The 115,343-nt window shown below is 48.4% G+C and carries 84 protein-coding genes (1 of these 84 running past the window's edge); 74 read left to right on the forward strand and 10 right to left on the reverse strand.

Going from position 1 to position 115,343, the window contains the following annotated elements; translation table 11 throughout:
• From spoIID to GNP95_RS19435, 21 genes are all read left to right on the forward strand, one after another.
• Window positions 1–1,013 (forward strand): stage II sporulation protein D (gene spoIID / locus GNP95_RS19335; protein WP_230873917.1); only part of this gene is annotated, 1,013 nt, incomplete at its 5' end.
• A 76-nt stretch (window positions 1,014–1,089) separates the two neighbouring features.
• Window positions 1,090–1,833 carry a M23 family metallopeptidase gene (locus tag GNP95_RS19340; protein WP_155612493.1) on the forward strand — a complete coding sequence of 248 codons (744 nt, stop codon included), beginning with the start codon at window positions 1,090–1,092 and terminating at the stop codon, window positions 1,831–1,833.
• A gap of 185 nt (window positions 1,834–2,018) precedes the next feature.
• Window positions 2,019–2,303 (forward strand): sporulation transcriptional regulator SpoIIID, encoded by a 285-nt coding sequence (gene spoIIID / locus GNP95_RS19345; protein WP_213593589.1) that lies wholly within the window; start codon window positions 2,019–2,021, stop codon window positions 2,301–2,303.
• A gap of 242 nt (window positions 2,304–2,545) precedes the next feature.
• Complete coding sequence (gene mreB, locus GNP95_RS19350; RefSeq protein ID WP_330163529.1) at window positions 2,546–3,544, forward strand: rod shape-determining protein; 999 nt, start codon at window positions 2,546–2,548, stop codon at window positions 3,542–3,544.
• Between the two features lie 86 nt (window positions 3,545–3,630).
• Window positions 3,631–4,512, forward strand: a complete 882-nt coding sequence (locus tag GNP95_RS19355; protein ID WP_155612495.1) for a flagellar hook-basal body protein — start codon at window positions 3,631–3,633, stop codon at window positions 4,510–4,512.
• A gap of 12 nt (window positions 4,513–4,524) precedes the next feature.
• Window positions 4,525–5,343 (forward strand): flagellar hook-basal body protein, encoded by an 819-nt coding sequence (locus GNP95_RS19360; RefSeq protein WP_155612496.1) that lies wholly within the window; start codon window positions 4,525–4,527, stop codon window positions 5,341–5,343.
• 12 nt (window positions 5,344–5,355) lie between these two features.
• Complete coding sequence (locus GNP95_RS19365) at window positions 5,356–5,556, forward strand: DNA-directed RNA polymerase subunit beta (protein ID WP_155612497.1); 201 nt, start codon at window positions 5,356–5,358, stop codon at window positions 5,554–5,556.
• A 279-nt stretch (window positions 5,557–5,835) separates the two neighbouring features.
• Window positions 5,836–6,258 (forward strand): 3-hydroxyacyl-ACP dehydratase FabZ, encoded by a 423-nt coding sequence (fabZ, locus tag GNP95_RS19370; RefSeq protein ID WP_155612498.1) that lies wholly within the window; start codon window positions 5,836–5,838, stop codon window positions 6,256–6,258.
• Window positions 6,259–6,337: 79 nt separating this feature from the next.
• Entirely contained in the window at window positions 6,338–8,056 is a 1,719-nt protein-coding gene (locus GNP95_RS19375) for a phospho-sugar mutase (protein ID WP_155612499.1), read from the forward strand.
• 209 nt (window positions 8,057–8,265) lie between these two features.
• Complete coding sequence (locus GNP95_RS19380) at window positions 8,266–10,287, forward strand: DUF5693 family protein (RefSeq protein WP_330163523.1); 2,022 nt, start codon at window positions 8,266–8,268, stop codon at window positions 10,285–10,287.
• Window positions 10,260–11,435, forward strand: coding sequence for a polysaccharide pyruvyl transferase CsaB (gene csaB, locus GNP95_RS19385; protein WP_155612500.1), 1,176 nt, complete (start codon window positions 10,260–10,262; stop codon window positions 11,433–11,435). Before GNP95_RS19380 ends, csaB begins: the two co-directional genes overlap by 28 nt.
• Before the next feature lie 71 nt (window positions 11,436–11,506).
• Complete coding sequence (locus tag GNP95_RS19390; RefSeq protein ID WP_155612594.1) at window positions 11,507–12,202, forward strand: WecB/TagA/CpsF family glycosyltransferase; 696 nt, start codon at window positions 11,507–11,509, stop codon at window positions 12,200–12,202.
• 114 nt (window positions 12,203–12,316) lie between these two features.
• Window positions 12,317–13,438: a glycosyltransferase family 4 protein gene (locus GNP95_RS19395; protein ID WP_155612501.1), complete on the forward strand. Its 1,122-nt coding sequence runs from the start codon at window positions 12,317–12,319 to the stop codon at window positions 13,436–13,438.
• 319 nt (window positions 13,439–13,757) lie between these two features.
• Window positions 13,758–17,705, forward strand: a complete 3,948-nt coding sequence (locus GNP95_RS19400; RefSeq protein ID WP_155612502.1) for an S-layer homology domain-containing protein — start codon at window positions 13,758–13,760, stop codon at window positions 17,703–17,705.
• Window positions 17,706–17,840: 135 nt separating this feature from the next.
• Window positions 17,841–18,182, forward strand: a complete 342-nt coding sequence (locus GNP95_RS19405) for a hypothetical protein (protein ID WP_155612503.1) — start codon at window positions 17,841–17,843, stop codon at window positions 18,180–18,182.
• A 525-nt stretch (window positions 18,183–18,707) separates the two neighbouring features.
• Window positions 18,708–21,689, forward strand: a complete 2,982-nt coding sequence (locus tag GNP95_RS19410; protein ID WP_155612504.1) for an S-layer homology domain-containing protein — start codon at window positions 18,708–18,710, stop codon at window positions 21,687–21,689.
• A gap of 157 nt (window positions 21,690–21,846) precedes the next feature.
• Complete coding sequence (locus GNP95_RS19415; protein WP_155612505.1) at window positions 21,847–24,366, forward strand: hypothetical protein; 2,520 nt, start codon at window positions 21,847–21,849, stop codon at window positions 24,364–24,366.
• A gap of 130 nt (window positions 24,367–24,496) precedes the next feature.
• Complete coding sequence (locus GNP95_RS19420) at window positions 24,497–25,030, forward strand: hypothetical protein (protein WP_155612506.1); 534 nt, start codon at window positions 24,497–24,499, stop codon at window positions 25,028–25,030.
• Between the two features lie 138 nt (window positions 25,031–25,168).
• Window positions 25,169–25,444, forward strand: coding sequence for an alpha/beta-type small acid-soluble spore protein (locus tag GNP95_RS19425; RefSeq protein ID WP_155612507.1), 276 nt, complete (start codon window positions 25,169–25,171; stop codon window positions 25,442–25,444).
• 248 nt (window positions 25,445–25,692) lie between these two features.
• Window positions 25,693–26,895, forward strand: a complete 1,203-nt coding sequence (gene metK / locus GNP95_RS19430; RefSeq protein WP_155612508.1) for a methionine adenosyltransferase — start codon at window positions 25,693–25,695, stop codon at window positions 26,893–26,895.
• Window positions 26,896–27,107: 212 nt separating this feature from the next.
• Entirely contained in the window at window positions 27,108–30,521 is a 3,414-nt protein-coding gene (locus tag GNP95_RS19435) for a SwmB domain-containing protein (RefSeq protein WP_155612509.1), read from the forward strand.
• 84 nt (window positions 30,522–30,605) lie between these two features.
• Here the strand turns inward: GNP95_RS19435 and GNP95_RS19440 are convergent, their stop codons facing one another.
• From GNP95_RS19440 to GNP95_RS19450, 3 genes are all read right to left on the reverse strand, one after another.
• Complete coding sequence (locus GNP95_RS19440; RefSeq protein ID WP_155612510.1) at window positions 30,606–31,511, reverse strand: TetR/AcrR family transcriptional regulator; 906 nt, start codon at window positions 31,509–31,511, stop codon at window positions 30,606–30,608.
• A 76-nt stretch (window positions 31,512–31,587) separates the two neighbouring features.
• Entirely contained in the window at window positions 31,588–34,758 is a 3,171-nt protein-coding gene (locus GNP95_RS19445) for an efflux RND transporter permease subunit (RefSeq protein ID WP_155612511.1), read from the reverse strand.
• Window positions 34,755–36,161, reverse strand: coding sequence for an efflux RND transporter periplasmic adaptor subunit (locus GNP95_RS19450; protein ID WP_155612512.1), 1,407 nt, complete (start codon window positions 36,159–36,161; stop codon window positions 34,755–34,757). Before GNP95_RS19450 ends, GNP95_RS19445 begins: the two co-directional genes overlap by 4 nt.
• 169 nt (window positions 36,162–36,330) lie before the next feature.
• On the opposite strand from GNP95_RS19450, the gene GNP95_RS19455 reads away from it, so the two are divergent.
• Window positions 36,331–37,677, forward strand: coding sequence for a TolC family protein (locus GNP95_RS19455; protein WP_155612513.1), 1,347 nt, complete (start codon window positions 36,331–36,333; stop codon window positions 37,675–37,677).
• A 714-nt stretch (window positions 37,678–38,391) separates the two neighbouring features.
• On the opposite strand, the gene GNP95_RS19460 is transcribed toward GNP95_RS19455, so the two are convergent.
• Entirely contained in the window at window positions 38,392–39,063 is a 672-nt protein-coding gene (locus GNP95_RS19460) for a hypothetical protein (protein WP_196427252.1), read from the reverse strand.
• A 1,015-nt stretch (window positions 39,064–40,078) separates the two neighbouring features.
• On the opposite strand from GNP95_RS19460, the gene GNP95_RS19465 reads away from it, so the two are divergent.
• The 44 genes from GNP95_RS19465 (at window position 40,079) to GNP95_RS19680 (ending at window position 95,710) form a co-directional block, all read left to right on the forward strand.
• A complete protein-coding gene (locus GNP95_RS19465; protein WP_155612514.1) occupies window positions 40,079–42,790 on the forward strand; it encodes a stalk domain-containing protein in 2,712 nt (903 codons plus the stop codon).
• 49 nt (window positions 42,791–42,839) lie between these two features.
• Window positions 42,840–44,012 (forward strand): sensor histidine kinase, encoded by a 1,173-nt coding sequence (locus GNP95_RS19470; RefSeq protein ID WP_155612515.1) that lies wholly within the window; start codon window positions 42,840–42,842, stop codon window positions 44,010–44,012.
• Window positions 44,005–44,733, forward strand: coding sequence for a response regulator (locus tag GNP95_RS19475; RefSeq protein WP_155612516.1), 729 nt, complete (start codon window positions 44,005–44,007; stop codon window positions 44,731–44,733). The genes GNP95_RS19470 and GNP95_RS19475 overlap by 8 nt, the downstream gene beginning before the upstream one ends.
• 278 nt (window positions 44,734–45,011) lie before the next feature.
• Entirely contained in the window at window positions 45,012–45,437 is a 426-nt protein-coding gene (locus tag GNP95_RS19480; RefSeq protein WP_155612517.1) for a hypothetical protein, read from the forward strand.
• A gap of 796 nt (window positions 45,438–46,233) precedes the next feature.
• A complete protein-coding gene (locus GNP95_RS19485; protein ID WP_330163525.1) occupies window positions 46,234–48,444 on the forward strand; it encodes a DEAD/DEAH box helicase in 2,211 nt (736 codons plus the stop codon).
• Between the two features lie 87 nt (window positions 48,445–48,531).
• Window positions 48,532–49,413: a ComF family protein gene (locus GNP95_RS19490; protein WP_230873918.1), complete on the forward strand. Its 882-nt coding sequence runs from the start codon at window positions 48,532–48,534 to the stop codon at window positions 49,411–49,413.
• Window positions 49,414–49,519: 106 nt separating this feature from the next.
• On the forward strand, window positions 49,520–49,936 hold the full coding sequence (locus tag GNP95_RS19495; RefSeq protein WP_155612518.1) for a TIGR03826 family flagellar region protein: 417 nt from the start codon (window positions 49,520–49,522) through the stop codon (window positions 49,934–49,936).
• A gap of 116 nt (window positions 49,937–50,052) precedes the next feature.
• Entirely contained in the window at window positions 50,053–50,352 is a 300-nt protein-coding gene (flgM, locus tag GNP95_RS19500) for a flagellar biosynthesis anti-sigma factor FlgM (RefSeq protein ID WP_413773766.1), read from the forward strand.
• Window positions 50,349–50,849, forward strand: coding sequence for a flagellar protein FlgN (locus GNP95_RS19505; RefSeq protein WP_213593640.1), 501 nt, complete (start codon window positions 50,349–50,351; stop codon window positions 50,847–50,849). The genes flgM and GNP95_RS19505 overlap by 4 nt, the downstream gene beginning before the upstream one ends.
• Before the next feature lie 23 nt (window positions 50,850–50,872).
• Window positions 50,873–52,438 carry a flagellar hook-associated protein FlgK gene (flgK, locus tag GNP95_RS19510; protein WP_155612520.1) on the forward strand — a complete coding sequence of 522 codons (1,566 nt, stop codon included), beginning with the start codon at window positions 50,873–50,875 and terminating at the stop codon, window positions 52,436–52,438.
• Between the two features lie 11 nt (window positions 52,439–52,449).
• Window positions 52,450–53,352, forward strand: coding sequence for a flagellar hook-associated protein FlgL (gene flgL, locus GNP95_RS19515; protein ID WP_155612521.1), 903 nt, complete (start codon window positions 52,450–52,452; stop codon window positions 53,350–53,352).
• An 11-nt stretch (window positions 53,353–53,363) separates the two neighbouring features.
• Window positions 53,364–53,936 carry a DUF6470 family protein gene (locus GNP95_RS19520; protein ID WP_155612522.1) on the forward strand — a complete coding sequence of 191 codons (573 nt, stop codon included), beginning with the start codon at window positions 53,364–53,366 and terminating at the stop codon, window positions 53,934–53,936.
• A 71-nt stretch (window positions 53,937–54,007) separates the two neighbouring features.
• Window positions 54,008–54,466 carry a flagellar assembly protein FliW gene (gene fliW, locus GNP95_RS19525; protein ID WP_155612523.1) on the forward strand — a complete coding sequence of 153 codons (459 nt, stop codon included), beginning with the start codon at window positions 54,008–54,010 and terminating at the stop codon, window positions 54,464–54,466.
• Window positions 54,444–54,680 (forward strand): carbon storage regulator CsrA, encoded by a 237-nt coding sequence (gene csrA, locus GNP95_RS19530; protein WP_155612524.1) that lies wholly within the window; start codon window positions 54,444–54,446, stop codon window positions 54,678–54,680. The genes fliW and csrA overlap by 23 nt, the downstream gene beginning before the upstream one ends.
• Before the next feature lie 166 nt (window positions 54,681–54,846).
• Complete coding sequence (locus GNP95_RS19535; protein WP_155612525.1) at window positions 54,847–55,677, forward strand: flagellin N-terminal helical domain-containing protein; 831 nt, start codon at window positions 54,847–54,849, stop codon at window positions 55,675–55,677.
• 73 nt (window positions 55,678–55,750) lie between these two features.
• Window positions 55,751–56,083 (forward strand): flagellar protein FlaG, encoded by a 333-nt coding sequence (locus GNP95_RS19540; RefSeq protein WP_155612526.1) that lies wholly within the window; start codon window positions 55,751–55,753, stop codon window positions 56,081–56,083.
• Between the two features lie 14 nt (window positions 56,084–56,097).
• Window positions 56,098–57,594, forward strand: coding sequence for a flagellar filament capping protein FliD (fliD, locus tag GNP95_RS19545; RefSeq protein ID WP_155612527.1), 1,497 nt, complete (start codon window positions 56,098–56,100; stop codon window positions 57,592–57,594).
• Window positions 57,595–57,643: 49 nt separating this feature from the next.
• On the forward strand, window positions 57,644–58,036 hold the full coding sequence (gene fliS, locus GNP95_RS19550; protein WP_155612528.1) for a flagellar export chaperone FliS: 393 nt from the start codon (window positions 57,644–57,646) through the stop codon (window positions 58,034–58,036).
• Entirely contained in the window at window positions 58,029–58,352 is a 324-nt protein-coding gene (locus GNP95_RS19555; RefSeq protein WP_155612529.1) for a hypothetical protein, read from the forward strand. Before fliS ends, GNP95_RS19555 begins: the two co-directional genes overlap by 8 nt.
• Window positions 58,353–58,368: 16 nt before the next feature.
• Entirely contained in the window at window positions 58,369–62,610 is a 4,242-nt protein-coding gene (locus GNP95_RS19560; protein WP_155612530.1) for an IPT/TIG domain-containing protein, read from the forward strand.
• A 53-nt stretch (window positions 62,611–62,663) separates the two neighbouring features.
• On the forward strand, window positions 62,664–63,767 hold the full coding sequence (locus GNP95_RS19565) for a glycosyltransferase (protein ID WP_155612531.1): 1,104 nt from the start codon (window positions 62,664–62,666) through the stop codon (window positions 63,765–63,767).
• A 45-nt stretch (window positions 63,768–63,812) separates the two neighbouring features.
• Window positions 63,813–65,678: a glycosyltransferase gene (locus GNP95_RS19570; protein WP_196427253.1), complete on the forward strand. Its 1,866-nt coding sequence runs from the start codon at window positions 63,813–63,815 to the stop codon at window positions 65,676–65,678.
• A gap of 39 nt (window positions 65,679–65,717) precedes the next feature.
• On the forward strand, window positions 65,718–67,457 hold the full coding sequence (locus tag GNP95_RS19575) for a glycosyltransferase family 4 protein (RefSeq protein WP_155612533.1): 1,740 nt from the start codon (window positions 65,718–65,720) through the stop codon (window positions 67,455–67,457).
• Between the two features lie 13 nt (window positions 67,458–67,470).
• A complete protein-coding gene (locus GNP95_RS19580; protein ID WP_155612534.1) occupies window positions 67,471–68,253 on the forward strand; it encodes an FkbM family methyltransferase in 783 nt (260 codons plus the stop codon).
• A 217-nt stretch (window positions 68,254–68,470) separates the two neighbouring features.
• On the forward strand, window positions 68,471–68,668 hold the full coding sequence (locus GNP95_RS19585; protein WP_155612535.1) for a cold shock domain-containing protein: 198 nt from the start codon (window positions 68,471–68,473) through the stop codon (window positions 68,666–68,668).
• 322 nt (window positions 68,669–68,990) lie between these two features.
• Complete coding sequence (hpf, locus tag GNP95_RS19590) at window positions 68,991–69,539, forward strand: ribosome hibernation-promoting factor, HPF/YfiA family (RefSeq protein ID WP_155612536.1); 549 nt, start codon at window positions 68,991–68,993, stop codon at window positions 69,537–69,539.
• 206 nt (window positions 69,540–69,745) lie between these two features.
• Window positions 69,746–72,253, forward strand: coding sequence for a preprotein translocase subunit SecA (gene secA, locus GNP95_RS19595; RefSeq protein WP_155612537.1), 2,508 nt, complete (start codon window positions 69,746–69,748; stop codon window positions 72,251–72,253).
• Window positions 72,254–72,330: 77 nt separating this feature from the next.
• Window positions 72,331–73,447 (forward strand): peptide chain release factor 2 gene (gene prfB, locus GNP95_RS19600; protein WP_155612538.1). Its coding sequence is split into 2 segments (ribosomal slippage): window positions 72,331–72,402 and window positions 72,404–73,447, totalling 1,116 coding nucleotides; the frame shifts between segments, so codons are not numbered across the junction.
• A 78-nt stretch (window positions 73,448–73,525) separates the two neighbouring features.
• Window positions 73,526–74,446, forward strand: a complete 921-nt coding sequence (locus GNP95_RS19605; RefSeq protein ID WP_330163526.1) for a YitT family protein — start codon at window positions 73,526–73,528, stop codon at window positions 74,444–74,446.
• A 179-nt stretch (window positions 74,447–74,625) separates the two neighbouring features.
• On the forward strand, window positions 74,626–75,690 hold the full coding sequence (gene argC / locus GNP95_RS19610; RefSeq protein ID WP_155612539.1) for an N-acetyl-gamma-glutamyl-phosphate reductase: 1,065 nt from the start codon (window positions 74,626–74,628) through the stop codon (window positions 75,688–75,690).
• An 18-nt stretch (window positions 75,691–75,708) separates the two neighbouring features.
• Window positions 75,709–76,944, forward strand: coding sequence for a bifunctional glutamate N-acetyltransferase/amino-acid acetyltransferase ArgJ (gene argJ, locus GNP95_RS19615; RefSeq protein WP_155612540.1), 1,236 nt, complete (start codon window positions 75,709–75,711; stop codon window positions 76,942–76,944).
• A 59-nt stretch (window positions 76,945–77,003) separates the two neighbouring features.
• Window positions 77,004–77,843: an acetylglutamate kinase gene (gene argB / locus GNP95_RS19620; RefSeq protein WP_155612541.1), complete on the forward strand. Its 840-nt coding sequence runs from the start codon at window positions 77,004–77,006 to the stop codon at window positions 77,841–77,843.
• A 77-nt stretch (window positions 77,844–77,920) separates the two neighbouring features.
• Entirely contained in the window at window positions 77,921–79,156 is a 1,236-nt protein-coding gene (locus tag GNP95_RS19625; RefSeq protein ID WP_155612542.1) for an acetylornithine transaminase, read from the forward strand.
• Window position 79,157: 1 nt separating this feature from the next.
• Window positions 79,158–80,123: an ornithine carbamoyltransferase gene (argF, locus tag GNP95_RS19630; protein ID WP_155612543.1), complete on the forward strand. Its 966-nt coding sequence runs from the start codon at window positions 79,158–79,160 to the stop codon at window positions 80,121–80,123.
• 44 nt (window positions 80,124–80,167) lie between these two features.
• Window positions 80,168–81,403 carry an argininosuccinate synthase gene (locus tag GNP95_RS19635; protein ID WP_155612544.1) on the forward strand — a complete coding sequence of 412 codons (1,236 nt, stop codon included), beginning with the start codon at window positions 80,168–80,170 and terminating at the stop codon, window positions 81,401–81,403.
• Window positions 81,404–81,440: 37 nt separating this feature from the next.
• Window positions 81,441–82,856: an argininosuccinate lyase gene (gene argH, locus GNP95_RS19640; RefSeq protein ID WP_330163527.1), complete on the forward strand. Its 1,416-nt coding sequence runs from the start codon at window positions 81,441–81,443 to the stop codon at window positions 82,854–82,856.
• Window positions 82,857–83,186: 330 nt separating this feature from the next.
• Window positions 83,187–85,184 (forward strand): methyl-accepting chemotaxis protein, encoded by a 1,998-nt coding sequence (locus tag GNP95_RS19645; RefSeq protein WP_155612545.1) that lies wholly within the window; start codon window positions 83,187–83,189, stop codon window positions 85,182–85,184.
• A 655-nt stretch (window positions 85,185–85,839) separates the two neighbouring features.
• Window positions 85,840–86,796, forward strand: a complete 957-nt coding sequence (locus tag GNP95_RS19650; RefSeq protein WP_155612546.1) for a carbohydrate ABC transporter permease — start codon at window positions 85,840–85,842, stop codon at window positions 86,794–86,796.
• A complete protein-coding gene (locus GNP95_RS19655) occupies window positions 86,793–87,638 on the forward strand; it encodes a carbohydrate ABC transporter permease (protein ID WP_155612547.1) in 846 nt (281 codons plus the stop codon). Before GNP95_RS19650 ends, GNP95_RS19655 begins: the two co-directional genes overlap by 4 nt.
• Window positions 87,639–87,739: 101 nt before the next feature.
• The gene (locus GNP95_RS19660) at window positions 87,740–89,479 is read left to right on the forward strand and encodes a cache domain-containing sensor histidine kinase (RefSeq protein WP_155612548.1); all 1,740 of its coding nucleotides are present in this window, start codon (window positions 87,740–87,742) and stop codon (window positions 89,477–89,479) included.
• Window positions 89,480–89,589: 110 nt separating this feature from the next.
• Window positions 89,590–90,897, forward strand: a complete 1,308-nt coding sequence (locus GNP95_RS19665) for an ABC transporter substrate-binding protein (RefSeq protein ID WP_155612549.1) — start codon at window positions 89,590–89,592, stop codon at window positions 90,895–90,897.
• 220 nt (window positions 90,898–91,117) lie between these two features.
• On the forward strand, window positions 91,118–92,734 hold the full coding sequence (locus GNP95_RS19670) for a response regulator transcription factor (RefSeq protein WP_155612550.1): 1,617 nt from the start codon (window positions 91,118–91,120) through the stop codon (window positions 92,732–92,734).
• Window positions 92,735–92,749: 15 nt separating this feature from the next.
• On the forward strand, window positions 92,750–94,831 hold the full coding sequence (locus tag GNP95_RS19675) for an alpha-glucuronidase family glycosyl hydrolase (protein WP_155612551.1): 2,082 nt from the start codon (window positions 92,750–92,752) through the stop codon (window positions 94,829–94,831).
• Between the two features lie 150 nt (window positions 94,832–94,981).
• Window positions 94,982–95,710, forward strand: a complete 729-nt coding sequence (locus GNP95_RS19680; protein ID WP_155612552.1) for a hypothetical protein — start codon at window positions 94,982–94,984, stop codon at window positions 95,708–95,710.
• A 69-nt stretch (window positions 95,711–95,779) separates the two neighbouring features.
• Here GNP95_RS19680 and GNP95_RS19685 read toward each other — a convergent pair whose 3' ends face one another.
• Window positions 95,780–97,081 carry a CynX/NimT family MFS transporter gene (locus tag GNP95_RS19685; protein ID WP_155612553.1) on the reverse strand — a complete coding sequence of 434 codons (1,302 nt, stop codon included), beginning with the start codon at window positions 97,079–97,081 and terminating at the stop codon, window positions 95,780–95,782.
• A 142-nt stretch (window positions 97,082–97,223) separates the two neighbouring features.
• Window positions 97,224–98,693, reverse strand: a complete 1,470-nt coding sequence (locus tag GNP95_RS19690; protein WP_155612554.1) for a VanW family protein — start codon at window positions 98,691–98,693, stop codon at window positions 97,224–97,226.
• 222 nt (window positions 98,694–98,915) lie between these two features.
• On the opposite strand from GNP95_RS19690, the gene ftsE reads away from it, so the two are divergent.
• The 5 genes from ftsE to GNP95_RS19715 all read left to right on the forward strand — a co-directional run bounded on the left by ftsE (window position 98,916) and on the right by GNP95_RS19715 (window position 105,696).
• Entirely contained in the window at window positions 98,916–99,602 is a 687-nt protein-coding gene (ftsE, locus tag GNP95_RS19695) for a cell division ATP-binding protein FtsE (protein WP_155612555.1), read from the forward strand.
• Window positions 99,592–100,506, forward strand: coding sequence for a permease-like cell division protein FtsX (gene ftsX, locus GNP95_RS19700; RefSeq protein ID WP_155612556.1), 915 nt, complete (start codon window positions 99,592–99,594; stop codon window positions 100,504–100,506). Before ftsE ends, ftsX begins: the two co-directional genes overlap by 11 nt.
• Before the next feature lie 130 nt (window positions 100,507–100,636).
• A complete protein-coding gene (locus GNP95_RS19705) occupies window positions 100,637–101,857 on the forward strand; it encodes a murein hydrolase activator EnvC family protein (protein WP_155612600.1) in 1,221 nt (406 codons plus the stop codon).
• 200 nt (window positions 101,858–102,057) lie between these two features.
• A complete protein-coding gene (locus tag GNP95_RS19710) occupies window positions 102,058–103,521 on the forward strand; it encodes a S41 family peptidase (protein WP_155612557.1) in 1,464 nt (487 codons plus the stop codon).
• A gap of 813 nt (window positions 103,522–104,334) precedes the next feature.
• Entirely contained in the window at window positions 104,335–105,696 is a 1,362-nt protein-coding gene (locus GNP95_RS19715) for a PDZ domain-containing protein (protein WP_155612558.1), read from the forward strand.
• Between the two features lie 973 nt (window positions 105,697–106,669).
• On the opposite strand, the gene GNP95_RS19720 is transcribed toward GNP95_RS19715, so the two are convergent.
• Together GNP95_RS19720 and GNP95_RS19725 are read right to left on the reverse strand one after the other, a co-directional pair.
• Window positions 106,670–107,536: an OmpA/MotB family protein gene (locus GNP95_RS19720; protein ID WP_155612559.1), complete on the reverse strand. Its 867-nt coding sequence runs from the start codon at window positions 107,534–107,536 to the stop codon at window positions 106,670–106,672.
• Complete coding sequence (locus tag GNP95_RS19725) at window positions 107,533–108,369, reverse strand: flagellar motor protein (protein ID WP_155612560.1); 837 nt, start codon at window positions 108,367–108,369, stop codon at window positions 107,533–107,535. The genes GNP95_RS19720 and GNP95_RS19725 overlap by 4 nt, the downstream gene beginning before the upstream one ends.
• 274 nt (window positions 108,370–108,643) lie before the next feature.
• Between GNP95_RS19725 and uvrB the strand changes: the two genes are divergently transcribed.
• The 3 genes from uvrB (at window position 108,644) to GNP95_RS19740 (ending at window position 114,018) form a co-directional block, all read left to right on the forward strand.
• Complete coding sequence (uvrB, locus tag GNP95_RS19730; protein WP_155612561.1) at window positions 108,644–110,638, forward strand: excinuclease ABC subunit UvrB; 1,995 nt, start codon at window positions 108,644–108,646, stop codon at window positions 110,636–110,638.
• 35 nt (window positions 110,639–110,673) lie between these two features.
• Window positions 110,674–113,532, forward strand: coding sequence for an excinuclease ABC subunit UvrA (gene uvrA / locus GNP95_RS19735; protein WP_155612562.1), 2,859 nt, complete (start codon window positions 110,674–110,676; stop codon window positions 113,530–113,532).
• Between the two features lie 273 nt (window positions 113,533–113,805).
• Entirely contained in the window at window positions 113,806–114,018 is a 213-nt protein-coding gene (locus GNP95_RS19740; protein ID WP_155612563.1) for a hypothetical protein, read from the forward strand.
• Between the two features lie 745 nt (window positions 114,019–114,763).
• On the opposite strand, the gene GNP95_RS19745 is transcribed toward GNP95_RS19740, so the two are convergent.
• Together GNP95_RS19745 and GNP95_RS26280 are read right to left on the reverse strand one after the other, a co-directional pair.
• Window positions 114,764–114,901, reverse strand: coding sequence for a hypothetical protein (locus GNP95_RS19745; protein ID WP_155612564.1), 138 nt, complete (start codon window positions 114,899–114,901; stop codon window positions 114,764–114,766).
• A protein-coding gene (locus GNP95_RS26280) for a hypothetical protein (protein ID WP_230873919.1) crosses the window boundary here: on the reverse strand, window positions 114,898–115,343 show its final stretch. The gene runs 532 nt beyond the window's last position; only the last 446 of its 978 coding nucleotides appear in the window; the start codon falls outside the window, past its right edge — the gene reads right to left on this strand; its stop codon occupies window positions 114,898–114,900. The genes GNP95_RS19745 and GNP95_RS26280 overlap by 4 nt, the downstream gene beginning before the upstream one ends.

Here is a 115,343-nt window from a genome sequence, read left to right on the forward strand (position 1 = left end):
CGGCAGCACCGCCGCCGAGCGCTGCCGGGCAGCCCGCCGCAGCCGCGCCGGCCAGCGCAGCCGGGTCGGGCAGCGCTGTGGCGGCGGTACCGCCCGCGGTCCGGCTCCCGGCTGCAGCCGCCAGCGAGCTGCCCTCGGTCAGCGTCTACCTGACGAAGACCGGGGATATCGAGACGCTGCCGTTCGAGCAGTACGTGACCGGCGTGCTTGCAGCGGAAATGCCGGCAGACTTCGAGCTCGAAGCCCTGAAGGCACAGGCGATTGCCGCGCGGACGTTTATCGTCCGCCGCCTGGCGGAAGGGGATCGCAGCGGAGTTCCCGTGCCAGGAGCGGACGTCGTTGATTCGGTCGATCATCAGGCCTATCTGTCCAGCAAAGAGCTGGACAAGTGGATCGAGCTCGGCAAGAGCGACCAGCTGGCCAAGCTGCGCCGGGCGGTAGAGCAAACGAAGGGGATCATCATGACCTACCAGGGCAAGCCGATCACCGCTACCTTCTTCTCTGCCAGCGGCGGGTATACCGAGAATTCAGAGGAATATTGGTCCCTAAAGCTGCCTTATCTGCGCAGCGTGCCCAGCCCGTGGGATAAAAGCGTCAATCCGTCTTTTAAAGAGACGGTAACCATCCCGCTGAGCGAGTTGTTCAATAAGCTTGGACTTAAGGAATCTGGCCTGCCTGCCGCGGCTTCCCTAGCTGACCAAGCAGCGGCGCCGGCGCTTTTTCAAATTAAATCCTATACGGCAGGGCATAATGTCAAAACGATTCATATTAGCGGACAGTCCTTCACTGGACGTGAGCTGCGGGAGAGGCTAGGCCTGCGCTCCGCCCAGTTTGCTATGACTCTGGACGGAGACGACGTCAAGATTACGACGTACGGCAACGGACACGGCGTCGGCATGAGTCAATGGGGAGCCCAGGGGATGGCGAAGCAGGGATACACGACGACGCAAATTCTCAAACACTATTACACCGGTATATCATTTGCGCAGGCATCTGATTGGTTAGAACACTAATTATTTTTTGAAATATTACTATAATGGAAGTATAAAAGAGTCACCCTCGGTAACACTGGTTATTGAGGTGATACCAATGAATGAACAAAAACCAAAAAATCAGCCCCATGAGGAATCTCCCAAAAATATTATGGGCGAGCCGGAAGCTCCGGTATCCGCATGGAAAAAAGTATTGTCCAAGAGATGGGTGTACCCGGCAGCATATGTGGCGGCAGCGGCAATTATACTAACCTTAGTGTGGGTCTATCAGGATGCAGGCCGCAAGCCTATGGAATCGACCCCCGCCAGCGTAACCGACACCGTCCAGCTCCCCGATGACGAATTGATGCGTGACAACGTTTCTGACAAAACGGATACCGCAAAAACAGCAAACACGGAGGATTTGATCTGGCCCGTGGCCAACGTTTCCGAAGTGTCGATCGTAAAGCCTTTCTATGAGAAGGAAGGTTCAGCGGAGGATCATCAAGCGGCGATGGTCGAGTATAAGGATACCTTTACACCGAATACCGGCATCGATTTGGCTCGCGAGGATGACCAGCCATTTGAGGTCAAGGCCGCGCTCGCCGGCAAAGTAACCCGGGTTGAAGAGCATCCTCTGCTCGGCTATGTTGTGGAAATTACCCATGCAAACAACCTGAAGACTGTATACGAGAGCCTGACTGACATTAAGGTAAAGCAGGGGGCAGAGGTGAAGCAGGGCGATGTCCTTGCTAATGCCGGCCGCAATGAAATGGAGAAGGATCTTGGCAACCACTTGCATTTCGCAGTATATGAAAACGGCGAATTGCTCAACCCGGTTAGCGTGCTTCCCAAAAATTAAATTCCTGTTTATCAGGTCTAGAGAAAAAGGCGGAGAGCTTCATAGCTCCCCGCTTTTTTTGCTGCTGGATCCTTTGTTGTAAAATAAATGGCCTTGTCCGGGCTTGTCAGGCCTCCGAAACCGTGAATATATGGGCACGCCCCTCATATAATGTACCAAACTATCTCGAGTAGGGAGGCGGGAGCGTGCACGATTACATCAAAGAACGAACGATTAAAATAGGACGCTGCATCGTGGAGACTCGGCACACGGTTCGGACGATTGCCAAGGAATTCGGCGTATCCAAGAGTACGGTGCATAAAGATTTGACCGAGCGTCTTCCGGAAATCAATCCGGATTTGGCAGATCAGGTGAAGCACATTCTCGAATATCATAAGTCGATCCGCCATCTCCGTGGAGGAGAGGCGACCAAAATCAAGTATAAAAAGAAAGGGCAGACGAAACGCGAAGCCATCGGATCGGTAAAATAACCCGCTGAGGGCAATCGAAAGGCAATGTAGAGCGGCAGGATTATCATTGAACACATCCCCCAAAGTATGGTATTTTTAAATATGGCATGGAAAAGCGGATTTTTATCTATAAATCCCGAAATATAAAGGAATAGTCGAAGTTTTTGTCGAATAATAACGGAGTAATGACAGGGAAACATTTACCATATACTTAACGCATCGTTTTCCATGATTTACAAAATACGCTTTGGGGGAGCATCGGAATAATGGGCAAGGATATCGGTATTGATCTAGGTACAGCAAATGTATTGATTCATGTGAAAGGAAAAGGGGTTGTTCTCGACGAACCGTCCGTCGTAGCGATAGAAAGCGACACGAAGCGGGTGCTTGCCGTCGGCGAGGATGCAAGACGCATGGTAGGGCGCACGCCGGGAAATATCGTTGCGATTCGTCCGCTAAGAGACGGCGTCATTGCTGATTTTGAAATTACGGAAACGATGCTGAAGCATTTTATTAACCGGGTCGGCGGAAAAAGTTGGTACAGCCACCCCCGTGTTCTTATTTGTGCGCCAACGAATATTACGTCTGTAGAGCAAAAGTCGATTCGCGAAGCTGCTGAGCATAGCGGTGCCAGAGATGTATTTCTGGAGGAAGAGCCGAAGGCGGCAGCCATCGGCGCAGGCATGGACATATATGAGCCGAGCGGTAACATGGTGGTCGATATCGGCGGAGGGACGACGGATGTGGCGGTGCTCTCGATGGGGGACATCGTCACGGCTTCGTCGATCAAAATCGCAGGGGACACATTTGATACCGCCATCATTAAATATATTAAATCGAAGTACAAGCTGCTGATTGGAGAACGGACGGCGGAGGACATCAAAATTGCTATCGGTACGGTTCATCCGTCGGGAGCGCTGGCCGAGCTGGACATCCGCGGAAGGGACATGGTATCCGGTCTGCCGCTGACGGTCACGATCACCTCAAGGGAGGTGCAGGAGGCTTTGTCGGATCCTGTCGCATCAATCGTTGCCGCAGCAAAATCGGTATTGGAACGGACACCGCCAGAGCTGTCTGCGGACATTATCGACCGGGGTGTCATTCTGACTGGCGGAGGCGCCCTATTGAACGGATTGGACGAGCTGTTGTCCGAGGAACTCCGCGTGCCGGTGCTCATCGCGGAAGATCCGATGCATTGCGTCGTCAAAGGCACAGGGATGATGCTTGATAATTTGGATAAAGTTATTAAGAAAAAATTCTGATTCGCCGATATATATTTATGAGATAAGTCGTTTGGGTTTCATAGGAGATCCAAGCAGACAAGCTAAACAAGTTTGGAGGTTGTCCCATGTTAAGAGGGCTCTACACCGCTGCTTCCGGTATGATTACGGAGCAAAGACGCCATGATACGGTGACGCAGAATATAGCAAATATCAATACACCGGGTTATAAGCAGATGAACAGCGTATCGCGTGCTTTTCCCGAAATGCTTATTTCGCTCGTAGGCGACAGTACGCTGGGCACACGGCGGATCGGGAAGCTGAATACCGGGGTTTTTGTGGAGGAGAGTCTGCCATCTTATATGCAGGGCGACTTGACGGAGACGGGGAAGAACTCAGATTTCGCCCTCATTTCTAATATAAATTTAGATGACCCTGCAACAGGGGAGCCTATTCCTTTTGACGCCTCGGGGAAATACGTGACTGAAGACGGCGAGATCATTTATCGCCCGGCGGCATTTTTTTCAGTGATGGACACAGGCGGCAATGTTCGTTATACTCGTGACGGAAGTTTTTATGTTGATCCTGACGGCGCGCTGCGCACCATGCAAGGTTACCAGGTGCTTGATTCGGAAGGAAATGCGATTGTTCTCGGCTACGATCAGCCGATCGAGTCGCTGCAGATCGACCCACAGGGCAACCTGCAAATCAATGGCGAGGCGATTGAAGTTCAGATGGGCATTTCGGTCGTTACCCGGCCGCAGGCGCTATTTCGTGATGGAAACGGCGTGTACCTCGTTCAGGATGAGGAGGCGGCGGGAATCCGTGCGCTTCAGGAAGACGACGCGGTACAGGTGCAGCAAGGCTACATAGAGGGCTCTAACGTCAATCTTGCCCAGTCGATGGTCGATATGATGGCAGCACAGCGGGCATATGAATCCAATCAGAAAATGATTCAATTTTACGATAGAAGTCTGGAAAAAGCGGTTAACGAAATCGGCCGTGTATAATAGGAGGGCCACATGAATAACTCAATGATCAGTGCCATGGTATCCATGAACGGAATTCAGCAGCGTCTTGACATGATTGCCGACAATATGGCTAACGTCAATACTGCCGGATATAAGAGAAAGGAAGCCGCTTTCCAAGATACGCTGAACAGTGTGATGCAGCAGTCTTCCGACTTCCAGCTCGGCGGACGTGCTACTCCGCTTGGATTGAGCATGGGCTTTGGCTCCCGCATGTCGGAACTCTCGGTCAACTTTAAACAGGGCACCCTGAAGGAGACCGGCAACATGACGGATCTGGCTATTGAGGGTAATGCAATGTTCCAGGTGCTAACCCTGGATGGAGAAGTCGGATTCACCAGGGCGGGAAATTTCTCTGTCCAGCCTAACCCTGAGGACCAGGCTATGGGATATCTTGTCACAAGCCTTGGACACCCGGTGCTGGATGAAGAAGGCGAGCTGATCGAGGTTCCTACCGGCTCGAAGCTGCACATTGACGGGGCGGGGAACATTATCGCCGTGGACGGAGAAGTTGAAACAGAGGTCGGCCGCATCGGACTAGTGACTCCGTTGCGTCCCGATGCGCTGATCCAGAAGGACAGCAGTCTATTTGTACTACCCCCGGGAGTGCGGGAAGGCATAATTGCCGCTACTTCCGATCTTCCTGAGGAAGAGCAGGCGACGATTCGGCAGGGTGTCCTTGAGAACTCCAATGTCGATTTGGCAAATGAAATGGCTGAAATGCTCAAGGTGCAACGAGCTTATCAGCTTGCTGCACGCGCGCTAACTTCCAGTGATACGATGATGAATTTGGCCAATAACTTGCGCGGATAGGTGGAGAATTTCATGAGGCAAGACAAGAAACCGGTTAAGAAACGTTCCGGCTGGATCATACTCCTGCGGATCTTTCTCATCCTGCTGTTCCTTGGCCTGGCACTGTTTGGAGGAGCAGTTGTAGGTTATGTCGTACTCGGTAAGCAGGATTTCAGCGACGTCCTGGAATGGAGTACATGGAGACATGTGTTTGACTTAGTATTTGCTCCTTAACAAGGTGCTAAATCATGAGACAATTGCAAAAAATGACGAAAGGCTCCCGGAAATCGGGAGTTTTCTTTTTTAAAGCGGAAAATGTATAATGATGGGGGTGCTATATGCCAGAAGAACAATCAAAAGGGCTTGATCACATTTCGGCATTTTGCCTTGATGGATCAGCCCCTTATCTTAACCCTCGCTTCTGCAGAGGCGAAGGATAATTACAGTTTGGCCGTCCCCCGCCGTTTTTATACGGCAGGGCGAATGAAAAGAATAATGAAGGGAGCAGTACATATGTTAGATTCGAAGCAAATCCAAGAAATCATTCCGCACCGTCCCCCATTTCTGCTGGTGGATCGGATTATCGAAATGGAGGATGGCAAGCGGGCTGTCGGCATCAAGAACGTCACGGTGAACGAGCCGTTCTTCGCAGGACATTTTCCAGAGTATCCGGTCATGCCGGGTGTGCTTATTACGGAGGCGCTTGCTCAGGTTGGGGCGGCAGCGATTCTGAATGTCGAGAGCAACCGCGGCAAAATCGGATTTCTTGCCGGGCTTGACGGTTTCCGTTTTCGCGGACAGGTCGTTCCAGGCGACACCTTGCGTCTTGAGGTAGAAATTATCCGGCTTAAAGGCTCCATCGGCAAAGGGCGGGCCGTAGCTTCAGTTGAAGGCAAGGTCGTAGCCGAAGGCGAGATCATGTTTGCGCTCTCTTAAGCAAGGGATTTAGTAATTAGCGGCCAGTAAGCGGCGCCTGTATATTTTATAGAGATAGTCTAAGGAGGAGTTTGTAACCATGGCTGAATTGAGTCATAGCGTTGAAGAGAAAGTGAAGAGCTGGCTGGATGATCCATCCATCGACGAAGCGACGAAGGAGGAGCTGAGAGCATTAGCTTCTAATCCTGCGGAACTAGAGGATCGCTTCTATCGGGATCTGGAATTCGGAACCGGCGGCCTGCGCGGCGTCATCGGAGCAGGAAGCAACCGGATGAACCGTTATACAGTCGGACGCGCGACGCAAGGGTTGGCCCAGTATTTGCTCAAGGTTCATGGGAATCAAGAAGGACGTCCGTCGGTTGTCATTGCACATGACAGCCGCCATTTCTCCCCGGAGTTTGCGCTGGAAGCCGCGTTGGTGCTGGCTGGCAACGGAATCGAAGCAAAGCTGTTCCCATCCCTTCGCCCAACGCCGCAGTTATCCTTCACGGTTCGCCATGTCGGAGCAACCGGGGGGATTGTGATCACGGCGAGCCACAATCCGCCGGAATATAACGGTTATAAAGTATACAACGCTAATGGCGGCCAGCTTGTTCCGCATGAGGCAGAGCAGGTCATCGATAATATTAAAGGGCTTACTTCCTTTGAGCAAGTACAGCGTATCACAAAAGAAGAGGCCGAAGCTAAAGGGCTGCTCGTTTGGTTAGGCGAAGCAGAGGATGAAGCGTTTTTCAATACGGTGGCTGGCGTGAGCCTGAATCCAGAGCTGCTGGCAACGGGCGCTGCCAAAGACGTAGTAGTAGTATTTACGCCGCTTCACGGAACGGGGAACATCCCAGTACGGCGTGTATTGGATAAATTGGGCTTTACACAGGTTCATATCGTCAAGGAGCAGGAGCAGCCTGACGCAGAGTTCTCAACTGTGAAGTCGCCAAACCCGGAAGAAAGGGAAGCCTTCAAGCTGGCGATTGAACTGGGAGAGCAAGTGGGGGCCGATATCTTAATCGGCACGGATCCGGACGCGGACCGGATGGGCGCTGTGGTCAAAAACGCAGCTGGCGAATATGAGGTTCTGACTGGTAATCAGTCCGGTGCAATTCTTGTTCATTATATTTTGAGCCAAATGAAGGAAGCCGGCGAGCTGCCAGGCAATGGCGCGATTGTCAAAACAATCGTTACCAGTGAATTCGGAGCGGAAATCGCTCGCTATTATGGAGCCGAGGTGTTTAATACACTGACCGGATTTAAATATATCGGTGAGAAAATGGATCAATTCGAACAGTCCGGGGACTACACATATTTGTTTGGCTATGAGGAAAGCTACGGTTATCTGGCTGGAAATTATGCCCGCGACAAGGATGCAATCGTCGCCTCCACGCTTATTTGCGAAGCTGCAGCTTATTATAAGCAGCAAGGCAAATCATTGGTCGATGTGCTGGAGGAATTGTACGCGAAATTCGGCTATTACCGCGAATCGCTAGTGTCGCGGACGTTGAAGGGCAAAGATGGTTTGGCGCAGATCGTTGCGTTGATGGAGAAGTTTCGGAGCGAGCCGCCGCAAGTTATCGGGGATATCCCGGTAACCAAGGTAGAGGACTTTTCCCTTGGTCTTTACGGGCTGCCGAAGGAAAATGTATTGAAATTTTCACTTGAGGACGGTTCGTGGTTCTGTCTTCGTCCGTCCGGCACGGAACCGAAGATTAAATTTTATTTCGCGGTGCGGGGCACTTCTGGTGCGGATGCTGCGGCTCGGCTGGAGCGCATCCAGGAAGAAGTGCTGAATCGCGCTGATGCCTAAATTTGAGGGTTGATGGCCATTGTTGTACTGATGCATGATATGTAGAGCAGAATGCCTATGGCAATTTAAACTGGTGCATGTACGATTGTTTTGAAATTAATCGCGATCGTATCGCGAGAACGGATTTGATTTTGTCCTATCCCGGAAGGATCCCGCCTATGCGGGATTCGAACCGGCAGGGGCGGGATTCATATTGAGGAGGTACCTTTGTGATCCAAGGTTGGCCGCGGTGGAACAATGCTTCCCGCAAATGGTTGTGGATATTAGTCGTAATTGGCATCGTTGCTTCTTTGCCGGTCATTTATCAGCGCATTCAGACGGAAGCATCGGCGAAGAAGGTAGAGTTTGTATTTAATTATCGCGGATTGTTGGAGGTAGCGTCATATCAGGCCGACCCAGCCGCATTCATGAACGAGCAGCTTGACCGCTTGAAGAATGCCGGGGTTGGCTCGATGGCCATGTTCGAGACGACTTTGGATGAACTGTCCAAAGCGCGCCGAATCATGCTGTTTACGTCTGCAGATGTAGCTAAGATGAATCAGGGCGTGATCGCCGAGAATGGAAATTATACGTATATCGCGTTTACGAACGAAGAGAATGACCGGCAGCTTAGACCTTTGATTGAGAAAGGGCTGCGCGATTTGGATATTGCAACATCCCCTTGGCAATATGGGGAGCAAGGCGGGTTGATCATTACAGCGGGACCCGAAGATGCAGTCCTTAAACCGCTTCTGGGAACGGACCCGATCGCTTTTGCTATGCTGCGGGACAAAGGCTTCAATATCGTACCGCGGCTTAGCGACAATGTTCCATTTAATGAAGAAGATGTAGATAAGCTGCTGTCTTTTTATAAAGATAACGGGGTAAAACGGATTATGCTCGACGGTGAAGGCGTTAAAGGCTACCGCGAGGATGAGGATAAGAACAGCGTCGAGACGATGGCAGCGCTGCTGAACAAGCATGAACTCGGCATCGTCGTTATCGAGAATATGAAGGTACAGCCTAAAGGTTTCCATAAAATCGCATATTTGACCGGCTATAATGCCGTACGTCTGTTCTCGCTGTCCGATACCGATGTGAATTTGGATAGGATGGTCGTTGCCGACAAGATCGCGCTTGCAACTAAGGACCGGAATATTCGCATGATTTACTTCAATGCCGCTCCAAGCAAAGACTTGCAGAAAGGTGCGGTAACGAACCCTCTCGACAATATTATTCATACGCTTCTTGAGCCGGGGGATGCGGCACAGCGTGTGAAGGATAACGGCTTTGAGTTAGGACAGGCGGAGGCTTTTCAAGTGGTGGATAGCTCCTGGCAGACTTACTTGAAGGGCGTCGTCATCGTAGGCGGCGTAGCTTTCGTGGCGCTTCTGGTGTCCATTTTCGCCCCATCGCTGACGCTGGGCTCATTCCTGCTCGGATTGGTCGGTTCGGCGGGATTATACGTTTTGAAGCCTACTTTGCTGGAACAGGCTCTCGCTTTATTTGTGGCCATCAGTGCACCGACGGTTGCAATGATTCTGGCGATCCGCAAGGTCAGGGATCTGAGTCAGGCAATCCCAAGTATGTCTGCGGGCCGCAGGCTGTCGCATTCGCTGGTGCTGTATTTCAAAACGGCGGTACTATCGTTGTCCGCGGTACCATTTATCATAGCCCTGCTTAATAACATTACCTACAGCTTGGTACTCAACCAGTTCCGCGGGGTTAGTCTGCTTCATTTGGCTCCGATCTTCTTGGTTGCTGTTTATATCATGTTGTATAAGGGTACTAACTTGGTGCAGGAATTGCGGGCCTGGATGCGCATGCCAATCACTCTCGTGATGGTTGTAGGAGCTGTCGTGCTTGGTGCAGCCGCGTTCTATTATTTGTCTCGCACAGGGAATGCAGGTACTCCGCTTCCGGGAGAAGCGGCATTCCGGTCAATGCTGGAGAATACATTTGGCGTTAGGCCGCGAAATAAAGAGTTTTTATTCGCGCATCCATTATTTATTGTAGGTATCTTTGCGGCGCTGCGTTACCGCTGGGCTCTGTACGCGATGATTGTTGCGGTCATCGGTCAGCTGTCGATGGTCGATACCTTTGCTCATATTCATACGCCAGCCGTGCTCTCGCTTATTCGCGGGTTGCTGGGATTAGGTTTAGGCTTGATCTTTGGACTGTTGGCCTTGCTGGTATGGTATATCCTTGAAAGGTGCTGGGAGAAATGGTCGCCACGTCTTCTCAAACCATAGTTATTTCTGGTTACTACGGTTTTCGGAATATCGGGGACGAAGCCGTGCTGCAGTCGATTCTGAACGCTCTTCGGGAAGAGAGCGAGGCGGAAGGGCTTAGAATCGAACCTGTCGTCTTGTCGATCGATCCGGAATGGACGGAGCGGACCTACGGAGTCAAGGCCGTACACCGGATGAAATTTAGTGAAGTAAGGGACGCTATCAAGAATAGCAGCGGCCTTATTAGCGGCGGGGGTAGCCTGCTGCAGGATGCGACAGGGGTAAAGACGATTCCCTATTATTTGGGTATCGTCAAGCTGGCGCAGTGGCTGCGGAAGCCGACCTTCGTCTATGCTCAAGGGATCGGGCCGGTGAATCGGAGAATGTTCCGCCCTTTAATCGCCTCGGTATATCGCCGCTGTGAGTACGTCTCTGTCCGCGATGTCGAATCATCGGCATTGCTGCGCGATATTGGCATTCCCAAGAACATGATCGAAGTCGTTCCCGATCCGGTCATGGGGTTATCTCTGCCTGGGGCAGATTCAAGGGAAGACAATGCAGTATCGGGCTTCGGTAGGGTAGCGGGAAGTGAAGAAGGAGCAGCCGCCTCCGGTAAGCGAGAACTTCCGGTTCTTGGCGTCTCCGTCCGTTTCTGGAATCCGCAGCGGACAGAGCTGATGAAGCTGGCTGAAGGCCTGGATGCGCTGCTAAGCAGAATGGCTCTGCACATTCGGTTCCTGCCGTTTCATTACCCAGGTGATGATGAAGCTTCCCGCTTCGTGATGAACATGTTAAGTCATGCCGGGGATCATGGCAGCGAAATCAGCATCGCGCCCCAGAGCGAGACTCCGCTGGAGATGCTGGAGGAAGTGAGCCGATGTGAATTGTTGATCGGGATGAGGCTTCATAGCCTCATCTATGCGGCTTCGCAAAATGTGCCGATGCTGGGCATCTCGTATGATCCCAAAATTGATCATTTCCTCGGCCGGCTTGGCAGTGTTCCTGTGGGGAGCAGCGCTGATCTCGATCATCGCATCGTAGCCGCCCAGAGCGAGCGGCTGCTGTCCGACCGGGAGGGCTGGCTCGCATCGCATGCGGCACAGCTTGAGGCATTACGGCGAGAGGCGCAGCTTCCGGCAAAACGAATCGTGGAATATTTACGAAAGTAAGGGAGAGCATTGGCGTGGAAGGCGATAACAACATCGTAACGATTTTTGGGATTCCTTTTTCCAAATGGGGGATGCAGGAGACCGTTCAATATTTGACCGGCGCGATATCCGCCCGCAAACCGCATCAAGTGATTACCGCAAACCCGATTATGGTGATGGCCGCTCTGGAGAATCCCTCCTATAAGCAAATGATGCAGCAAGCGGATCTGATTGTGCCCGACGGCTCGGGTGTGGTGTGGGCGTCGCGTGTCGGCGGCGATCCGGTCGCGGAACGGGTGGCGGGTTTTGACCTTCTGCATGAGCTGATGAAGGAAGGAGAGCGTCATCGCTGGAGAGTTTATTTGCTAGGGGCGAGCCCGGAAGTCGTGAAAGAGGCGGCGAACCGGCTCAAGATGCAATATCCGGGAACGGAAATTGTAGGCTATCGGGACGGATATTTCGGCCCGGAGCAGGATGATGAGGTTATAGAGGGAATTCGCAGAACCAGCCCGGATCTCCTGTTTGTTGCTCGCGGGGCGGATACACAGGAGCCATGGATCGCTAAACACAAGCAGCGTCTTGCCGTGCCTGTCATGATGGGCGTGGGCGGCAGCTTCGACGTCATATCCGGCCGGACCAAACGCGCCCCAAAGGTGTTCCAGAAGCTTCGGCTTGAATGGTTATACCGCCTGATAAAGGAGCCAACCCGGTTCCGTAGAATGCTTGCGCTGCCGAAATTCGCAGTACGCGTGCTGCGTGAGAGAGGAAATCTTACGAAATCGCGGTAAATAAGTGACTTTTGGAGGAATTAGGCGCAATATTGCTTTTTTACGGACTTGGTGATTTACTTTTAAACAGAGTATAATTCATTCCGGGTATAACAATTGGGGGTTGAATTTTACATGTGGCTAATATACATCATCGGGTTTGTTGTGTCGCTCGGCCTGGCGCTGGGTTTGACGCCGCTCGTCAAGAAGTTTGCTGTTAAGACGGGCACCGTGGACGTTCCTAATGCGCGGAAGGTGCATACGAAAGTCATGCCGAGATTGGGCGGACTGGGAATATATTTGGCATTTATCGTTGCTTTTTTTATCGTGTTCCCGTTTATTCCGGAAGCATTCTCCGTGCGTGAAGCGAACTTCGTTAAAGCGTTTTTGGTTGGCGGGACGATGATTCTGCTGCTTGGCGCGCTGGACGATCGCTTCGATCTGTCTGCCAAATTGAAGTTTCTTGTGCAAATTGCTACGGCGTGTGTTGTCGTATTCGGTTTTGATATCAAGCTGGAATTCGCCAATATTCCTTTTCATTCATATTCATCGGTAGAGAGCTGGATCGCTATCCCGTTCACCATTCTCTGGATCGTCGGCGTCACGAACGCCATTAATCTGATTGACGGCCTGGACGGCTTGGCGGCAGGGGTATCGGCGATTGCTATTGGCACGATTGCAGTCATGGCCTTTCTTATGGGGAATGATGTTGTGGCGCTGCTGTGCCTGCTTCTGCTTGGCAGCATTATCGGATTTCTGTATTTCAATTTTCACCCGGCCAAAATATTCATGGGTGATTCAGGTGCGCTCTTCTTGGGCTTTAGCCTGGCGCTGCTCTCGCTCCTCGGTTTTAAGCAGATTGCGATCGTATCGTTCTTGACGCCGCTCATCTTGATCGGCGTACCCTTATCAGATACGCTGTTTGCCATCGTGCGCCGCTGGGTGCAGAAGAAGCCAATTTTTTCACCGGATAAAGGCCATTTGCATCATTGTCTTCGCGAGCTTGGATTTTCCCATCGTCAGACGGTGCTGATCATCTACGGTATCGCGGCGTTCTTCGGGGTGCTGGCCATTATTCAATCGTCGGCAGCGATGTACAATGCGAACTGGGTTACGTTCGTCGTCATCTGCATCATGGTCTTCTTCCTGCAAATCGGCGCCGAGGTCATCGGGCTGATCGGCAAGACCAAGCGCCCGCTGCTTGATTTTTTTGCCCGTCTGCGTATGAAGGCCAATGCGGAACGCGGCTCGAAGTAATGAGGGAACTGCTATTTTTCGAGGCTTTTGGAATTGTATAACTGATAAACATTTTATGACTGGACAACCTGTGCACATGCAGAAGCATGGCAAGGTTGTCTTTTTTTTGTTCAATTGCTTATGTTCTCGGCAGACCTTCTATTGGTTCTTTCCAGGCTGAAAGAGTGGATAATTTGTAGAAATGAAAGAAAGTGTAAAATACTTTTTGCGTATCTTCTAAATATTTAAGGGTTTGGCACCGATAATTAAAATATGTGATGAATAGGGGCGATCCAGCACTATTTACAAATGCAAACCAAAGCAAAGGAGAGATTACTGCATGCAGCGCTTTAAAAAGTCATTCGTGTGGCTGGCCTTAATGTCTTTAATTATTGGACTTGTTCCAGTAGGCCTGACACAAACTGTGGAGGCGGCGACACCGCCATCCTACTTTATTCCAGATGACCTTAAGCTTCAAAGCACAAACTCGCTAGATTTGAACAGTACTGACCCGGTACTGGGATTAAGCAGACAAAGCGTCCGCGTTTCGTCTACTGAAAACTTTCTGGTAGATGGGACTTATAATCAGGTAAGCGCCGATCTGGAGGTAACAGTTCAGCAGCTGAACTCGACGTCTTCCGGCGGTTGGGCTCCTGACAGCACTCGGATCATCACGGACAGAATCACGGATAACGGGAATAATCGTTTCTCGGTTAATCTCCGCCTGTTCTCTGGCTACAACAAGGTTACATTCTCCGGGAGCCAGGGCAATAATAAACGTTCCGATACGTTCTATATTTTATATGACCGGGTTCCAACTTTGGTGAGTGCCAATGTCTTGTATCCGGGAGGCGGCTCCAGCCCGGTCAGCTTAAATGAAGATGCAAGAGCAGTCGTCTCTAACAGCCGGATTATCGTTAGAGGTAATTATGAAAATGCCACGAAAATCACACTTGATATTGGCGATGGCAACGGCGGTCAACAAGCGACGCTGATCGATAGCCAAAAGGAGTTTTTCTCCAGCTATATAGATCTTAAACCAGGCTTGAATACGCTAACGATTGCTGTTGAGAACGAGACGAGTAAAGTTACGGTGACCAGAGAGCTGTATTTCTTTGACGAGAATCAGCCTTTCGTAGAGCTCGGTCTGAAGCACTCGGCTTATGCCGACCCAATTGATCTATTGGGTCAAACTATCCCTTCGGTTGCCCAGGCACCGGATAGCGCGGCTCTGACCGGTCAAGTGCTGATTCCATATAAGTCTGTTCCGTTTGACGGAAACAATGAACTATTTGTGGAAGTAAACGGGACCGCCCCTGTTTCGCTGACGGCAACGGCTTCAGAGGATTTGATCATTCCGGGAGCTGATGGGCAGACGCCAACTTATCGCTTGGTCACATTTACGACGAACGGCGATTTTACGTTTGACGGCACCGGTCTGCAAAATATTGAAGTAGCGATTACTTACGGTCCTTCCCCGACGGACAGATATGAAGCGAGCAAACGGGCTTCCTTTAAATATCTGCCAGGGCAAATGACGATTAAAAACATGTATTTACTGGAAGGCTATGACGGCAATACTGCAAACTACGGCTTGGCTACCAAGAAGCCGCTTAACAATTCCCAGGTAAGTTCTTCTGAGTTCTACATCCTGGTCGAAAGCGATGCGCCGATTGGAAGCACGCCGGCATTGAAGGGAACCTATCTACCACTAAGCACGAGAGATGTCACTTTAACTTATGCAGCTCAACCAGGCGGATTGACGAACCAGGCTGTTTATAAGGTGTCAGGCTTCTCGAGCGGTACGCAGCAAGTACGCTTTTACTTTGATGGTTCTGTAGATGCTTACTACAACGCTTATATTTCCTATGTTTCAAGAAGCAGAATTTACGTGACAGATTTGCTTGACGGCCAGACAATTCAGCTGGATTCAAGCTCGTCTACAGGGAGAGTCATTTCGTTAAACGGCCAATATATCGGCTTTGGAAATGACGGGACATCTACGCATAACTTCTACAACCAGGTCTTTGTGAACGGCGTAGAACAGCTGCCGGGCAACCAAGGGAACTGGCTGAATGAAACTTCAGGTGCGTTTAAGCTTGATTTTAACGTAGATAATAATGGGCCGCTGTATTACGGTCAGAACACTATTGTGTTAAAAGGTAAAACGACGGGGGCGAATCCTACGGGAACTACGCCAACGGAAATTACAGAGACAATCCGCTTCTTTATTATCGATACGAACGTTTCTACGATAGAGAAGTTTATCCCTGTTGCCGCACCGGTGGTTAGCACGGATCGTCCTGTATTCTATGAGAATTTTGGCAGCAACAATTTAAGCAAAATTTTTGAGCAGGCTACAGACTTTACACCAACGGATGAAGGATTTGCCACGGGCAGAACGAGCTATGATCTAGTTCTTCATGGAGGCGGCGCTGAAAGAGTCGAGCTTTATAGCGGGTCGACGCTCATGTTCAGCTTTGATATTGATACGAATCAGGCTAACAATCACCATGTTGGTTCTACTTATGGCAGCAATGGCCTGATTTACGACTTCTCCGGGGACCAGAACAACTTTATTTTCCGGATCCGGGACATCAAGTTTGACAAGGATATTTCAGCAGCGCATATTTACAACCTGGATTTGATCAACAGAACAGGCTCACGCACATCACAAAAGCTGGAAGTGAAGCGTGAAGTATCTGCGTTCCGTATTCTGGCACCTCAACCTACCGTCGGCAATGATATTATCGTGAACCGCAACTTCGTTCGCTTTGATATCGAAGCAGAGGGCGCGACGAGCGTGAAAATCGGCAAGGAACAGGCGATGAAGCGCACGGATCTGCCAGCTGATGCAACTAGCCGCTTTGTCCTGGATTATGTCGGCCTGAAGAAGGATGGCTGGACCACGATTAAAATTGAGATTGATCGTAACGGTGTTAAGTCCAGTACGGACGTTAGAGTTTACTATGCAAGCGCCGTTGCCATAGACTCGCAATTCATGGCAGAGAAAGTAAGCAATAAATACAGTGTCTTTAATAAGAAATTGGAATTGTCTTTCCCTAAAGGAACCGTGCTGCAGAATGCTGTAGTACCTAAAAATACGGTTGTGAAGTTCTATCCAGACAACAAGCTGTTGTTCGGGATTGCAGATCCGACGGACGGCGTTGTCGAAAGAAGAAACGACTATGGTAACATTATCTTTGATCCGCTTAGCGGAGAAGATAGCGGATATCGCAAAATCGGCAAGCCTGATTATGAAGTCAGCTTGTTCAACATGAATGCAAACACATTCAACTTTATCAGAGTGTCCGACATTTATTGGATCAGCGGCGGAGTCGGCGAGCTTGGCAATTCACCTTCCATGAACGGATTGCCTCCATATTCCTCGTGGTATTCGTATCCATCCACGGATAGCCATGAACCGATCAGCTTTATGGGAGTAGATGCAACCCGCAGATTGAAGCCGTCTCAACGCGGTGAATTAACGCTGGCGTTTGATCCTAACGTAGTTGATGCTGCTGGTACGGCTATTACAGTGTTCCGTTTGACGGACGGCGGTGTATGGGAGAATATCGGCGGTGAAGTGGATACGAAGAAAGGAACCATCACCGTTCCATTTGATCAATTTGGTTACTATAAAGTCATGAAGCTGAGAAGCAGCTATAAAGACATCACCAACCATGGCTGGGCGCGTGAAGTGTTGAATGCCCTATACTCCAAAGGTATCATGATGAACAATGGACTACGTTCCGATTCGTTTGGTACAGACGATACGATCAAACGCGGCGAATTCGCCACACTGTTGGTCAAGGGATTGAATCTACCATTGAACTATGACGACAATCAAACGTTCTTTGACGTCGTTCCAGCGGCGAAGACCAATACGTGGTCCTATGCCTATATTGAAACAGCTGCAAGGGCTGGTATCATTTCTGGCCTTGGCGAAGGTTATTTCGGAGTAGACGAAGACCTGACTAGAGAGCAGGCGGCGATTATGATTGCCAGAGCGTTGAGACTGAAGCTTGATGCTAACGACACTAAGCTGCAATCCTCATTAGCGAAGACATTTATGGATTCGTCGCGGATCGATGTTTATGCCCGTCCAGCAGTGCAGGCTGTCTATAAAGCCAAGATTATGACGGGTACGCCGGTTACCGTTCCAGGACAGAAGAAGAGTTCGCTTAACTTCAATCCTAAGAGCCCGATGACCCGCGCAGAAGCAGGGAAGATTACGGTAGAGCTTCTTAAGAAGAGTACGAAGATTTTCCCTAAAAACTTAAGCTAGTTATTTGAAGAGCCTTGCCCGTGATGCGGGAAGGCTCTCTTTTTTCCAATTACAACATTTTGTAATTTGTTGGGGATTACGTTACAATAACAAATGAAGTAGTAGACATTTTAGCAAAAGGGTGAATATGGACAGATGAAACCGATCCTATCGAAGGCTCAGCTAGGCTATATGAAAGCAAAGACAAAATTCGAGGATAAATCGAAAGTTTTGGAGAAAAGAATCGAAGAAGCGGCTAAAGTCCAAGAGGTAACTCAGGAAGTGATGGAAACTCTAGTAGTAGAAACTGGATTCCATGAAGCATTCAACGCGCTGCGCGATGCTGAGAATGAGCTGATCGATTGGTCGCATATGACAATGAAGCATGAGAAGACCTACAAGGACAACAAGAAAGCAATTGAAGATATGTATGCGAAACTCAATACAGATCCTCAAATGCGTGCCCGGATTATCCAGCTGGCCATGAAGGTTAGATGATAACTTTATAATGGAATAATCTCTCTATTCTTAGAAGAATAAGGCGTCCAATTGGACGTCTTATTTGCGCTGTCACCGCATAGGCTAATGATAATGGGTATTGGAAAATGTTGCTTAATGACTGGGATAAACAGGTATGTTATACTAATTTCCGTCAGACGGTAAGATAAGAAATAAGTTGTAAATGAGGATAAGCTTAGAAAAGTAACAAAGTTGCAAATTATTTTTTAAAAGGGCGCAACTTTTTGAATTCTGCTGCGTTTAAGATGTAGAGCATTTACAATGATGACCAATTCATGCGACGAAATTAGACAACCAAGTTGTACCTTATGGGGAAACTTGTCTATCTATTAGAAAAATTAGCTTTACGGTTGCTGGTATACATTGTATAATGTCTAGGTAGGATTAGGTAACTCGTCTATTTCTATGTTTATTTGTTTGCTTCGTTTACAAGTTTCTGCGGTTAACCGCAGACCTAATTTATAGGAACTCGCTCAAGACTCTGGAAAGGAGGTGCAATGGCTAATGAGTAACACGAGCTATTCATTTAAAGAAAACTCTCATATGAAGGATATTCAAGGAGGAGAAAAAAAGGTTATGAAGAAAATTTTATCCGTAGCTTTGTCTACAGCAATGGCATTCTCCATGTTTGCTTCCGTAGCATTCGGTGCTGATGCAAAGCTGACTCCACAACAACAATTTGATGCTTTGAAAGCAGCTGGTATCGTAACTGGATATCCAGATGGAACAGCTGGCCTTGACAAAACAATTACTCGCGCTGAGTTGGCAACGATCATCGTTAAAGCGATCGATCTTGAGCCTGTTCCTGGCGTAGCTACTTACAAAGACCAAAACTACAGTGTTAACCACTGGGCAGCTAAGTACATCGAAGCAGCTACTGAAGCTGGCATTCTGACAGGTAAAGACGCTGTTAAACAACTGTTTGGACCGAACGACAACCTGACAGTTCAAGAATTGGCAGTAGTTCTGGTTAAAGCGTTGAAACTGGAAGTTCCAGCTGAAACTAACAACACTGCAACTGAGTGGGCTAAAGGCTATGTTCAAGCAGCTCTTGATAAAGGCCTGATCGAGTCCGGCATCAACTACCAAGCAAACGCAACTCGCGCTCAAGTAGTTGTAGCAGCTCATGCAATCTACGAAGCTAACCAAGTTCCTACAGTAGCTTCCTATGAAGTGTCTGAAGCTGGTAAAGTTGTTGAGTTCAAACTCTCCAACGACGAAGTTGTGAAAGTAACTTTGGACGAAGCTCTTGCGCCTAACAAAGAAACTGAAGTGAAATTCTCTCACAACGGTCATGACTACACTCACAAAGTAACTTATGTTACTACTGTGGCTCAAAAAGTTGATACTGTTAAAGCTGACAACTTGAAAGAAATCGTTGTTACTTTTGACGGTACTGTAGATAAAGCTTCTGCAGAACAAAAGAGCAATTATAAAATCAAAAATGTAGATGTAGATTCCGCTAAATTGTCCAGCGACAAAACTCAAGTAACATTGTTGTTGACACAATCTGGCAGAAGCCTTGAGAACAAAGACGAGACTACTCTTACAATCTCCAACGTGAAAAACGAAGATGGTACTGTAACGTTTGATACAGATGTTAAGTTCACTCCTGTAGACGTTACTGCACCGACTGTGAAAGAAGTTGTTGGACTAGGTACTAAAGCGTTCAAAATCGTATTTAGTGAGCCAGTTCAAGCAGCTGATGCAACACTTTCCAGCAACTACGAAATCGATGGCGGTACTATTGGTGGATCCGTAACTTATGTATACCCTAACACTGTCATTGTGAATGCAAGCCTGCCAGTTGGCGAGCACACAGTAGCTGTGAGCAACGTAAAAGATTACTCTGATCTGAGAATTGCTCCTGTTGACAACAAATTTGATGTTGCAGAAGATACTGCAGCACCTGAAATCGTATCTGTTGAAACAAATGATTTGGAAGAACTGACAATCAAATTCAACGAAACGATCAAAGACATTGAAGATATTTATGTAAATACTACTTCAAACGGTGCTACTAGCTATGACATCAAGGATGATGAGGTTAAAGTTTACCTTAAAGATCCTATGAACTACAATGAGAACACTGTTTATGTTAAAGGCGTTAGAGATTACAGCGATAACAAAGCTGATCGCGACGCTAAAGTAACTCCAACACTGGATACGATTCGTCCAACGATCATCAAAAACAAAGTCGAGAAGAAAGATGGCGACTATATCGTAACGTTGACATTCAGTGAAAAAGTAAGAGAAAATGATGCTAAAGATCTTGAGAACTATGTTCTCAAAAACAGCGATGGCAAAATTGCTGACATCGACTGGATCGATAGCAAAGGTCATCCAGAATTAGCTGTTGATACTGATAAGATTGAAACTGACAATCAAGTTAAAGTTAACCTGGGTAACGATCTTGGCGATAACAAAGAGTACACACTCGAAGTTTCTGGTATTGGTGACAGAGCATACGTGAAAAACACAATGCTTCCTCAATCCATCAAAATCAACACTGCCAACTTGGGTGATAACACACTTGAGCGTGCATGGTTGAGCGATAACGATAATTATCTGTATCTTCAATTCTCTACTGATCTTGCAACAAGCGGTACTGGAAGTGCTCTTATCGCTGACAAGTACGCTGTAGTTAAGAACAATAAGAGATACGTTTACGAAGGTAAAGTAAACATCTACAACTCTGATAGTGTTCGTCTTGATGCACGTGACTTTGCTGATGATATGAAAGCTGTTGTTAACGATACAGTTGAAGTTCATTATGTTGCTGACAAAGAAGGCAATATCATTAAAGATGGCAACGATTCTTCTGTACTGACTAAAAATATTGATGCTGCTGCAAGCCAATTCAATATTAAAGTTGGGGAATCCGAAGCTGTATCCACTGAAAAAGTTGAAGTTAAATTCGGCGCTAAAATCAATAGCTACAGCAGAACTGGCTTTAAAGTTAATGACCAAACTCCAAGCAGTGCAGAGTTGAGCAGTGACAAGAAGACGTTGATCCTGAAATTCACAGGTTCCAACAAACTTTCCGAAGCTGGTCCTTACTATCTAGATATTGCTGAAGGTGCTGCTTCTGATGTGTTTGGAAACAAAGTTCCTAAACACGAAAATGAACTGCTGAAAGACAAAATTGCTCCTAAGAAAAAGGACAGCTCAGTTGCTGTAGGTCCTGGTTCTGTAACAGATGCTGTGTACTTTGACTTCAACATGACTGAGGATATCAGAGTGAACCAAGGTGCTAAGTACTCCGCTGCATTTATCAATGATCTGTTCGAAGTTAAAGTTGGCGATACTAAGTACACTGTTCTAAGTGTATCTGCTAACGGATCTAAATTGCGCGTAGAGGTACAAGGACCATTCACTGCTGGTGAAAGAATCCGCATTGAATTCAAAGGTGGTAAAGGTGCTATCACAGACGATATCAACGATGGAAACAGCGTTGAAATCTTCACAGCTAACACTACTTATTAATAAGTAAAAAAAGCGAGCCTAATGGCTCGCTTTTTTTTATATCTTCAAGAAAGATTAAGATTTAATCAAATTATGCTGCATTTTGAATTTTTTCTTGAACTTTTTTTAATTTAATGCGTATATACTATATACGACTTTTTAATTAGGAGGTTTAATCTTGAATAGGACGAAGATGGTTGTAGCTTCACTGGCTGTAGCTGCCTTAATGACCCAGAGTGCCGCTGGAGCTGCAGATGCAGCAATGAATACGCAAAATAATAAGGCAGCCGCCGCGCAAGCTGTAAAGACACTAGGCAATTTAAGCGGAGTTAAAATTTCAGGTAAAAGTACTGTGAAATTAAGTAATGTGAATATTTTATCTCAAGGCGATGGGAACATACTGACGTATACCCTTACGTATCAGAATAATGACAGCAAGACTTTATCATTAATCGATTACTGGACGAAGGTAAAAACAAAATCTGGTACGGTATACAGTGTTAGTGTGGTAGGGGCGGATAAGGAGAAGAAGAAGGTTGTACCAGGATCTTCAGTTAACGTTACCTATACGACAAAAATAGCCAAGCATTTGAAGTATAGTGATCTAAATTTCCAAATCGTGAAATGGGATTTTAGTGTGGCAGGCTATGAGCAAGTATTAGGAAGCATAAACATTCCCTCTACATATGCTGTAGCTACTCCTGTGAATACAACAAGGAAGCTAACCTTAAATGAGTTTTCAGCAAATGCGAAAGTTATGTCTGTTAACGTTCTGGGATCCGGTGATTCTAACTATGTAAATATCGCATTGTATTTACAGAATACAGGTTCAAGTACTATAGACAACCCAAGCCTTAAATACGTTGTTCAGACACCTAGTGGAACTGCCTTTGCTGTAACACCGGATGCAGCCAGCACGAATATTAAGATTTATCCTCAAGAGAATAAGACGTTAAATTTGATCGCCAAGATTCCAAAAAACGTAAATTTGAATAATTTGCAGTTGCTGCTGGTTCAAAATGATGAGACAGCGAAAAGTGATATACCTGTAGCTTCTATGGGTCTTGGAACTAAACAGGGACAATCTTCTAAAACAGCAGCTAATAAAGAGAGATTGTTGAAAATTGATAGTACAAACATTGTAACAAAAGTAGTTAGTATTGCTAGAAATCAAAGCTTTGGGAAAAGTGACCTTTCAATTCAATTTTCTATTGCCAACAAGGGAGATAAGACGGTTACTATCCCTAATTATTCATTCGATGTTCAAGTTGGAGGGAAAACATACCCGCTTATTGCTAGTGGCTTAGAAGGTATGATCATAGAACCAAATGAGGAACAAATCATTTCCGTAGATGGGACCATACCGGTCATTGCGAATGAAGATCAGATCGATCTGGTTATGAAAACGCCAACGGGCAGCTCACAGGGATCGGGTGAAGAACCATCACCTTCGCAGGTGAATAGTTACCCAGTAGCAATTTATAATTTGCCAGACTACACGGAAATGCAGTATGCACAGGGTCAAGAACGCACTATTAAAAATAATGATGGTGTATTTGGCGTTACGCTTGATGCGATTCAAAAGCTTCCATGGAATGATGGCAACCTGCTCGCCACAAAAATTACAATTGTTAACAAGGGTACAAAAGCAGCTAAGCTGCCGGAATTTGCAGGAGCCTACAAAATGGATTTAACTGCTTTAAGCAGCACCGTCCATTTGGTAAATACGAATACCAGCCAAATTCTTGGGGCGGGTGAGAAGACAAGCGTATATGTAGTTGCTAATGTCCCAGCCAGCTTGAAGTTCTCTCAATTACAGGTACAATTGCTGCAAAAGACGGGTACCGATAAAACAAGCAACTGGATTATGTTCTCTAACTACGGCAATACGAGTGGCCTAAAACAAATTGCTGAAGGATCGTATTTCAATCTGGACACTGCAGGCAGAAAATCCGACCTGAAAACGCGGAAGACTTATTTGTATAAGGGCAGTACTAGCGATATTATCTATACCGAAGTAATTATGAGAAATCTGGAAAATAAACAAACCAACCTATCTCAGTTGGCAGGTTATTTCTTGACTGATGATGGACAATATTACAAAGCGGATGTAAATCAAGTCAAGCATGCGGTAGGACCAGAGTCGTCGAGCTTGGTCACATTCTCCGCAAAGGTGCCTAAAGGAACAACGGTTTCCAACTGGAACCTGGTTGTAGGTGAGAGTATCTCAGAGGATAAGTTCACGGAAGCTGAAGGCAAACCAACAGGATATGTTAATGCTTCCTCCATGGAATTGAATTTGGATAGTAGAAGTATTCAAGATACGCTCAAAGATGTCGAATTGTTCCCATACACTTTAACTATCAAGGAGATCGAAGGACGTACGAATTCTGCAGGCTTGGAAGTGAAGATGAAGTACGACCTGAAGCGCGATTTGACATACGATATGGGCGAATTCCAGCATAAATTTATTCTTGAAGTGACTGATTCCAGCGGGGCAAGATTTGAAAAAGAAATTGAGCTCGAGAAGGATTTCCTCGTAGGCAACAATCAGAACTTCTCATTTGTAATCAATGATCAAATTTTTGCTACGACAAGATCTGGAGCCTTCCAGTTCTCCATCTTTGATTCTTATCAAGGGGAGAAAACGAAGATTGCAACAAAGGCTGCATATTTTGTAAATGAAGATTTGTTTTAATACGGATAACAAGCAAAAGTCCCTCGTAGAGGGATTTTTGCTTGTTTCCATCCTTTAAACCTATTATGATGAAAGAGATTCATAGACAGGAAGATTCTGAAAAATGCAATTCCTAATTAGGAGGTTCATCATGAAGACTACATGGAAAGTGGCAGCCGCAGCCATGTTGATTGGTGGAGGAATATGGGCCGGTTCATTGTTGAATGAGAAGGTGGAAGGAGCCGGAGTGACGAATCAGCCAGGAACCGCTGATGATCCTGTTGTGACAAAAAGTTATGTAGATCAGCAAATTCAACAGGCCTTAAAGGGGGGAAGCAGCAATTCTTCCTCGCAGGGAAGCACTGATTCAAGCTCAAGTGCCCAAGCAGGGAACACAGCAGCATCTTCCTCGGATGAAGTTAAAATTGTCGAGGTCAAGCCTGGTCAGAAGCTAGTCGCTGCTGCAGGTGCAGAATTTGTGGTACGGGCGGGTAAAGCCGTTATTTACAGTGAAGATCAAAATGGCGTAGCAGACCTGACGGATGGGAAGGATATTACGAACGGTGGGATTGTCACGAACAATCATTTGTTATCTTTCCCAAGAGCGGGGCGTGGCATTCAGCATCAGGAGGGCCAGACTCATCCACTGACGGTTATGGTTCGCGGCGGTTATTCCATTCAGTAATGCTTGCATAGAATGGGTTATGGAGCATCCTTCCATGGAAGGATAGCACCGTAAGTAACAAACATTGAGATGGCTACCCCCTTGAAATTGAAGCATACTACTCCTGAAAGCAAGATAAATCAGGAGGTGTTTCGAATAATGGCGAGAAGCAATCGAAAGCTTATCCCGGAAAGCCATCAGGTATTACACCAATGGAAATATGAAATCGCGGCGGAATTCGGGCTGCCGGTCAGCAGCTCCGGAGGAGTGCTTGGTTCAGCCGATACAGAATTTGCAGGGGAGCTTGGCACAGGTGGAACAACTACCGGATATTCAAGCTATTGGGGCCATCTGACCTCCCGAGAGAATGGCTCTGTCGGCGGGGAAATCACAAAAAGACTAATTGCCCATGCCCAAAGGAACTTAGTGGAATAATTTTTCTTTAAAATTGTCTTTTTTTATTTTGACATGACCTGGCAAATGCGTTAATATGACTTTTAAGGATTGTCAAATCAACCTTTTCCGCTACGGAAAAGGTTCATTTTTTGCTGTTAGCTTAATTTTGGGAATCCTCACAATGTGGCAGGGTAGCCCATTCAAACTATGAAGCGCATTGTACAATATTTTTTAGTATTGGATACTTAGGCAAACGCCATACTATCCACATGGGGAGGCTGATTGATATGTCCATCAAAGGACGCCATTTGTTTACTTCTGAATCCGTTACTGAGGGTCATCCGGATAAGATTTGCGACCAGATCTCCGATGCAGTGCTTGACGCTTTTCTTAAAGAAGATCCTTATGCACGCGTTGCGTGTGAAGTGTCTGTAGCTACTGGTCTTGTACTTGTCATTGGCGAAATTAGTACCAAATCCGAATACGTGGATATTCCTGCGCTTGTGCGGAAGACAATTCGCGAAATTGGCTATACCCGTGCAAAATACGGCTTCGATTCCAATACATGTGCTGTATTGACATCGCTAAACGAGCAGTCTGCGGATATCGCTCAAGGTGTAAACGCAGCTCTGGAACACCGTGATCCGGCTCAAGTAGACAAAGAAACAGAAAATATTGGTGCTGGCGACCAAGGGCTGATGTTCGGTTTTGCAACGAATGAAACTCCTGAGTTCATGCCGCTGCCGATTGCATTGTCCCACCGTATTGCGCGCCGTTTGGCGGAAGTACGTAAAGATGGTACGCTGAGCTATCTTCGTCCTGACGGCAAAACCCAAGTGACAATCGAGTATGTAGATGGCAAAGCCCTTCGTGTAGATACCATTGTTGTATCCACTCAGCATGCCGAGGAAATTACGCTGGAGCAAATCCAGAAGGATATTAAAGAACATGTCATTCTGCCTGTCGTTCCTGCAGAGCTGCTCGATGAGCAAACGAAATATTTCATCAACCCTACAGGCCGTTTCGTGATTGGCGGACCGCAAGGTGACGCCGGGCTTACCGGACGTAAAATTATCGTAGATACGTATGGCGGCTATGCTCGCCATGGCGGCGGTGCTTTCTCGGGTAAGGATCCTACAAAAGTAGACCGTTCCGCAGCTTACGCAGCACGTTATGTTGCTAAGAATCTGGTAGCTGCCGGTCTGGCCGATAAGCTGGAAATTCAGCTCGCTTACGCGATTGGTGTTGCGACTCCTGTCTCCATCAACGTCGATACGTACGGAACAGGCAAAATTCCAGAAGAGAAGCTCGTTGAGCTCATCCGTGAGAACTTTGACCTTCGTCCTGCAGGTATTATTAATATGCTGGATCTACGCCGTCCAATTTACCGTCAGACAGCAGCTTACGGACATTTTGGCCGTACGGACCTTGATCTGCCATGGGAGCGTCTAGACAAAGCAGAGACGTTGAAAGCCCAAGCAGGTATTTAAGAACGAGAGTTATTCATAAACCACAGAACGGATATTCTGATTGCAATTATGCAATTCGAGTATCCGTTTTTTGTTTGTGTCGATAAATTTACGCTTTGTTCTAAACTTGGGGAGTTCATTTGCCGTTAATATACATAGGTGTGTATTTGGCAGCCGCGAGGAAGCGGTGTTATATACAGAATGATGGATCGGACGGAAAGGGGAACGTGAAAATGCAAAGAAGGATCTCGATTCTGATTATTGCAGTGTTGATGATGAACATGTTACTGGGAGCGACTGCAGGAGCTGTCGGCAATCATCGTCAAAGCTTAAGTGAACCGGTGGCAACGGCTTCTATGCCACTGAACACAGGAAATATGCTGCTCAGCAAAGGACTGCTGGCAGCGATTAGCAGCGCTCCGACAACCTATAGTCCTACAGGTACGGCAGTACCTGTAACTACAAAATTGGAAGTAAAGTTCGGCAATAACAAGGTGCGGACGAATGGCCAAAAAACGTTTACGATTTCTAGGCAAGTCTCTGGATATACTGAAAAAATGGACGTTACCGTAACTCAGGCAACTTATACGAATTCCATGATTTTAACACCGCCTACGAATTTGCAATATGGTAGCAAATACACCATTACAATTCCAGCAGGAACATTTATTGTCGGAGAAACTAGAGGTGTAAATTCATCAGCGATCAGCTGGTCTTTTACAACAGCGAATGCAGCGACAACAGCATTGACCGCAACTACGTTCAGTCCTGTAAACGGCAGTAATAGCGCCAACGTAAACACAAAGCCTGTTATCACATTTAATCGCAATGTGAACATCAATCGCAGCGTGACTAATGGGGGAATTACGCTTAAGAAGTCATCCAATAATGCTTCTGTACCCATTACGGTAACTGCTAGCGGAAACCAAGTAACGATCACTCCAAGCAGTTTATTGGAATCGGGCACGGGATACTACGTTGAAATTCCAAGCAATAGTATCTATGATGCCCAGAACTCTTCTATATATTATGCTGGCCTAACAGGCACGAATAGATGGTCATTTCAGACTGCAGGGGTAGACAAGACGGCGCCAGTCCTCCAGAAAGCTACAATGCAATCGAATACAACGATCAGGCTGTTGTACAATGAAAGACTGGATACTTCTTATAGTTTGTATACCTCCAGCTTTAAGGTGACCGTCAATGGTGAAGAGCGTCGTATAAGCAGCGCATACACCTCTGGGGACAGTGTATATGTATACTTAGAAACAGGAGTAGCTGTAGGGCAAAATATCCGTATTAGTTATACAAGTGGCAGTGTCCGGCCTATCCAAGACTTAGCTGGAAATGCAGCGGCAGCTTTTTCGGACAGAGAAGTTACGAATGGCATCGATTCCGTGCTGCCGAAGCCGGAAGAGGGCTATATATCGGGCAGCACATTGACGCTGCGTTTCAGTGAAAGTCTGAAGGATGTATCTACCCATGCTTATCAGCAATTTAAGGTAACTGCTGGTAATCAAACTAAAGGAATTAATAGAATCAGCAGAAGCGGAGCTTATGTATATTTATATTTAAGCAGCGGTGTATCGAATGGCGACGTTGTTCAAGTATCCTACACGCCGGGATCTTATCCGCTGCAGGACTACCGCGGTCAGAATATTGCTGCATTCAGTGATTATTTTGTCCGGAATTATAACGATAATAAAGCGCCGGAATTTACAAAAGTCGAGGGCTCCGGGTCCAAAATCATCATTACCTATAATGAAGCGTTGAGAAGCACAAGCATCCCGATGAAGAGCCAGTACTCTGTTTTGGTCAATAATTCCCCGGTATATGTGACAGGGATTGAGGTTGTGACTAACCAGGTTATTCTGACACTTGCTTCTTCTTTCTCCAAAGATCAGAATGTAACTTTATCCTATGTCTCGGCTTCAGGGGGAATTGCTGATTTGAACGGTAATCTTGCAGGCTATATTAACCTGCAACCTGTGAGTTATAACATGGTGGCGGAAGGTATCCGCTCCGCAGTCATTCGCGGCGATACAATTACTATCACCTACAATGTTCCATTGAGATCGGGCAGCTCTGCATCGGCCAATCAATTTAGCGTGAATGTGGATCAGTCGAATCGGACGGTTCAATCGGTGAGCATTAGCGGCGACACGATTACCCTTAAGTTAGGCACATCCGTGAACGCAGGCCAGGTAGTCGATCTCTCGTATATGCCGGGTTCTGCGCCGTTATATGACAGCAGCGGAAAAGCGCTGCAAGCCTATAGCCGCATTTCCGTACAGAATCTTACCGCTGGAAGCCCGGGCGCTTCCACAGGAAATGCTAGCTTGCCATCGTTTATGACGGTATTTCCATCGTCGGATTTTGATCTGAATGGATATTTGCTTAATTTGAATACCGCGCAGGTGCGGGAGGGCCTATCTTTAAACAAACAGCAGAACATCAGAAAATATAACATTGATGAAGCTAAATTGCAGGAAGCCTTTCAATTCCTCATTAATGGTAATGCCCTAAACAAGAAGCTAGTATTCGAGGTTCCTAATACGGACAAAGTGGCAGAGGTCTCTTGGCCATTAAGCGCAATCGTAAATATGTACGGTCTTGGCAAAACAGGATCCATAGCTGTTCGTCATCAAAATGTAATGTATGAGCTTCCGATCGAGAAAATACCGTATCCGGAAATCTCACGTTCCTTGCTCGTTAATAATTTAAATTCTGCGTATATTACGATTCAAATCGAGCCGATGGACAGAGTTCAGCTGCCGACGCAGAATTACAGCAATGGTGTGACGGTCACGCCAAATGGGGATCCGGTCCAAATAAGTGTATATGCCTATAATGGAACGTCTACTCAAGATGCAGTAGACGTCAGCCACTCAGGCCGTGTGCATTTCCGGGTAGTGAATCCAGGTGTGTCAAACCCAATTGCGGAGACGCAGATATCCCTTATTAAATATAATTTATCGTCGCGGAGTTCTTCTTTCGTTCCTGCAAAGGTGACGAATAGCGGCAACTATGTTATTTTCAATGGTAAAATAGGTGGAAATATCATCGTTGGCCCTGCTCTAGGGTACAGTTATTTCAGCGATACTAGGAACCATTGGGCTAGCGCGAACATCAATAACCTGGCCGGCAAGCTCATCATTGATGGCCGGCAAGGCAGCCAGTTCGAGCCGAATAGCAATATTACCCGGGCGGAATTTGCCGTCTTCATAGCTAAAGGCTTAGGGCTTGAAGGAGATGAAGCGAGCGCCCGTCGCTTCCCGGATGTTCCGACAGGCACGACAGGAGCTTATATCGGGGCAGCTACCAAAGCAGGCATCATTGCCGGAAACATGGACGGTACGTTTAAGCCGAACAGCCACATTACCCGAGAGCAGATGTCACTCATGCTAGTTCGTGCGATGGCTTATGCGGGACAAGATATTTCCTTAGACGGACTCACCTCCGCGCAACTGCTGGGCCGCTTTAAGGATAACGGCAAAATTCAATCCAAGGAAACCGTGGCCAAAGCGGTAAAGGAAGGAATTATCCAGGGGGTCTCCATTGACACCTTCCAGCCTCAGGGCAACGCTACTCGGGCTCAAGCTGCTGCAATGTTGAAACGAGTATTGGAGAAGTTGAATTATATATAGAGAAATGAGCCTAAGGCGAACGCCTTAGGCTCATTTATTAACCCTACAGAATGATTTGACGGTATCATGCAATGGTCTAATTAACTACTTCTTCATCAAAGCTCGCAGCTCCGTACATGCTTCCCTTAATGATTCTACCTGCTCTAAATATAGAACCAGAGCATCTAAGACCACATTGTTCTGTGATGACTCAAAAGATTCCTCCCGTATTTTCTTCAGAGCCTCGCCATAGCTCGCTTTCTCTGTGTCAGTTAGTATTGGGTTGTTACTAATACGGCTGTCTAACTCCTCGAACACCTCATGTAACCGGCGGGTTTCCCAAATAGCGTTCTTGACTTTGCAATTCTCTTTTTTGTCTAATGGAGAAAATTCGAACAGAGAAACATTGCGCATTTCAGGAGTGTTAAACCCTTCGACTAGAATGTGGATAACCTGACCGACATATATAGCAAGGCTTCGGCATTGTCGATCAGGGACATCCGAACCTATAAGCCGGAAATATTCCAATAAAATGCTGCCGGCGATAAAGATGATGTCCATAGCATGCTTCTCAATATCTTTTCCGTACGTATCCGTGATGCAATCTTCAAACCAAAGATAGAATTTCTCCTCTAAATCCGTCCATGCTTTTCGAATTTTCTCGTCGCCTGAATTTTTTAGCGCAGGCATGTTGAACATGTTGAACATCAATGTTTGAAAGTTATGATTCAGGACCACCTTCAAGTAAGTTGCCATAAGCTCAACAAGACGTTCGCTGGGAGTAAGCTCTAAGTTACGATACAGCTTGGTAACCTCTCTATCCAATGATTTGCTTAAATTGGAGATGCTCTCTAACAGCAATGTCTCTTTGCTGTCGAAATACTTATATAAAGAAGGCTTGGTCATCCCGCTTTCTTTGGCGATTTCATCAACTGTGGTCAATGCAAATCCTTTTTCGCCAAAAAGCCGCAAAGCATTTTGTAAAATAACTTCCTTTTTATCCTTATTCATTTAAGGGTTCCTTTCATTAAAGTAAGTAGCGGTGACCTCACCTGCAAATCTGTAAATTTGCAAGTGAGGCCGCCGATTACATGGAGACGCTATCTGTAGCTGTAGAGATAGATGGGTCTGGAGTCTGTCTGCGGTTACGCCGGTTGTCCTTCCAATTCGCGACTACCATGTATATGGAAGGCACGACGACCAGCGTTAGAACGGTCGAGAACATCAATCCAAATATAATGGTGAAAGCCATAGGTCTAAACAAGATGCTTCCTGTGATCGCCAATGGCAGCATTCCGAACATGGCCGTAAACGAAGTGAGTACGATAGGACGGAAACGAGCGCTTGCTGCGGAGATGACAGCTTCGTACAAACCGACTCCTTCCCGCCGCGCATCCTCAATAAACTCAAGGAAGACAATCCCGTTACGTACGACAATACCCGCTAGTGAAATGATCCCCATTATACTCATGAAGCCAATGGATGATCCAGAGACAAAGATTCCAATGATTCCGCCGGCGGCAGCCAGATATACCGTGGTCATAATAATAATCGGTGCCGATAGGGAGTAGAACTGGATCGTGATCATAATGAAGATTAAGAAAATGACGACGACGAACAGTATAGCCAAATCCCCGAATATATCCGCCTGATCTGAAGTTTCACCGCCAAATTCAATCGAATACCCATTTGGAATAACCATGTCATTCAAAATAGCGCGTACCTCGGCGTTTAGCTCAGATGCTGTTTTTCCAACCGCATTTGCTTCCACTGTGATCATACGTTCAAGGTTATAACGCTGAATTTTTTGCGTTGTAAATGCCGACTTCATTTCAGCTAGCTGTGCTAAAGGAACTTGGACCCCTTGTTTGTTGGTAATATAAATTTGCTGGAACAATTCGTTGGGACTTGCCCCTTGAGCCGAAGCTTGAAAATTGATATCGACGATTTGCTTGCCTGTATCAAAGTCACCGATGTCAAGCCCATCGCCCATGAGCCGCAGCGTTTGCGTCAGCGTGCTGTAATCGATCATATATTCGTCCATGGCCTGGTTGTTAACTTCAAATTCTAGCGTATAGCTCTGGTTTCCGAAATTGTCTTTGATTCCAGTGGCGCCGTCTAACTTGGAAATTCTCTCTTTTAATTGCTGTGACAGCTTTTGCAGCGTACCCAGATCTTCACCGGCAATCCGGACGGAAACCGCAGAACCTACGGGAATTCCGAGTCTAGGGACGTGGGTCGAAATTGTTGCGCCTGGGAATTGCTGCTTCAGCTCCGCTTCCCAAGCGGAGACGGTTGTATCTAATTTAAATAAACCCGGTTTGCCAATAACAGAAATCTGTCCGACAGAAGCTGAAGAGGCAAGGGCATTGGTAATGTCAGAATATAACTGGGGAGCCTTGCCGCCTACACCCACGCTGACAAACTCAGTTTCGGGCTGCTTCTCCACCCACTGGGATATATTGTTCACCATGCGCTGAGTCTCCTGGAAGGATGTACCTACAGGCATTTCTACATTAATGCTAACATGAGGATCCTCAGACTCAGGGAATAAATCTATCGGTGTGATCAAAGCTAAACTGAAGGAGGCTGTTCCGATTAAGAGGCCTATGCCTGCGTACAATTTAGGCTTTTTAAGTACTTTCGGGACCAGAGTGCCGGAATACCATGTGGTTAACGATTGAATTTGTTTGCCGAGCAAGCCTGCTGGCTTTGCCTCCTCTGAAGCAGGGTTATTCGGCTGATCTGTGACCTCTCCATCTGCAGCCCTGCTATTGGCTGCCCGTTGTCTGCGCCGGTTCTCATGCCACTGGCGGAAGATCGGTATGATGGTTAGCGACATAATCATGGAAGCAAACATGGAGCAGGAAATGACAATAGGGAGCGGCTTAATAAAGGAACCGATATCCCCGGTTAGAAATAGCAATGGTGCAAATGCAAAAATGGTCGATAGGGTGGCAGTCAGGATAGATACGGATACTTCCTTTGCGCCTTTGATTGAGGCGACTTCGGGACTTTCCCCCAGTACGCTTAATCTGCGTTCGATATTGTCGTTGACCACGACGGCATCGTCGACCAGAATCCCTAGTACAATAATCAAAGCTACGATAGAAATTTCATTGATCGTAATTCCTGTGAAAGGCATCGCGATCATGCCTATCGCTATGGAAATCGGTATGGCCGCAGCCACGATTAGCGACGTCATTAGATTAAGCCCTAATGTACAGACCAAAATAACAGCAGTAATGGCGACCAGCATCTCCTGAAGCAGCTCGCTGAACATTTTACTGACGACTTCCTTTTGACCAAAGGCCGGAGAAAAATGTGCGTTGCTGGGCAAGCTTCCCTTAAGCTCATCCAGCTTCTGAGAAATCAATTTATCCATGGTCAGCACGTCCGAACCGGTCTGTGCGGACACATTAATGGAGATGGCAGGCTGCCCGTTGTAATAAGCAAGATAGGCCGGCTTCATGTCCGCCAGCTGAACCTGACCGACATCTTTTAAATATACCGGAGATCCGGTCTGCGTTCTGCTAATGAGTACCTCATTCAGTTCTTCGGCATCAGCAATATCAGAGACGACCAAATCATAGCTGCGAGAGTCATAATCCAGCGAGCCGAGCGGTGTACGGTTATTCATATTGGTTACAGCTTGCACAACCTGCTCCCACGGAATGCCGTATTGCTCTAGTTTTTGGAGGTCGACCTTAATGCTCACTTCCTTTTCAGGAATACCTTCGATTTTTACATCTGCAACGCCGCTCACCTGGCGTAACTTATCCCGCCATTCAATCATGAGATCACTGAGAGCATACAATGTATCTGGATTATCGGCAGAGATTACATAGGAACCAATGAAGGAGGAGATCAGGTCGTCGTTAACAATAGGTTTATGAACGCCATTGGGCAAATCGGCGGTGGCATCCTCCACCTTTTTTCGCAATTGATCCCATGTGGCAGCTGCGTCTGCATCCGGATAAGCATATACCATAATGGAGGAAACGCCGCTTGAGCTGGTCGATTCAATCGTTTCGATCGTTTCAACCTGCTTGATCGTCTGTTCCAAAATTTTAGTAACCGACTGCTCTACCCGCTCTGGCGTAGCTCCCGGGAAAACAGTTATGACTGCAGCTTGCTTCAACACGACGTCAGGCATATCCTGACGGGGGAGTGTAGTCGCGCTAAAAATACCGAATATAATTAAAATGATAAATAATAAGAGGGTAATCTTTCTTTTTCGTATGGTATATTCGATCATTTTGCATTATCCTCCACGACCGTAATCGTGTCTCCGTCAAATAAGCGATCTGCCCCGATGCTGACAACGACATCACCCTCATGAAGCCCCGAGGCAATGCTCAAGCGGTTATCCTCGCTGATACGGGCACCTAATTCGACCACCGTTTTGACGGCTTTGCCATTGACATGTTTGAACACATAAGGTTCCTGACCGTTACTAACTACCGCTCCGGCTGGTACAAAAATACCTTCCTGCCCGGCGGAGGACAGGCCTACACGAACCACTTGTCCTGGAATCCAATCCTGCTTAGGATTAGGAACGCTCACTTCCACAGTTAATGTTCCTGTTCCTTGATTGGTTGCAGGGGAGACTCTTATGACAGTGCCTTGCCGTTTGCTTCCGTTCTGCTCAAGTGCAACCACTTGTCCTGGTTTCCACTGGTCAGCTTGCTCGCTTGGAACGGCAATCGGAACCATCAGTGTGTCGATCGTGCCGATGACAAAGGCTTCAGCTCCAGCGGGAGCCATTTGGCCAACGACCGCCCTTTTACTCAAAATAACGCCGTCTATCGGAGCGGTCAGTTTTGTTTTGCTTAATGCCAGTTGGGCTTGCTCCAGTTGGATCATGGCCTGGTCGTATGCCGCTTGTACTTGCATTTGTCCGCCTTTAGCTTGCTCTACGGCTGCCTCGGCTGCGCTTTTACCGGCTTTCGCCTGTTCAACACCAGCCTGGGCCGACTTGCGCTGCTCTGCAGTAGCGCCTTCGGTCAGCTCAGATAGCACTTGCTTGGCGTTCTCCAGTGATGTTTCGGCATCTTTAAGCTGCAGTTGAAATTTCTCATAATCATCCAGCGATATTAGTCCGGCAGAATAAAGATTCGCATAACGCTCTTCATCTGCCAGGAATTTGTCGTAGGCACTCTGCGCCATGGCGACTGCATTCTGAGTCTGAGCAAGCTTCTGGGCGGAGGCGCCTTTCTCCACGGCAGTAAGGTTGGCCTCGGCTGTATCCAGCTGCGCTTTGGCCACTTTGGCCTGAGCCTGTGCTGCTTCTACCCCCGCTTTGGCGGCGCTGAGCTGACCGGCGGCCTGAGCTACGCCGTTCTGTGCTTGCTTCAGCTGCAATTGCGCATTCTCATCATCAATGACAGCAAGGACATCCCCTGCCTTAATAGGATCGCCTGCTTCCACTAGCGTCTGTTCAATCTGTCCCGCAACTTGAAAGGAAATGCTTGCCTCCTGTTCGGGCTTCAGCGTTCCCGAGAAATTGTACTCTGCATTCAGAGGTTCTTTCTCAATAGTAATGACCTGTACGGCGGTTGCTACTTCTCCCGATGCCGTCCCGTTATCAGCTGAACCGCATGCTGCTGTAAACATCATCATTGAAATGGCTAAAAATAGAGCCGGCCAACGTCCTTTCATCCAGTTCCTCTCCTCCTAAGTTTATCCCCTAGTAAATTTTTTAACTTTAAAGTAACCCAGTCGTGGCGCGCTTGTCAAGCGAAGGTGCAAAAGTTGATTTCTCCATTTTCTGATGATATTATGGGAGCGATATGACTAGTCTGATTTGGGAGAGAGAGGTAATTTTTCTATGAAAAAAAGTCTATCGGCAATGATATCGTCACTGCTGTGTTTGAGTCTTTTATCAGCGGGGCCGGTAGCAGTCCATGCCGCCAGTACGGACGAAGACAACACGATTCGTACCGGGAAGGAAGCGACTCTCAAAGAGGTGTTAAAGGATTCCTTTATCGATTCGGGCACCCTAATGCCCATTAAGCGCCTGGATCTGGATAAGGTGTTGAAGTTATCGTTGGATCATTCGCTGAATTACAGACTATTAACATTAAAACTGACGGCTGTAAAATTAAATGAAGGAAGCCTTAAAGAACAGCAAAAAGAGCTCAATAATGCCAGCGGAGGGGCGGGAAGCTCCTATACATTACCGGAATCCATTGAGGAGATTCAGGAGAAATATGGCGAGATTCCGGAGGAGATGCTGCCATCCTTGTATCCGACGCTAGAAACTAATATGGTTGTGAATCAGTTATTGAATGGTGTTGGCAATATTGCCGATGCGATGAACAAACAATTGCAAGGGCAACGCGACCAGCTGATTCTTGCTTTAAAGCAGATTGAGATGGAGCAGGCCAATACAGTTCTTGATTTGGAGGAGGCTCGCATAGGAATTAAGCTGCAGGTGACTTCGCAGTATGCGGAACTGCTCTCGCTCGACAAACAACGGACTGTGGCCGAAGAGTACTTGGAGGTCCTGAAGGCCGACTTGAGAAAAGCCGAACTGCTGCAGGAGATGGGCATGACTTCGGCGGTCAAGGTTACTGAAGCGCAAAGGGAAATTCAAAAGCAGGAGCAGCAGCTGGATGGACTAAAAAACAAATATGAATTGGCGTTAGTCCAGTTCAGCTTTGACCTTGGCATCGTCTATGATCCCAATATCGAGCTGGCAGATCTGCCGGAGTTCACCCCGCAGCCGATCAGCCAATTGAAGCGGGAGCGTATATTGGAAAAATCATTTGAAATGAAGCGGCAATGGAACTCCATCATCTTGGCAAAACATCAAGAGAGTCATACCCGTACTACCAATGAGGACCAGGAAGATCTGCTGGAACTGAATGTGCGTATTGCAGAACAGCAGGCTGAGAAAACGCGGATCGAGCTTAACAAAAAAATTGATGAACTGTATAGTAATGCAGATTTAGCTTATAAGGCTTACGAAAATGCAGTAAACGATTATAATAACGCAAAGCAAGATAGTATACACATGACAAAGCGATTCGACAATGGATTAATCTCTCGTCATGATTATGACAAGTCAGCATTCATGTTGACGCAGCAGGAACTGGCGAAGGAGCTGGCTCGAATTCAGCTTTACGTAGTAGAGCGTTCCGTAGAGGCGCTTGAAGAAGGCTTCATTATGTAAGGACCCGTGTGGCAGGGGCACTTGACAGACCCGGCCATGAAAAACGTTCTTCCATTTTAAGAGATGGCAGGGCGTTTTTTTATGTTTATCAGTTAGCCCGCTAGACGTGGCAACCGCTATAATTGGCTATCCGCTAACCGTTGTTGTTAACCGCTCCGCAGGCATGCTGTTGTAATAACTAAGTTAGTGACTATCTAAAAATACATGTTTTGGTATACAAACTACTGTACGCCGCCGATTCGAAAATGATTCGCAATTAGCTGGATTTATTGGAGGATAGCTCGCAAAAATAGCTGGATTTTCTATATGTAAAGTTTGAACATTATCGCAGAGTATGTGATTGGCTGGAATTCTTGTAGTTAATATGAGTTGGATAAGGAAGCCAGTCCAAAAAACAATGCAGCAGATACACGAAACCCAGCTATTTTATCTAAGTCATGGTATAAGGCTAAAACAGATACGGGCAATCCATCTAAATCTAATTATTGCGATTATGGAAGTGAGCCAGACTGGTTCGATCCACGTTGTTCATAAGGCCCAGTAAGTTATAAGGGTTAGTAAGTTGTGGTCAATAAGTCATAGGAGTCAGTGAATCATCGGACTAAGTGAATCACAAGAATAGGTTAAGGGGCAGGTCAGCAAGTCATAGGAGTCGGGTTATAATAGTAGGTTACACGTGCGCAAGCTGATATCTTAAATCAGGTAAACATAAAGTCAATTTATTAAGTCCCAAGCGTTTCTATTGAGTTGATACTGATGTACGCGCAATCCTGCGCCGGAGTAAATAGGGCGAAGCCATCCTTTTTGAGTTAGTGAACGTAAAATCCGAATGGCCGTACGATGATCGATACAAAGATGATCTGCTACTTGCTTGGGGCGGATGGGCTGGATAGAACTTAGGCAAAGGCGAATAACTGCTGCTTCTTCCAAAGCGCTTGGTTTAAGAGGCTGTTGTTGTGTCAGGTAACGGTTGAAAAGCAACTGCAGCAAGTTGCGGCATATTTCGGGCCTGTTGGCAACGTCATCGTATGCTAGTGATATAACTCGGTAGCCCAGTGATTGCAAGTAAAGCTCGCGATTCAATTCATTACTGTATTTGGTCCGGTCCATCTCGGTAACATGCGCACCATAGCCTTTAATTTCAAGTATGAATCTTAAATGCCCTGGTAAGAAGGCGAAATCACCGAAGTAGGAGCGCCCGCGCCAATCTGGGACCTCGTACTCGGGATGAAGATGATCGAGGTTTCTATACAGGGGCCACCAGACATTTTTCAGAAAGAGTGTCTCTCCATGTCCGTGGCCTCTCTCAAGACGAGCTCTACGTTCTCCTTTACGGCGCAAAATATGATTGTTAATAAACTGCCTGTGGGCTTTTTCGAATTCCATGTTTACCTGCCTCCCGATCAAATTTGATGGATATTAGAACATACACTAAAGCATACAAAAACGTCCTGCCCACTTTTTAAGGGACAGGACGTTCTTCGTCATGTATATCACCATTATACGAATATGTATCGCATTTAGCTAGCGGTACAGATGTGGAATATATTATTTCCTGCAGGGGATGGGAGGCTTGTTAAAAAGGGGAGTGGATGGCATAGGGGCATAGCGGCATAGGGCGTACGGTACGGTATAACGGTACAACAGCATAACGGCATAATGGTATAATGGCATGATGGTATACGGTATGGTAACGGTAATTTAAATGGAATTCTTGCAATTAATTTAACTTAATTTCATGATAGGCTGAATTTAGCTGGATTTGGAGTATTTAAAACGGCTTACAAATGTAAAGGTTGCTGTTGTGATTGATTTAAGCACCGTGAATCCAATTAAATTCTCTTCATCGAGTATTTTCTTTAGAATAGATACAGTAAATCCAATTGTTATCATCTATAATAAGTTCCGCATCGCTTATTTCCGTTCATTCAGCAGCATGTGATGTTACAATTCCTCCCTATCACTCCAATCCGACTCATTCCAATCACTTCAACCTATTGCATTTCATAATTCTATTATAATTTATCCGTTCCTTTCATCCTACCCTGCTTCATTCTATGCCTACTCAATTCTGCCATTGTCATAGCCTCAAGCTACCACTGACATCAACTTGTCGCCCCTTCCCGCAAACCGATTGAACTAACCCATCGAACCAACCCATCGAACCAACCCCTCAACACCTACCCATCAATCCCCACCTACGTAGAACGACTCGCCCCATCACGGCACATTCCATTCCTCCTAATCGTCCCTGATTTCGTTCCATTTTATCAATCTTGTTACTTTTGCGTAACTTTTCCGTCTAAAAGTAGTCTATTATTTATGTACTAGATTCCCAGAATGGAAGAATAGGGATCGATTTTTGGCATAACGCATACAGATGGGAGAGTAATAAATTACAATGGTAGTTCGCAAAGACACGAAGTTGGTTCGGTTTGCTGTCAGAAACGGGAAGAAGCTTATTCTTGTTACGCTGGCCGGTATGATATGGATTCAGCCTGTGTGGAATGTTGGGACAGAGTGGTTTGGGCCTGCCTCAACGGCTCATGCGGCTTCAGAGCAGGCGGTGAAATTAAGTGAAGAATACATTACGTCTGGCGCCAAGCTATTAAAATATCAATATACGACTACGAGATCCGGCAAATCGGTGAAGGTGCTTGCCGATGTCATTCAAGTCGATTTGACAAATCCTTACGTCCATCTGGATGTCATGACAGGGAAGGGGGGGCAGGTAACGACCAGGCAGTCCGTTCAGGGAATGGCCAGAGAGACTGGCGCGGTAGCAGGCGTTAACGGTGATTTCTTCTCGACTACAGGGCAGGGCGTTGCGCTTGGCGGCGCGGTATCCCAGGGAACGGTCGTAACGAGCCCGTCGCAGCTGACGGGGATGTATGCCTTTGCCCTGCGGAATGACCGGACCCCGATTATCGACCGGTTTGAGTTCCAGGGAAGTGTGATGACTGACAGCGGTCTAACCTTTCCGCTATCCGGCATCAATCAGGAAGCGTACATCACAGAACCAGACAAGACCTACAGCCATGCTAATAAAATGTATATATATACAAGCGCCTGGAAGTCCGAAGATCGCCCTAAAGACAGTTCTACAACACCTACAGAGGTGCTCGTCCAAGGCGGCGTAGTACAGCAGATATCGATTAAAGCGCCTATACCAGGCACAGTGCCTTCGGATGGCTACATATTGCGGGCTCACGGCACGGCAGCCGATTTCGTGGCCGCCAACCTGTACGTGGGGCAGCAACTAGATACAAACTACCGGCTTCGTTCACTTAGCAGCGGTCAAGAGCTGAATCCGGCTGACCTGAAAATGATGATCGGGGGGCATACGCTGCTTGTAGACCAGGGAAAGCCATCCTCTTTCACGCGCTCCGTGACCAGCATTAGCGGCAGCAGCGCGGTTGCCCGCACAGCGATCGGCTATTCCCAGGATGGCAAATACGCCTATTTGATCGCTGCGGAGAAGAACAATAGCAGCTCCGGCATGACCCTGGCCGAACTGCAGAAGTTCATGGCTGCAATCGGTATATGGAAGGGACTCAACCTGGATGGCGGAGGCTCAACGACGATGGTCGATCGTCCACTAGCCGAGAATGAAGCGACCTTGACTTTCACAACGTCCAATGGAGACGGATCGCAGCGTGCGGTGGCCAACGGGCTGGGCATATATACAACAGCGCCCCAAGGAACGCTGAAGGGGCTTAAGGTCAGCGGAGCCTCCTCGCTTCTGATTGGACAGACGGCAGAATATTCACTGAAAGGGTATGACACTTACTATAACCCGGTGGACGCTTCGGGGATTCAGGCAACCTGGAAGGCGGATAACGGTAATATAAGCTGGACGGGAGCGGGCTTTAAGGGTGTGAAGCCCGGGACATCGCAAATTACAGCGGTTAGCGGTGATGCGAAGGCAAGCATGAAAGTGACTGTCCTAGGCGGCAGCGATTTGGATAGTCTCGCTTCAACGACAACCTATGCGCCGCTTGCGGCAGGTACTAGCGTGTCCGTACCAATGCAGGCCAAGCTGAAGGACGGGCGAAGCATAGAGGTGCCGGCTGAATCCTTGACCTGGGAGTTTAAAGGAATGAAGGCTGCGGTATCCGGCGGCGTACTGACGGTGCAATCCGTAAATGCAGGAGCTAAAGTGGCTTATGCTACGGCAAAATATGATGGATTCAGTTCGACGCCAATCGTTCTATCAACCGCGGAGGAGCAAATTTGGGAGAACTTTGAGAACACGGATTACCCGATTTCTTTTAAAGGACTTCCTTCCGAAGCTGCCGGAACGGCTATGGTTGTACAAGGAACGGGAGAACGCGAGAACTCCAAAATCCTTAAGCTTGACTATGACTTAACGAACGGGACAGGCAATAAATTTGCCTATGCGGAATTCAATGGAACTGCAGGAAGAGGCATTCCTGACGGCTCGACGGCAATGTCGGTAGATGTGCTGGGTGATTCCAGCCTGAATTGGCTGCGGGCAGAGTTTGCAAATCCCGATGGCAAGGCGGTGTACGTGGATTTGGCCAAACCGCTTAATTTCTCGGGCTGGAAGACACTGACGGTTGATCTGAGTGCAGCAGGCCTGAAGCCTTCGGCCAAGCTGAAACGGCTATACCTTGTTAACCTGGAGGAAGGACAGGACGAGCGTGCTTTAACCGGAAGCGTGTCTTTTGATAATATTAAATTTACTTCGCCTGTTATGGATGGAGATACCGGCCTCCCCAGCGCAAAAGTAGTTATGACTGTAGGCCAGAAATCTCTGACCGTTAACGGCAAGAAACAAGGCATCGACGTCGCTCCGCTGCTGCAAAACGATACGACATATGTACCGATTAGATATGTGCTCGATCATTTTGGCGGACAGTCGGAATGGAACGCTACGTCCAAGAAAGTTACCGTGCTGTCGGGCAGTAATGTCATGGAACTGACCGTAGGCAAGAAGGAATTTACAATGAACGGTACAAGAAAGCAATCGACGGTTTCACCGATTATTGTAGATGGAAGGACTTTGGTCCCATTGAGATTGGTGTCGGAAGCACTTGGTATCGATGTAAAATGGGAAAAGAAAACCAAATCCATTACCCTTGAATCATGATATGATTAAATATGGCATATATGGACACAAGGAAATGGAGAAGGTGTAATTGGACTTTCAAGCCGATGCTATAGATCGCGTCATTAAGAACGCTATAAGCGTTATGGAGAACAGCAAACTGCAAATGCTGGAAATATTAGATTCGGCACGAAATGAGCTGAAAACGCTGAATAACGAGCTTCAGCAGGTCATGAAGGAAACGGCGGAGACCGTGGAAAAAGTTGACCAGCTTGAGGTAAATTACCGGCGTTCCCGCATCCGGCTGACGGAAGTCAGCCGGGATTTCGTGCGCTATAAAGAAGAGGATATCAAGCAGGCTTACGAGAAGGCGACACAGCTGCAGCTCGACCTGCTTATTTACCGTGAAAAAGAAATGTATCTGAAGGCCCGGCGGGATGAATTGCAAAAGAGGGCTCGCAACGTGGATAAATCCGTCGAGCGGGCTGAGACCATCGGCACGCAGATGGGAGTTGTGTTAGAATACTTGTCAGGGGAGCTGGGACAAGTTACTCGGATTCTGGAATCTGCCAAAAACCGCCAGATCATCGGCTTGAAAATAATACTGGCCCAGGAAGAAGAGCGCAAGAGAATCTCCCGCGAGATACATGACGGTCCCGCGCAACTGCTCGCAAATCTAGTGCTTAGGACGGAAATTGTAGAAAGAATGCTAGCTAGGCAGGAATTTAAGATGGTCCAGGACGAAATAATAGATTTAAAGGGACAAGTGCGCTCCAGCTTGGAAGAAATGCGAAAAGTCATCTTTAATCTTAGACCGATGGCGCTGGATGATTTGGGGCTCATTCCGACATTGCGCAAATATGTGCATGACTATGAAGAGAAGACAAAAATCCGAACGACCTTTGAAACAAGGGGCAAGGAATACCGTCTTAGCTCGGCCATGGAGGCAGCAGTATTCAGATTAGTCCAGGAAGCGCTCACCAATGCGGCAAAACATGCCTTTCCAACGTATGTCATCGTAGAAATTACGTATCAAGCCCAGATGGTTAAAATTATGGTTCAAGATAACGGACTGGGGTTCAAGGTGGATCAGCTGGAGCTTAAGAACAAAGAGCACACCCATTTTGGATTAATTGGCATGCGGGAAAGGGTGGAATTGCTGGAAGGAAGAATGGAAATAGAATCAACGGCGAATTTGGGTACCAAAATCGTCATCCATATCCCGACAAACGCAGAGAAGAGGAAGGAGTTACAGGATGGATAATCTTATTTCTAACACTAGACAAACAATCAAAGTTCTCTTGGCTGATGATCATCAACTTTTTCGCGAGGGGCTTAAACGGATTTTAAACATGGAGGAAGATATCGAAGTTGTTGGCGAATGCGGCGACGGGTCCCAAGTTCTAGAAGCATGCCAGCAGTTATTTCCCGAAATCGTTTTGATGGACATTAATATGCCGCAATTGAACGGAGTGGACGCGACGGCAGAGCTTCGCGATGCCCTTCCTGAGGTGAAAGTAATTATTCTATCTATACATGATGACGAAAGTTATGTGTTTGAGACGCTTCGCAAAGGAGCTACTGGTTATTTGCTGAAGGATATGGAGGCGGAGTCGCTTGTTAACGCGATTCGTACCGTAGCTGAAGGCAATGCCTTTATTCACCCAAAGGTGACGGGCAAACTGATTCAGCAGCTGCGCCGGATGGAGTATTTAAGTGAGACCGGGGCAATTGCAGAAGATAGTGCCATCCGCGAAGCCGGGGTGAAATTTGTAGCCGGTGACGACAACCCGCTCACAAGACGTGAAGCAGAGGTTCTCCGTTTGATGGCGGAAGGCCGCAGCAATAAAATGATCGGCGAGCACCTGTTTATCAGTGAGAAGACGGTCAAGAACCATGTCAGCAGCATTTTGCAAAAGATGGATGTAGACGATCGGACGCAAGCCGTAATAAACGCGATCAAATTCGGTTGGGTAACTTTATAAAAGGAAGGATCTTGCTTATTCGTCGTAAAAGACATCAGCAAGGGTCTTTCGCGCTTATCAGTTTCCAATATTTACTTTAAATTGAAAAGTGAGGTCGCATCTGTTCTTTTTTGGACAAGGATACAATGCAGCAGTTAAGCCTGTACATACAGCTAGGCAGCATGATTCGAATGCGACGATGGATCTTAAGCATACGTCTTATCAGGGATATGTAATGAAAGCCCAGTAACCGACCTGCTTCCGGCGGCATATATTGTCGCATAGGGAGGTTGAGTCGCATGATTCCTTACATGGTCTGGATATTGTTTAGTTATGGCGTTGCCGGGGCGCTTGTGCATTTTTTTCACAGCAGGTATTTAAAGTATGAAACGAGCTCTCGAAAGCAGGTTCACTATATTCTAGTAGCTCATAATCATGAGAACCAGATGGAGTGGTATTTGCGGGCGCTTATGTGGTATAGCTGCTTGAGAGCACAGTCGCTCCGGGTTACGATACTGGACGATGGTTCACAGGATGATACGCTGGCGATCATTGAGCGAATGAAGTATGCCAATGAAATGAACCTGACCGTAGTTGGCGAGGCCGAAATCCAGGATGAACATGACATCATCCGGAGCCATACTCCTAACGATGGGGAGCAATTGAAATTCATCGATCTCCGGGTGCCGCACGAAGCGGCGAAAATACCATATGTTCAGGCATAGCTGCAGTCAATTGAATATGCTGGTGAAACGTAAGATGTGAAGCACACTCTTGGGCATGGCCGAGGGGTGTGCTTTTTTGCGTTTGGATTGGAACGGATAGGATAAGGTGCTGTTATAAGGTGTGTCCGACGCTAAAGTGGAAGGTTTTTGCAGCATTCGATACGGCGAATGAAGGTAGGGACTGGTTTGATTGATGAACTAATTGATGGTAACTGATGAACCAATTGCTGAACCGACTGTTGAACAAACTGATGAACAAACTAATAGCCGACCGACTGGTGAAATAACTGGATTTGTTACATTTAATAACTCCGTTCTTTAGCAAAATGAGTAATTAGCTGGATTTCCTGTATTTAAAAAGCGGTTGAAAGGGAGGTGAGTCCCAAAAACAATAATTTTGATGCATGAAATACAGTTAGTTCACCTAAGTTCTCGTATAAAAACGAACTAGATACATGAAATACATTTAATTCCGTTAGTAGTTGTACTAGAGCAACCCAGGTCATTTTGCTTAAGCGCCAAAGTATCGTGCAGCCTCTTCTTCAAAAGGTTCTTTTTCTGTTTTAGAAATAGCAGAATGTATTAAAGGCTAGTGATAGGCTGGGCTGGCCCGGGAAGGGCTTGCCGCAGCGCGGATTTTTTAAAAATCTTGGGACAAGGGTTGGTTTCACGGGTAGGACTGATCTCTTTCGTAAATGCTTCTATCCGTGGTTGTGTATTTTAATAGACGCAAGGTTGTCTTGAAATGAAGATTTGATGCTTACATAGCGAAAGGAGGGATCGGTTGAAAGTCTGTTTGTACGCAGTTAGATGCCCATCAGAATGGGAGGTGAAAGTCAGCCTGGATTTTGACATTGATCTGGCGTGGTGGACGCAGGATGGGCGGGTGAATGTGAGTTGGAGAGGCGTGGGGCGGAGCGGGATTGGTCAACAATACACAAGGTTGAAAGGCGGCTGGGAAAACGGCACGGAGTTAGCTGGACGGGCGCCTGGGGCCGGGGAGGCGAAGTTTATCCTGCTTCTGGCTGCTGAGCTGCCCTTGGGCTTGGCTGTAGGCCTGCGGGATGGATTTATGCACCATGCTCGTATGGATGAGTGGGGCGCGCGGGAGTGGAATGAATATTTGCAAGAAGAACTGGCCCGGCGATTTAAGGGTGAATTGGCGCGTGACAAGTTTTTTCTAGAAAGCTTAGGGCCAGCGCGGCTTATATGGACGAGGGAGAAGGGAATGACGCGAGAAGGACGAGCTATACAGAGGGAAATGGGAGAGAGAATAAGTCCGTGGGGAGAGCCGCAAGCGGAACAGGTAGGGAGGCCAACGGCCGAACAGGGTGCGCATTTCGATAGAGGTGGATTGGATAGATGCGGTTTGAAGTTGCGGGTGATCGCAGGGAGCGCGTCGCGGTTAGTAGACGCACTGGCGGGGCGGTCGCTGCTGGCCGCGGAGCTGCAGCAGCTCCTGGCGGAGCGCCTGCCGGAGCTGGCGCCGGCGTGGCGCTCCGCCGCCCAGTACGCGCACCTGCAGGGGCGCGTACAGCTCACCGCGGGCGTGGCCCCGGCCGCCGCCCGCCACAGCCGTGCCCCGCTGCGCGGCCGGGCACGGCCTCCCCGCTGCCGCCGCTGCGGCAGCGAAGCCTTTCGCTGCACGCCCTGCGGGTCGTGCGGCCTGAGCAGCTGCGCCTACTGCGAGGCCTGCCTCGCGCTGGGGCGCAGCCGCTCTTGTGCGCTGCTGCTTCGCGGCAGCGCCTGCGCCGTGCCGTCACCACCAAGCCCAATGGGCGGCGGTGACGGCACGGCAGGGCCCCCCACCGGGTCCTTGCTGGACCGGTGGGGGCTTAGCCCCGCGCAGCGCGCAGCTGCGGGGGAGGCGCTGCGCTTCCTGGCGGAGCCGCAGGAAGCGGGCGGGCGCGGCGGCATGCGGGTGCCGCTGCCGCGCAACGCTGCGCCGCATGGCGGCGGCCTTCCGGCCGGCAAGGCCGCGGCGCATGCGCGAATTCCGCGCTTTCTGCTCTGGGCCGTAACTGGAGCGGGAAAGACGGAAATGATTTTCCCCCTGATTCAATATGCGCTTGATCGCGGTGGGACGGTGCTGGTAGCTACTCCGAGGCGGGACGTTGTTCTGGAGCTGGCTCCCCGGATCGCAAAAGCCTTTCCCGATGAACCGGCGGCAGTTCTCTACGGAGGCAGCGTCCAGCGCTGGGAGCGGGCGCGGCTCTATCTGGCCACGACCCATCAGCTGCTAAGGTTCCAAGAGGCGTTCGATCTTGTCATTATTGACGAGCTGGATGCCTTTCCCTATCATAACGATCCCATGCTGGCTTTTGCGGCAGAGGCTTCCTGCAAACCCGGTGGGCGCTTCATCTATTTGTCGGCCACGCCCCCTTTATCTTTACAGCGCGAGATCCGCCAAGGGAGGCTGGCGCACGCAAAGGTTCCGGCAAGATTCCACGGTTATCCGCTGCCTGTGCCGCGGCGCGTCGCTATGAGCAGCGTAGCGGAGGCTGTACGGCGTCAGCGGCTGCCGGGCTCGCTGCTGCAGCCCTTAAACGAGTCGATTCTGCGAGGGGCGCAAATTTTTATGTTCGTATCGCGCATCCGGCATATTGATCCCTTTGTTGCTATGCTGCGGCGCAGGTTTTCTGCTCTTTCAATAGAGGGGACTTCCTCCCAGGATGAGCAGCGCTCCGATAAAGTGCTCAACTTCCGCTCGGGCGAAATTCGCATCCTCGTAACGACAACCATTCTGGAGCGGGGCGTGACCGTGCCGAAAAGCGATGTATATATTTTGGATGCCGACAGCGAGCTGTTTGACGAAGCCTCCCTCGTGCAAATGGCCGGTCGAGCCGGCCGTTCCAAAGATGACCCTGCGGGTATTGTCGTTTTTGCCTCCCCGGAGTGGACCAGGTCTCAGCATGGAGCCGTGAAGCAAATCAAAGCGATGAACAAAATCGCGCTTAAAAAAGGTTTCCTGCGGCAAGCTGATTCGAAGGCCGGCCAGCCAAGGTAGGGCTATCGAAATGAAACTTAGTTTGGACAGTCAGTAAAATTGGAGCCAAAGTAATGCGATGTTAAGGAAAGGAGGATGATTATGAGTATGAGTATGAAACTTGCTGGGAGTATAGCCGAGGACTCCTCTTGCTTATATTCAGAGCATCTTGGGCGATTGTTCTCAGGCATGCTGAAACCAATCCATCGATTGCTGAGCCAGGCAGGCAGCCTCTGTTTGGCTTGCGGCAGCAGGATATCCGCACAGATTCCCGGTTATCCCGAATTATGCCTGTCCTGCTATTCGAGCATCCCTTGGATTATGCAGCCCCGCTGCCTGGTTTGCGGGCGCCATGTCGGGTGTCCTGATTGCAGCCGGACGGGAGGAACGCCGCGTTGTTTTGTCATAAACCGCAGCAGTGTGGCGTATAACGCTTCGATGCGTCAATGGCTGGCTCAGTATAAATACCGCGGACATGAGGCCTATGGTGATGTTCTCGCGCGCATGATGGGACGAGCTGTAGAGCGAATGAAAAATGAGCTGGGATTTCAGAAATCTTTATTTGATGCGGTTACGTTTGTGCCTTTGAGTGAAGCAAGATGGGTGGAACGCGGTTTCAATCAGGCAGAACAGTTGGCTAGGGGAGCAGCTTTGACGAGGGGGCGTAACGGAAGCAGTCTGCCTTTGTTAAACTTGTTGACGCGTACCCGGCATACCGACAAGCAAAGCTTTAAGAGCAGACAGGAAAGGCTTGAAAATATGCAGGGTGTTTTTCAAGCTTTACCTGATGCCTCTGAACGGCTGGCGGCTGTAGCGGCGCGCTCTGACGGGGCTTTTTCTGAGCATGGCGAAACCATTCGTTTGCTGCTCGTGGATGATGTCTATACGACGGGGAGCACGATCAATGCCTGCGCTGCCGTACTGCAAAACATTTGCTCAGAGCTGGGGGGAAGCGGCGAAATTTACAGTTTGACCTGGGCAAGATCTTAAATATAGCAAAATTCAGTATTTTTGTAGGAAATTATGGACGAACACCCCTGAAATAAGGTAATCTATTTTAAACAGCTTTACGATTGGACAAGTAGGGGGAATGGTTATGAATTTGGGAAATTGTCCGCGCTGCGGCAAACTGTTCGCCAATAATTTTAGGGACATCTGTCCATCCTGCATCAAAGATATCGAGAAAGAGTATGAGAAATGTCTTGAATATTTGCGTCAAGAGAAACTGGCTACGATCCAGGAGGTTCATGAGGCGACAGGCGTCTCCGTCAAACAGATTACAAAGTTCATTAAAGAGGGACGAATCACTGTAGCCAATAACCCGAATATGATGTACCCTTGTGAGGTCTGCGGTGTGCTTATTCGTGAGAATAATATGTGTGATTCCTGCCGTACCCGTCTAACGCGTGATTTGACTGCCGCTGTCAGGGAAGAGGGCGGGGCTAGACAAGCTCATGATGATCGTAACCACAGCGGGGCTTATGGCGCAGTCGACAAATTCCGTAATCAATAATGCCAAAATAACCTATATTATTATTGAAATTCCTAAACTTCGCTATTAACAATGTTTAAACCTACGCCGATAAACTTAGTAAAGATTATCGGTTTTTTTTATTTGAAACGAGGTGAATGAATTTGAAAATCAATGAGACAGGTCGAATTAACGGGGTCAATCCGTATCAACGCAACGTTGAGAATCGGGATACTTCAGTAGATAAGAAGAAGCAAAGGGACCAGCTATCGATTTCTTCGGAGGCCAGAATCATGCTTGAAGAGCACAATCAAGTTCAAGACCCTAAGCGGATGGAGCGAATTGCTGAGTTAAAGAAGGCAGTATCCACGGGGACGTATCATGTTGAAGCCAACAAGCTAGCGGAGAAACTGGCGCCGTACTTCAAATCATTTGTTGATCCGGGGGATTCCAAGTGAGCGTACAGAACGTAATCGATGTTTTGCATCAGACGGATGAAATGTATCGGAAGATCATTGAACTTGGCAAGGAAAAGCAGCAGGCCATTATGGATAACGATATTGCTCTTTTGACAAAGCTGATGAACCAAGAGGCTCGTCTGCTCAAACAAACCGAGGAGCTTGACGAGCTGCGCGAACAAGCCGCACTGCAGTTTTTGCAGGAAAAGGGGATTCGTTCTCAGCTTAAATTAACGATTACCGAAATGACTCGTCTCGTATTCGATGTTACGGAGAAGCAGCAGCTGCTGGCCGCTCAGGCCCAGCTGTCGGATACGCTAAGAGAGCTGAAGCGCTTGAACGGGATAAACAAGGAACTGGTCGAACAGTCCTTAACATTCATAGATTACAGTCTCAATTTGTTTGTGAGCGAGCCGGAGGATGACATGATGTACCGCGATCCTTCGAAGCAGCATGCTGCGCAGAAGCCACGCAGTTTTTTTGATACGAGAGCCTAAAAGGATAGGAGTGAAATAACGAAATGAGATCTACTTTTCATACACTTGAAGTTGGTAAGCGAGGAGTCGTTGCCCAGCAAACAGCCTTGGCCACAACGGGACATAATATCACGAATGCTAACGCGCCGGGTTATTCTCGTCAAGTAGCCAAGATGGCAGCGGCAAGACCGATTGAATTTCCAGGGATGACCCGTTCGACGAACCCGAACCAGCTCGGGATGGGCGTCGAAGTTACTAGCATTAAACGGATTCGTGATTTCCTGCTGGATATCGAATATCGGAATCAAAACTCTGATTTGTCGACCTGGATTGTGAAGCAAGAGACGTTATCCAACGTTGAGGGTATTTTTAACGAACCTTCAGAGAATAGCATTGCCACGAGTATTTCGGAATTCTGGAATGCTTGGCAGCAGCTTAGCAAAAATCCGAGCAGCACCGACCTGTCTGCCAGAACGGTAGTTCAGCAGAAGGCGATCGCTCTTACAGAAACATTTAATCATATTGCCTCTCAGCTCAACACACTGCAAAACAACCTGACTCAGCGGATTGATGTCAAGGTGGCTGAAGTGAACAATACAGTGCAGCAAATTTCGGATTTAACGATTATGATTAACCGGGTGGAAGGGCTTGGCGATAACGCTAATGACTTGCGCGACCAAAGGGACTTGCTGATCGACCAGCTCTCTACGCTGGGGAACTTGCAAGTGATAGAGACCGATGACAACTACCAGGTCATTTTTGGCGATGTCATGGTCGTGGACGGTATTCAGCCGCCTACGGAGTTTGCTTTGGCTAACGTTAACGCTCTTACAAGAGGGGAAATTGCCGGTTATGTGGAATCCCGCGACGTTCATGTCCAGAACTATATTACTCAGATGAACGTGATGGCGAATACGCTTGCTACGGGAAAAATTGAAGTGACCTTGCCTGCGGGATCGATTTTGCCTCCGGGAGTTACCATTCCTGGTGCGGTGATGGATCCAACGAATCCAAGAAAGCTTGCTCAGGACACTAAGCATACTGTGGACGGCTTGAATGGATTGCACAAGCTGGGTTATACCCTTCAGGAGCCGGCGACGGCGGGCAAAGACTTTTTCGTTGCCGTAGGAGGGGGCGTAATTACAGCAGCCAATATCCGCATTAATCCTGAAATTGCCGATAACCTGGCTAATATTGCGGCTGCTATGCGAACGGAGCAGGTCACCCAGAATGGGGTTACTACAGAGAAAGTTCTGCAGGGGAATGGCGATCTGGCATTAATGATCGCTTCACTAGCTGAGGGCAAGTTTGATTATCGCGGCCAGAATGGCGCGATTACGAATGAAGGGACCTTCGCCGGCTACTTGCAATCGGTCATTGCCCAGCTAGGGACAGACTCAGATGATGCCTACCGGATGGTACAGAATGGCACCTTGTTGTCCGATCATGCGGATCGACTGCGTCAAGCGGTAAGCAGTGTCTCGCTGGATGAAGAAATGTCAGATATGATCAGGTTCCAGCATGCTTATAGCGCTTCTGCCCGCGTCATGACGACGATTGATGAAATGCTCGATAAATTGATTAACGGCACCGGGATTGTCGGTAGATAGGAGATGAGTACATGCGTATCACTCAGTCTATGATGAGTAGATCGATGATGAGCAATCTGCAAAATAACTTCAAACGACTGGACAAGCACCAGGAACAGCTGATGACGAACCGGCGGCTTAATCGTCCGTCCGATGACCCCGCTGGCGTTGCAAGTGCGCTGCAATACCGTGGCGAGATTAGCTCCACTACTCAATTTGAGGAAAATGTGGAAGATGCGAATTCGTGGATGCAATTTACCGACAGCGTCTTGATGGAGACAACGAATATCATTCAGCGGCTGGCCGAACTAGCTGTACAAGGAGGAACGGACACTGTTCCAGAGGACGCCAGAAACAATATTAAGCAAGAAGTAGATCAACTTTATGAACAGCTTGTTTCATTAGGCAACTCGCAATTTAAGGGGAAATACATTTTTAACGGGGAAAGGGTAAATGAAGCTCCTTATCCGAGTGACCCGGCAAATATGGCTTATAGTTTGGACGAAGGCGTGGTTCAATATCAAATCGGAGCAGGTATCTATGTACCGGTAAATATGCTAGGTGATAAAGTGTTTGGAGCCTACGGTGATAATACAGGATTATTTAAAGTGCTGGATGATTTTAAAAATGCTCTAAATGACACTAGTCCAGCGGGAACTGCTGCAATTCAAAATGCTATTCCAGCCCTGCAGGAGAATTTAGAAAGAGTGATTACTGCGCAGGCAGAGATTGGCGGCAAGCAAAATCGGCTGGAGTTCTCAATGAGCCGGTTGAATGATTTGAATCTGAATTATATATCCCTGCAGTCTTTAACAGAAGATGCGGATATGCCAGCAGTTATAACTGAGCTTAAGACTGCAGAAAGTATCTATCAAGCTTCGCTTGATACTATGGCACGCATTATTCGCCCAAGTTTGTTGGATTTCCTGCGATAGGAGGGGTTTGAATGCAAGTTCCTCGCATACAAATTCAACAGGGTTTTAGTAGGCTGGCCTTAGAAACAACGAAAGGTCAATGGAGTATTGAGCAGCCGAGGCCATCGTTAAATTTGCATCAAGAGCCGGGTAAATTAGAAATGGAGCGATCCAGGCCTACACTCGAAATTGATGCAAGGAAGGCCTGGTCCGCTTTAGGCAAAGCGAAGTTTGACGAATTTACTGATCGTGTATCTCAAAGTTCGTTAGAATCTTCCATGCAAAATGTCGCAGAGATTGCCCAAGCAGGCGACCGGATGATGGCTTTTCATCAACCCGGAAATGCATTTGCCGAAATCGCGAGACAAAATGCATTGAAAGATCGGCCGATTCAATTTATGGGGCCGCCGGACTACGATAACGTGGACGTTACATTTACTCCCGGATCTTTAAATATGAACTATTTGCCTGGCGGAGTAAGTGCAGATCCCGTTATTCGCAAGCCTGTAGTGGACTATTATCCTGGCAAAGTTAATCCGTATCTAATACAGAAAAATTTTATATTTATGACGGCAACGAACCGGCATTTGGATGAGGTTGTCTGATTAATCCAGTAAAATAGCTATAATGAAGGAATTTCATATAGCTATTTTTTTGAATTGAAGGAGGTATTCCTGTGATTGTACAAACAGCAAGATTTGGAAACATTGAAGTTTATCCTGATACTACATGGGATTTTTCCGTTCCGATTTTAGGGTTTGAAGAGTATAGAAGCTTTGTGGGCATTACACAAGAGGATAGCCCTTTTGAATTTATTCAGTCCCTGGAGGAGGGAAATTTAACTTTTGTATTAACCGACCCATTTGTGTTCTATCCGGAATATGAATTTACGCTGGAACAGCGTTGGCGCGATATTCTGCAAATTGAAAAGGAAGATGAGGTCATCGTTCGATCTGTAGTTACTGTAAGATCTCCTTCCGATATTACCTTAAACTTAAAGGCGCCGATCATTATGAATCCTAAATCGAGAAAAGCTGCTCAAATTATACTTGAACAGTCTGTGTATGAAACCCGACATCCGCTGAACAAAATTGAAGATCAGGAGGGACGCCATGCTGATACTGTCGAGAAATAAGGGACAGAAGATCATCATAAATAACAACATTGTCATCTCTGTGGTTGAAGTTAGCGGAGATCAGGTGAGGATCGGGATCGAAGCACCGGCTGATGTGAGCATTTACAGAGAAGAAATTTACGATGCTATCCAAGAACAGAATAAAGAAGCAGTCTTGCAATCTGATAATGTTCAAGAACTTCTTCGTAGTGTGGATCCCCGCAAGAAAAATTAAAAAAAATTATAAAAATATTGCGTTTACTATAAACAATAGCTAAAGTCGGCCGATATATATATCATGGGACAATCGTCATGGCATTGACGGCCGCAAACCATGACTGTCCACATACGGGTGAAGCATGGATGCTAATCACCAAAACATTCCAAGGAGGAAACTTATTATGCGTATTAACCACAATATCAGTTCTTACAACACTCAACGTCAATTGACGTTCAACAACACTCAACAAGGTAAATCCCTTGAGAAATTGTCTTCCGGCTACCGTATCAACCGTGCTGCTGATGATGCTGCTGGTCTGGCAATTTCCGAGAAAATGCGTAACCAAATCCGCGGCTTGGAGCAAGCATCCAAAAACGCATTGGACGGCATTTCCTTGATTCAAACTGCTGAGGGTGCATTGAATGAAACTCACGCTATGCTGCAACGTATGGCTGAGCTTTATGTACAAGGCGCGAACGAAGTGTTGACAACTACGGATGCTGCTAAAATTGACTCCGAAATTGCGCAATTGACAGCTCAAATCAATGACATTGCAACTCAAACTCAATTTAACACGAAGTCCCTGTTGAGTGCAGACGCAACTGTTGTTTTCCAAGTTGGAGCGAACGGTGGAGAAATAATCAACCTTAACTTGAAGGCTGCACTTGCGACTTCCTTGGATATCGCTGGTCTAACTGATTTGGGTACTACTGCTGCAGGTGCAATGAACACTACTGCTGCTGCAAACTTGGCTTCCGTCCAAGCAGCTATCAATACAGTTTCCCAAATTCGTTCTGATCTTGGTGCTGTTCAAAACCGTTTGGAACATACTATCAACAACCTGGGAACAACCTCTGAGAACCTTCAAGCTGCTGAATCTCGTATTCGTGACGTTGACATGGCGAAAGAAATGTCCGAATTCACGAAGAACAACATTCTTCAACAAGCTGCAACTGCTATGTTGGCTCAAGCTAACCAACAGCCACAAGGCGTTCTTCAATTGCTTCGTTAATTTCAACATTAAGCCGGCCGGGAAACCGGCCGGTTTTTTACTATAGCTTATTTTGTGAATAGGAGGAAATGTAGTGAGAGTTGATCCGAACTCTTCGTCTGCGTTCCTAATCTCTGGGTTGAAAGATATTACCTCCTCCACATACTTAAGTCAGTCAGAAACGGAGCAGAGCCAGAATAAGAGGAACTATACAGTCCCAGAACTTGCTGACAAGTTGAATAAAAGGCTAGTTGAAGCTGGAACTCACATTCAGGTGAAGCTGCATGAGAAGACAAATACGATTATGATACTTGTAGTAGCAGATGATACAGAGGAAATCGTTCGGGAAATACCAAAGGAAAAAATGCTTGATATGATGTATAACATGTGTGTTCAAGTTGGTGTATTTTTAGATGAAAAAATGTAGGGAGGAGGGCCAGAATGGCAGGGATAAATGGGCCTATAAGATTGACAGGTTTTAGCGGAATGCTAGACACCGATTCTCTAATTAAAGACCTGATGAGAGCAGAGCGAATGCCGCTTGATAATCTGTTGAGAAAAAAACAGATTACCCTATGGCAGCGTGAAGATTATCGTTCAATGAACACTGCTCTGTTGTCCTTCAGAACAGCAGTTAACGGTTTGCGTTTCGAGTCGAATTTTGAAACAGTAAAAGCAACATCTTCTAATGCTGGAGTTCTTGACATCTCAGCAGGAGGGGCGAATCCGAGCACAAGTACGGTATCAGTATCTAAATTGGCATCTTCTGCAACAATCGTAGGCAACAAAGTTACTCAGTCTGCTTCTGATCCTGTAACGACAGGTGGTGTGGTTACAATTACAGGAGCTAGCGGTTCTGCGGATATAACGATTACGGCTGGGACCTCTACGCTAGATTCGATTGTTAAAGATATTAACAATAACTCCAGTCAAACGGGTGTAAAAGCTAACTTTGATCGTGCAGCTGGTGTGTTGTATCTAAGTTCCACAACAACCGGTGCTTCTTCTAAAATAGAAATTACACCACAGGGCGGTTCTAACGCTCTTGCCCAAGTTTTTAATTTAGATTCGACCGAACTAAGCAAGACTGGTGAAGATGCACAGTTTACAGTCAATGGTAGTAATTTGATTACATCCAGTACAAATACGGTTACGATTAACGGGGTGCAGGTGACGCTGCGTGGAAGCGGCGAAGCAACAATTAGTGCGGTTACGGATCGTACTGGGATAACGGATAAAATCAAGAACTTTGTTGAAAAGTACAATGAGATTGTGGATTTGTTCTCAACTGCTGCTACTACGAAAAAAAATCGGGATTATAAACCTCTAACTTCCGAAGAAAAAAACAGCTTATCTGAGAGTGAAATTGAAGCTTGGGAGAAAAAAGCACGAGCTGGGACATTATATAATGACAGCTTGCTCACTGGTACTTTATCATCCCTGCGATCAGCACTAAATCTTCCTCTTGAAGGATCTGGTGATCAGCTGAAATTATTATCGCAGATCGGCATTACTGTGAAATCGGACTATAGAGAGAACGGTAAACTGGAAATTGATGAAGCAAAGCTCCAAGAGGCGATTAACACTCGCTTTGATGATGTCAAGCGGCTATTCACTCAAAGTTCCGATACCCCAGCGGACACGCCGGAGAACATGAAAAAAAGAAGGCAGGAACTTGGGTTTGCTGATCGTATTTATGAAGAGATCACAGCACAGCTTAGCAAGTTTACCAAGAAGATTGGTTCGGGTTCAATTGAGTCAATTGATGATAGTGTCCTTGGAAAGCAGCTAAAGGATATAAGGGATAAGGAATCTGACCTCGAGCGCAAGTTGAGAGAAATCGAAAATCGTTATTACAAGAGATTTACTGCAATGGAACAGGCTTTGCAAAAGATGAACTCCCAAAGTTCATGGCTTGCCTCACAATTAGGCGGATAATTTAGAAATTCCAAGCTCAGCTAATAGAACGACTATGGAGAGATTAAACATGCACAATGCACAGCAAATGCAATACTTGAAAGTTCAGGTTGAAACGGCTAGCCCGGGAGAATTGACTTTATTGTTGTATCAAGAGATTGTAAAGTCGATATTGAAAGCAAAACAACTTTACAACCAAGGTCAATATGAAGACATGAATATAGTATTGCATAAAGTCAGGAGCATTTTTAACGAATTGATCATCACATTAGACTTGAAATATGAAATTTCCCAAAATCTTAAGGACTTATACCTTTTTTACAACAACCATTTAGCTCAATTTATGATTAATAAGAATGTAGAGCTGCTAGATGATACTTTGGAATTTGCAAGGGATATGGTTGATACATGGAAGCAGGCTCTAAATATAGTGAAGACAGGGAGACTCGGCATAAATGAATAATTTATCTGCTGCAGATTACCTTATCAAACTATATGAAGAAATATTAAGAGAACCTACATTCGAAATGTATGAGGAGAAGTCTTTAGAGATAGAACAGTTCTTCTATAAACTTCAGCAAGAAACTAATTTAGATCGAGGGAAATTATTTAAAGTTAAGGAATTGCATGATCAGCTCATTAGTGTGATTTTATTAGAGAAGGAGAGCTTGGGAAAGCAGATAACTGACTTTGGCAAGAGAAAATACGTTTCTAATCAATACGGAAAAGTATCCAATCATGATAAAATGGATGCTTTTTTCGTAGATTATAAAAATTAATTAAGGAGGTTAGTGAATGAAAAAGTTATTACCCAAGATTCTGTACATTTGGTTGGCAGCTATGATTATTATGGTGCAAATACCATTTGGACAGGTATCAGCGGCAACATCGGAAGCTGTACAAGTAATTAAAACGGTTAACCCATCTGAAATCATTGAGGGTGGGGAGGTAGAAGTCAAGCTAGACGTCATAGGGTCAGGAGATGTGAATTTTGTTAAACCCAATGATATTATATTAATCATTGACCGTTCTGGTAGCATGGCATCAAGCTATGGACCCAATAATGGCGAAGATAAGATGAAGAATGCTAAAGATGCTGCTAAGGGATTTATAGATTTAGTCGATTTTAGCAAGCATAGAGTCGGAGTTGTTGACTTTGCAAGTAATATTAGTTTCAAGGACTTTTCAACAAATCCTGCAGAATTAAAACAGTATATTAACGGTATTCAGGCAAACGGAGGAACAGGTACAAGGGACGCCATTAGAAAGGCACAGCAAATGCTAGCAAATCATCGTGAGGATGCTCAGCCTGTAATCATTCTCATGACAGATGGAGAAGCTACTGAGCCTTCACCTAATGATTATGCGCGTCAAGTTGCGTTGGAACAGGCTAACCTGGCTAAATTAGAAGGTGTAGTATTTTATACGATTGCACTTTTGCTGCCTAGCGAGGATCCAACTGTAAGCGGACCAAACTTACTAATGAAAGAAATGGCCACGACTGCACACCACCATCACTTCGTTCTTGGCTCTGTTGGATTGGCTGAGATCTATGCAGCGATTGTTAATGAAATCGGGATTGCAAGTGCTTATGATGTTATAGTCAAGGATACTGTGGCTTCAGAGTTTGAGATTGTGCCTGATTCCTATTTAGATAACATACCACAACCGGTAGTAAATGGGAATACGCTTACTTTTAGTTTTAATGAACTGAAGGAGCAAACCCTTACATTAACTTACAAAATCCGTCATAAGGCTGGAAGTAAAGTTGGTAACGTTTCCGTCGGCGGTCCGAATATTGATGTAACTTATAAGGATTTTAGTGGCGCACCTCATCAATTTAATGTGCCCCATCCAACGGTTAAGGTTTCTTATCTTGCACCTGAAATCACATCGGTTGTAGAAGATAAGGGGCTTATTGGTGGTGGAGAAGTTGTAGAAATTAATGGGAAGAACTTTCTTCCAAACCCGAAGGTTTACTTTGGAAATACCTTAGCTAATACTGTTCAATTCGTTGATTCTACTAAGTTGATCGTTACGACTCCGAAAGCCACTCAAGGAAAAGTAGTTGTTAAGGTAACAAATACTGATGGGCAATCAGCGACATCGCAATATCAGTACATTGCTAACCCTGCAGTCACATCAATCCAACCAACAATCGGACCTTTGGAAGGACAAACCAAAGTTACTATTAACGGCAGCTATTTTCTGCCTGGAGCTACTGTGAAATTCGGTGAAGCTCAAGGGACTGTAGTGTCTGTAACACAGAATCAAATTGTTGTTAATACGCCTTCATCCAGCATTCCTCAATCTGTAGACGTTATAATCACAAATCCAGATGAGACATCAGTTACCGTTTCTGATGGTTTTACGTACGTGTTAGGTCCTGAGATTACGAGCGTCGCTCCTAATAAAGGGTTAACACTGGGTGGAGAAAATGTCACTTTAAATGGTAATCATTTCATTGACGGCGCGAAGGTTTATTTTAATAATACACTAGTTCCGTCAACACTGGTTTCGAACTCCGAAATTTCACTGACTACACCAAGTTGGCCAATAGCTGAGACAGTTAATGTTAAAGTAGTCAATCCAGATGGACAGGAAGTAACTTTAAACTCGGGTTATGAGTATGTATATCCAAAGCCTGTAATATTGAGCATTACTCCATCTGAAGGAGATGTTAGTGGGAATCTTCTGATTGATATTAAAGGGGAACACTTTTTAAATAATGCTAAAGTTTATTTTAATAATGTGCAACTCAGCAATGTTATCTTCTATAGTTCAAATCAACTAAAAGTAAGAACTCCTCAGTGGGATGACGCTGGATTAGTTGATGTTAAGGTTGTGAACCCAGATGGACAAGAAGATATAAAGACAGATGGCTTCACATATAATTTGCCGGCAGAACCTCAGATTCAAAGCATAAGTCCTATTGAAGGTCCTTTAAGTGGCGGTACGCAGGTTAAGGTTCTTGGTACAAATTTAAAATCCGACATTAATCTGTATTTGGGTGCTACTAAGGTTGCTATTCAATCTAATAACGGCACGGAATTAATATTTACTACACCTAAAGCTTCTACAGCAGGTAAGGTAGATGTTAAAATTGTAGATAAATATAATAGGGAATCTACTCTGCCAGAAGCATTCGAGTATTTAAGTCCACCTCCTGAGCCGGAACCTACCATTTTAAGTATTACACCTAATGAAGGAGAAATGGCAGGGGGGTACAATGCAGTAATTAAAGGTACAAATTTTGAGGGTAATTCGGTTGTATTTGTTAATAATATTGCTGCAACAACTACTTTCTACGGCAGTACAGAGTTGCGGATAAGAGTGCCCGCATCTACAACGAGCGGTGAGGTCGATGTGAAGGTGGTAAATGCCAGTGGCAAAGAAGCAGTTGCAACTCAAGCCTTTACATATTTGGCGCCTCCACCAAAGGCAGCTCCAGAAATTTCTTCAGTCACACCAAATGAGGGTGCGATGCAAGGCGGATATATCATTAAAGTACATGGAAGCAACCTTGATTCGACCGCAAAATTATATTTTGATAGTGTGCTGTTGAAATCGACATTTTATTCAAGCAGCGAGATCAGGGTAACGGTGCCAGTAACGCAAACGCCGGGAGCAGTAGATGTTAAAGTGGTCAATGCAGATGGACAAGAATTTATTTTGCCAGATGCATTTACCTACTTGGCACCTCCTCCACCTCCAGCACCAACTATTACTTCAGTAACACCAAATGAAGGGAATTTGGATGGCGGATATTATATTGTTGTAAAAGGAACTAATTATACAAATTCTTCAGTTGTGCAAATTGACGATGTACCTGTACAGACGATATTTTATTCCGCAAGCGAGCTTAGAGGCAGGGTTCCGGCATCTACGGTAGAGAAAACTGTTGATGTTAAAGTTGTTGATTCCGAAGGTCAATCAGCAACTGCCAATGCAGCATTCACTTATGTTGCGCCGCCGCCGCCGCCAGGTCCGACAATTGAATCGTTAAGTCCTAGCAGCGGAGTGATGACGGGAGGCTATTATAGCTTCGTAAATGGATCGAATTTTAATTCCAGCAGTAAAGTTTATATTAACGGTAAAGCTGCTAATACGGTTTATTACTCTCCACAACAACTTCGGGCTCTCGTTCCAGTTTCTGATATAGTCGGAGCTGTTGCAGTTAGAGTAGTTAATGGTGACGGCCAAGAGTTCTCTTTAGCAGATGGTTTCACTTATTTAGCTCCTCCGCCTCCATCTATAACGGAAATTAACCCAAATCATGGGGAGATGTCTGGAGGAAGTACTATTATAATTAAAGGTAATAACTTTAATGCTGGGTCTGTCGTGTATATTAATAATATTCCTGTTCAAACTACGTTCTATTCCGCAACAGAACTCAGAGCAAGAACACCAAAAGTGAATCAGCCTGGGCCTGTAGATGTGCAAGTCGTTAATGGCGATGGTCAAGAGACAACGGTTACGGGCGGATTTACGTATAATTCTCCACCACCAGCACCAGCACCTGTCATTACGACCATTACACCTAATACGGGTCAAATGGCTGGTGGATACTTCATAGTTATTAAGGGCGCGAACTTTGATGCTAACACTAAGGTGTCCATTAATAATGTAGAAGTACAGACGGTATTCTATAGCGTAAGTGAAGTGCGAGGAAGGGTACCAGCAGCTAGCGTTAGTGGTCCGGTTGATGTCAGAGTCGTCAACAAAGATGATCAATATGCTGAAGTGATAGGCGGCTTTACTTATGAAGCCCCACCAATGAAGCCGGCTCCAACAATTACGAGCGTTACTCCAAACACGGGCCCTGCTACTGGCGGTTCCTTTATATCAATTAAAGGTGCCAATTACGAGGCTGCTACCAAAGTATATATAAATAATATTAATGTTCAAACTATATTCTATTCCACTGGAGAGGTTAGAGCGAGAGTGCCTGCCGGTACGGCAGGATCGGTGGACATTAAGGTGGAAAATAGTGATGGTCAGTCTGTATTGTTAGTTAATGGATACACGTATCAATGATAGTATTAATAGAGTAGGCGTTATTCGCCTACTCTTTCTTTCTGGAGGATCAAATGGACAAGGTAGGGCTATCACTATGTATGATAGTGAAAAATGAATCTGAAAATATAGTTAAAGCTATCAAAACAGCACAGACTTTTGTTCAAGAAATCATTATTGTAGATACAGGATCAACTGATCAAACACCAGAATTAGCTCAAAGCTTGGGGGCAAAAGTCTTTAAGATAGAATGGAATGACCATTTCGGAGATATGAGAAACTATTCTATCCAAAAAGCGACACAACCATTTATTTTAGTTATGGATGCTGATGAATTAATAATTGATGGAGATATGTCATATCTCCAGGAATGCTGTCGCTTAATCTCGCAACAGCCTGGTGCGGCCGGAACGGTTATAATGACTAACGAAACAGTTCAGGGGGACGTATCAATAACATCGATTACCCGAATTTTTCCAAATGATCGTCGATATAAGTATGCTGGAAGAATTCACGAACAATTGATGTTTGTAGGAAGTCCAATTAAATCCACAATTAATACACAAATAGTAATTAGTCATACTGGATATAGTGATGCTTTAATTCAGGGGAAGAATAAGCTTGAGCGAAACATACAGCTCTTAAAGAAGGAGCTTCAGGTAAGCCCCGACCAAAGTTATATTTTGTTTCAAATTGGTAGAACATACTATGTAATGAAGGATTATGTACAGGCTGAGTATTTTTTAAGTAAATGTGTTGAAATCGAATTAAGCTCCTCACATAGGAGTTTCTTGGCTATTGCATTGTTAACATTAGGATATTGTTTCATTCATTTAAAGAAATTTAACGATTTTGTGCGTTGTTATAGAAAAGGTATTGAATATTACCCTGATTATACCGATTTATATTTTATGTACGGTGTAGGATTGATTGAATCAAGAAATATTAGTGCCTTCAAGGAAATCCCTGAAGCATTTAAAAAATGTATAGAGTTGGGTGATGCTTCCGACCTTAAATATGAGACAGTCAGAGGTGTAGGTTCATTTAAAGCTCACTTCAATTTAGGTCTTTACTATGAAATTATCGGAGATTCAACTAAGGCTGTTTATCACTATCAACAAAGTAGCGATTTTGGAAATGAGGAGGCTAAAAAACGGATAAGCCAGATATTAAAATAAGAAAGGAAGAACATCATGATAAGCAATCATACAATCTCATTATGCATGATCGTGAAAAATGAAGAAAGAAGTTTGGAAAGATGTCTCCAAAGTGTTCAAGGAAAAGTTGGAGAGATTATTATTGTCGATACGGGATCAACAGATCAAACCAAGGAAATTGCTAGAAGATATACGGATCGTATATATGACTTCGAGTGGATTGGCGATTTTTCAGCGGCGAGGAATTACGCATTGGAGTTTGCTTCCTCTGATTATATTCTTCATTTGGATGCGGATGAAACATTAGAAGATCCTAATAATGAACTGATGGGGAACTTAGATAAAGATTTTTATTACATTCGTATTAAAAATGATTTAGGAACAGGGTTGGTACTAACACACCAATTTGTAAGACTATTTAGGAATTCACCAGAAATCAGATATAAGGGAGCATTGCATGAGCAGGTTCAACTTGACCATAATATACACCAATATGGTTATTTGTCTACTCTAATACTCCATGACGGGTATAAGGACGATATAATTAAAAGTAAACAAAAGGCCCAAAGAAATGAGCATATTCTACTTGAAGAGATAAAAAATAACCCTACGGCATTTAACTACTATAATTTGGGGATGCAATACATTGTAGCAGGGCAATATAATGATGCACTAAATGCCTTAAAGAAATCATATACACTTGCCAATAATTATACTTTTTCGCAAAAAGTTGTTTTAGAGATCATGAAGTGTTTGCATGAATTAGGACGGTACCAAGAAGCTGTCAAAGTAAGTATGGATGCTGTTGAGCTTTATGAAAATATACCTGATTTTTGGTATCAATTAGGGCTTTCATATCTTGAGTGGGGAATGCTGAAGGATGCAGAGGATTCTTTCAATAAATGTCTTGAAATTGGAGAAGAAAAGAGCCAGGAGCTGCTCAATCATTATGATGGAACAGGTTCTTATTTAGCTCAAGGACAGCTGGCAAAAGTGAATTTAATGTTAGGAAATAACGAACAAGCCCTTGAGTATATTTTAAGCGCTGCAAAAGCGGCTCCGAATGTTACAGGTTTTTTTAATATATTCCTATCAATTCTACCAAACGCTAGCCCTAAAGAATTGCTTCAACATGTAATTCATATATGGCCATATCAAACAGAGAGGCATGCAAATTTAATTGCTACCCTCTATCAACAAAGGCATCCGTTATTAAATGAATTCATTACTTACCATAATCTTGATGTTGAGTATCCAATTTCGACATTACATTATATTTTTGAAAATAACTATGAGCGTGCACTTGCAGAACTAAATCAACAAAGTCAAAAGGGTACAGATCATTTTATTACTAACAATGTAATATTACTATCTTTCCTTCTAAATAATCCTAATTTAATATCAGAATTTAAGAACGATATTTCATTATCGGAGAAGGAAGCAAAGTGGTTCAAAAATATTATTTTAAAGAAGGTACCAACGCAAAGTATACATGTTAATAAAGCTTTGTTGATGATTTGGAAACAGCTCATATTGGATTTGATTCAACTACAAAAATATGAATTTATTGATCTATTAATTAGTGCGACTAAACAAGCAGAATTTAGGCTTATTATTTCTGAGTGTCTACAGCAATATGGATTTGATGAGCTGGCTCTTGAAGTACTCATAGAGTGTGATAATAGTCATGTTAATCGTCAGGTTTATATGACAGCTGCAAAGTCTTTAATTAAATTAGGTGCTGCTGAGGATGCATTGTTTTATTTGAGCAAGGCAGAAGGAGTTCACTTAGATTTTAATGTCTTATTTGAAAAATGGAGAATAGCATCAACTATTGACAAATTTGAAGAAATCAAAATTTTACAAAAAATGATTCAGAGCTACCCTGAATCTAGGTGGGCAAAGCGAACCTCAGGAGCAATTCTTGGCTAATAATTAATGGATGCCTCATAAGGCATGTGAGGGGTTAATATGATTCAAACACTTCGACAGAACGAGCTATTAGCTCGAAATAACCGATTGTCCTTAGCAAGACCTCAACATGTTTGCTTAGAAGATTCTGCGAAACGCTTATTAAAAGTTACTTACGTAATGACTCATGTGAGTATATGCGGCGGAGTTAAAGTTATTTTTGAACATGCAAACCGTTTAAAAGAACGGGGGTGGGATGTTGTTATAGTATCCCACTTTCCTAAGCCCGATTGGTATCCTATTCAAGTAGAATACAGACAAATTCCTTTTGGAATAGAATTAGCCCAAGGTGTTCCTATATGTGATGTCATTGTGGCAACCTACTGGGATCACATACAAGCATGTATCGAAACAGGAATTGCACCCGTTGTTTACTTTGAACAAGGTGATGAACATTTATTTCATATAGAGCGTTTGTCAGCAGAGATGCAGCTTTTTGTAAAAAAACAGATGCAGCTTCCGGCGTTCATCATGACTGTTTCACACCAGGCATCTTCTGCGTTGGAGGAGAATTTTGGTAGAAATTCTGTAGTCATCCCCAATGCAATCGATCATGGAACTTTTAAACAGAAGGATAATACTAGGGACAAAACTGAAGATCCGTATATATTAATGATGGGAAATGAAAATATTACCTTTAAGGGAATACCTAGAATCATTAGTGCTTTTAAAAGAGTAAAGAGTGCATATCCTAATTTGCGGCTTTATTGGATTAATCCTAAGCAACCAGATAATACGTGGCTAAATGCTGTTGATCAGGTATATGTTAATCCTCCTCAGACTCAGATTGCAGAGCTTTTTCAAAATGCGTTTATGTTTGTTTCAGCCTCCGAATTCGAATCCTTCTCGTTACCTGTGCTTGAAGCGATGGCCACGGGCTGCCCTGTTGTGTCAACGAAAAATGACGGTGTAATGGAATATGGAATAGATAGAGAAAATATAGTTTTTGCGGAAATAGGCAGTGAGGAAGACCTTGTAAAGAAGATTTTTTTACTGTTGGAGAATCCAGAACTTCGACAAATTATTACAAAAAATGGATTATCGGTATCGCAAAGGTATAATTGGGATGCCAGCATAACAAACTTAATGGATTATTTAACCCATGTCTCCGAGCATAAGTTAGTTCCGATCCAAGAAGCCGAAGATTGGATCATAAATATGGATGAACGTAACTTTATTCATTCAAATGATCTAATTAAATTCAAAAATGCATTGCTGTATGCTCCAGATGACTATATATATATTCCTGTTATTTATGATTGGGTAGAGCAGCATCCAATCGCCCGTTGGGAGCTTGCAGCTTCTCGAAAAACCCCAACAAACATGAGGTCATTACGAATTTACACACCATCTATTGGTTCTAATAAAACAGAATCTATGATACTAGGTGAGGGAATTCAGCATGTTATAGAGAAAAAATATGAAGAAGCCTTAAATTGCTTTATCCAAGAGTATGCGACTTTGCCAGAAGAATGGAAATCTGCATGCAGTAAGTGGATAATTCTTTGTTTAATTGAATTAGGCCGAGATAATGATGCGATTAAAGTTATTAAGGATGCATTAAATGCGTATGAGGGATTTACTGACGCTTATTACTTATACTTCCTACTATTAAACCTTCATAACATGGAGAATGAAGCTAGTAATATCCATGACGTTATTAATATGTTAGGAGATAGTATGGGGGAAAACGAATGGTTTTATGATCTTGAGACTAAATTAAGAAAATATACTTGCTGAGGGGTTGGCCTAAATGTTCGGAACATACATTGGTAATGATAAAATGCTTGTTAAACTTGCTTATAATGGATTTCTTACAATCTCATCGAAAGACTTAAGTCTTATGCCAACGTTGGTACTGACAGGAATGTTTGAAGTTCCACTAACCAAATACTTTTTAACTAATATAAAACCAGGCCAGACAGTAGTCGATGTAGGAACAAATGTTGGTTATTTCACTGTTTTGGCTTCGAAATTAGTAGGAAATCAGGGTAGTGTAATTGGTTTTGAGGCGAATCCTGAATTAGTTTTAAATGTAAAAGATAATCTTGCAATGAACTGGCTTACTGAAAACGTAAAAATTATTAATAAGGCGGTATATTCAAAGAATACAAAAATAAAATTTCATATTTCGGAGAAGTTTCATGGATATTCTTCAATACATGAAAAGCCTGAAGACGAAAATCTAATAGATTCCTATACAGCGAATGAGGTAACTGCGGTTTCATTAGATTCAGAGTTATACGATATCGAGCAAATCGACCTTCTTAAAATAGATATTGAAGGAGGCGAATACCAGGCATTTCAAGGAATGATGGGATTAATTGAGAAGAAAAAAATCAAAAAAATTACTTTTGAGTGGAATAAACCAATGCTTGGTGATGAGACTGAGTCGTTCTTAATGTTAATTAGCGATTTGCAGAACCGTCTGGGGGGGAGACTTTACTTGATAGACCAAGAAGGGAATCCAGTACCTACAACATTAAAGGAAATCTCAAGTGTTGATTTCTATCCATTTGCATTAATAGAGTTTTAACCCTGTTTCACCCCTCCCCTTCCAGGGTAATAAAAACTAAGCGCATTTCTGCCTCTGCTGGCTAAATGGGTCATTCCGCTTTTTGCGACAAGATTTTACAATAAATTAACAGTAAAACCTTTTCTTTTCCAATTGACACGATTTAAGCTGGAGTGGTATAGTCAGAAATGTGAGCTTGGTTCACACTCTTATTTGATAATGAAGGGAATGTTAGTGGATGCAAGGTAAAGTGAAATGGTTTAACGCAGAGAAGGGTTATGGCTTTATTGAGACTGAAGAAGGCGCGGACGTGTTCGTACACTTCTCGGCTATTCAATCCGAAGGCTTCAAAACGCTGGAAGAAGGACAATCTGTAGAGTTCGAGATCGTTGAAGGCGCTCGCGGACCGCAAGCGGCTAACGTAATCAAATTATAATCATCCGGCAGAGCCGACCTACATATAACGGTACGATGGTTAACAATTGAAGATTCGCTAGCATAGACCCGGGGCAACCCGGGTCTTTCACTTTTCCCGGCAAGCGTTTACATATAGCAGCATACTGATCAGCAGATTCAAGAAAAACGGCCAGGCATACTCAGCGGGCGCTGCACCAAATTGTCACAGAACTGCAAGACTAGCACTGGCGGCCTGCGCCATGGGCTTGGTCTTTTTTTAGGCTTTAATCCTGCGTTTACACTTTTTACATTGCCTTAACACCATGGTATAATAAAGGTGCAAAGCAAAGGAGGAGTGCCCTATGAATTTTAGTATTCGTGGACAGCAAATTGAAGTGACTGACGCACTGCGAGATTACGTAGACAAGAAGCTCAGTCGACTTGACAAGTACTTTGAAGCACCCCCTACCTCAGAAGGCTACGTCACGTTAAGTGTCGTACGCGGTTTGCATACGGTGGAGGTTACGATTCCTCTAACCGGCGTCGTGCTTCGCGCTGAGGATCGCAGTGATGACATGTATGCATCGATTGATGCAGTCGTGGACAAGCTCGAGCGCCAAATACGCAAGCATAAGACGAAGATCAATCGCAAGTTCCGTCAGGAAGGCAGTCTGAAGAGCCTGTTCGTTGAGAATGGCGGTTCTGTCGCCGTGGATGAAGCGGACAGCGATGATCTGGAAGTCGTCCGCACGAAGCGGTTTACAATGAAACCAATGGACGTAGAAGAAGCCATACTGCAGATGAATATGGTCGGCCATAATTTCTTTGTATTTTCCAACATCGATACGAAAGAACTAAACGTCGTCTATAAACGGAATGACGGGAAATATGGTTTGATCGAGCAGGATTAGTATAACGTATCCAATCACGACGATTGTATGAATGGCATGGTAATTCTTGCAATTGAACTTAGGGAAACGAGCCTTGTCCGCCCGCGGATGGGGCTCTTTTTAGATATTGGAATGCCGCAGGAAACGTGACGGCGCGTGTTGCGGCATGCCTTACAAACTGTTACAATTTAGGTAAATCATTTGTTTAGCCGTGAAAGGGGTTAACTATGCTAGGAATAGTGAAGAAGATATTTGGCGACACGAATGAACGTGATGTCAAACGTCTTATGAAGACGGTGGACTTAATCAATACATTAGAACCGAAATTTGAGGCGCTGTCGGACGAGCAGCTGCAGGGCAAAACGGCCGAGTTCCGCGAACGGATCGAGAAGGGCGAGACATTGGATGAACTTCTTCCCGAAGCGTTTGCGACGGTTAGAGAAGCTTCGCGCAGAACGCTGGGCATGCGCCATTTTGACGTACAGCTGATCGGGGGGATGGCCCTCCATGAAGGCCGCATCGCCGAGATGAAAACCGGTGAAGGTAAAACATTGGTAGGTACCTTGCCGGTTTATTTGAATGCGCTCCTGGGCAAAGGCGTTCATGTCGTTACGGTCAACGACTATCTGGCACAGCGCGACAGCGAGCAGATGGGACAGATCTATAATTTCCTCGGCATGACTGTCGGGGTGAACCTCACCGGGATGGAGCATGCGGACAAGCAAGAAGCTTACGCCTGCGACATTACCTACGGAACGAACAATGAGTTCGGGTTCGACTATTTGCGCGATAACATGGTTCTATACAAAGAGCAGATGGTTCAGCGTCCGCTTTACTTCTGTATCATTGACGAAGTGGACTCGATTCTGATCGACGAGGCGCGCACGCCGCTGATCATTTCTGGACAAGCTCAGAAATCGACGGAGCTGTATTACGCAGCAGACCGTTTTATTAAGAGGCTTGTGCCTGAAGAGGACTTTACGGTTGATATTAAAGTTAAAGCAGTATCCTTGACAGAGAAAGGGGTAGCCAAAGCCGAGAAGGCTTTTGGCATCGACAATCTCTATGACCATGCCCATGTCACGTTGAACCACCATATCGTTCAAGCGCTCAAGGCGAATGTTATTATGCGCCGCGACGTAGACTATGTCGTCACCGAAGACGAAGTCATGATCGTCGACGAGTTTACGGGCCGCTTGATGGCGGGACGCCGGTATAGCGAAGGGCTGCATCAGGCGATCGAAGCCAAGGAAGGCATCGAGGTACAGAACGAGAGCATGACGCTGGCGACGATTACGTTCCAGAACTATTTCCGTATGTACCGCAAACTGGCGGGAATGACCGGTACGGCGAAGACCGAGGAAGAAGAGTTCAAGAAGATCTACGGCCTCGAAGTGCTGCAGGTGCCGACAAACCGTCCAAACCGCCGGATCGATATGCCGGATGTCGTGTATAAGAGCGAGGAAGGCAAATTCAAGGCCGTCGTTGAGGAAATCGTAAAACGGCACAAAGAGAAGCAGCCAATTCTTGTCGGTACAGTATCGATTGAGAATTCCGAACGTCTCTCCGAAATGCTGAAGCGCAAAGGTGTCCAGCATAAAGTACTCAACGCGAAATACCATGAGGAAGAAGCGGAGATCATTTCACGCGCAGGGGAGCCGAACTCCGTGACCATCGCTACGAACATGGCGGGCCGCGGTACGGACATCCTGCTTGGCGAAGGGGTAGCCGAAGTCGGCGGTTTGCATATTATAGGTACCGAACGCCATGAATCGCGCCGGATCGATAACCAGCTTCGCGGACGTGCGGGCCGTCAGGGCGATCCGGGCTCCACGCAGTTCTACCTGTCGCTCGGCGATGAGCTGATGAAGCGCTTCGGTGCGGATAACGTGCTCAACATGATGGAGCGCCTTGGATTCGAAGAAGATCAGCCGATCGAGAGCAAGATGATTACGCGCGCCGTGGAATCCGCCCAGAAGCGGGTCGAAGGCAACAACTTCGATGTGCGCAAGATCGTCCTGCAATATGACGACGTTATGAACCAGCAGCGCGAAATCATCTATAAACAGCGCCGGGAGCTGCTCGAATCTGAGAACATCAAGCAAATCATTATCGATATGATCAAAGCGGTTATCGAGCGGGTGGTCGAAGCGCATACGGCCGACGAAATCCCAGAGAACTGGGAGCTGCAGGACGTAGCGGAGTATATGAACGCCAAAATGCTGGATGAAGGCGCGATTACGAAAGATGAGCTGTGGGGCAAAGAGCCCGAAGAAATGGTTGAATATATTTTCTCTAAAGTGATGACCAAATACGATACACGCGAGGAAGCGCTTGGACCAGAAATGGTTCGTGAATTTGAGAAGGTTATCGCGCTTCGTGCGGTGGACAGCAAGTGGATGGATCACATCGACGCCATGGATCAGCTTCGCCAAGGTATCCATTTGCGGGCATACGGCGGTACTGATCCGCTTCGCGAATATCAATTCGAGGGCTTTGAAATGTTCAACCAGATGGTAGCCAGCATCCAAGAAGAGGTTGCCACATACATTATGAAAGCACACGTTGAGAGCAATCAGGAGCGCCAGGCGGTTGTGGACGAGAGCAAAATCTCCACCAGCGGCGAGCCCGCGGAGAAACGTCCGGTTCAACGCGGCGACCAGATTGGACGCAACGATCCATGCCCATGCGGCAGCGGCAAGAAATACAAGCACTGCCACGGGCAGAACGCATAAAGTACGCAGAATGACTCTTGCAGCAGGCTAGAGCATCCTGAATCCTCAAGTACATTTGGGAAGGTGAATGAACAACGATGATCGACCCGAGCATTAAGCAGGATATGCGGGAAATCGCAAAGAAACTATCCAATCTTAGGGGGTCTCTTTGACTTAGATCTCAAGCATGAAATGATTGCCAACTACGAGGACAAGATGGCAGCCCCGGATTTCTGGGACGACAATGACAAAGCGCAAGGCATCATTGCCGAGCTGAATGCCATCAAATCCTCGGTAGACCAATACGAAGCGCTGCAGCGGGAGTATGATGATACGGCGTTGATGGCCGAACTCGCCGAGGAAGAGGGCGACGAAGAGCTTGCGGCCGATATCGGCGGCTCCGTTGAAGCGCTGCTGAAGAAGCTGGAGGATTTCGAGCTCCAGCTATTGCTCAACTCGCCGTACGATAAGATGAACGCTATTCTGGAGCTGCATCCTGGAGCGGGCGGCACCGAGTCACAGGACTGGGGCCAAATGCTGCTGCGAATGTATACCCGCTGGGCGGAGAAGCATGGCTTCAAGGTCGAGACGCTGGATTATCTTCCAGGTGACGAGGCGGGAATCAAAAGCGTTACGCTGCTGGTCAAAGGATACAACGCCTACGGCTACCTGAAGGCTGAGAAAGGGGTACACCGTTTGGTGCGAATTTCTCCGTTCGATTCTTCGGGGAGAAGGCATACCTCATTCGTATCCTGTGACGTCGTACCGGAAATTACGGAGGACGTGGATATCGAAATCCGGTCAGAGGATTTGAAGATCGATACGTACCGTGCAAGCGGGGCCGGCGGACAGCACATCAATACGACGGATTCCGCCGTACGGATTACTCACCTGCCGACAGGTATCGTGGTGACGTGTCAGAATGAACGTTCCCAGATCAAGAACAGAGAGCGGGCCATGACGATGCTCCGTTCCAAATTGGTCGAACGCAAGCTGGAGGAGCAGCAAAAGGAATTGGACGAAATCCGCGGCGAACAGTCGGATATCGCCTGGGGCAGCCAAATCCGATCCTATGTGTTCCATCCTTACAGTATGGTGAAGGATCACCGCACATCGGTAGAGTCCGGTAACGTAGGGGCCGTCATGGACGGGGAGCTTGATCCGTTTATCGATGGATATTTGCGCAGCCAAATCAAGACCGAGCCCAAAAACTAAGTTATAGATTGAGACAAGAATTCCTACACTAGCGTTAGCGTGTAGGAATTTTTTTGGAGCCAAATAAGGAGGATTACCGTGCCATCAAAGTCACGCAAACGCAGACCAGGGGACTATATCCCGCTAAGCGGCCCGTTCCGGCATGCGCTTGATACGTTCATGATCCTGATCGGGGCCTTCATCACCGCCATGGCCTTTAACCTGTTTCTCGTACCCGCTCATATTGCTTCTGGCGGCGTTTCCGGGCTGTCGATCATCGCTAAGTCGCTGTTTAATATTGAACCAGCATATACCCAGTGGATGCTGAATATCCCGTTATTTACTGCAGGATATTTACTGCTGGGAAGATATTATGCGCTCCGTTCGCTGCTGGGGACGGTATTCCTGCCGTTGTTTGTGTTATTGACCAAGGATTGGGCGGCACCTACGACGGATCCGCTTCTAGCCTCCTTGTATGGAGGGATCGGTGTCGGCTTGGGACTGGGTCTTGTTTTTCGGGGCCGGGGCTCTACTGGAGGGCTGTCCATCGCGGCGCATATTATTCAGAAATACAGCGGGCTAAGCCTATCCCTTTGCGTGGTGCTGATGGATGGGCTGGTCATAGTCCTGGCCGGCTTCGTCTTGTCGCCAGAGCGGGCGCTGTACGCCTTGATCGGGCTTTATATTACAGGGAAGTTCATCGACGTGGTGGAGCTAGGCTTCAATTATACGAAGGTGGCTTATATTATAGCCGATAAGACCGATGAGATTGCGGATGCCGTATTGCATCATTTGGACCGGGGGCTCACCAAGCTGTCCGCGCAGGGCGGCTACACTGGAGATGATCGGACGGTGCTCATGGTTGTGGTCGGGCAGAGTGAAGTGACAAGTCTGAAAACGCTAGTGCAGACAATCGAGCCGACGGCGTTTGTCATCATTACCAATGCCCATGAGGTGCTGGGGGAGGGATTCTCGCTGGGCCGGGGGAGCAAATATAATAAATCGAAGAATCCGGGGTAAGGCCTGGGTTCTTTTTTTGCATATTGCTTCAGTTATCCATTTGTGCGGAATAAATAATTATGCATGGCGGTTGTATTTATATAAGTATAATCGTATAATAATACATATTTTCTTTTCGGATCGCAAGTGAGCAGGGAACGTTTAGAAACATACCGAAAATAGGGAGAGGAAGAGAGGTTATGACGGTGTCTGGAGATGCAAGCAAAGTAAAGGTGGCTATTGTCGGTTCCACGGGGTATGGAGGTGTGGAGCTGATTCGTTTTTTATTGGGACATCCGCTGGCGGAGATCACCTCTGTCATTTCGGCATCAAGCGCCGGGGTACCGATTACGGATGGATTTCCGCATTTATCGGAAATCCTGGTTCAGGACCTGGACGGAGTAGACCCGGAGGAAATAGCCAAGAAGGCGGATTTCGTATTTACGGCAACACCGTCCGGAGTAAGCAGCAAGCTCGTGCCACAGTTGCTGGAGGCGGGGCTTAAGGTTATCGATCTATCTGGAGATTTTCGCATCAAGGATGGTTCGGTCTATGAGGCCTGGTACAAACACGATGCCCCGGATGCTGGCGTGCTGGAGCAAGCGGTATACGGGTTAAGCGAAATTAACGGCGACGATGTCGGCGGCTCGGGATTCATTTCAAATCCGGGATGCTACCCGACGGCTACGCTGTTGGGATTGATCCCGGCGCTAAGTGCAGGCTGGATTGATCCAGCGACAATTATTATTGACGCGAAGTCCGGGGTTTCCGGCGCCGGCCGCGGCACCAGCCTGATGACGCATTATGCGGAGATCAACGAGAATTTCAAGGCTTATAAAGTCAACAAGCATCAGCACATTCCAGAAATCGAGCAAAGTCTGTCGCAAATTGCGGGAGAGCAGGTGACCGTCACATTTACGACGCAGCTGGTGCCGATGACGCGGGGGATTATGTGTACGATGTACGCTCAGCTCAAGGGAGCTTATACCGATGAGGATTTAACCGAGCTGTATCGCCAGTATTATGAAGGCAGACCGTTCGTGCGGATTCGCGAGGCGGGCAAATGGCCGGCGACGAAGGAAGTATTCGGTTCGAACTATTGTGATATCGGCTTTGCCGCAGATCCTCGTACGGGAAGATTAACGATTATATCGGTTATCGATAACGTCGTAAAAGGTGCAGCAGGTCAGGCCATTCAGAATATGAATCTAATGATGGGTTGGGATGAGACGACGGGACTTAAGCTCAGTCCAGTTTATCCGTAATCGCGAGGGGAGAAAGCCATGGGAGAGGTTAGCAAGTTTACTGTAGTTACTGAGGGAACGGTTACGACGCCGCAGGGTTTCCGGGCAGGGGGACTGCATTGTGGCCTGAAAAAAACATCGCGCAACGATCTCGGCGCGATTGTGTGTGAAGTGCCTGCCGTAGCAGCAGCCGTGTATACATTAAATGTATTCCAGGCTGCGCCGCTTAAGGTGACGCGCGACAGCCTCGCCTCTAGCAGCCAGCGGCTGCGGGCGATCGTCGTGAACAGCGGCAACGCCAATGCCTGCACAGGCAAGCAGGGCGAGGACGATGCCTACGCGATGCGCGCAGCGGCGGCGGAAGCCTTCGGGCTGCGGCCGGAGGAAGTCGCCGTGGCGTCCACGGGCGTCATCGGCGAGCTGCTGCCGATGGAGCGCGTGAACGCCGGGATTCATGGACTTCCGGCAGTGGTAGCGTCGGGAGCCGACGGGGCGGAGGAATTCTGCCAAGCCATCCTGACCACGGACCTCGTGAAGAAAGAGGTATGCGTGAAGCTGAACGTGGATGGACGGGAGGTCAGCATCGCCGGAGCCGCCAAAGGCTCAGGCATGATTCACCCGAACATGGCGACTATGCTTGGCTTTGTCACGACCGACGCGGTTATCGATGCCGAAGCGCTGCAGGCGCTGCTCCGCAAGGTGACCGATGCCACCTTCAATATGATCACGGTCGACGGCGATACGAGCACGAACGACATGCTGCTTGCGATGGCGAGCGGGCTGGCGGGAAATGAGCCGCTGACACCGGAGCATCCGGCATGGGAGAGCTTTGCAGCTGGCTTCGGCTATGTGTGCGAGGTGCTCGCCAAGGCGATCGCCCGCGATGGCGAGGGAGCGTCACGGCTCGTCGAGGTGAACGTGGAAGGCGCGGTCAGCGATCTGTCGGCCCGGGCTATTGCGAAGACGATTATCGGCTCCAGCCTGGTGAAATCGGCTGTATTTGGCGCCGATGCGAACTGGGGCCGCATCATCGCGGCGGTAGGACGCGCTGGCGAGCCGGTGAACCCGGAGACGGTGGACATTTCGCTCGGCAGCATTCGTGTGCTGACAGGCTCCCGGCCGATTCCATTCGATGAGGACGAGGCGCTTGCTTATCTGCAGGGGGACACCGTGGTTATCCATGTCCACCTGCATAACGGCGAAGGCCAGGCTACGGCCTGGGGCTGCGATTTAACCTATGACTATGTACGGATAAATGCGGCATACCGCACTTAACTTCGGGTTTTTCGACACATAATGATACTTCATGAGAATCGGAGAGGGGTTTTGGAGCGATGAGAACAGCGCTGGATAACAGTAATACGGCAAGCAATCCGCTTGCGGCAAACGGAACGTTTGTAATGAAATGTGGAGGCAGCACGCTCGCAGAGCTTCCGGATTCCTTTTTCGAGGATCTGGTGAAGCTGCAGCAAAGCGGAGTGCAGCCGGTTATCGTCCACGGGGGCGGGCCGGCGATTTCCGACAATCTGAATAAGCTCGGCATTGAAACGAAGTTCGTGAACGGGCTGCGATATACGTCTGAGGAAGTGCTGGACGTCGTAGAGATGGTGCTGGCCGGAAGCATCAACAAAGGCATCGTGCGCCGTATTGGGCAATCCGGGGGCAAAGCGTTAGGTTTATCTGGCATAGACGGTCAACTGATCACCGCGCAGCCGGTAGCGGCTAGTGCAGAAGTCGGGCTTGTCGGCGACGTTACCAAAGTCGATGCCGCTCTGATCGAAGGCGTAATCCAGCTTGGATTTATGCCGATCATCGCGCCGCTTGGCGTGGATGCGGCGGGCCAGCGTTACAATATCAATGCGGACACGGCAGCCGGGGCGGTGGCGTCGGAGCTCGGCGTGGAGCGAATGATCGTCGTGACGGATGTGCCGGGCATTCTGAAGACCATCAACGGGGAAAAAAGAGTACTGCCGACCGTAACCGTGCAGGAAATCGAAGACATGATTCAGACCGGTGAAATTTACGGTGGCATGATCCCGAAAGTCCGGGCTGCGATTGCCTGTATCCATGGCAAGGTGCAGGAGGTCGTCATCGTGGACGGCAGTGAACCGGGGATCTTAAGCCGCGTTCTGTCCGGCGAGGAAATCGGGACGAAAATTGTGCGGATGCAGTAGCATGGCATTTTAGACTGCGTTATAGTTAATAGAGTGAAATGAAGAGATTTTATCCAAATGAGTAGGAGTGACAAGCGATGGCACAAAGTGATCTTAAAGAAGCAAAGGCATCCAAGGCGGCGGACGCGAAAGCAAAGAGCGCGCTGTTTCCAAGCTATGCCCGCTATCCGATCAGTCTCGTCAAAGGGCATGGCAGTTGGCTGTGGGATGACCAGGGAAATCGTTATCTCGACTTTATGAGCGGCCTTGCGGTCACGAATCTGGGGCATGCTCCCGAGAAGGTTACGGCCAAGGTCAAAGCTCAGCTGGATGAGCTATGGCATGTATCGAATCTGTTTCATATTCCACAGCAGGAGAAGGCTGCGCAGCTGCTGACGGAGGTCACTTGTGCCGATGTCGTGTTTTTCTGCAACAGCGGAGCGGAGGCGAACGAAGCAGCCATCAAGCTGGCGCGTCGCTATCATCAGAAGATCAAAGGAACCGGCCGTTATGAAGTGATCACATTCCAGCAATCGTTCCATGGACGGACGCTGGCGACGCTGACGGCTACGGGGCAGGATAAGGTGAAGGACGGCTTCCTGCCGCTGCCGGAAGGCTTCAAGACCGTACCGCTGCATGATATGGCCGCGCTAAAGGAAGCCATCGGGCCGAATACGGCGGCGGTCATGCTGGAGATGATTCAGGCCGAGGGCGGCGTATATCCGGTTGATCCTGAATTCGTTCAAGAGCTTGCCGCGCTGTGCAAAAAAGAAGGACTTCTGCTGATCGTAGACGAGGTGCAAACCGGCATGGGCCGTACGGGCAAATGGTTTGCGCACGAGCACTACGGCATTGAGCCGGATATCTTCACCTCCGCGAAAGGCATTGCGAGCGGACTGTCCGTCGGGGCAATGCTCGCCAAGGAATACCTGCGCGAAGCATTCACGCCGGGCAGCCATGCGACTACATTTGGCGGCAACCCGGTAGCGGCCGCGGCGGTCATCGCAACGATCGAGACGATGCTGGAGGACAGCATTCCGCAGCGCGCGGACGAGATGGGCAAATATTTGCACGAACGTCTTCAAGAGGCGTTCAAGGATGAACCGTTCGTGAAGGCTATCCGCGGCAAAGGCCTGCTGATCGGCATCGAATGCGCAGAGCCGGTAGCGGACCTGGTTACCGAAGGCCAGAAGCGGAAACTGCTGTTCGTCACTGCCGGTCCGAATGTCATTCGCCTGCTGCCGAACCTGAACGTGAGCCAGGAGGAAATCGATCAAGCCGTCGATACGCTGGCAGGGATCATTTCCGCTTATACATCCAAGGAGGAAGTGTAGTATGAGTCTAATAGAGGGAACGAAGAAGAATGCATTTAATCTGAAGGGCCGCGATTTCATCGAGCTCAGCGACTATACAACGGAAGAAATTCAATATTTGCTTGACCTCGCGATCGAGATTAAGGATAAGCAGAAGAAGGGCGAGGTCTACCATCCGCTAAAGGGGAAAACCGTCGGGCTTATTTTCGAGAAGTCTTCCACGCGGACGCGGGTATCCTTCGAGGTTGGCACCTACCAATTGGGCGGGCACGCCTTGTTCCTGAGCAAGAATGATATCCAGCTTGGCCGCGGCGAGACGATCGCCGATACGGCGGCCGTCATGTCGAGATATCTGGACGGTATTATGATCCGTACCTTTGGTCATGAGAATGTCGTCGATTTGGCTCGTTATTCGACCGTTCCGGTCATCAACGGGCTTAGCGACCTGGCGCATCCTTGCCAGGTGCTGGCGGATTTGCAGACCATTTATGAGCATAAAGGAACCCTCAAAGGCCTGAAGCTGGCCTACATCGGCGACGGCAACAATATGGCTCACTCCCTGATGATCGGCTGTGCAAAACTCGGGGTTCACATCTCCGTGGCGAGTCCGGAAGGCTACGAGCCGGATGCGCAAATTACGGAGCAAGCCCGGCATATCGCGAAGGAGACGGGAGCGGCTGTCGAGGTTGTCCGTGATCCGAAAGCGGCGGCAGCGCAGGCGGATGTCATTTACACAGACGTTTGGGCAAGCATGGGCTTCGAGGAAGAGCAGAAGGCGCGCGAGGCGGCGTTTGCTGCGTATCAGGTCAATGAAGAGCTGGCGCAGCATGCGAAGCCGGATTATTTGTTCATGCACTGCTTGCCGGCCCATCGCGGCGAGGAAGTGAGCGAAGGGGTTATCGACGGCAAGAACTCGATTATTTTTGATCAGGCCGAGAACCGTCTTCATGCCCAGAAAGCGCTGATGGCAGCGCTGATCGGTTCATAGATTTCAAATCGGAGCTATAAAAAGTAACAGGAGGATCATTTAATATGGCAAAAAATAAAATCGTGCTCGCCTACTCTGGCGGCTTGGATACATCGATCATTCTCAAATGGCTTAAGGAAACGTACGATGCCGAGATCATTGCTTTCACGGCGGATATCGGCCAGAAAGAGGAACTGGACGGCCTGGAAGCCAAAGCGCTGGCTACCGGGGCTTCCAAAGTATATATTGACGATCTGCGCGAGGAATTCGCCAAGGATTTCATCTACCCGATGTTCCAGGCTGGCGCAATGTACGAAGGGCAATATTTGCTCGGTACGAGCATCGCCCGCCCGCTGATCGCCAAACGCATGGTTGAAATCGCCCGTGCGGAAGGCGCTATGGCTATCGCCCATGGCGCTACAGGCAAAGGGAACGACCAGGTCAGATTCGAGCTGGCTGCTGCTGGTCTCGCTCCGGAAATTCAGGTGATCGCCCCTTGGCGCCTCAGCGAGTTCCGCGACCGCTTCCCGGGCCGCGCGGAAATGATTGCGTACGCCGAAGAGCACGGCATTCCGGTTACCGCCTCTGCCGCAAAATCCTATTCTATGGACCGCAACCTGCTGCACATCAGCTATGAGAGCGGCGTGCTCGAGGATCCTTGGTACGATGCGAGCGGCGAGGAGAGCAAGGATATGTACCTGCTCAGCGTATCCCCGGAGGATGCTCCGGATCAGCCGGAGTATTTGGAGCTGGAATTCGAGCAGGGCAACTGCGTCGGCTTGAATGGCCAGCGTCTTGACCCGCTTGGCGTGATGGAGAAGCTGAATGAGCTTGGCGGCAAGCACGGCATCGGCCGGGTAGACATGGTCGAGAACCGTTTCGTCGGCATGAAGAGCCGCGGCGTATATGAGACGCCGGGCGGTACGATTCTGTTTACAGCGCATCGCAAAATGGAATCCCTCACGATGGACCGCGAAGTAATGAATTTGCGCGACAGCCTGATTACCCGTTACAGCACGCTCGTATACAACGGTTTCTGGTTTGCGCCGGAACGTCTTGCACTGCAGGCGCTCGTGACGGAGAGCCAGAAGAACGTGACCGGAACTGTGCGCGTGAAGCTGTACAAAGGGAACATCATCGGGGCCGGCGTCAAGAGCCCGGTCAGCCTCTACAATCCCGACATCGCCACGATGGAGGCCGATCCGACCGAAGCTTACGATCAAGGGGATGCAACCGGCTTTATCCGCCTAAATGCGCTCCGCCTCAAAGTAAGCTCCGGCGTAGAGCAGAACAACAAGTAATTGAAGCTACGTTTGAAACAGATAAGGAGTGAATCAGGTGAGCAAGCTGTGGGGAGGCCGCTTTACGAAGCAGACCAACAAACTAGTTGAAGAATATACCGCATCCATCGGGTTCGACAAGGCGCTGGCGGAAGAGGATGTGCAGGGAAGCCTGGCGCATGTGACGATGCTGGCTAAGTGCGGAATCGTTCCTGAAGAGGATGCGGCGAGAATCAAGGAAGGATTGCAGTCCGTCCTTGAAAAAATCCGCCGCGGAGAGCTTGAGTATTCCGTCTCGGACGAGGATATTCATATGAATATCGAGAAGAATCTGATCGAGGAAATCGGACCGGTCGGCGGCAAGCTGCACACGGGCCGCAGCCGTAACGATCAGGTGGCCACGGATATGCACCTGTATTTGCGCAAGCGGGTCGTCGAATTCGTGGGGCTGCTGCATGACCTGCAGGAGGCCCTGATCGGGCAAGCGAAGGCCAATCTGGATACAATCGTACCAGGCTATACCCATTTGCAGCGGGCTCAGCCGATTCTGTTCGCTCATCATCTGCTTGCTTACGTCTCGATGTTCCAGCGGGACATCGAACGCCTGCAGGACAGCTACAAGCGGATTAACGTCCTGCCGCTCGGCGCGGGGGCTCTGGCGGGAACGACTTTCCCGATCGACCGCCATTTCGTGGCCGAGCAGCTGAATTTTGGCGGCGTCTACGAGAACAGCCTGGATGCAGTCAGCGACCGCGACTTCATCCTGGAGTTTCTGGCGGATGCATCGATCCTGATGATGCACTTGTCCCGTTTGAGCGAGGAATTGGTTATGTGGAGCAGCACCGAGTTCCGCTTTATTGAGCTGGACGATGCGTTCTGCACGGGCAGCAGCATCATGCCGCAAAAGAAGAACCCGGATGTGCCTGAGCTTGTGCGCGGGAAGACAGGCCGCGTCTACGGCAACCTGATGGGCCTGCTGACCGTCCTGAAGTCCCTGCCGCTCGCTTACAATAAGGACATGCAGGAAGACAAGGAAGGCATGTTCGATACGGTGGCAACGCTGCAGGGAGCGCTGCAATTGTTCGCTCCAATGATTGCTACAATGAAGGTGAACAAGGAGCAGATGCGCGAGGCCGTCAACAAAGACTTCTCCAATGCGACCGACATCGCCGATTTCCTGGCCAACAAGGGATTGCCGTTCCGTCAGGCTCACGAAGTGATCGGCAAGACGGTGCTGTATTGCATTCAGCACAATAAATATTTGCTGGATCTCTCCCTTGAGGAATTCCAGCAATTCTCGCCGCTGTTCGACGACAGCATTTACGAGGTGCTGCAGCCGGAGACGGTCGTTAATGCCCGTAACGTCTACGGCGGTACGGCGACCGGCCAGGTGAAGGCCGCGATTGGCCGGGCTGAGGAGAAATTGCAGGCGACCGGTCAATGGGTGCAGGAATATTTGGCTAAGAGCAAATAATAATGATGCATTTAAAGCATTTATGAAATGATCAAGAGCAGATTTTGCCCCTGGGGCAGGATCTGCTCTTTTTTACGACTAAATGGGGTTTACAAAGAAAATCAAATGAATTTACAGTAAATTATCATTTATTTTCATGAAAAGTATAAAAAAATATTGAATTTTGTCGAAATATAGATATATAGAATGATTGACTAAGGTCAATCATGACAGGGTATCTAGTCATTCCGAGCTATGATAGAACAAAAAAGGTATGTAACGTCCATTGAAGCAAAGAGTAATTAGGTGAGGAACGGGTATCTGCATAATGGATTTTGAGAGGAGACAACAATGAGAAAGATATGGTCCAACTTACGGCGAGTCATCGAGATCAACTCGCTGCGGAATCGTCTGCTGCTTGCATTCACGATTATGCTGGTCATTCCTAATATGGTGATTATGGGATCTAGTCTGACAAGCGCCAAGCATGAAATGGAATCTAAGATCGGGAATGCATCCAAAACGAGCGTCGAGCTGATGAATGAAGCGCTGAATGCTTATATAGAAGCGCAGGTACAGAACGTCGAGCAATTGGTCATGCAGATGAATTCCAAGCAAATCGATGAAGGATCGCCAGAGGTACAAGCGATGCTGGAGCTGTTCATGGCGAAGCATCCTGGGCTTGAGCTGCTTACCGTAGGCAACAATAACAAGGCTTTTATGAAGGCGCCAGACCCAGGCCCGCATGAATATGATCCCACAGATAGGGACTGGTACAAGGCCGCACTTGCCGATCCACAAAAGACAGTCATTATCGATCCTTTTAAGTCGTCGACCACAGGACATCATAATTTGTATATCAGCCGCGCTCTTCCAGATGGGCAGGGAGCTATGACCGTATCCTTTAACATGGAAGCCATCAACGAGTTCACCCGGAACGTGCAAATCGGCAGTGAAGGATTCGTATATATATTCGACCGCAGCAACAAGATTACATACCATCCGCAGTACGAGCCTGGCGATGATGCTGTAGGAGAGCATATTTCGAGAATTCAGGCCATGGATTCGGGATTTATCGATTACAAAAGCGAGCTGACGGGCAAGCCGCAGAGAGCTTACGTTCTGACGAACGAGCTGACGGGTCTTAAAATCGTCGGGGTTCTGGAAATTAGCGAATTCGATAAAGCGATTGTCCCGATTGTCTGGACATCTGTGATCGTGCTATGTATCGCGCTCATCGTTTCTGGCCTCGCGCTATTTCTGATTATTCGCAGCGTAACGCGTCCTATTGAGCAGCTGAACGCCTCCGCAAAGCGCGTGGGAGAAGGTTATCTCAATGAAGAAGTATCAATTAAGCGGAAGGATGAAGTCGGACAGCTCGCCGGGAACTATAACGAGATGGTCGCTTCGATTCGCGGAATGGTGATGGACGTCGCGGAAATCTCCAGCCAGCTTGCCGCTTCCAGCGAGGAGCTGACAGCCGGGACTGAGCAGAACGCAAAATCAGTCGAGCACGTCGTGGATCTGGTTCAGGTGTCCTCCGAGGGAGCCGAGAGACAGGCCAGCGTCTCGCTGGAGAGTGCCGATACGATGGAGGAAATGTCCCAAGGCATTTATAAAATCGCCGAAGCGTCGGGAGCGATTGTCGATTCCTCGTCCCAGACGGTTGAGGATGTGCGTTACGGCAGTGAAAAGGTAGAGCAGGTCGGCCTGCAAATGGAGGAAATCCGGCGTTCTACAGAGCAGTCAGCCGAGCTGATGCATAAGATGAACGAGCTTAGCGCCCATATTGCCGGGATGAGCTCAGCGATTTCGGATATCGCCGTCCAGACGAATCTGCTGGCGCTGAACGCGGCGATTGAAGCGGCGCGTGCTGGTGAGGATGGCCGCGGCTTCTCCGTCGTGGCGGGCGAAGTGAGGAAGCTGGCTGAACAGTCCAGGGAGACGGCGGAGCAAATCGGCGAGGATATCGTGCAAATGACGAGCTTGGTAGAGAAGGCCTATGCAGTCATGAACGGCGAGGTTGCAGATAACGTCAAACGCGGCATAAGCGTCACTACCGATGCGCAGAATGCGTTCCGGCAAATCGAGCAATCGACGCGTCATATTACGGAGCAGATTCACGATGTTTCTGCGATTACGCAGCAAATGTCAGCGAGTGCCGAGGAGATTGCCAATTCCGTGAAGCATATCTCGGAAACCTCGCAGCAGAGTCTCGACTCCTTCCAGAGCGTAACGGCCGCGACGCAGGAGCAGCTGGCCTCGATGGAGGAAATTTCGTCAGCCGCAGAGGGCTTGGCCCGTATGGCGGCGGATATGCAGACGAAGATCGAGCACTTCAAGGTCTAATCTCCTTATAGCAGCGCCCAGAGTATCTAATTGCACCCTTAGAATAATGTTGGGAGAACCATCCTGGTCCAACCAATGAAATTCTAGGGGTGCATTTTTTATGCGATGCTAGCTATAGGCTGGAAGATCAATGAGTCTCTTGTAAGAGGAGAATATGTATAGAAAGAGCTTTTTAGGATAAATAGATGAGTTACAAAATCCATTTTAATCGTCCAACTTATAATAAATGGATTAATAGTAGTTAGTTTCTGCGGTAAAGAAGGGGATGTAGATTTAAATGGATTTCATGTCTCTAAAAGAAGAGAAACTGCCAATAACGGTCTGGGTGCTTGATTGTAGGTGCATAAAATCCATCTAATCCCGGGAAACACTTGTCTAGAGCATCATTAGATGCATGAATTCCATTTAGTGCACGACACAGCATAGTGAACAACAGCACCTTATATACAATGAACTAAAGATGGGGAGCAGCAGCGTGCACTCTTTAGAATAGACATTGGAAACCAAACTGGTTTGTCCGGTGAATTCTGAGGGTGCGCTTTTCTTTTTGCAAAATTAGATATTCTGAAAATATTGAATGATTTTGAGCAATTGTCTCCTGTAGCTCTACGGGACTCTCCATCTATACTAAAAGTAAGAAAAGGAGAGTGAACACATGGAACGAACAACACCTTTAGCTAACGGGACGCCTGAGCGTAAAAAGCCATTTCTCAAGCGTTGGGACTCTCCCATTGCAGGATATCTGTTTATTTCCCCGTGGCTGATCGGGTTTTTGGCGTTGACGGCCTACCCGATGCTGTTGTCCCTATATTATTCCTTCACCAACTATACTTTAATGAAACCGATCGAATGGGTCGGTATGGAAAACTACAACCGCATCTTTACGGCAGACGAGAAATTCGTCCAATCGGTCAAAATCACGTTTTATTACGTTCTGGCTTCGGTGCCGCTGAAGCTCATTGCCGCGCTGCTTGTGGCCATGCTGCTGAATAAGGCGGTGCGCGGGATTTCAGTTTACCGGACGGCCATTTATTTTCCGTCCTTGATCGGGGGAAGTATCGCCGTTTCCCTGCTTTGGAAAAACATCTTTGGCGTGGACGGCTTCTTCAACAAAGTCCTGGGCGTTTTCGGCATTCCAGGCACAGGCTGGGTGACGAACCCGGATACGGCGCTCTGGTCGCTGATCGTATTGTCCGTATGGCAGTTCGGCTCTTCGATGGTTATTTTCCTCGCCGGTCTGAAGCAGATTCCGACTGATCTGTATGAAGCTTCCTCGGTGGATGGAGCGGGCAAGCTTAGACAGTTTTTCAATATTACGCTGCCGATGCTGTCGCCAACCTTGTACTTTAACCTGATTATGGGGGTCATTAACTCCTTCCAGGTGTTTACGCCAGCGTACGTCATTACGGCCGGAGGCCCAATGAACTCCACTTATGTGTATGCGCTTTACTTGTATGAGCGGGCGTTCAGCCGTTATCAGCTTGGATATTCCTCCTCCTTGGCCTGGATTATGCTGCTGATGATCGTTGTTGCCGCTGTAGCCATTAACGTGACATCGAAATACTGGGTGTTCTACGAATCCGACAGCCAAGGAGGGAAAAAGAGAAAATGACCCAATCAAAATGGAAAGGCTTAACTCGTCATGCAATGCTCATCATATTCAGTTTGATTATGGTCTACCCGGTCATTTGGTGGATCGGCGCTTCCTTGAAAAGCAACCAGGAGCTGAGCTCCCCGTCGCTTTTCCCGACCGTACCCCAATGGTCCAACTACGTTAAAGGCTGGCATTCGGTTCCCGGCTTTACGTTTACCGATTTCTATATCAATACCTTCTATTTGATTATCGCGGTGATTATCGTGACGGTCATTTCCAGTACACTGGTCGCTTTTGGATTCGCCAGACTGGACTTCCCGCTGCGGGGCTTCTGGTTCTCGCTGCTCATGCTCACGCTGATGCTGCCAGGACAGGTGCTTATTATTCCGCAGTATGCGATGTTCCACCAGTTCGGCTGGGTCAATACGTATTTGCCATTTATCGTACCCCACGCTTTAGCCGGGGGGGCAGGAGGAACCTTCTTCGTATTCCTGCTGATCCAATTCATTCGCGGTATTCCGCGGGAGCTGGATGAGTCGGCAAAAATCGATGGCTGTAACTGGTTCGGAATCTATTGGAGAATCATCATGCCGCTGATGAAGCCATCGATCGTTACCGTTATCATCTTCTGCTTCCTTTGGAACTGGGATGATTTCCTCGGTCACCTGCTGTACATTAACTCTGTAGATAAATACACGGTAGGCCTGGCTCTGCGGATGATCAACGACTCTCAGGGCGGCGCGGAATGGGGACAATTGCTAGCTATGTCGCTTGTGTCCATCCTGCCGGCAACGCTGCTGTTCAGCTCCGCTCAGAAGTACTTCGTAGAGGGCGTAGCTACGACTGGAATTAAAGGCTAGCCAGCAAGGAACATAATCGTTTACAATGAAAAAACATTGAGGCTTATACAGCTTCAATGTTTTTTTAGATGATGAACGCCTATGGAAAAGGGGACGTCCTTATGACTAATCCATTTAAAAGATACCGCATTGATCTTCTGTTCATCCTTTGCTTCGGCGGCCTGATCACGCTCGTGCTGGCCAGTACGGTATGGATCAGTTATGCCATCTCCTCCCGCGAGCTGGCCGAGAATACGTCTTATTACCAGAAACGGCTGCTGGAGGAGCTGAACAATGAAATTACGGGCAGGCTTACATCGATTGAGCAGGTCTCTCTGACGACTTCCAGAGATAACGATTTGCTTGCATTCCTGTCAGGCAAGGATGACATGTTCGACCGCTACCGCAGGTCGATGGGCATCAAGCAGGCACTGGCCCATCTGACCTATTCGATTCCGCAAATCCAAGCGATCGATTTGTTCCTGGAGCAGCCGCAATGGGGAGACCATCAGAGCTATATCCAGTTTCACCAGCTGGAAGCGGCGGAGGAGCAGCCCTGGTATGCCGCTCTGGAGAAGAACGACTTCGCCTGGTCAGAGGAACATCAGATTTCAACTTTTAAGGGAGAAGCGTCCGTGCTGAGCTTTTCACGGAAAATTTATTATAATACACGGTTTATGGGCATTCTGGTCGTTCATGTGAAGGCGGATTGGATCCGGAGCATGCTCGAGGGATACTCGCAGGATTCGAACCGCATCTTATTGGATAGGAACGGCAGGGAACTGCTCAGCATCGGGAAGTCCTTGCAGGAAGCCGGTCTGGTGGAGTCCGATCCGCGGTTTACGGGCGAGTCCGGCGTGTTCCGTCTTAATACGCAGCCGCACAGCGTCGAGAATCTCATCGTTTATTCCAAGGTGGCGGATTCCGACTGGATGATCGTTGAGATCACGCCATGGAAGCAAATTACGGCAGGCAGCGTGAAGCTGGCCGGGGCGATTATTTCTATCGGCATTGGCGCCTTGCTGCTGGCCTTCCTGCTGACGCTCTGGTTAAGCCGGCAATTTATGAAGCCGATGGCCCAGCTTGTCAAGGCGATGAAGACTTATGTCGTTGGCGGAGCGCAGCCGGAGCTCACGAGCGATTATACCAATGAATTCGGCGTGCTGTTTGCGGGATACCGCAGGCTGAATGAGCGGATTGAGGCGCTTTATTTGTCGCTTGCCGAGCGTTACGAGCAGCAGCGCAAGGCCGAAATTGAAGCGCTGCAGGCGAATATCAACCCGCATTTTCTCTATAATACGCTGGATCAGCTGAATTGGATGGCGATCGCGGAAGGCCAGGACAAGATGAGCCGTATCCTGGAGCTGATGGGCCGTATGTTCCGCATCGGCTTGTCTCATGGAGAAAGCTTCATTACGATTGGTGAAGAGCTTACGCACGTCGGTTGTTATTTGGAAATCCAGCAGTTAAGATGGGAGGACGGGCTAGAATACGAGGTGCATGTATCCCAAGAATTGCAGAAGCTATTTATTCCGAAGATGACGCTCCAGCCCTTTGTAGAAAATTCGATCATCCACGGGTTCAATTCCAGACAAAGCGGCAAAATCGTCATTCAAGTGACAGAAGAGGGCGAACACATCCGCATCGTCATCAAGGACGATGGAATCGGACTTTCCCATAATCATGATAAGGGGAATAACCGGCGCAAGGGCGGGTATGGCATACGGAACGTAAGGGAAAGATTCTCGGCTTATTTTGGCGAAGCCTTCGATATTGCGCTTGCCGACGGCGAGCATGGAGGGACGGTCGTATCGATTGTGTTCCCGCGGCTGGAGGAGGCGCCGGGCAAAAGTGAAAGATAATCGGACGATTTTATAATAAATTGTGCATCTCTCTTATATTCCAATCTACAAGGAATTGATAGGATAAAAAGTGACTACAATACATTTATCTTTTTAGGGGGTAAGTCAACATGATGAAATGGAAGCGATTGCAGATTGTTGCGGCATTGCTGGTATGTTCCTTGCTGCTGGCAGCTTGCGGCGGCAAAGGAGATAACACAGGAGCAACGGCTGGCAATACTCCGGCTGCATCCAATTCAGCTTCAGAGAAAGTAAAATTGCGGGTGATGTGGTGGGGATCCCAGCCACGCCACGAAGCTACGCTGAAAGCGCTAGAATTGTACACCGAGAAAAATCCGCACGTGACCTTCGAGCCTGAATACTCGGGGATGGACGGCTATCTCGATAAACTGTCTACTCAAGCGGCAGCGCACAACGAACCGGATATTTTCCAAATGGATCCGGGCTGGATTTCCGACTGGACGTCCCGCAACCAATTGGAAGCGCTGGATGGCAAAGTTAATCTGACTGACTTGACGCCAAGCCTTCTGCCGATTGGCCAAAAAGACGGCCAGCAATACGGCGTACCGCTCGGCTCTGTAGCATTCGGTATGATCTACGACAAGGCTGCTTTGGAAAAAATGGGCGTAGCTGCACCACAATACGGCTGGACGTGGGATGATTTCTTCGCCCTGGCGGAAGAAGTGAAGCCTAAGCTCGCTAAAGGCCAATATTTCACACTCGACTATGCCGGCAACTACTTCATGTTCAGCGCCTATCACTATGCTAAAGGCAAAGGCACGCTGATCACCGAAGACGGTAAATTCAACATCGACGAAGCGACATTCCTGGAGTGGACGAAGAAATTCGAACAGCTGCGCAACGACGGCCTGATCCCTCCAGCGGATTTGAACGCATCTGACAAAGAAATGGATCCGACAGCTGACCTGCTGGTTAACGGCAAAGTATTGTTCCGTTACTCTTTCTCCAACAACTACACGACTTGGGACAGCATGAAAGAAGGAGCATTCGATCTCATCTCTATGCCACGTGCTGAAGAAGCGGGCGGCTGGCTGAAGCCATCCATGTTCCTCAGCTTGTCTCCAAACTCGAAGCATAAGGAAGAAGCAGCGAAATTCATCGATTGGTTCATTAACGATCCAGAGGCAGGAACAATTCTTGGAACGGCTCGCGGCGTGCCTGCCAACGCGAAAATTGCAGAAAGCCTGATTCCGAACCTGCCGGAAGGCGAGAAAGTAGGCATGCAGCTGATCGACGCAACGACTCCGGACGGACAAACGTTTACGACGGGGCCGGAAGGCTGGGTTAACTTCATTGATAAAGATTTCCCGCTTGTGCGCGATGAGCTGAGCTTCGGCAGAACGACGCCAGAGAAAGCTTACGAGTCCTTGAAAAAAGCTGCGCAAGAATACGAGTAAACTTAATTTTAAATGCGTGTTTAAAAAGTAAGATTCGATGTCGCATGAGCTGCCTGATTTACTTCGTGATCAAAGAATGACTTTTTGAACAACCTCTAAAAAAAACGTCATGCCTGAGGGGCTTAACAGCTTATCAGGCATGACGTATTATCATCATTATAAGATTAGCAAATTGAACATCATGCGCAAACATCATGTTGCAAGAGGAGGGGCTCTACAGATGTGGAAGATTGGAATCATCGACGACGACCGTGCGGTGCTGCAGGGAATTCGGAGAGCGATACCTTGGGACGAGCTGAATGCAGAATGGGCGGGTGAGGCGCTGAACGGAGAAGAAGGGCTGGAGATGATTCGGTCGGCTTCACCCGATATTGTCATTACGGATTTGTATATGCCCGTGATGAACGGGCTAGACATGATCGAGCAGCTGCGGCAAACCGGGTATGCGGGCAAAGTCATCATCCTCAGCGGATATTCGGATTTTGAATATGCCCGTCAGGCTTTGCGTCTGAACGTAAGTGATTACCTATCCAAGCCGGTCAGCGTTCCTACCTTGAAGTCCGTACTGGGCCAGGCCATTGCCGATCTCGAGAAACAGGAAGAGAAGCGCATGAAGCAGGATGAATTGCTGCAGAAGCTGCGTCTTTACGAACCATTTGTCGAGAAGGAATGGGTTAAGTCGGCAGCGGCGGGCACCCTGCAGAACTCCCGTCTGGATACGGAGATTCCAACGCCCTATCGTCATTGGGCCGACTGCGATCATACCGTTCTCGGCATTGAATTGGTCCGTGATCAGCGGGCAACGAAGCTGAGCTTGCCGGACTGGAGCCTCCTTCGATTTGCAATCAGCAACATTATTTGCGAGCTAACCCAGGAGGCCTTTGCCTCCTTTGAATATACCGATTTGCATACGAACCGCTCCGTCGTCATCATTCACAGCGACCGTACGGAGCCAGATGGGCAGCTGCGCCAGAGGCTGGAGCAGCTTGGCGTCCGCCTGATCGATTGCGTCCAGAGCTATTTGAAGCTGAAGCTCCGCATCGGAATTGGCGAGCGCAAGAGCAGCATCAGGGAGATCGGCAATTCGACGGAAGAGGCCTTCCGCGTCATTGATCTGAATCCCCAGCCCGCGGTTTCCGGTTATGATCTGTATGTCTTTGCGCAGGAACTGCACAGCGAAGGCACAGGAACGCCAATCCGGCCCGTGAAGCTGTATTTGGAGCTGGCCGGAGCCATCCGGACATCGCAGGAGAATCAGGCGCGTAAAATTATTTTGGATTACATGACGCGCTTGGAGAAAGAAGAAGGCATCACGAAATCATACGTCGGCATGCTGGCAGGCGAGCTATGGGGAATTATCGCCTTTGCTTTTTATGAAATGGGGACGGTGCTTGACGATATTTTCTCGAATGATTCCATCACTCGGGAAATCGCCGATTTGAAGCGCCCCTCCGAGCTGGCCGAATGGCTTAGCGCCAAGATCGGCATTGTGTTCAGCAGCCGCGAATGGGGCGGCAACGGCAAGCACCGGCAGGCTGTCGACTTCATGATGGAATATATCCACGAGCACTATGCCGAGGATATTACGCTGGCCGGGCTGGCGGATAAAGTGTATATTTCGCGCAACTACCTGTCGATGATTTTCAAGAATATTACGGGCGAGACGTTTAATAATTATTTGACAAGAGTACGGATCGAGAAGGCCCGGGAACTGTTGATGGAGAAAAAAGCATTGGTTTACGAAGTGGCGGAAATGGTCGGATACAAAAACGTTCCGTATTTCAGCACCGTGTTCAAGAAGATCACGGGGATGAACCCGACGGAAATCGTGAAATGAAGAAGAGGTGGCAAAATGAACAGCAATTATGATTTGGCATGGCTGCGGTACGGCGGAGCGTCCGTGGAACGTTCGGCAGCGATTCAGCTATTTGAAGGGTATTTGAGCAATATCGTGGCAGCGGGCGAAGGGTCCTCGCCGTTGTTCCGCACAGCGGTGCAAGAGTTGACGGAGGGTCTAGCCAAGCTGACAGGCAAGCAGCCTGCGGTAGAGCCGAATGCAGCCGCGGACCGCTTTGTGGCTCTAGGAACCATCGGCGGTGCCGGCAATCCTCTGCTTAACGATTCGGTGGAGGGAGCGGAGGCGGCTCGCCTAGGGGAAGAAGGGTATATCATTCGCAAGGCAGCCCGTGAAGGCAAGGATTATATTCTTATTGCCGGGGGATCGGATAAGGGGCTGCTTTACGGTGTATTTCATTTCCTGCGCCTGCTGCAGACGGCGGGTCAATCTCCCGATGGGCTGAATTTGGTCGAAGCGCCGAAGTATCAGCTGCGGATGGTCAACCAGTGGGATAATATGGACGGAAGCATTGAGCGCGGATATGCGGGCCAGTCGATATTTTATCAGGACAGCAAAATCGTCTCCGACCTGACTCGCGTACGGGAATATGCCAGATTGCTGGCCTCCGTTGGCATTAACGGTATCGCCATTAATAACGTGAACGTGCACGAGGTAGAAACGAAGCTGATTACGCCTGAGCTTCTGCCTGACGTTGCCCGGGTTGCTGATGTATTCCGCGAGTACGGCATTCGCCTCTATCTCAGCGTGAATTTTGCCGCGCCGATCGAGCTGGGCGGCACGTCCACGGCTGACCCGCTGGAGCCAGCGGTACAGGAATGGTGGAAGCAGCGGACAGCGGACATTTATCGTTATGTTGCCGATTTTGGCGGATTCCTGGTCAAAGCGGATTCGGAGAACCGCCCGGGGCCATTCACCTATGGACGGGATCATGCGGACGGAGCCAATATGCTGGCTGAAGCGCTGGAGCCTTACGGCGGGCTCGTATTGTGGAGATGCTTCGTCTACGATTGCCATCAGGACTGGCGGGATCGCAAAACCGACCGGGCCCGCGCGGCATACGACCATTTCAAGCCGCTTGACGGCAGATTCAAGGACAATGTCATTCTGCAAATCAAGAACGGCCCGATGGACTTCCAGGTTAGAGAGCCGGTATCGCCGTTGTTCGGAGCCATGAAGCAGACAAATCAGATGCTGGAGTTTCAAATCACCCAGGAATATACGGGACAGCAAAGGCATGTATGCTATTTGATTCCGCAGTGGAAAGAAGTGCTCGAATTCGACACCCTCTGCGAGGGAGAAGGCAGCAAGGTGAAGGATATCGTTGCCGGGCAGGTTCATCCGTATAAACATAGCGGGATTACAGCGGTATCCAGCATTGGCGATGATTATAACTGGACGGGCCATTATCTCGCCCAATCCAATCTGTATGGGTACGGCCGGCTGCTTTGGAATCCAGAGCTGAGCGCGGAGGAGATTGCTGAGGAATGGACGAGCATGACCTTTGGCGTGAACCAGGATGTGGCGAGTACGATCCTGGACATTCTGATGGAATCCTGGCCGACCTATGAGAGCTATACGTCCCCGCTGGGCGTGGGCTGGATGGTTGTGCCGCATTATCACTACGGACCTGACGTGGACGGCTACGAATATTCCAAGTGGGGAACGTACCATTTCGCGGACCGGGACGGCATCGGTGTAGACCGGACCCTGGCTACGGGTACGGGATATTCCCACCAATATGTTGGCGCTAATGCAGCATTGTATGATAGTCTGGAATCTTGTCCGGATGAGCTGCTGCTATTTTTCCACCATGTTCCTTATACCTATGTGCTGAAATCTGGCAAGACCGTTATTCAGCATATTTACGACACGCACTTTGCGGGAGTGGAGCAAGTGGAGAAGTGGATCGCACGCTGGGATGCTTTGGAATCCAAGCTGGATCCGCAGCGCTTCGCCCATGTGAAAGAGCGTTTGCTGGAGCAGCTTGAGAGCGCCAAGCACTGGCGGGATGTCATCAATACCTACTTCTACCGCAAATCGGGCATCAAGGACCAGCATAATAGAGTAATTTACTAGTAGTTGTTTTGGCACGAGATAAGAGGAAGTGTCATCCATGGAGAACCCTGAACCCCAACTTCGGTTGGAATTCGGGGTTCTTTGCGTTTTTATTTTACGGTTATCGCCTCATTTCGTATGATGGATGTAACCAAAGTGAGGTGGATGAAATTGGAGGAACGGTTAGCAAAGGATATAAGAATAAATGGGATGGGCCAGGTGCCAGGCGGCAATTATGGAAAAATCAATACCGATGGCGCCGCGACAATCCAAGGGGAAGTGAGATGCGCTTCGTTTACAGCGAACGGATCATTGAAGCTGACGAATTCGATATACGCAGAGCAGTTTCGCCTAAATGGAACGGGCCGTAGTTCGGGGACGATTGCCGGAGGGAAGCTGCGTGTGGATGGAACGATGAAGCTGGATGGCGATGTGAGCTTTAGCAGCATCAACATTAACGGGATGCTGCAGGCCAGGGGCGGAGCGGTTGGTGAACAAGCACATATCGACGGCGGGATGAAGCTGGACGGGTCGGCACAATACGAAACACTGAAGGTCCATGGCCTCCTCCAGGTCTGCGGGAGACTGCGCGCAAGAGAATTGGATATCGTGATGGCCGGAGCATGCCGTGCTAGTGAAATTAGAGGCGAGCGCATCAGCGTCCGCAAAAGGCTGGGGGCTAGCCGTGTGTTAGCCTGGCTGTCGTCTTCATTAGCACCCTGCTTAACAGCCGAGCTGATTGAGGGAGATGACATTGTGCTGGAGGCCACCAAAGCGGGGGTTGTCAGGGGAAATACGATACGGATCGGTCCGGGCTGCGAGATAGACCACGTGGAGTACAGGGTACATTACGAGGCAGATCCTGGTGCGTCGGTAGGCAGGGCAGGACAGGCGCCCTAAGGCGTTCCCGTCCGCTTAAACTATTTTTGCCTGACCGGAAATCATGCTGTGATATTTCGTTGATCGCCGTTATTCCGCTTCGATGTAGCCTTTGCGCCCGGCGGCGTATCCAAAGAGGATCGTCAGCAGGGACAGTGAGGTAATCGTTGCCAGCGGCACCGTCCAGTTGCCGCTTTGGTCGTGAATGAAGCCGAACAGGGTCGGGCCGACGGCGGCTAGCAGGTAGCCGAGGGATTGCGCCATGCCGGACAGTCCGGCCGCCTGATCTGCGGTTCGCGACCGCAGTGCGAAGAACAGGATGACAAGGCTGAAGGTGGTGCCGCAGCCAAGTCCGATAGCCATAATAAACAGCGGGGCCAAAGCCGGGGAACCGAGCCATACTCCGCCGAAGCCGAGCAGGAACAGCGCGGAAGAGCCGGCGGCTAGTCCTTTCTGGCTTTGCGTTCTTGAAGCGATGAGCGGCATCAGGAATGAGCCAGCCATACTGGCGATTTGCATCAGAGAGAGCATCCAGCCGGCTGTTCCGGGAGCCATCCCCTGCTCCTGGAGAATTTCCGGCAGCCATGAAATGCCTATGTAGAACATGATCGATTGAAAGCCCATAAAGATCGTTACTTGCCAGGCAATGGCCGATTTCCAGACGGCTCCCGTCTTGCGGTAGGAGCTCGCGCCTTTCGCTCTGCTCTTATCGCCGCTGCGGCGCAGCTGCGGAATCCAGGCCAATGCCGTCGCGGCCGACAGGATCACCCAGTAGACGAGAGCGCCTCTCCATCCGGCGTTCCGCGAGAGCGGGATGCTGATTCCTGAGGCGATGGCCGCCCAGCCATTCATGGATGAGGTGTACAGGCTGGTCATCAGGCCGATGCGATGGGGGAAATCGCGTTTGATCAAGCCGGGCAGCAGCACGTTGCAGACGGCAATCGCGCTGCCGATCAGTGCGGTGCCGAGAAACAGAGCCGGATTATTCGGCATGGAGCGCAGCAGGATTCCCGCGGTCATGATAATCATGCAGAAGAACATGGTGCGTTCCATACCGAACCGCCAGCCCAGCTTAGGAGCAGCAAGGGCGAAAATAGAAAAGGCGATCAGCGGCAGCGTGGTCAGCATTCCTGCTGCGGTATGACTCAGTCCCGTACCGCTCTGGATCTCGCCAATCAGCGAGCCCACACCGGTCAGAGGCGAACGCAGCGTCGCTGCCGTAAGCAGGATGGCTGCAATCAGCAGGGCCGCTGCACCAATCCGTCGTTCGGCCGGACGGTTGCCGGATTTGGGGGTTGCACCAGAGTTATAACTGGAGTCCGGGTCGGAGGAAGAGTGTGTGTCAGCTTCACTTGCTGATAATACAGGTGCGTCGTTTTTTGTTTTTGTCATAGCTGTAGTACTCCTCCTGATCAATGTTGCCGTGCTTATTAAAATTGGCTTAACCTTAACATATGAAAACTTTTACAAGCAATAGTCAAGTTAGGGAAAAAGCCTAATATATTTCCTCGTGGTAAAGTGAATCCCTTTGCGTTTAAAAGCTTGGCCCGTTTACGCCATCCTCCAGCAGGAGCTTTGGAGCCGTGCCGTGCGAGCCCGGCGTTGAGGGTGCCGGAGTGTTTCCCGTGTTTTCAGGTGCAATGGCGATGACGGTAGGCTGAGGCGGATAGGTATCCCGGGATAACTTGACTTTGCTTACGGGTTTGCCGGATATTTTTTTGATCCGGTAGGATTCGACAATATAGCCAGGTTTGCCTTCGATAATCTTTTCTTCAGTTCCGGGAGCAAGGGAGGGATTGGCAACGTATTTCGTAGGGGCGGGAATCGTCCGGGTAGTGAGGGATTCGACATCATAAGTGATGTCGCCCGGCGCATCGCCGAACAGCTTAACGGTCAACTGGTCGTCTTTCACCCGGGAATGAATGAGGAGGTGGCGCCCGGTCGTATTTTTGAAGCGGAAATTGATATATCCCCTCGCAAACGTGGCATCCAGACCTTTAGCAACGTAACTGACGGGCAGCGTGTGATTGCGTCTCTCTACGATATCCAATCCGGCCAGAATAACGGCATTGTAGAGTGTGCTGGACACTTGGCAAATGCCTCCTCCGACACCAGGAACGAGCCTGCCGCCAAAAATGACCGGGGCCTCCCGGAAGCCGTACTTGTCCTCCGCAGTCTTAATGACCTGCTCGTAATTAAAGGTTTCCCCCGGAGCCAATACCATTCCATCGATTGTGCGTGCTGCTGCTTCAATATTATGCCGCCGACCTTCCCCGCTTCCGTGCAGACCGGTCGTGAACTCGGTGATCTTCCGCTCGATGCCCTGCTGGTGCAGGCTCTCCAGGGTCACCTTGGGCCGGAGGGTGTAGAGCGGTACTTCAAGAACAGGCAGCCCCTGCTTGGCCTGGCGGGTTCTCTCATCGGGTATGCTCTCTTGGTGCAGAGCCTTCAGACTGCGCTGCTGAATCATGGCTCCAAAAGTAATCCAATCGATCCGGCTGACGGAGCGCTCTGGCAGATAAGTGATTTTGTCGGCTTGGGAAATGAGGCGCACGGCATCGGTAGGGCTGCCGAAACGGCTCTGCTCCCACTGTGGCGTAAACAGCCTGCGCAGTTTTTTTTCGTCCAAATTTACATGCAGTTCCCAGGGCTTGGGGAAATGCCACCTGGCCTTCGCCCGTTCCCATAGAGAACCTTCAAACAATCGGTCAAGCTCGTTGTAGAAATGGGAGGCGTCATATTGCACGCCAAGCTCTTTCCATGTTGAATTGACTTTGGTTTGCTGTACCGTAACGACAACCTTCTCTTGCTCCATTTTCAGGATCATTTCCTCTACCAAAGCCACGGCTTTGTCCCGTTTCAAACTGCCGATATCCAATCCATTTATCGAGACGCCGGGCGGCACGGTATCCCGGCTGGCATATACAAATATAGCTCCAAAGACAACAGACCACAGAAGCAGAACGCAAGAAAACAAAATAGTTACAAGGTGCAATCTCTTCATGCGCATCTCCTTTCCAATTCGAGAACATGGCAGCGTACAAACATATATATGATGAAATTCTGGAAACTTTCGGCCGTTCAGGGTACTCAAAAGGTAACATATTTGTTACAATAAAAAACGGGCTGATGAAATAACTCAGCTTTTAAAGGAATTGGCTGGAAAGTGTCGAAATGAAATACAGCAGCCTACAGACTAAGGAATCAAGGTTTAGGACGTGATGAATTGATAGAAATGCAGGATGTTTATAAGACCTATCCGAATGGAACTCACGCCCTTCGCGGCGTCTCGGTTCAGATAGACCGCAATGAATTCGTATATGTCGTCGGTCCCTCTGGTGCGGGGAAATCGACTTTCATGAAGCTCATATATCGCGAGGAAGTACCCACGAAAGGACAAATTTCCGTCAACGGCTTCAATATCGGCAGGCTGAAACAGCGGAAAATCCCTTATGTCCGCCGCAATATCGGCGTGATCTTCCAGGATTTCCGGCTGCTGCCCAAGCTGACCGCTTACGAGAACGTAGCCTTTGCGCTGGAAGTCATCGAAGCGCCGAAGAAAGTCATCAAGAAGCGTGTGATGGAAGTGCTTGATCTCGTCGGACTCAAGAACAAGGCAAACCGCGATCCGTCCCAGTTGTCGGGGGGAGAGCAGCAGCGTGTGGCCATCGCCAGGGCGATCGTCAACAATCCGTCCGTAATTATTGCGGACGAGCCTACCGGAAATCTAGACCCGGAGACTTCATGGGGGATTATGCAGCTGCTCGATGAGATCAATTTCAGGGGTACGACGATTGTGATGGCTACCCATAACAAAGAGATCGTGAACAGCATGCGGAAGCGGGTTATCGCTATCGAGCACGGGCAAATTGTTCGGGACGAACAGAGAGGGGAATATGGTTATGAGTTTTAACACCCTCCTTCGTCACTTTCGGGAAGGTTCGAAAAATGTTTTCCGCAACGGCTGGATGTCGGTAGCTTCCGTTACGTCCATCGTTGTGTCGTTATTTATTTTAGGTGTATTCATTTTATTAGTGCTTAACGTTAATGCGTTCGCGGATGATGCGGACAGCATGGTGCAAATCAAGACGTACCTGAATTCCAACGTCGATGACAGCATGCGGCAGAAGCTGCATAACGATATCGCGGCGATGGAGGAAGTGAGTAAGGTAACCTTCATATCCAAGGCGGAGGGGCTTAAGGACTTCCGTGAACAGCTCGGGGAAGAGGGCAAGGACCTGCTCGAGGGATATGACGAAAATACGAATCCAATTCCGGATACGCTGCAGGTGGAGGTCGTTGAACCGACGACGGTTCCGTTCGTCGCTTCCAAGATCGAGCAGCTCAACACGAAATATCCGGATGAACCGATATATAAAGTAAGATACGGGCAAGGAACGACGGAGAAGCTGTTCAAGATAACCCGCGCCGTTCGCAATATCGGCTTTGCCTTTGTTGCAGGCCTCGGCCTGATGGCCATGTTCCTGATTTCCAATACGATTCGCGTAACGATATTGGCCCGTCGCCGGGAAATCGGCATCATGAAGCTGGTGGGTGCGACGAATATGTTTATTCGTTGGCCGTTCTTTGTGGAGGGTGCGCTGATCGGACTGATTGGCTCGGTAATTACCGTCGGCGTTCTATTTTTCGGATACAACCAGCTGGCCATTTCGGTTAAAGAGGACATCACATTGGCTTTCCATCTCGTTTCGCTGGATGAGGTCGGATTCCAGATCGGGGTATTGTTGATCGGGCTGGGTCTGCTCATCGGAATATGGGGAAGCACAGTTTCTATACGCAGATTTCTTAAAGTGTAATTGAATTGATAGAAAAGCAGCGTTAAGAAGAATTGGACGACTACATCCGGGAATGGCAAGGGATCGGTGCTTTTCTTAAGCCAGAAATGATGAATGCAAGAACAAAATGAAGAAGGATGGGGAAGCGAAGTTGAAAAAGTGGATTTCCGTTGTAGTCGTTGTCGCTTTAGCCGTTATTATCTTCCAGCCTGACAATGGGTATGCTAAGAGCAAAACAATAAACCAAATCGATAAAGAGCTGAAGCAGTTGCAGGAGCAGGCGAAGAAGGCCAAGCAGCAGCAGGAAAAGGCCGCCCAGCAGAAGCAGGAAGCTCAGCATTACGTTAACAAGAACAAGAATTATCTCAATGAAGTTCTTAGACAGATGGATGTCGTGAGCGCGGAGCTGGCCAAAATCTCCTTGCAGATTCATGATACGGAAGAGAATCTCAGAGAGACAGCGGTCAAGCTGAGCGAGACGGAGACGCGGATTGAGGAGCGTTCTGGTCTGCTGGATTCCCGCGTACGTTTGATGTATACCGACGGGGCGGTATCGTATCTCGATGTGCTGCTGTCATCAACCAGCTTCACGGATTTCCTGGAGCGGGCCGACTCGCTGCAGGCGATCGCGAATCAGGACCAGCTCTTGCTTAAGGAGCATAAGCAGGACAAGCTGCTGATTGAAGAGCAGAAGGCTCAACTGGAGCAGGATTATGCGAAGGTCAAGCAGTTGTACGCGGATGCGGAAGCCCGCAGAAGCGAGCTGCAGCAGAAGGAAATCGAGAAGCAGCAGCTGATTGCGAAGTATCATGCCGAGATCGAGGAATCGGATGATATCAGCGAGGAGCAGGAGAAGCTTCTCGTAGAACTGGCCACGAAGCGCGCGGCTCTGGAGAAGGAGAAGAACAAGCTCAAGGCTGCGCAAGTGTATACTTATAAGAAGAGCTCCTCTTCCGGCTCCGGCGGATTTAAAGGAAACGGCGGCTCGATGGCGCTGCCGGTCAGCGGTGCGCGCTTGTCCTCCAACTATGGCACCCGGGTTCACCCCATCTCAGGACAGGTGAAGAAGCATACGGGAGTGGATCTTGCGGCTCCGCAAGGAACGGATATCCGGGCGGCTGAAGGCGGCGTGGTTATCGTTGCCGAGTGGTGGAGCGGCTATGGCAACACGGTGATCATTGATCACGGGGACAACGTCTGGACGCTGTACGGACATATCCGCAACGGCGGCATCAAGGTCGAGAAGGGCGATAAGGTCAAGCGCGGACAGAAGATTGCCGAGGTGGGCAGCACAGGAAACTCCACAGGACCGCATCTGCACTTTGAAGTGCGGATCAACGGGAGCCCTGTAGACCCATCCCCGTATTTGTAGCGGAATCGTTGGACATTTGTATCCAGCACTTATAAAATAGTATTATGCGTTTATAAACGGATACCGTCTATTCAGGACGAATATCCGTTTTTCCTTCTTTACTCGTTGTATATATTCCGTACAAGCTAAACATATACTATGATGGTTATTACAGGTGGGCTTCGGGTCGGCCGGATTAAACAGAGGCGGTGATTTTACTGATGTTCAAAGGACGCACAGTTACTTTACTCGTATTGGTCGCTATGGTGGTTAGTAGTCTTCTCACCGTGACTTTGACGGGCCAATGGAGCTTGGCTGGCTCGGGACAGCTGTCCAGTGGCTTGTTTGCGGATATCGGCGGACAGCCGAAGAGCGATATTAAGAAAATCGAGACGGCGCTTGATCTGGTAACTAAGAACTATGTGGAAAAAGTGGATCGCAGCAAGCTCGTGGATGGCGCCATCAATGGCATGATGAATGCGCTGGATGATCCCTTCTCTTCATATATGGCCGGGGCAACGGCTCAGCAATTTTCCGAACAAATCGAAGGATCCTTTACGGGAATCGGCGCGGAGGTATCGAGTGAGAACGGCAATGTCGTCGTCGTGTCGCCCATCAAGGGTTCTCCGGCGGAGAAGGCCGGCATCAAGCCAAAGGACATTTTGTTGTCGGTGAACGGCGAATCGTTTGAAGGTCTTACCCTGAATGAGGCCGTAGCCAAAATCCGCGGCCCTAAAGGAACGGAAGCCAAAATCAAAGTGAAGCGTGCCGGAGTAGCGGAAGCTCTGGAATTTACGATTGTACGCGCCGATATCGCTCTGGAAACGGTGTATGCCCGGATGGAGAAGGATCATGTCGGGGTTATTGAAATTACGGAGTTCTCAATGAATACGGCGAACCGCTTCAAGAAAGAACTGGAGGCATTGGAGCAGCAGGGGATGAAAGGTCTGGTCATCGACGTGCGGAATAATCCGGGCGGTGTGCTGCCGATCGTCATCGAAATGTCGGAGCTGTTTGTGCCAAAAGGCAAAGGAATCGTTCAGGTAGAAAATAAGAACGGGCGCCGTGACGCCACATTATCAGAAGGCTCAGGCAAACCTTATCCGATCGTCGTAGTAACGAATAAAGGCAGTGCCAGCGCTTCGGAGATTTTGGCGGGGGCGCTGCAGGAATCAGCGGGAGCGAAGCTGGTCGGGGAACCGACTTATGGCAAAGGTACTGTCCAGTCGAGCTACTCCCAGGAGATGGGCGACGGCAGCATGCTCAAAATCACAATTGCCAAGTGGCTGACACCAAACGGAGAGTGGATTCACAAGAAAGGAATCCAGCCGGATATCAGCGTATCCCAGCCGGATTACTTCTCGGTAGCTCCGATTAACAAAGAGAAGACTTTCAAATTCGATACGCTCGGCGAAGATGTGAAGAGCGCGCAAGTCATGCTCAAAGGTCTCGGGTACGATCCGGGCCGGGTAGATGGCTATTTTGACAAGAATACGGAGCGTGCGCTGAAGAAGTTCCAAAGCGACCAAGGAATACGCGCGGATGGCGAATTGGATGCCAAGACAGCTGAGAAGCTGGAGAGCAAGTTGATTGAGCTGATCCGCGATCCGAAGAATGATGCACAATTGAACCGTGCCCTGGAGGAAATCCGGAAGGAAATAACCCAAGCGGCGTCGAAACCATAAGAGGGCTGATTTCAGCCTTCTTTTTTCTTAGGATGGATTGTTGATGGGCCGTCAAGGTGATTGTCAGAGAACGTTAGGATGATTGCTGGAGACTGGCTCAATTAGCAGGGTGTTATGATGGGTCCTGAAGAGCAATAAATGGTAGGGACCTATGTTATTGCAGGAGCGTTAAAAGGTGGGGGCGGTATGATGGCTGCCACTGGAGCCGTTAGGACCTTGCTGATCAAAACTTTAGAATGACTGCTAGTGGAGTTAGGATACTTGATGGGGCAACTTTAGGGTGGTTGCCGGGGTAACTGTCAGGACGGTTGCTGGAGTAACTGTTATAATGGTTAGCTGGAGTAACTGTTAGAATTTAAGTGGATTTGTTGTATTTAAAAGCTGCACTTTAACGTTTAACGTATAATTAGCTGGATTTCCTGTACTTAAAATGTGCCTTGCAGGACAGTAAAGTAACAAACAGTGGTTTAGATACAGAAAATACAGCTATTTTTATCAAATCGGCGCAAAATGATAAAATAGACACAAGTAATACAGTTAAATCGCGAAGTAGAGCTGAGCTGAACTCAGCTGAGCAGATCTAAGTAGATCTAAGAAGATTTAAGTAGATCTAAGAAGATTAAAGTAGACCAAAGTAGACCAAAGTAGACCTAACAGACCTAACAGACCTAATAGACCTAAGTAGACCTAAGTAGACCTAAGTAGACCCGGGTAGTCATGAGCAGCCATGAGTAGTCATGAGTAATCTTGGAAAGTTATGAATGATTGATACTGAATGTCCTTTTGTAAAACGGATGGGAGCGTGAATACCTTTTGGATACCGTGCTTGAAGTTCTGTGGATGCTGGCTGAAGCGGCAGGGCAGCTTCTCTTGCAGCCGTTCTATTATATTGCGATTATTCTAATGATGCTTATTTATAGACGTCAGGTGCTGCTGGAGCGCAAGCTGTTTCATGTCAGGCTGCACAGTTGGGGCGTACAGACCTGGCGTACGGTTCTGGGAGGACTCTTGGCAGGACTCTTCGTTTCGCTTGTCTCGCTGTTTACCGGTATGACTTTAACGGTGGAAGGAATTATCTGCATTTGGGCTGTTACGCTGCTCCTCCTGTTATTCCGCGTCCGCTACTTATGTCTGGCTTATGCAGTGGGGCTGCTTGGCATAGCCCAGTTTATTATTAATTTGGCTCCGGGCTTGCAAGGCCAGGGATGGACTGCTGAGATATTGCGCGTGATCCGGGAGCTTAATATCCCGGCTCTTTTATGCCTGGTAGCCGTGCTGCATGTAGCTGAAGGGTTTCTGGTGCGCTGGCAGGGGGCATCCTTTGCGGGGCCGTTGTTTTTTGAAGGGAAGCGCGGCAAGCTGGTTGGCGGCTACCAATTGCAAAGCTTGTGGCCGGTTCCGCTGTTTCTGATGATACCGGCGCACACGACGGGGGCTATGCTGCCATGGACTCCGTTATTCGGCGGGGAAGCCTGGCAGGAAGGCTTTCAGTGGATTGCATTACCTATTATGATTGGCTTTTCGGAGGTAACTACGGGACTGCTGCCGCGGGCTAAAGCAAAGGTGTCTTCTGGCCGTTTGCTCGGCTATGGGACGATTATGCTGGTGTTGGCGCTGTTAAGCGCATGGTGGAGTCCGCTGACGATTGCCGCTGCGCTGGCGGCCATTCTTTTACATGAAGGACTGGTTTGGCTCAGCCGTTTCGAGGAGCAGAAGCGCAGTCCGCTGTTCGTCCATCCTGTTGACGGGCTCAGAGTGCTAGCGGTGCTGCCGGGAAGCCCTGCCGAGGAGCTTGGCATCCAGGCTGGCGAGACGATCATCAAGGTGAACGGCACTCCGGTGGCTACGAAAGAGGAGCTTCATGCCGGGCTGCGCATGAATCCCGCCTTCTGCAAGCTGGAGGTGCGCAACCTCGCGGGCGAGAGCAAGTTCCTGCAGCGCGCAATTTACGCAGGCGAGCACCATCAGCTGGGCGCCATTCTGGCGCCGGACGATCAAGCGCCTGTTGCTGTGCGGATGCGGCCGATCGCGCTTTTGCATCTGCTCCGCCCGCGCCGCGAGGGAGAGTCGTTCCGTGGCGGCGCTAGCCGATCTGCCGGAAGGCAAAGGGGCAAGAAGCTGGCGGACAAGCCGCAGCCGCCCCAGCAGGAGCTGGGGGCCGAGACGGAAGGCTAGCGTTTAGCCTAGCGGGAGCCGTGGACCTGCAGCGGGTTCGCTGAGTTTTCAGGGCTTATAGGCGGTGCAGGGTTTTCGGGCTTATCGGTTATGAGGCTTATATGACCTGTTGGGCTTATGAGGCTTGGCTTATCAGGTTAGTGGCTTGAAGAGCTTATCTGGTCTATAGACTGATAAGGCTTAGATAAGGCTTGTAGGGTTGTAGACTTGAAGACTGGATAGAAGCTGCAAAGGGCAGTTCAGAGGCATTCCTCTTGAACTGCCTTTTTTAGTGTGTGCGTTTTATGCGGGAAATGGATTGCTTGTCGATTTAACAGCTGGTATTTTCAATAAGTCTCGTCTTGGGGAAGATCAGGGTCGTTTGCAAGTTGCGAGTTCCAATAAAACTGCGAAAATACAGGATTTTATCTTATTGAGGTACATATTAGGCGAAAATGATGCAAAAGCGGCCCGGTCCCCTAAAAAAAGTGGAGTCTTTCACTCTAATAAACTAGTCTACTGATTATGACTAAATGGCCACGATGAGGTAACTAGATGTATTTCATGCAGTTAGTTCATCGATTTTGACCGTGTTAGAGGGAACTAACTGCAAAAACTGCATTTAGTTTTAAGCAATTTCGACGAGTTAGCTTTATTCGGGTAAACTAGCTGCATGTTTTACACTTAGCGCAAGTATTTTCTTTAAAAAAGCTTATCTAGCTGTATAAAATACATTTAGTTTAAAATTGACCGAGTAAAACCAAAGGGCTGGACGGCAGTCACCAACGCCCGGCAATTTTCTAACAAACCCCAATGCCAACAGCCGAAAGGCGGGATATCACGAGGATTGCCGAGAGTCGCTAGCTGTTTATTAGCTCGGTCGTTCTGTGCTTGCGTTGCTCGAGTTAGGATATAAACAAAAAAACGCACCGCGAGCAATATGATGTGCACGCGGTGCGAAGGAAAGTCATATGAAATGAACAAGCTAAGCTAACTATTGCTGTAGCTGGCGCAGCACAGTGATTTCGACGCGGCGATTTTTCTGGCGCCCGGCTTCGGTGGAGTTGTCGGCATCGGGACGGGTGTCCGCATATCCGGCATATTGAAACCCGTTCGGGTCGAGCTTCTCTGTGTCGACGAAATAGCGAAGCACGGACAAGGCTCTGGCTCCAGACAACTCCCAGTTATCCTTGTATTTCGAGGCATGGACGATCGGCAGATTGTCCGTGTGCCCTTCGATGCTGATGACCGTGTCAAGCGTGCCGAACAGGCTGGCGAGCTTGGCCAGCGTTTTGGCTGAGCCTTCCTTGAGTTCGGCTTTGCCTACGTCGAACAGGAAGCGATCGCTTAATGTGATGGAGATGCCCTTGGGCAGATCGGCTACCGTGATTTGATCCTCCAGTCCGTTATCTTTTATATAAGCTTCGATCATTTTCATTAAATTGAGCAGCTCCTCCTCCTGCTTGCGGAAGGCGAGCTCACGCTCTGTAAGCGGTCCTTGCGGGGATGCTCCCAGCGTCGGGTCGCTGCCTTGGTTTTGATCGGGGCCCTGAGCGTCCTTGCCGTTGTTTCCCTTCTGATTCGTACCGAGCTCTCCTTCGGATGGAGGGTTGCGATGCGTGAAGCGGTCGGCCGAGCCGAGAATCCCGCTGCCATTTTCCAGAACCGAGTCCCCGCTTTTGAACGTCTGCTGCAGTGAAGCGGTCACCTCTTCATATTTTTCAATATCAAGGCGGCTCATGGCATACATAATCACAAAGAAAATCAGCAGCAGTGTGATCAGGTCGGCATAAGTAATCAGCCAGCGGTCCTTGGTCTCTGCTCCTTCTCTTCGGCGTTGTCTGTTGTTGCGCTGCCTCATAGGTCATTCTCCATAAAGGAAGTTGATGATGAAGACCTGGACGAAGACGAAGCAGAAGCTGAAGGCGCAGAAGCTGGCAGGCCGTCGTTGATACCGGCCAAGAAGGACTCCATTTTCCGCCGTACGAGCAGCGGATGATCTCCATTTTGCACGGACAATACGCCTTCCAGGATCATTTCCATGCGGCTGATATCGTCTTCTCCGCGAGCTTTGATCTTGGAGGCGATCGGCAGGAAGATGAGGTTGGCGCTGGCGACCCCGTAAAGTGTAGCTGTAAAAGCCAAGGCGATCGAAGGGCCGAGTGCCGTAGGCTCCGTCAGACTGCCCAGGACATGGATGAGCCCCATGACCGTGCCAATGATCCCCATCGTCGGGGCATAACCGCCGGCGGATTCGAATATTTTGGCATAGCTTTCGTACTTCTGTTGTGTCGCATCCATTTCGTATTCCATAATCTGCTGCACCATTTCCCGGTCCGTGCCGTCCACGACAAGCTGAATCCCTTCGCGCAAATAGGCGTCGGAATGATCGATAATTTTCTTCTCCAGGGAGAGAACGCCTTCGCGTCTCGCCGTCATAGCCATATCGACGATGTCTTCAACCAGTTGCCCCGCGCTCGCGTTCGCGGATGTAAAAGCGAGCTTCAAAGCCCGGGGAATCGTCTTTAATCTGCGCAGAGGGAAGCTGATCATAACCGCGGCAAACGTGCCGCCGAAAACGATCAGAGCAGCCGTAAGCTGCATGAGGCCACCGACCTCCCCGCCCTCCCATAAAAATCCGCCGATCAAGGCGGCCAGTCCAATGATAATGCCGATAATTGTTGCGATATCCATAGATTTGTCGACAGCTCCTATCCTATACTTACCGATTGCATCCAGAGGATGAAAAAGGTATAATGACATGGGAACACCCATTCCTATTTTGCGTAATTGTGGAATTGGGAATTCGGGTTCTGAGAACATTTGGCTTGTCATTTACGTATTCTTTTCTTAAGTATATAGATTTGGGTTAATATTATAAGGAGGCTTTTGTCCTCCTTTTTGGAAATAATGAAGATATTTTCATTCCCTAGTATTTCATTTTAGACGATAAGGGTGATGTTGGACAATGAGTGATATTGTCTTTAGCAACAATAAATTCGAGATTGTTTCCGATTTCTCTCCCCAGGGCGACCAGCCGTCGGCTATCGACCAGCTGGTAGAGGGTGTTAAGCAAGGCAAGCGCCATCAGACGCTGCTCGGCGCGACGGGCACCGGGAAGACGTTCACGATTGCCCATACGATTGCCAGACTCGGTCGCCCGACGCTTGTGATCGCCCATAACAAGACACTGGCAGCTCAGCTTGCGAGCGAGTTCAAAGATTTTTTTCCGAACAACTCCGTAGATTACTTCGTTAGTTACTATGACTACTATCAGCCTGAAGCCTATATCCCATCCTCCGACACCTATATTGAAAAAGACTCCAGCATTAACGAAGAGATCGACAAGCTTAGACACTCGGCGACGAGCTCGCTGTTCGAACGGCGCGATGTCATCATCGTAGCCAGTGTGTCCTGCATATACGGTCTCGGTTCGCCAATGGAGTACCGCGATCTCGTGCTCTCTTTGCGGGTAGGCATGGAGCGGCCGCGCAATCAGATATTGAGCCGTCTGGTGGATATTCAGTATCAGCGGAACGATATCAACTTCGTGCGGGGCACGTTTCGGGTGCGCGGCGATGTCCTGGAGATCTTCCCGGCTTCCAAAGGGGAGCAGGCGGTGCGGGTCGAGTTCTTCGGCGATGAGATCGAGCGGATCACGGAAATCGACGTGCTGACCGGGGAATTGGTGGGGGAACGCGAGCATGTGGCTATTTTCCCGGCCTCTCACTTCGTTACCCAGGAAGAGACGATGCGCATTGCGATCCAGAATATCGAACGGGAATTGGAGGAGCAGCTCGAGCTGTTCCGCTCGCAGGGCAAGCTGCTGGAAGCGCAGCGCCTGGAGCAGCGTACGCGTTATGATATTGAAATGATGAAGGAAGTCGGTTTTTGCTCAGGGATCGAGAACTACTCCGGTCCGCTGACTTTCCGGGAGCGCGGGGCTACTCCATATACTTTGCTGGATTATTTTCCGGACGATTTGCTGATCGTGGTGGATGAGTCGCACGTTACCTTGCCGCAGATCAGGGCGATGTACAACGGTGACCAGGCGCGGAAAACGGTGCTTGTTGAGCATGGGTTCAGGCTGCCTTCGGCGCTGGATAACCGTCCGTTGAAATTCGAAGAGTTCGAGGAGAAGGCGAATCAGCTGATTTATGTGTCTGCGACGCCCGGCCCTTACGAGATTGAGCATACGGATAAAATGGTGGAGCAAATCATCCGCCCGACCGGGCTGCTTGACCCGATCATTGAGGTCCGTCCGACGAAGGGGCAAATCGACGATCTGATCGGCGAGATCCAGGATCGCCTGGAGAAGGACGAGCGGGTGCTGGTCACGACGCTTACGAAGAAGATGGCCGAGGATCTGACGGATTATTTAAAAGAAATCGGCATTAAGGTGCGCTACCTGCATTCTGACATCAAGACGCTGGAGCGGATGAGCATCCTGCGGGATCTGCGGCTGGGCACCTTCCATGTGCTTGTCGGCATCAACCTGCTGCGGGAAGGGCTCGACCTGCCTGAGGTGTCGCTGGTAGCGATACTGGATGCGGATAAGGAAGGCTTCCTGCGCTCGGAGCGCTCTTTGATCCAGACGATTGGCCGGGCTGCCCGGAACTCCGAGGGCCGTGTGCTCATGTACGCTGACCAGATTACGGAGTCGATGGACAAAGCGATCAAGGAGACGGAACGCCGCCGTGCGATTCAGATCGCCTATAATGAGAAGCATGGCATCACACCGCAGACGATTCGCAAGAAGGTGCGTGATGTCATCGAGGCGACGCGTGTGGCCGAGAGCAAGAGCGAGTACCTGGCCGACGTAGGCAAAGGCAAGATGTCCAAGCGCGATCGCGAGGCGATGATCGGACGCCTGGAGGCGGAGATGAAGGAAGCGGCGAAGAACCTGCAATTCGAACGCGCCGCAGAGCTGCGCGACGCTATTCTCGAGCTCAAGGCGGAGTAATATATTTTAAGCTAGTATCAAGGAGATGAAATCTATTGGCCATTGAGAATATAGTCATTAAAGGCGCCAGGGCGCACAATTTAAAAAATATAGATATTACGATTCCGCGCGACAAGTTCGTGGTGCTAACCGGGCTCAGCGGATCAGGAAAATCCTCATTGGCATTCGACACGATTTATGCGGAAGGACAGCGCCGCTATGTAGAATCCCTTTCCGCCTATGCGCGCCAATTTTTGGGGCAGATGGAGAAACCGGATGTGGATTCCATCGAAGGCTTGTCCCCGGCGATTTCAATCGACCAGAAGACGACGAGCCGGAACCCGCGCTCCACGGTAGGTACCGTGACGGAAATTTACGACTATTTGCGCTTATTATTCGCCAGGGTTGGACATCCCCATTGTCCCGAACACGGCATCGAAATTACCTCGCAAACCGTAGAGCAGATGGTGGACCGGATTATGCAATATCCGGAGAGAACGAGGCTGCAGATTTTGTCGCCCGTCATTTCTGGCAAGAAGGGCGAGCATAAAAGCTTGTTCACGGAAATCGCCAAGCAGGGCTTCGTACGGGTGCGAGTCGACGGTGAGCAGCGTGACCTGTCCGAAAATATTGAGCTGGAGAAAAATAAGAAGCATTCGATCGAGGTGATCGTGGACCGGATCGTCATTAAGGAGGACGTGCGAAGCAGGCTGGCGGATTCGATCGAGACGGCTCTGAAAATGTCTGGGGGACAGCTGCTCGTCGACATCATCGGCCAGGAGGAGCTGCGGTTCAGCTCGAATTTTGCCTGCCCGATCTGCGGTTTCAGCATTGAGGAGCTGTCTCCGCGGATGTTCTCCTTTAACAGTCCGTTCGGCGCCTGTCCGGAATGTGACGGGCTTGGGGCGAAGATGATTATTGACCCCGATCTGCTCATACCGAATCCGAACAAGAGCATTGAAGAAGGCGCGTTCGAGGCTTGGGCGGGAAGCACGTCGAACTATTATCCGCAATTTCTCAAATCAGTGTGCGAGCATTACGATATTCCGCAGGACGTGCCGGTCAGCGAGCTGAATAAGGAGCAGATGGATACGCTGCTCTACGGCACGGGCAGCACCAAAGTCCGTTTCCGTTATACGAACGACTTCGGCATGAGCAAGGACGCCTTTGTCACGTTTGAAGGAATCGTACACAATTTGGAGCGCCGTTACCGGGAGACGTCTTCCGAAGGCATTCGCGAGTTTATTGAGGAATTCATGGGCTCCAAGCCGTGCGGGACTTGCAAGGGACATCGTTTGAAGAAGGAGAGCCTGGCAGTAACGATCAATGAACGGAACATGGCTTATGTGACCAGTCTGTCGATTGGAGAGGCACGGGCTTTCTTTGATAATCTGAGCTTAAGCGAGAAAGAGACGACGATTGCCCATATGATTCTCAAGGAAATCAACAGCCGTCTCGGCTTCCTGGTCAATGTCGGCCTCGACTATTTGACAATGAGCCGCGCAGCGGGAACGTTGTCCGGAGGCGAAGCCCAGCGCATCAGACTTGCTACGCAGATCGGGTCGAGCCTGATGGGGGTACTTTATATTCTGGACGAGCCGAGCATCGGGCTGCATCAGAGAGACAACGACCGGCTCATTTCTACGTTGGCCCATATGCGCGATCTAGGCAACACGCTGATTGTCGTGGAGCATGACGAGGACACAATGATGGCTGCTGATTACATTATCGATATCGGCCCTGGCGCCGGCATGCATGGCGGACAGGTTGTCGCTCAAGGGACGCCGCAGGAGGTAATGGACGATCCGAACTCTCTGACCGGCCAATACTTGAGCGGCAAGAGGTTTATTCCGGTTAATACGGAGCGCCGGAAGCCGAACGGCCGCTGGTTGGAAATCAAGGGCGCCAAGGAGAATAATCTTAAGAATATTAACGTGAAATTCCCAATTGGTGTGTTCAGCGCCGTGACGGGTGTGTCTGGATCGGGGAAATCGACGCTCGTAAATGAAATTTTATATAAAACGCTCGCCCGCGATTTGAATCGCGCTAAGGTACGTCCGGGTCAATACCGGGAAATCAAAGGGCTGGAGCATGTCGAGAAGGTCGTTGATATTGACCAGTCGCCGATCGGCCGCACGCCGCGGTCGAACCCGGCAACGTATACAGGCGTATTTGATGATATTCGCGATCTGTTCTCCCAAACGACGGAAGCAAAGGTTCGCGGCTACAAGAAGGGGCGCTTCAGCTTCAACATTAAGGGAGGGCGCTGTGAGGCGTGCCGCGGAGACGGGATTATCAAGATCGAGATGCACTTCCTTCCGGATGTGTACGTGCCTTGTGAAGTATGTAAAGGAAAACGATACAATCGCGAGACGCTTGAAGTGAAGTACAAAGGCAAGAGCATTGCGGACGTGCTGGAAATGACGGTAGAAGTGGCAACGGACTTCTTCCAGAACATTCCGAAGATTCACCGCAAGCTGGAGACTCTGCTTGATGTTGGGCTTGGCTACATCAAGCTGGGCCAGCCGGCGACGACGCTGTCCGGCGGGGAAGCCCAGCGGGTGAAGCTGGCTTCCGAGCTGTATCGCCGGAGCACGGGCAAGACGATCTACATTTTGGACGAGCCGACGACCGGGCTGCATGTCGATGACATCGACCGCCTGCTCAAGGTGCTGCACCGGTTGGTTGATTCTGGCGAAACCGTGCTTGTGATCGAACATAATCTCGACGTGATCAAGACGGCGGATTATCTTATCGATCTAGGCCCCGAGGGGGGCAGCGGCGGCGGTACCATTATCGGCACAGGCACGCCGGAGGAGCTCGCCAAGAATGAGCAATCCTATACGGGGCGTTACCTGAAGCCGATCCTGGAGCGCGATACGAAGCGAACCCGGGAGCTGCAGCTTCAAGGCTGATCAGCGATAGCCGAAGAGATTGGCAGGAGTACAGCATAGAGTTATATGGAATAACCCTCTGAATCACTTTAAGTGGTTTAGGGGGCTTTTCTTTTGTCTAAACTGTGAAAGTCAAGGAAAGTGGTTACTTTAATTCAGTAAACCACGCCAAAATATTGTCTAAATTGTGACAAATTCATTTTTTATTTGCTGTTCCCCTTGCATCCAAACCCTGGGGAAGATAACATATAGGGAGATGTGTATATACGTGATTTTTAAGAAGGGGGTTACGGCATGCGACTGCTCGCAGAAGCGGCAGAGAATACATCAAACTTCAACGGGTTCGATATTTTTATGCTGCTGTTTACAGTAATTATTTTTATCGGCGTGGTTCGGCTGATGGTCGCTCGTCCGAAGAAGAATTTGTTTGCAATCGGTTTCGGCATCATAAGTTTGCTCGTTTTCCTGGCATCGGATGCTGTGATGATTAGCGGCTGGTTTAAATAAATACAAAATGAGCAGAAGACACTTTGTTTCGTTACGGGAACAGGGTGTTTTTTCAATTTCATGTGAGATGAGAATTATGGAAGTCGGTACCCGTGTGTTTGGCAAGTGGAAGGAAGCATTCGCAGGTTAGCGTTGTCCGTTAGTCTATAAATCCGTAAGTCCGTAAATCCGTAAATCCGTAAGTTCGTAAGTCCATAAATCCGTAAATCCGTAAATCCGTAAATCGGTAAGTTCGTAAGTCCATAAATCCGTAAATCCGTAAGTTCGTAAGTTCGTAAGTTCGTAAGTTCGTAAGTTCGTAAGTTCGTAAGTTCGTAAGTTCGTAAGTTCGTAAGTTCGTAAGTTCGTAAGTTCGTAAGTTTGTAAGTCCGTAAGTTCGTAAATCCGTAAGTTCGTAAGTCCGTAAGTCCGTAAGTCCGTAAGTCCGTTACCCCGTCGCCCGTCGCCCGTACCCCGTACCCCGTACCCCGTAGCCCAATACCCCGTTAACCTGTTACCTGGTAGCCCGTTCGCCTGATACCTCCGATACCCCGAGTCTAACGAATCTCATTCACGTTATTTGTACATATTTGCGTTGATTCTGAATCTAACGAATGTCAGCCACGCTATTTGCGGTTTAACTGCTGTTTGGAGCGGTAATAGACTGAAATAACGTTCCCTGGATTCGTTACATTTTGAAAGGGGTGACTTTTCTACAAATAGCGGTTGTGAGATTTGTTAGAAAATCTCGGCCTCGGTCTCAGTCTCACTGCTCAGTCACGTTGCTCGGTCTCGGGGTTTGCAGGTTCAGAATCACAGTTTGCCTGCCGCTTGTGATCAGCAGTAATAAGTAATTGTCGCTGACGAAATGGTGAACGATTCGTCTCGAGGTTTTAGAAATCATTGACCGACCGGCAGCCATTCCAGCCAATCGATGACGATAGTGCCGCTTATGACCTCTATTTTTAAATCGAACTCTCCGCTGGAGGATATCGTTTGCTGCCCCGCCGAGATGATGCTCCAATCTTGTGAGGACACGTTGATGGTCTGGTGCCTATAACGATCCGTATGCACAACGAGTTCAGCAATCTCGTCGATACCCTCGTGAGTACCCTTGTCAGCACTCTCGGTCAAGGCGCGCAGCTTGATTTGCAGCGTGTAAGCGGCGGGAGACTCACACAAGAACGGGTATGCGACCCAATCTCCCGCAGTAAGTGTCACGCAGAGGCGATGCTCTTCGTTCCATTCCTCTTCCGGCTTCAAATGATAATTTGGCGTACCATCCTGGGCCATGAGGAACCCGACGTGGATGCCGTCATCTGGACGAAATACGTTAGGCTGCTCCT

Source organism: Paenibacillus woosongensis (assembly GCF_009725165.1).
Taxonomy (GTDB): domain Bacteria; phylum Bacillota; class Bacilli; order Paenibacillales; family Paenibacillaceae; genus Fontibacillus; species Fontibacillus woosongensis.

What these genes read in the sequence shown, in the direction of transcription:
- GNP95_RS19340 (WP_155612493.1), top strand. Translation starts at nt 1,090, where the DNA reads ATGAATGAACAAAAACCAAAAAATCAGCCCCATGAGGAATCTCCCAAA.
- GNP95_RS19355 (WP_155612495.1), top strand. Translation starts at nt 3,631, where the DNA reads ATGTTAAGAGGGCTCTACACCGCTGCTTCCGGTATGATTACGGAGCAA.
- GNP95_RS19360 (WP_155612496.1), top strand. Translation starts at nt 4,525, where the DNA reads ATGAATAACTCAATGATCAGTGCCATGGTATCCATGAACGGAATTCAG.
- GNP95_RS19365 (WP_155612497.1), top strand. Translation starts at nt 5,356, where the DNA reads ATGAGGCAAGACAAGAAACCGGTTAAGAAACGTTCCGGCTGGATCATA.
- fabZ (WP_155612498.1), top strand. Translation starts at nt 5,836, where the DNA reads ATGTTAGATTCGAAGCAAATCCAAGAAATCATTCCGCACCGTCCCCCA.
- GNP95_RS19375 (WP_155612499.1), top strand. Translation starts at nt 6,338, where the DNA reads ATGGCTGAATTGAGTCATAGCGTTGAAGAGAAAGTGAAGAGCTGGCTG.
- csaB (WP_155612500.1), top strand. Translation starts at nt 10,260, where the DNA reads ATGGTCGCCACGTCTTCTCAAACCATAGTTATTTCTGGTTACTACGGT.
- GNP95_RS19390 (WP_155612594.1), top strand. Translation starts at nt 11,507, where the DNA reads ATGCAGGAGACCGTTCAATATTTGACCGGCGCGATATCCGCCCGCAAA.
- GNP95_RS19395 (WP_155612501.1), top strand. Translation starts at nt 12,317, where the DNA reads ATGTGGCTAATATACATCATCGGGTTTGTTGTGTCGCTCGGCCTGGCG.
- GNP95_RS19400 (WP_155612502.1), top strand. Translation starts at nt 13,758, where the DNA reads ATGCAGCGCTTTAAAAAGTCATTCGTGTGGCTGGCCTTAATGTCTTTA.
- GNP95_RS19405 (WP_155612503.1), top strand. Translation starts at nt 17,841, where the DNA reads ATGAAACCGATCCTATCGAAGGCTCAGCTAGGCTATATGAAAGCAAAG.
- GNP95_RS19410 (WP_155612504.1), top strand. Translation starts at nt 18,708, where the DNA reads ATGAGTAACACGAGCTATTCATTTAAAGAAAACTCTCATATGAAGGAT.
- GNP95_RS19420 (WP_155612506.1), top strand. Translation starts at nt 24,497, where the DNA reads ATGAAGACTACATGGAAAGTGGCAGCCGCAGCCATGTTGATTGGTGGA.
- GNP95_RS19425 (WP_155612507.1), top strand. Translation starts at nt 25,169, where the DNA reads ATGGCGAGAAGCAATCGAAAGCTTATCCCGGAAAGCCATCAGGTATTA.
- metK (WP_155612508.1), top strand. Translation starts at nt 25,693, where the DNA reads ATGTCCATCAAAGGACGCCATTTGTTTACTTCTGAATCCGTTACTGAG.
- GNP95_RS19435 (WP_155612509.1), top strand. Translation starts at nt 27,108, where the DNA reads ATGCAAAGAAGGATCTCGATTCTGATTATTGCAGTGTTGATGATGAAC.
- GNP95_RS19440 (WP_155612510.1), bottom strand. Translation starts at nt 31,511, where the DNA reads ATGAATAAGGATAAAAAGGAAGTTATTTTACAAAATGCTTTGCGGCTT.
- GNP95_RS19445 (WP_155612511.1), bottom strand. Translation starts at nt 34,758, where the DNA reads ATGATCGAATATACCATACGAAAAAGAAAGATTACCCTCTTATTATTT.
- GNP95_RS19450 (WP_155612512.1), bottom strand. Translation starts at nt 36,161, where the DNA reads ATGAAAGGACGTTGGCCGGCTCTATTTTTAGCCATTTCAATGATGATG.
- GNP95_RS19455 (WP_155612513.1), top strand. Translation starts at nt 36,331, where the DNA reads ATGAAAAAAAGTCTATCGGCAATGATATCGTCACTGCTGTGTTTGAGT.
- GNP95_RS19460 (WP_196427252.1), bottom strand. Translation starts at nt 39,063, where the DNA reads ATGGAATTCGAAAAAGCCCACAGGCAGTTTATTAACAATCATATTTTG.
- GNP95_RS19465 (WP_155612514.1), top strand. Translation starts at nt 40,079, where the DNA reads ATGGTAGTTCGCAAAGACACGAAGTTGGTTCGGTTTGCTGTCAGAAAC.
- GNP95_RS19475 (WP_155612516.1), top strand. Translation starts at nt 44,005, where the DNA reads ATGGATAATCTTATTTCTAACACTAGACAAACAATCAAAGTTCTCTTG.
- GNP95_RS19480 (WP_155612517.1), top strand. Translation starts at nt 45,012, where the DNA reads ATGATTCCTTACATGGTCTGGATATTGTTTAGTTATGGCGTTGCCGGG.
- GNP95_RS19490 (WP_230873918.1), top strand. Translation starts at nt 48,532, where the DNA reads ATGAGTATGAAACTTGCTGGGAGTATAGCCGAGGACTCCTCTTGCTTA.
- GNP95_RS19495 (WP_155612518.1), top strand. Translation starts at nt 49,520, where the DNA reads ATGAATTTGGGAAATTGTCCGCGCTGCGGCAAACTGTTCGCCAATAAT.
- flgM (WP_413773766.1), top strand. Translation starts at nt 50,053, where the DNA reads ATGAATTTGAAAATCAATGAGACAGGTCGAATTAACGGGGTCAATCCG.
- flgK (WP_155612520.1), top strand. Translation starts at nt 50,873, where the DNA reads ATGAGATCTACTTTTCATACACTTGAAGTTGGTAAGCGAGGAGTCGTT.
- flgL (WP_155612521.1), top strand. Translation starts at nt 52,450, where the DNA reads ATGCGTATCACTCAGTCTATGATGAGTAGATCGATGATGAGCAATCTG.
- GNP95_RS19520 (WP_155612522.1), top strand. Translation starts at nt 53,364, where the DNA reads ATGCAAGTTCCTCGCATACAAATTCAACAGGGTTTTAGTAGGCTGGCC.
- csrA (WP_155612524.1), top strand. Translation starts at nt 54,444, where the DNA reads ATGCTGATACTGTCGAGAAATAAGGGACAGAAGATCATCATAAATAAC.
- GNP95_RS19535 (WP_155612525.1), top strand. Translation starts at nt 54,847, where the DNA reads ATGCGTATTAACCACAATATCAGTTCTTACAACACTCAACGTCAATTG.
- fliD (WP_155612527.1), top strand. Translation starts at nt 56,098, where the DNA reads ATGGCAGGGATAAATGGGCCTATAAGATTGACAGGTTTTAGCGGAATG.
- fliS (WP_155612528.1), top strand. Translation starts at nt 57,644, where the DNA reads ATGCACAATGCACAGCAAATGCAATACTTGAAAGTTCAGGTTGAAACG.
- GNP95_RS19555 (WP_155612529.1), top strand. Translation starts at nt 58,029, where the DNA reads ATGAATAATTTATCTGCTGCAGATTACCTTATCAAACTATATGAAGAA.
- GNP95_RS19560 (WP_155612530.1), top strand. Translation starts at nt 58,369, where the DNA reads ATGAAAAAGTTATTACCCAAGATTCTGTACATTTGGTTGGCAGCTATG.
- GNP95_RS19565 (WP_155612531.1), top strand. Translation starts at nt 62,664, where the DNA reads ATGGACAAGGTAGGGCTATCACTATGTATGATAGTGAAAAATGAATCT.
- GNP95_RS19570 (WP_196427253.1), top strand. Translation starts at nt 63,813, where the DNA reads ATGATCGTGAAAAATGAAGAAAGAAGTTTGGAAAGATGTCTCCAAAGT.
- GNP95_RS19575 (WP_155612533.1), top strand. Translation starts at nt 65,718, where the DNA reads ATGATTCAAACACTTCGACAGAACGAGCTATTAGCTCGAAATAACCGA.
- GNP95_RS19580 (WP_155612534.1), top strand. Translation starts at nt 67,471, where the DNA reads ATGTTCGGAACATACATTGGTAATGATAAAATGCTTGTTAAACTTGCT.
- GNP95_RS19585 (WP_155612535.1), top strand. Translation starts at nt 68,471, where the DNA reads ATGCAAGGTAAAGTGAAATGGTTTAACGCAGAGAAGGGTTATGGCTTT.
- hpf (WP_155612536.1), top strand. Translation starts at nt 68,991, where the DNA reads ATGAATTTTAGTATTCGTGGACAGCAAATTGAAGTGACTGACGCACTG.
- secA (WP_155612537.1), top strand. Translation starts at nt 69,746, where the DNA reads ATGCTAGGAATAGTGAAGAAGATATTTGGCGACACGAATGAACGTGAT.
- argC (WP_155612539.1), top strand. Translation starts at nt 74,626, where the DNA reads ATGACGGTGTCTGGAGATGCAAGCAAAGTAAAGGTGGCTATTGTCGGT.
- argJ (WP_155612540.1), top strand. Translation starts at nt 75,709, where the DNA reads ATGGGAGAGGTTAGCAAGTTTACTGTAGTTACTGAGGGAACGGTTACG.
- argB (WP_155612541.1), top strand. Translation starts at nt 77,004, where the DNA reads ATGAGAACAGCGCTGGATAACAGTAATACGGCAAGCAATCCGCTTGCG.
- GNP95_RS19625 (WP_155612542.1), top strand. Translation starts at nt 77,921, where the DNA reads ATGGCACAAAGTGATCTTAAAGAAGCAAAGGCATCCAAGGCGGCGGAC.
- argF (WP_155612543.1), top strand. Translation starts at nt 79,158, where the DNA reads ATGAGTCTAATAGAGGGAACGAAGAAGAATGCATTTAATCTGAAGGGC.
- GNP95_RS19635 (WP_155612544.1), top strand. Translation starts at nt 80,168, where the DNA reads ATGGCAAAAAATAAAATCGTGCTCGCCTACTCTGGCGGCTTGGATACA.
- GNP95_RS19645 (WP_155612545.1), top strand. Translation starts at nt 83,187, where the DNA reads ATGAGAAAGATATGGTCCAACTTACGGCGAGTCATCGAGATCAACTCG.
- GNP95_RS19650 (WP_155612546.1), top strand. Translation starts at nt 85,840, where the DNA reads ATGGAACGAACAACACCTTTAGCTAACGGGACGCCTGAGCGTAAAAAG.
- GNP95_RS19655 (WP_155612547.1), top strand. Translation starts at nt 86,793, where the DNA reads ATGACCCAATCAAAATGGAAAGGCTTAACTCGTCATGCAATGCTCATC.
- GNP95_RS19660 (WP_155612548.1), top strand. Translation starts at nt 87,740, where the DNA reads ATGACTAATCCATTTAAAAGATACCGCATTGATCTTCTGTTCATCCTT.
- GNP95_RS19665 (WP_155612549.1), top strand. Translation starts at nt 89,590, where the DNA reads ATGATGAAATGGAAGCGATTGCAGATTGTTGCGGCATTGCTGGTATGT.
- GNP95_RS19670 (WP_155612550.1), top strand. Translation starts at nt 91,118, where the DNA reads ATGTGGAAGATTGGAATCATCGACGACGACCGTGCGGTGCTGCAGGGA.
- GNP95_RS19675 (WP_155612551.1), top strand. Translation starts at nt 92,750, where the DNA reads ATGAACAGCAATTATGATTTGGCATGGCTGCGGTACGGCGGAGCGTCC.
- GNP95_RS19685 (WP_155612553.1), bottom strand. Translation starts at nt 97,081, where the DNA reads ATGACAAAAACAAAAAACGACGCACCTGTATTATCAGCAAGTGAAGCT.
- GNP95_RS19690 (WP_155612554.1), bottom strand. Translation starts at nt 98,693, where the DNA reads ATGAAGAGATTGCACCTTGTAACTATTTTGTTTTCTTGCGTTCTGCTT.
- ftsX (WP_155612556.1), top strand. Translation starts at nt 99,592, where the DNA reads ATGAGTTTTAACACCCTCCTTCGTCACTTTCGGGAAGGTTCGAAAAAT.
- GNP95_RS19710 (WP_155612557.1), top strand. Translation starts at nt 102,058, where the DNA reads ATGTTCAAAGGACGCACAGTTACTTTACTCGTATTGGTCGCTATGGTG.
- GNP95_RS19720 (WP_155612559.1), bottom strand. Translation starts at nt 107,536, where the DNA reads ATGAGGCAGCGCAACAACAGACAACGCCGAAGAGAAGGAGCAGAGACC.
- GNP95_RS19725 (WP_155612560.1), bottom strand. Translation starts at nt 108,369, where the DNA reads ATGGATATCGCAACAATTATCGGCATTATCATTGGACTGGCCGCCTTG.
- uvrB (WP_155612561.1), top strand. Translation starts at nt 108,644, where the DNA reads ATGAGTGATATTGTCTTTAGCAACAATAAATTCGAGATTGTTTCCGAT.
- GNP95_RS19740 (WP_155612563.1), top strand. Translation starts at nt 113,806, where the DNA reads ATGCGACTGCTCGCAGAAGCGGCAGAGAATACATCAAACTTCAACGGG.
- GNP95_RS19745 (WP_155612564.1), bottom strand. Translation starts at nt 114,901, where the DNA reads ATGATTTCTAAAACCTCGAGACGAATCGTTCACCATTTCGTCAGCGAC.